Origin of the sequence: Cupriavidus laharis, assembly GCF_914271435.1 — a bacterium.
Classification (GTDB): Bacteria; Pseudomonadota; Gammaproteobacteria; order Burkholderiales; family Burkholderiaceae; genus Cupriavidus; species Cupriavidus laharis.
Genome location: NZ_CAJZAI010000003.1, coordinates 57,672 through 170,793 on the forward strand (window position 1 = coordinate 57,672; position 113,122 = coordinate 170,793).

A 113,122-nucleotide genomic window follows, 5' to 3' on the forward strand; every position below is an offset into this window, starting at 1 on the left:
CTAAGCGCTGCGTGCGCGCGCTGCCAGTGGGTTGGCGCCTGACGAGCGCCGCACCGCAAGATCGCTGATTTTGCCGCGCGCTTTGCTACTACACGGGCCGCGCGCGACGACAACGGCGGGTGGGCGAGGATGTCCCATCCGCCGTTTTTTCCTTGGCTGCCGCGCATGCGCAAGTGCGTGCGGCAGCTTGTGCAATGCGGCACGCGCGCTCGCCCGTGTCGCCTTGCAGTGACCTGACGACATGCACTAGTCTTATCTCAATCCTGCGTGACCTTCGCAGCCCTCGCCACGTGCGAGGAGGAGGGTGGATATGGCGATTGCCATCGCACTCGTAGTCATTGTCGTCGCTTCGGTGCTCTTTCATTTCCTGAGCCCGTGGTGGGCGACCCCGCTGGCGTCCAACTGGAAGCAGATGGACGACACGCTCACCATTACCCTGGTCATTACGGGGATCTTCTTCATCGGCATCAACCTGTTCGTCGGCTACATCGTCTGGCGCTTCCGTCATGATGCGCCGCGGCAAGGCGGGAAACCCGGCCACCGTGCCGACTACCATCCCGAGAATAAGAAGCTCGAAGTCTGGCTCACCGCCGGCACGGCGCTCGGCGTCATGGCGCTGCTGGCGCCGGGCCTGTTCGTCTACGCCGACTACGTGCGGCCGCCGCGCGAGGCAATGGTGATGGAAGTGGTCGGCCAGCAATGGCAATGGGCATTCCGCTTCCCCGGCAAGAGCGGCCAGCTTGGCACGACCGACCCGCGCTTCATCAGCGGCAGCAACCCGCTTGGCCTCAATCCGGATGATCCGCGCGGGCAGGACAACATCGTCATCAGCGGGCCGGAAGTGCACCTGCCGCTGAACCGGCCGGTCAAGGTACTGCTGCGCTCGCGCGACGTGCTGCATGACTTCTACGTGCCGCCGTTCCGTGCGCGCATGAACATGGTGCCGGGCATGGTGACATCATTCTGGTTCACGCCGACGAAGGCGGGCCGCTTCGAGATCCTGTGCGCGCAGCTCTGCGGCATCGGTCACTACAACATGCGCGGCATGGTGGTGGTGGAAGAGCAGGCCGCCTTCGATGCGTGGCTGGCGAAGCAGCCGACCTTTGCGATGACGCTGGCCAAGGCCGCTGCGCCGCCAGCCGCAGCGGCGGGCGGCGGTGCCGACGCCGCGCTGCTGGAGAAGGGCCATGCGCTGGCGCAGAGCAAGGGATGCGCGGGTTGCCACAGCGTCGATGGCAACCCCGGCGTGGGACCGACCTGGAAAAGCCTGTACGGCAAGACCGAGACCTTTGCCGATGGCAGCAGCGCACCGGTTGACGATGCCTTCCTGAAAGAGGAAATCACCAATCCGCAGGCCCGCCTGGTCAAGGGGTTCGGCCCAGTCATGCCCAAGATACCGCTGACCGATGACGAGGTCAGTGCCCTGATGGCGTATATCCGCGCACAGGGCAGCGGCGAGGGCGCGGGGACCGCGCCGGCGGGGGCGCCGGCAGGGGCGCCTTCCGCGGCCACGAACCCCTCCCAGGCGGCGCCGGCGGCTTCCGGCGCCTACACGACGTCCAATGCCGCCGTAGTGCCGCCGTCTGCCTCGCCCAAGGCGGCGACGAAGTGAGGAGAGACGCATGGCTTACGCCGACGATGCCGACCACCACGCACCACAGAGTTTCTGGACCCGCTACGTCTGGAGCCAGGACCACAAGGTGATTGCCGTGCAGTACACCATCACGGCCATCGTGGTGGGGCTGGTGGGCGTGGCGCTGTCGAACCTGATGCGCATGCAGCTCGGGTTCCCCGGCAAGTTCGATTTCATTGACGCCAACCGCTACTACCAGTTCGTCACCATGCACGGCATGATCATGGTGATCTACCTGCTGACCGCGCTGTTCCTCGGCGGCTTCGGCAACTACCTGATCCCGCTGATGGTCGGGGCGCGCGACATGGTGTTCCCGTTCCTGAACATGCTCAGCTACTGGGTCTACCTGCTGTCGGTGATCGTGCTGCTGACCAGCTTCTTCGTGCCGGGCGGCCCCACCGGGGCGGGCTGGACGCTGTATCCGCCGCAGGCCATCCTGCCCGGCACGCCGGGCCATGACTGGGGCATCATCCTGATGCTGGTGTCGCTGGCCATTTTCATCGTCGCTGCCACCATGGGCGGCCTGAACTACGTCACCACCGTACTGCAGGCCCGTACAGAGGGCATGACGCTGCTGCGCATGCCGCTGTCGGTGTGGGGCATCTTCATGGCGACCATCCTCGCACTGCTGGCGTTTCCGGCGCTGTTCGTCTCGGCCATCATGATGCTGCTCGACAAGACGCTCGGCACCAGCTTCTTCATGCCGGCGATGGTGTCGATGGGCCAGCACCTCGACTACAAGGGCGGCAGCCCGCTGCTGTTCCAGCACCTGTTCTGGTTCTTCGGCCACCCCGAGGTGTATATCGTCGCGCTGCCGGCGTTCGGCATCGTCTCGGACCTGGTGAGCGTGCATGCGCGCAAGAGTATCTTCGGCTACCGCACCATGGTGTGGGCCATCCTGGCCATCGGCGTGCTGTCGGTGGTGGTGTGGGCGCACCACATGTTCGTGAGCGGCATGAACCCGTACTTCGGCTTCTTCTTCGCCACCACCACGCTCATCATCGCCATTCCCACGGCCATCAAGGTCTACAACTGGGTCATCACGCTGTGGCGCGGCGACATCCATTTCTCGGTGCCGATGCTGTTCGCGATCGCGTTCATCAGCACCTTCGTCATCGGCGGGCTGACCGGACTGTTCCTCGGCAACGTAAGCGTGGACATCCCGCTGTCGAACACGTACTTCGTGGTCGCGCACTTCCATATGGTGATGGGCGTGTCGCCGATCCTGGTGGTGTTCGGCGGCATCTACCACTGGTACCCCAAGGTGACGGGGCGCATGCTCGACGACACCCTGGGCCGCGTGCATTTCTGGATCACCTTCGTCGGCACCTACGCGATCTTTTTCCCGATGCACTACCTCGGCGTGCTGGGCATGCCGAGGCGCTACTACGCTTACGAGAACTACGCGTTCATTCCCGAATCGGCGCACGTGATGAACATGTACATCTCGATCGCGGCCTTCATCGTGGCGGCGGCCCAGCTGCTGTTCGTCTTCAACCTGGCCTGGAGCATGCGGCACGGGCGCAAGGCCGACGGCAACCCCTGGCGTGCGGCCTCGCTTGAGTGGCAGACGCCGCAGACGCCGCCCGTGCACGGCAACTGGGGCCCGCACCAGCCGGTGGCGTACCGCTGGGCCTATGCCTACAGCGTGCCCGGTGCGAAGGAGGATTTCATTGCGCAGAACGCGCCGCCGGAAGAGGGCGGCGCCGAGCCCGAGCCGCACGCCAGCCGCGGAGCCGTGGCATGAACGCCGAAGCCGTCTACAAGGTCAGCCGCGACGAGTTCGGCGGCAGTCCGTCCGGCGACGGCAAGACCCGCAACGGGCAGGTCGGCGGCGCGCCGGCGAGCATCGGGCTGTGGGTCTTCATGGGCGTGGTCACCGTGCTGTTTGCGCTGTTCCTGACGGCGTATGCCATGCGCATGGATAGCCCCGACTGGCAGCGCATTGCGTTGCCGTGGCAGGTGTGGCTGTCCACCGCGCTGCTGGCGGCCGGCAGCGTGGCCATGCAGGCAGCGGTGCGCCTGGCGCGCGCGGGCCGCATGCCCGGGGCGCGGCGGGCCCTGCGGCTGGGCGGACTGGGGGCGGCCGCCTTTGTCGCGTCGCAGCTATGGGCATGGCATGCGCTGCAAGCCATCCACGTCGGTCCGACGAACAACCCGGCAGGCAGTTTCTTCTACCTGCTTACCGCCATGCATGGGCTGCACGTGATCGGCGGCCTGGCGGGCTGGGCCTTGGCGGCGGGATTCCGGGGCAGTGGCGAAGGTGCCGTACTGCGCCTGACGCTGTGCGCCCGATACTGGCATTTCCTGCTCGCGGTGTGGGCCGTGCTGCTGGCCGCGCTGGGCTGGCTCACGCCCGAGATCGTGCGCTACATCTGCGGCACCGCGTAGCGCTGAGGAGAGATCCCATGTCTTCGAACGTCTCATCGCAGCCCGCCGCGCCCAGTGCCGTCGCCACGGGCCTGCGCGGCCTGGTGGCGGACTGGTCGTCCGACCAGCGCGCCTTCAAGGTGTCGTGGGGCAAGGCGATGATGTGGATCTTCCTGCTGTCCGATACCTTCGTGTTCAGCTGCTTCCTGACGGGCTACATGACGGTGCGCATGGCGACCACGGTGCCCTGGCCCAATCCCAGCGAAGTCTTTGGCCTGCATGTCGGAGGGCACGACGTGCCGCTGCTCCTGATCGCGATCATGACGTTCGTGCTCATCACCAGCAGCGGCACCATGGCGATGGCGGTCAACTTCGCCTACCGGCGCCAGCGGCGGCAATGCGCGACGCTGATGCTGGTGACCGCGCTGTTCGGCGCTACCTTTGTCAGCATGCAGGCCTTCGAATGGACCAAGCTGATTGTCGATGAGGGCGTGCGTCCGTGGGGCAACCCCATGGGGGCACCGCAGTTCGGCTCGACCTTCTTCATGATCACCGGCTTCCACGGTTTGCACGTGACCTGTGGCGTGATCTACCTGCTGATCGTGGCCACCAAGGTCCTGCGCGGCCGGTACGAGGCCACCGGCAACTACCAGATCGTGGAGATTGCTGGCCTGTACTGGCACTTCGTGGATCTGGTCTGGGTGTTCATCTTTGCGTTGTTCTACCTCTGGTGAGGCTTGCCATGGCTTCCACTCCGACTCCGGCCGCCCCCGGCACAGCACACGAGCCCGACAACACGGCGCACACCGGCCAGCAGCACCCCATCGGCCTCTACCTGAAGATCTGGCTGCTGCTGTTCGTGCTGTCCACGCTGTCCTACCTGGTGGACTACGTCGGTTTCACCGGCTACCTGCGCTGGACGCTGATCCTGCTGCTGATGGTGATGAAGGCCGGCCTGATCGTCGCCGTCTTCATGCATATGGCCTGGGAGCGCATGGCGCTGATCTGCGCGATCCTGGTGCCGCCGCTGTGCCTGCTGATCCTTGTCTGGCTGATGGCGGAAGAGGCCAACTACACGTTTGTGACGCGTGGCGTGTTCTTCCACTGACGTGGCATGGCGGTGCCGTCCAGGCGGACGGCACGCACCGGCAGGGCAGCGTCAGACCTGCGTGATGAACTTGGTGACAAGGTAGCCATCGAACGTCTCCAGGCCGCCTTCGCTGCCGATGCCCGAGTCCTTGATGCCGCCGAACGGCGTTTCGGCCAGCGCCATGCCGAAATGGTTGATGTTGACCATGCCGGCTTCCAGCCCGTTGGACACCTCGGTCGCGGTCTTCAGCGAATTGGTGAAGACGTATGAGGCCAGCCCGTACGGCAGGCTGTTGGCGCGGCGCAGCACCTCGGCCGTGTCCTTGAAGCGGGTGACTGGGGCGACCGGGCCGAACGGCTCGTCGACCATCAGCCTGGCGTCATCGGGCAGGTCGGTCACCACGGTCGGGGCGAAGAAGTAGCCCTTGTCGCCGATGCGCGAACCGCCGGCCACGACCTTGCCGCCGCGGTGGCTGGCATCGTCCAGGAACTGCTCCATCGAGAGCACGCGGCGCTCGTGCGCAAGCGGGCCCATCTGCGTGCCTTCCTCGAGCCCGTTGCCGACCTTGATCGAGCCGATCACCTCGGTGAAGCGGGCCAGGAACTTGTCATAGGCCTTTTCCTGCACGTAGAAGCGGGTCGGGGAAACGCACACCTGGCCTGCGTTGCGCAGCTTGAAACGCGCCAGCATCTCGGCGGCGGGCTCGATATCGGCATCATCGAACACCAGCACCGGCGAATGCCCGCCCAGCTCCATGGTCACGCGCTTCATGTGCGCGCCGGCCAGCGCGGCAAGCTGCTTGCCCACCGGCACCGAGCCCGTGAACGAGATCTTGCGCACGATCGGCGACTCGATCAGATAGGTCGATACCTCGCCCGGCACGCCCCACACGATGTTCAGCACGCCCGCCGGCAGGCCGGCATCATGGAACAGCTGCGCCAGCGCGACCACGGCGCTGGGCGAGTCTTCCGGACCCTTCAGGATCAGCGTACAGCCCGCGCCCACGGCCGCCACGATCTTGCGGATGGCCTGGTTGAACGGGAAATTCCACGGCGTGAAGGCTGCGCACACGCCGATCGGCTCGCGCACCACGATCTGGCGCACGTTGGGCTGGCGCGGCGGGATCACGCGGCCGTAGATGCGGCGGCATTCCTCGGCGTGCCAGTCGGCATGCTCGGCGCAGACCATGACTTCGCCGACCGCCTCGGCCAGCGGCTTGCCCTGGTCCAGCGTGATATTGCGGCCGATGTCCTTTGCGCGCTCGCGTGCCAGTTCGCCCACGCGGCGCAGGATCTTCGCGCGCTCCAGCGGCGAAGTCTTCTTCCAGCTCTCAAAGGCACGCTGGGCCGCGGCCAGGGCGCGGTCCAGGTCGGCCCGGCTGGCATGCGGCAGCTTGCCCAGGACTTCCTGGGTGGCGGGGTTGAGCACGTCCTGCTCTTTCCGGTCGCCGCCCTTGATGAATTCCCCGTCGATGTAGAGGGCAAGATCCTGGTACATGCGTGTTCTCCTGGTGGTCGTGTCTGATGTTCCGGCGGTGCGTCGATGCGCGCCGCCAAGTCCGCTAGCTTAACGCGTCGGCGCCGATCGTGCTGGCGGCGGCCAGGGCAGGCTTGTGGCGGGTGGCCGCATGCAAACCGGCGGCGACGGGGCCACATCTTCACTACACTTTACGAAAAAGGGTCGCTACGGGGGCGCGTCCCCCCGGCCGCATACCAGGAGCCACGCCATGGATGGAAACTCGGGCAATCGTGCCAGCGGCGAACAGAAACCCATCGCGCTGGCCCTGCAGGGCGGCGGCATGCACGGGGCATTCACGTGGGGCGTCATCGACCGGCTGCTCGAGGACGGCCGGCTGGCCATCGAAGGCATCAGCGCCACCAGCGCCGGCGCCATGAATGCGGCCGTGCTTGCCTACGGGATGCTCAAGGGCGGACCTGAAGGCGCCCGCCAGGCGCTGCACGACTTCTGGCTCGCCATTGCGCGCTCGGCCGAACGCTACAGCCCGTTCCGCTGGATGCCCTGGATGAAAGGCGGCCACAGCTTCGGCCTGGACAACTCGCCGCTGTATGCGATGGCCGACATGGTGCTGCGCATCATGTCGCCATACCAGTTCAATCCGCACAACATGAACCCGCTGCGGGACGTGCTGGCCAGCCAGGTGGATTTCGAGGCATTGCGCCGGCAGTGCCCTTGCCATCTGTTCCTGTGCGCGACCAACGTGGAAACCGGGAAAATACGCATCTTCTCGGGGGAAGACATGTCCATCGAGGCGGTGCTGGCCTCCGCCTGCCTGCCGACGCTGTTCCAGGCCGTCACCGTCGATGGCCAGTACTACTGGGACGGGGGCTACGTCGGCAATCCGGCCATCTTCCCGCTGATCTACCAGTGCAAGACGCACGATGTCGTGATCGTCCACATCAATCCCATCGTGCGCCCGGGCGTGCCAAGGACCGCCGCCGATATCCTCAACCGGGTCAACGAGGTCAGCTTCAATTCGTCACTGATGCGCGAGATGCGTGCCATTGCCTTCGTGACCTCGCTGATCCAGCAGGGCAAGGTCGACCAGGCCGAGATGAAGGAGATGCGCATCCATTCGGTCCGCAACGACGAGACCATGGCCGCGCTCGGCGTATCGAGCAAGTACAACGCGGACTGGAAGTTCCTGTGCTTCCTGCGCGACAAGGGCCGCGACCATGCCGGCACGTGGCTGGAGCACAACTACGACCACGTCGGGCAGCGGTCCAGCGTAGATATCAGCGGGGAATTTCTGTGAGCACTGGCTGAGCAAGCCGCAGTGCAAGGTTGCGCCTTGCGGGTGCCTCATAGCGGTCGTGGAACAGGTCGGTGTGGTAGAGGCGCGGGCGGGCCAGGAGCCTGCCCAGGTACTTGCGTTCGGCTGCGTCGTAGCCAATGTCGTTCATGTCCGGGCGCTCGGCGCGCAGCAGCATTGCATTGCGGCGGAACCGGGTGCCGGGGCTGCCGAGCGTCGCCAGGTCGATGTCGGCCGCGTAGCACCCGGCCAGATCGGCGGGGACTCCGGTGTGCGTGGTGTCCAGGATCATGGTTGCAACGCGGTCCGCCCCGGCAATCCGTCCGTCGGCCCGGCACACGAACCAGTCCGCGCTGCGCGCCTCGTTGTCGGGCGCGCCCGGTATGTAGATGACGTCGTGGCACCAGAGTGCGAGCTCCACGGCGTCGACATCGGGAATCCATGCGCGGGCCCAGTCCAGGTCGCGCAGGCAGCGGCGCACGTGGTACAGGGTGTGATAGTAACGGCCTGGCCCCGTGTAGTGCGCCGACAGTTCGGCATAGGTGTCCCGAGCACGCTGGCCGCCGCAGCGCATCCACAGTGACTCGAAGCGGGCCTGGAACCGGTTCATGGGCTTCCTTGGCGGCGCCTTGTTCAGCCGACCTCTTCCAGCAAGGCCCGGGCTTGTTGCAGGTCGGACGTGTCGAAGCCTTCCCGGAAGGCGCCATAGATGCCGGCAAGCACCTGGCGCGCGGCATCCGGCTTGCCATGGCGGCACCACAGCCGTGCCAGGCTCAGCGCGGCGCGCAGCTCCAGCGACCTGGCGCCCTGATGGCGTGCAATGGCGACGGCCTTGTGGAAGCAGGCTTCGGTCTCTTGCCCGGCCAGCCCGCCGTTGCCGGACTCGGCCAGGATCAGTTCCCCCTTCAACCGGAGCAGCATGGAGGCGTCCAGCCGTTCGCCGGTCTGCTCCGCAAGCGGCATGGCTTCGTCAAGCAGCGCCAGGCCGGCGCGGAACTCTCCGGCCATGCCGTGCGCGTCGGCCAGCAAGCCCAGCAGGCTCGGCCTCGCCAGCGATGCACCGGTCGCAGCATACGCGTCGAGGCCTTGCCGCATCTGCGCGATGCCTGCCTGATGGTCGCCGCGCTCGGCCACCGTCCAGCCCTGCAGCACCGTGCCCCATGCCAGGTAGATCGGAAAGCCCTGTTCGCCGGAAATGGCAATGGCTGCCTCGGCAAACTCGCGCACCTGCTGCACTTCGCGCCGGCACAGGTGCACTTCGGCGGCGAAGATCAGGCACAGGGCGAGACTGAACGCGTCGGGACGCTGCCTGGCCAGCGCCAGCGCTTCAAGCGAGCGCGCACGTGCCAGGTCCGGCAGGCCCTGGTACCACAGGATCCAGCCCAGCGAGGCCATGGCATGCACGGCCGGGTCGCGCCCGTAGCCAAGCAGGAAATCATAGGACGACTGGTCAGGCCGCTGCACGGCCAGCACCTGTTCCATGTGATCGCGGGCCACGCTGATCTGGCCCAGGCGGAACGTGGTGGACCCCTGCACGCGGTGCCCCTCGGCGAGCTGGTCGGCCTTCTGCGAGCGCATGGCCATGCCGAGCAGCCGCTTGCCGAGCGGCAGCGCCACGTTGTACTGCGCGCGCAGCTGATAGAACGCCCACAGCCCGAGCTGCGCGGAAAAGACCTGCGGCGTGGGCTCGCCCTGTTCGCACAGGGCCAGCGCGCGCCGGTAGTTGGCCTCCACCTCGGTGGCCGCCTGGCCGCGGGTGGCGATCAGCGCGGGGCCCAGCGTCAGCAGCAGGGAGAGCTCCTGCCGCACGCGCTCGGGCGTGTCGGGCAGCCGCTTGAGCAGCGCAATGGCCTTGCCCAGGTGGCCGATCGCTTCAGGCAGCGCCGAGCGCTGCAGAGCCTGCTGGCCGGCGCAGTGCAGGTACTCGATCGCCTTCGGCACATTGCCGCTGAGGCTGTAGTGGTGGGCAAGTTCGCCGCAGTAGTCTTTCAGCCGGCTCGGGAACAGGGACTCGATCGCATGCGCGGTACGTTCGTGCAGCGCGCTGCGACGCTCGGTGAGGAGGCTGTGGCCCGCGACTTCCTGGGTCAGCGCGTGCTTGAACGCGTACTCCACATCGGGGAAGGCAGGCTGTTCGTAGATGAAGTCTGCGGCCTGCAGCGCCGCTAGCGGCGGGCGCAACGCGTCGTCGTCCTGCCCGGTGACGTGGCGGATGAGGCCCAGCGAGAATTCCTTGCCGATCACCGCCAGCGTCTGCAGCAGTTCCTTCTGTGCCACGGGCAGGCGGTCGATACGCGCAGCCAGCACGCCCTGGACGGTGGTCGGGATGTGCAGCAGGGCCGGTGCCTGTTCGATGCGGAAATTGCCGGGCTGTCCCAGCAGCACGCCTTCCTCGGTCAGCGTCTGGACCACTTCCTCCATGAAGAACGGGTTGCCTTCGGTCTTGTCGAGGATCAGCCGCTTCAGCGGGACCAGGCTGCGGTCGTCGCCCAGCAACGCAGTGAGCAGCCCCTGGGCCTCGGCAGGGCCCAGCGGTTCGAGCTGGAGCTGCGTGTAGGCGCCGCGGGCATGCCAGTCGTGCGCATACTCGGGGCGGTAGTTGACCAGCAGCAGGATGCTGGCGTCCGGTACGTGGTTGACCAGGATGTCGAGAAAGCCCTCTGTCTCGCTGTCCAGCCACTGCAGGTCCTCGAAGATCAGCTCGAGCGGCTGGTTCTGGCTTTCGCGCACCAGCAGCTGGGCGATGGCCTCGAAGGTCCGCTGGCGCCGGAGGGTGGCGTCCATGGTCGGCAAGGTCGAGCCGGGCTCGCTGCTGCCAAGCAGGTAGAGCAGGTAGGGCAGATGCGCCTCCAGCGAGCGGTCGAGCGTCAGCAGCCTGCCGGTGACCTTCTCGCGGCAGGCCCGGTCATTGTCCTGCGCGGTGACCTGGAAATAGTTCTTCAGCAGCTCGATCAGCGGCAGGTAGGCAAAGGCCTTGCCGTGCGATACCGAGAACGTTTCCAGCACCAGGCAGCCTTGCCGCGACCTTGCCTTGAACTCATGGAAGAGGCGGGACTTGCCCACGCCGGCCTCGCCGACCACGCCGACGATCTGCCCCTTGCCGGCCCTGGCCAGCTCCAGCGCCGCGTGCAGGCGCTCAAGCTCGGTGTGGCGGCCCACGAAGCGCGCCAGCCCGCGGTGCGCCGCAACCTGCAGGCGCGTGCGCAGCGCCCCGAGGCCCAGCACCTCGTAGACGGCGAGCGGATCGCGCACGCCCTTGACATGTGTGGTGCCGAGCGCCTTGAACTCGAAATAGCCTTCGGTGAGCTTGTGGGTCGACTCGCTGATCAGGATCGACGCCGGCGTGGCCACGCCTTCCATGCGCGAGGCGATGTGAATGGTGTGCCCCACGGGGTCGTAGTCCGTATGCAGGTCGTCCTTGCGGATCGAGCGCACCACGACTTCGCCGGTGTGGATGCCGACACGGATCTGCAGCGGGATGCCCAGTTCAAGGCGGACGCGGTCGCTGTGGCGGCGCATCGCGTCCTGCATGCGCAGCGCCGCGTACAGCGCGCGCAGCGCGTGGTCCTCATGCGCAATGGGGGCACCGAACAGGGCCAGGATGCCGTCGCCCAGGAACTTGGCCACATAGCCTTCGTAGTGGTGCACGGCCTCCATCATCAGCGCGGCGACGGGGTCGATCAGGCGCCGGGCTTCCTCGGGATCCAGATCCTGCGTCAGCGCGGTCGAGCCGGCCATGTCGGCGAACAGCGCGGTGATGGTCTTGCGTTCGCCCGCGGCTTCTCCGCGGGCTTCCATGGCCGCGCGTTCGGCGAGGATGCGTTCGGCCAGATGGGGCGGCGTGTACTGGACCGGAGCGGCGGCCGATGCCGGGACGGGCGTCTGCGCGGCGGCAAGGCCGGCCAGGGAGGCGCCGCATCCGCGGCAGAACTTCGCCATCGGGCCGGCCGGCTCGCCGCATTGCGGGCAGGCCCTTGCCAGCGCGGCGCCGCACTCCTCGCAGAAGTTGGCCTTTGCGAGGTTCTCGAACCCGCAATTTGTGCAGCGCATATAGCCTCCTGCCGCCCTGGCCTGTCCGAACCCGGCTTCGATCCATTAGACGCGCGATCCGCGCCGTTGGCAAGGCAGGCAACGGCCGGCAGGGGGATCGCGTATGCTGGCGGGCTGACCTCCTGCAGCAAGGACGACACAAGGACAACATGAAGCCTGACGCCAGACTCACCACCGGCCCCATCGGCCGCACGCTGCTGCTGTTTTCGCTGCCGGTGCTCGGCAGCAATATCCTGCAGTCGCTCAATGCCTCGATCAACTCGGTCTGGGTCGGGCGCTTTCTGGGCGAGGCGGCGCTGACAGCCACGTCGAACGCCAATATCATCCTGTTCTTCCTGCTGGGCGTAGTGTTCGGCATCAGCATGGCCAACACCATCATGATCGGGCAGGCGGTCGGCGGGCGCGACCTGGACGAGGCGCGCCAGATCGTCGGCACCAGCACCACCTTCTTCGTGCTGCTGTCCGTGGCCGCGTCGGTCTTCGGCTTCATCTTCACGCCGGACATCCTGGCGGCCATGCAGACCCCGCAAGACGCCGCGCCGCTGGCGGTGACCTACCTGCGCATCATCTTCGTCGCGCTGCCGTTCATGTACTTCTACAACTTCGTGATGATGACGCTGCGCGGCGCGGGCGATTCGCGCACGCCGTTCTACTTCATGCTGTTGTCGGCGGTGCTCGACGTGGTGCTCAACCCGGTGCTGATCTTCGGCGTGGGCCCGCTGCCGGCACTCGGCATTGCCGGCTCGGCGCTGGCCACGCTGATCGCGCAGTTGACGAGCCTGGTTGCGATGATCGCGCTGCTCTACCGCCGCCGCCATTTCCTGTTGCTGCACCGCGGGCAACTGGCCCTGCTGCGGCCGGACCCGGCCATCCTCCGCGCGCTGGTGGCCAAGGGGCTGCCGATGGGCCTGCAGATGGTGGTGATCTCGTCCTCGGCGATCGTGATGATGTCGCTGGTCAACGGCTATGGTTCGCAGACCACCGCCGCCTATGGCGTTGCCTCGCAACTGTGGACGTATGTGCAGATGCCGGCATTGGCGGTGGGGGCGAGCGTTTCGTCCATGGTTGCGCAGAACGTGGGCGCGGGCCTGTGGCTGCGCGTAGCGCGCATCACGCAGGTGGGGCTGCTGTTCAACACGCTGATGACCGGCGCGCTCGTGGGCCTGATCTACCTGTTCAACCGCCACTCGCTCGGCCTGTTTCTCGGCACCGACAGCGTGGCCATCGGCATCGCGCAGCACATCAACGTGGTGGTGCTGTGGTCGTTCATCCTGTTCGGCTTCACCATCGTGATCTTCGGTACCGTGCGTGCCACCGGTGCCGTGATGGCGCCACTGGTCATCCTGTTCCTGTCGATGTGGGTGATCCGGCTGCCCTTTGCGTGGGGCCTGGGCAAGAGCTGGGGCGCGGAGGCGATCTGGTGGAGCTTTCCGCTGGGGTCCGTGGTGTCGGTCGTGCTGGCCGGAGGCTACTACCGCTTCGGCAACTGGCGCGCGAGCCATATCCTGCCGGTACCGCCGCATGCGCCCGAAGCAGTGGGGCAGGCCCCCGACACGAGCATGGGCACACCGTGCGAAGACGCCGGCCCGGTGGCCGACGCGGACGAACCGCCGCCCCGTACCGTGGAAACCGTACGTTGAAAGCCAATCGAAAGATCGGCGTGGCATCGTTGCGTCCGTTGCCGGTTTCCGTGGCAACGGACGCGTTCGCCCGCGTGCTTGCGGGCGATGTCTGCACGCGCAAGATTTTCTTCCAAATACCGCGCCGATGCCGGATGGCAACGGCGTGCGTCTGCCTTTCCTGACTCTCCTTTCAAGCACTGCCCGGCATCGAAAAAATACATCATGTTGTGATGTATTTGGTCACATACGCAAGCGCTGGCTTGCCTCGTTCGCGGTGCATTGGTGAATACCCCTAATCGAAGACAAATGAAAGGCGGCTGAAAGATCGCGTCTCTAAGGTTCCGGTCAACCGTCGGGGCATGCGCTTGCATGCGGCAGTTCGCGCGGCAGAGCCAGCGCGCGGAACCGGCAAGGGATTTCGTGAACTTTGAGGAGAATCGTTTTGCGCATACGTAGCCAAAAGGACTTTGCCTCCGGCCTGATGTTCATTCTGGTCGGTCTGGGCTTTTCCTGGGTCGCACGCGGCTATTCCATGGGAACCGCCGCGAAGATGGGCCCCGGATATTTTCCGTTCCTGCTCGGGCTGGTGCTTGCCGTGCTGGGCGGGCTGGTGATGCTCTCGTCGCTGTCCAGCAAGGGCGAGGAAGACCACCTCGCGCGCTGGGACCTGAAGACCCTGCTGTGGATTCTGGGTTCGGTCGTGCTGTTCGGCCTGCTGCTCAAGCCGCTGGGCATGGTGCTTTCCGTGTTCGTGCTGGTGCTGGTCTCGTCGATGGCCAGCCACGAGTTCAGCTGGAAGGGCGCATTGCTCAACAGCGTGGTGCTCGTGCTGATCAGCCTGGGCGCCTTCGTGTATGGCATCAACCTGCAGATGCCGGTGTGGCCTGCATTCATCACCGGTTAAGGGAGCGCCGAGATGGAATTGTTCGAACACCTTTCACTGGGATTCTCCACAGCGCTGTCGCTGCAGAATCTCGCCTATGCCTTCCTGGGCTGTGTGCTGGGTACGCTGATCGGCGTGCTGCCGGGCCTGGGGCCCCTGGCCACCATCGCCATGCTGCTGCCGGTGACCTACACGCTGCCGCCGGTGGCCGCGCTGATCATGCTGGCCGGCATCTACTACGGTGCACAGTACGGCGGCTCGACCACCGCCATCCTGGTGAACCTGCCCGGTGAATCGTCGTCGGTGGTGACTACCATCGATGGCTACCAGATGGCCCGGCGCGGACGCGCCGGCGTGGCGCTGGCCACATCTGGCCTGGGTTCGTTCTTCGCCGGCTGCGTGGCCACGCTGATCCTGGCCGCGTTTGCCACGCCGCTGTCGGAACTGGCTTTCAAGTTCGGTCCCTCCGAGTACTTCTCGCTGATGGTGCTCGGCCTGATCGGTGCCGTGGTGCTGGCCTCGGGCTCGCTGTCGAAGGCCGTGGCGATGATCGTGCTGGGCCTGCTGATGGGCCTGATCGGCACCGACGTGAACTCGGGCGCGGCGCGCTTCTCGTTCGACGTGCCGGAACTGACCGACGGCATCGACTTCGTCGCACTGGCGATGGGCATGTTCGGTTTCGCGGAAATCATCGCGAACCTCGAGCAGAAGGAATCCCGCGAAACCTTCACCGACGCGGTCACCAACCTGTGGCCGACCAAGGAAGACTTCAAGCGCATGGCGCCTGCCGTCTTGCGCGGCACGATGCTGGGCTCGGCGCTGGGCATCCTGCCGGGCGGCGGTGCGGCACTGGCTTCGTTCGCGGCCTACTCGCTGGAGAAGAAGACCTCGAAGTATTCGCACGAATTCGGCAAGGGCGCTATCGAAGGCGTGGCCGGTCCGGAATCGGCCAACAACGCCGCGGCCCAAACCTCGTTCATCCCGCTGCTGACGCTGGGCATTCCGCCCAACGCCGTGATGGCGCTGATGGTCGGTGCGATGACCATCCACAACATCCAGCCCGGCCCGCAGGTGATGACCAGCAACCCGGCGCTGTTCTGGGGCCTGATCGCCTCGATGTGGATCGGCAACCTGATGCTCATCATCCTGAACCTGCCGATGATCGGCATCTGGGTGAAGCTGCTGACCGTGCCGTACCGCTTCCTGTACCCGGCCATCCTGGTGTTCTGCGGCATTGGCGTGTACTCGGTCAACAACCAGACCTTCGACGTCTTCATGGCGGCTGGCTTCGGCGTGGTCGGCTACCTGTTCCTGAAGCTCAAGTGCGAACCGGCGCCGCTGCTGCTGGGCTTCGTGCTGGGGCCGATGATGGAAGAGAACTTCCGCCGTTCGCTGCTGCTGTCGCGTGGTGACTTCAGCGTGTTCGTGACTCGCCCGCTGTCGCTTGGCCTGCTGGTCGCCGCTGCGGCGCTGGTGGCGGTGGTGGCGCTGCCGTCGATCAAGGCCAAGCGCGAAGAGGCGTTCCAGGAAGAGTAGCCCCCGGCGCTCCGGAACTACGCCGCCCCGGGGCGGCGTACACGACGCAAGCATTCGGGGTGCCTTCGTGCACCCCGCTTTTCCTTGCAGCGGCGGAAGCCTCCGTACGCAACGATGGCTGAAGAAGAGAGTGCCCGACTGCGGCAGCAGTCATGGGCCGCGCATGATGAACAGGAATTCCGCTCCGGCCCTTCACCGGATCCATGCATTCCGGTGTAGTGGGGTGGGAGCTTCGCCGGCGCCGATGAAACCGCCTTCCCTTGACCGGGTCTTTTCCCGGATTTTCATCCTCAAGCTCGTGCATGCGAGCCCGTCGACGGTGATGAACCTGGTCGACCGGCTGCGCGAATACGGCATCGAACTGAACATCCGCTCGCTGCGGCCGATCCTGCGCAGCCTGATGATCGCGCGTGCGATCACGGCCGAACTGGTCGAAGGCAGCGGCCGGGTGTATTGCATCACCGACAGCGGACGCGACGAGTTGGATCGCTACCTGTCCCATCTCGATATCCTCAAGCGCGACGGCAGCGCCGACGGCTGACACCGCCGCATCCGCAGACAATAAAAATGGGCCCGCTGCTGCGGGCCCGTTGCGTTTCAGGGCGGCGACGCGGCCACCGGCTTACTGCTGCGTCACCAGTTCCAGGCCGGCCTGCGACTCGTCATTGCCGCGTGCAACCAGCACCTTGATGCGGTTAGGCAGCGTAGCCTTGATGCCATCCACGGGAAGGGTCGTGATCAGCCAGTCGGCGTTGTTGTCCAGCGTCAGCGCGCCGGAATCGAAGATCACGGTTTTGCTGCCGGCGGTCGTGATACGCAGCCGGTAGGTGCCCCCGTTCAGGTTGATCGAATCCTGGCCGGAGGCAGGCACTGCCGATTTGAACGCCACGGCTGAGAACGTCGGCGTGATGGTGTTCAGGTCAGCGGCTGGCACGGTCACGTAGATGTCCACGTTCTGCGCATTGAACGATGCGTTCAGTGCCCTGACACGCGCCTTGTCCGAGAACAGGCCTACTTCGAACGGGTCATCGATCTGTATCACGTCCGCGGCGCTTTCGCTGCCCGGCATGGCCACCACCGTGTACTTGTGGCCCGTGTGGGTGTTCACGGTCGCCTTGCCGAGTTCCGTGCTGGTGTTGGCTACGTTGAACGCGAACAACTGATTGCCTTCCTCGACGTTGAAGTAGGTCGATACGAACTTGTACGGCTCGTTCAGGAGGTTAGTCTTCACGCCGTTCTGCAGTACGTCGACGTTCGGGCCGCCCGGTATGGCATGCATCACGCGCACCGTGGGTTTGCTGACGCCTATGCGGTCACCGATGTCATCGTCGCCACCGCCACACGCGGTGAGTGCCGCGGTGGCGGCGAGTGCGAGACCCAGGATAAGGCTGGTCTTTGAGCGGAGCATGGAGTCACCTCTTTCCGTTGCGTTGCATTGGGGCGAGCGACAGCACGGCCACGGTTGCGCGGCGGCCGCGTGGGCTGGGCATGCCATCAGGCTGGTGGCGCAATCACGTGATTGCGTGTGGCCTTGATGCAACGATAGGAAGGAACTCTGGAGGGAGGCAGGCGCGGGTATCCGAAATCGGTGTCGGAGAATTCCCACAGGGGGAGGTTCCTGGCGGCACCACGATGCGGCGATGCGCGGCAGGGTACTGTCATCCCGGAGCCGATTCAACGCTGCCCGCCAGTCCGGGGCCGGCCGTTGCAACGCTGCATTGGCGCACGGCCGGTTTTCCGGAAGCGCTTGCTTTTTCCATGGTTTTCGTCACACTTCCAGAATCGCAGATCTGGTAACAATGTCGATAATCGCAAATGGGGCAGGGATGGTGGCCAAGTCGGGGGCGAAGGCGGCTGGCGCTTCGCCAGACGGGGAGACCGATCCGCTGACTGGGGTCGGGAATCGTCCGGGATTCCTAAAACGGCTGGAGGCGCGCCTGCATAGCGAGGCAGTGCCCCGTTGCGCATTGCTGCTGATCGGCATTGACGATTTCCGCGCCTTCAACGACATGCACGGCCATGCCGAGGGCGATCTGATCCTGCAGGGCGTGGCACGCCGGCTGCGCGACGCATCGCCGCGCGATGCCGTGATCGCCCGCATCGGCAGCGACGAGTTCTCGGTGCTGCTGCCGTCTATCTCAGACCCGACCCTCGTGCGGCACGTTGGCGCCGCCATTCTTTCCATGCTTTCCGTCCCGCACGAGTACAGCGGGCGCCGCCACCACGTGCTCGCCAGTATCGGCGCCTGCGTGATGCCCGCCGCCGGTGATCTCGCGTCGGACGCGCTCGCGGCGGCCAGCCTGGCGCTGGCCCGCGCCAAGCACGATGGCGGGCGCACCATCCGGTTTTTCAAGCCGCAGATGCGGCAGGATGTGACCACGCGGTTGTCGCTGGTCCAGGCGCTGCACGAGGCGTACGCGCAGCGTCAGTTCGAACTGCACTACCAGCCCCAGGTCGACCTGCGCGATGGCCGCATCATGGGGGCCGAGGCGCTGCTGCGCTGGCGCCACCCGACGCGCGGCCTGCTCCCGCCGGCCAGCTTCATCGATGCGCTGGCGGCCAGCAGCGTGGCCAGCGACGTCGGCATGTGGCTGCTGCAGACGGCTTGCGCGCAGGCGCGCGCGTGGTCGCTGACCCTGCCGCAGGCGCCGCGCGTGGCCATCAACCTGTTCGCGGCGCAACTGGCCGAAAGCCGTCTGGTGACCGAGGTGCGCCATGTCTTGCGTGCCCTGGAACTGCCGCCCGCCAGCCTGGAGATCGAGATCACCGAAACCATCGCCCTGCAGCAGGGCGACGAGGTGTCCGACCAGCTCCAGGCGCTGCGCCGCGACGGCGTGACCCTGACCTGCGACGATTTCGGCACGGGCTACGCTTCACTGAGCTTCCTCAAGTCGTTCCCGGTGGACCGGCTCAAGATCGACCAGTCCTTCGTGCGCAACGTGACGCAGGACCCGGTGGATGCCGCCATCGTCCGCTCCGTCATCAACGTCGGGCAAAGCCTGCAGATCGGGGTGGTGGCCGAAGGCGTGGAAACGGTCGAGCAGCGTGAATTCCTGCTGGCTAACGGCTGCTGGGAGGCGCAGGGCTACCTGTATGGCCGTCCCATGCCAGCTGAGCGCCTGACAGAGCACTTGCGCGAACAATCGGATTACTGACGGCTGGCCCCCTGGATCGGCGCCTGAGCCGTTACAGGAAGACGGCGCCGCCAGTCGAGTTGTTTCCGCCTTTGACCGCCGGCCGCGCTGCCGGGGGCATCCGCGCCGCGATTCCCCGCCCCCGTCCGGCTTCGCCGGCACAGTACCCGCCGGCCGCGCCGCAGCCGGGAGAAATACGCGCTTACAAAGTCTTGTCCGCGCCGGACTCTCCGGGGCGTTGGGCCATGTATGGTGACATCAGGGTGGCCGCCGGCCGCCACGGGCCCGCTCTCCAAGTTCTTCGAATCCATGTTTCGCTTCCCTCCGCCTGACCGCATTTCCGCCGTCCGCCGCCGTAGCCTGAAGGCCCGGGGCACGCCCTGGCTGCCCATGCTGGCCGTGACTGCCGGCCTGGCCCTGACCTTTGCGCCGTGGCCCGGACAGGCCCAGCCGTCGCCGCTCGGCGAACCGGGGGCGCAGGTGGAGCAGGCCGACCCGCCGTCACGCGTGGCGACATTGACCGATGCGGCGGGCAACCTCAGCTTTGCCCCTGCCGGCTCGGACGAATGGGCTGCGGCCGGCCTGAACCGGCCCATCACCACCGGCGACCGCCTGTGGGTGGACAACGGCGGCCGTGCCGAAGTGCACGCCGGCACCGTGGCCATCCGCCTCGGGAGCGCGACGGCGGTCAGCGTGCTCAACCTGGACGACAACGCCACCCAGGTCAAGCTCACGCAGGGCACGCTGCAGTTGCGGGTGCGCGCCTTGCCGCCGGACCAGCCGGTCGAAATCGATACGCCCAACCTGGCGTTCGTGCCGCGCGAGCCGGGCGACTACCGGCTGGACGTGGCGCCCGACGGCAGTACCACGACGGTGACCATGCGCCACGGCCGTGCCGCCATCTATGGCGAAAGCCGTTCCCTTGAGATGAACCGTGGCGAACGCATGCGTTTCGCCGGGACCGACCTGGCCGATGCCGGCCCGGGCGACCTGCCGCCGGAGGACGATTTCGACCGTTGGACCGCCTCGCGCGATGCGCGCGAAGACGCTTCGGCCACGGCCCGCTACGTGCCGCGCGACATGCCCGGCTACGCCGCGCTGGACGGCTATGGCGACTGGCAGGAAGACCCCGGCTATGGCGCGGTCTGGTTCCCGACTGTCGTGGCTACAGGCTGGGCGCCGTACAGCACCGGTCACTGGGCCTGGGTTGCGCCCTGGGGCTGGACCTGGATCGATGACGCGCCCTGGGGGTTTGCGCCATTCCACTACGGACGCTGGGCCTACATCGGGCACCGCTGGGGCTGGGTGCCGGGCCCGCGCGTGCCGCGGCCGTGCTACGCGCCGGCGCTGGTCGGCTTCGTGGGGGGCGCGGGCGCCAACTGGAGCGTGCGCGTGGGCGGCGGGCCTGGCGTGGCCTGGTATCCGCTCGGTCCGCGCGACGCCTATCGGCCCGTGTATCGTGCCAGCCCGGCCTATGTCACGCGCATCAACCGGGTGGCGGTCAACAACATTACCGTGGATAACCGCTTCCGGCGCGAGCAGCGCCTGAACCGCGACGTGCCGGGCGCGATCAGCGGCATGCCCGCTCGCAACTTCGTCGAAGGCCGTCCGGTACCGCGCAATATGCGCGGCAATGAATGGCGCAACCTGCCGCACGGCGAGGCCCGCGGTGCGCCGCCGGTGGCGCCGGTCAAGGGCAGCCTGCTGGGCGCGGCGCCGGCCCGCCAGCTTCCGCCGCAGGCGCGCCAGGGGTTCGATCGCCAGGCCATTGCCGCGCGCCCGCCCGGACAGCCCGCGCGTGATGACCTGGCCCGGCGCTTTGCCCGCGAAGGCGGTGTGGTGGCGGGTGCCGGCCCCGTATGGCGTGGCGGCGAAACGCGGCCGCGAGGCATGGGTGCGCATGGGGCGCCGAACGTGCGCATGAGCCAGGCCGCGCCATCCGCACGGCCCGGCATGCCGCCGCCGCGCCAGGACGAGAACGCCGGGCGCCGGCCGCCTGCCGGTGGCGAGCGCGGGGCTCCGGCGATGGGTGGCGACAGCTGGCGCGGCAATGGCCGCGGCCTCACCACGCGTCCCGACCAGGCGCAGGGGCTGGTCCAGTCGCCCGACGGGCAGCGCCAGGCGCAGGACCTGCAGCGCCAGCAGCAACAGTCGATCCAGCGGCAGCAGATGGAGCAGCAGCGCCAGCAGCAGGAGCAGCAACGGCAGGGCGCCGACCTGCGGCGCCAGCAGCAACAGGCGCAGGAACGCCAGCAATGGGACCAGCAACGCCAGCGCCACGACGCGCAAGACCAGGCGCAGTCGATCCAGCGGCAGCAGCAACAGTCGATCCAGCGGCAGCAGATGGAGCAGCAGCGCCAGGCGCAGGACCAGCAGCGCCAGCAATTCGAGCAACGCCGCATGACGGAGTCGCAGCGGCAGCAGGCCGATCAGCAGCGCGAGCAAATGGAGCAGCAGCGCCAGCAGGCGGAGCGCCAGCGGCAGATGGCTGACCAGCAGCGACAGCAGCAGGCCATCCAGCGCCAGCAGGCCGAACAGCAGCGCCAGCAGGTGGAGCGCCAGCGCCAGATGCAGGATCAACAGCGCCAGCAGATGGAGCAGCAGCGGCAGATGGTCGAGCAGCAACGCCAGCAGCAGGCCATCCAACGCCAGCAGATGGAACAGCAGCGCCAGATGCAGGAGCAACAGCGGCGGGCACAGGAACAGCAGCGTGCCGCACAGGAGCAGCAGCGCGCGATGCAGGAGCAGCAACGTGCCATGCAGGAGCAGCAGCGCCGCCAGCAGGACCAGCAGCGGCAGATGCAGGAACGCCAGCGGCAACAGCAACAGCAGCAACAGCAACAGATGGACCAGCAGCGCCAGCAGCAGCGCGCGCAACATGGCCGCGGGCAGATGGACGCCCGCAACGGCCCGCACGACGGAGATCGCCGCCAGTAGCGCTGGCGGGGATGCAAACGCAACGCGGGCCATCAGGACATGGCCTGATGGCCCGCGCCAGTCCGCGTGCGGTGGGTTGCCGCGCTATCGGGCCAGTGACTTCGCCGCTTACCTGGCCACGCTTACCTGGCCACGCTTACTTGGCCAGTTCCGACAGGCGGACCGGCGAGATCTTGCCGTTCTGCACCCAGCCCACCACCGTGTCGGCAACCGACCCGCCCTTGGCATCGATGCCATCCACCTCGTTCGGGTTGACGTCCTTCGGCAGCGCCTTGACGGCGTCCGGCATCTTCGCGCGGATGGCGGCGGCGTCGCTGGTGGTGCCGGCCAGCTTCATCGCGCCGGCCAGCGCATACACCATGGTGTAGTTGAGCGACATCTCGGTCGTGGCGTCGCGTCCGTCATGCAGCTTCTTGTACTTGGCATTGAAGTTCTGCGCGGCCGGGCGGCCGTCATTGACCAGCGGCAGCACGCCGATCGAGCCCTCCAGCATGCCCATGCCGTTGGTGACCTTGGCCATCTCGTCCATCTTGGCCTGGTCCATGATGATGAAGCCGCCCTTGAAGCCGAGTTCACGCGCCTGTTTCACCACCAGTGCGGTCGGCTCGGACGGGCCCCCGACGAACATCACGTCCGGCTTGTCGGTGATGGCACGCGACACGCCGCTGTAGAAGTCGGTGGCCTTGGTATAGGACATCGGGTTGTTGCCGACGACCTTGCCGCCCGCGCCTTCCCATGCCGGAACGAAGGCCTGCACCCAGGCCTTGGCGTAGTCGTGGTCCGCCGGCGCCAGCGCCACGTTCTTGCCGTAGCGCTTCATCTGCGCCTTGACGAAGGGCTCGATGTAGCCGGTGTACGCGGGCGGGATGCGGATGGTCAGTTTGTTGCCGGCATCGGTGATGCGCGGCACGCTCGAATAGGCCATGACCAGGAACTTCTCCTGCTCGTTGAAGGCCTGCAGCGCGAAGATGCCGCCCGAGTGCGGCACGAACACGGCCGGCGTCTTGTGCTGCTGCACCAGGCGGCGCGCGTTGATGGCGGCCTCGGCGGGCGAGTACTTGTCGTCGAGTGCCACCACTTCCAGCTTCACCTTCTTGCCCTTGACCTCCAGGCCGGCGGCGTTGATCTCGTCCACGGCCATCTGCACGCCGGACAGCACGTTCTTGCCGTACAGCGCGGCGCCGCCCGACAGCGGGCCGGTGTAGCCGATCTTGACGACCTCCTGGGCCAGTGCGGCGCCAGAGGCCAGCATGGCGGCAACGGCGGTGGCGGCCAGCGGGAAGATGCGGCGGAAGGTCCTGTTCTGCATGTCTGTCTCCTCTTTGGATTTCTACAGCGCTTGTCTTGCTTCGTAGGAAAGACGGCTGACTAGCCGCCGATATAAGCCTTTCGGATGCCCTCATCCTTGAGCAGCGAATCGCGGTCGCCTTCCATCACGATGCGTCCGCCTTCGATCACGTAGGCCCGATGGGCGATGCCGAGTGCCGCGTATGCGTTCTGTTCCGCCAGCAACACCGTTGTCCCCGCGCGGTTGATACGCTGAATGATCTCGAACATCTGCTTGACCACCAGTGGCGCCAGCCCCAGCGAAGGCTCGTCGAGCAGCAGCGCGCGCGGGCGGCTCATCAGCGCGCGGCCCAGCGCCACCATCTGCTGCTGTCCGCCGGACAGCGAACCCGCGGGGTCGTCCTTCTTCTGGCGCAGGATGGGGAACATCTCGTACACCTCTTCGAGCGTCTTGCGCATGCCGGCCGAATCGCGGCGGTGCACGTAGGCGCCCAGCGTCAGGTTCTTCTCCACGCTCATGGCCGGGAAGAGCTTGCGGCCTTCCGGGCAATGCACGAGCCCGGCCTGCACGATCTGCGACGGCTTCATGCCCGACAGCTCGCGGCCATCGAAGCGCATGCTGCCGCCGCTGATGCGGTGGATCGCGCTCATCGCCAGGAAGATCGAACTCTTGCCGGCACCGTTGGCGCCGAGCAGCACCACCAGTTCGCCGGCACCGGCATGCAGGGTGATGTTGTCCAGGGCGCGGAAGCTGCCGTACGACAGCGAGACGCGTTCAAGCTGCAACATGGTCGGCTCCCAGGTAGGCTTCGATGACATGCGGATCCTGCTGGATCTGTGCGGGCGTGCCTTCGGCGATCTTCTCGCCGTAGTTCAGCACCATGATCTTGTCGGCCAGGCGCATGATCATGTCCATCTTGTGTTCGATCAGGCAGACCGTCTTGCCGTGGCGGACCATCTTGCGGATCAGTTCGGCCAGACCCACGGTTTCCTCCGGATTGACCCCGCCGGCGGGCTCATCGAGCAGCAGCAGTTCCGGGTCGGTCGCCAGCGCCAGGGCAAACGCCACGCGCTTGCGCGCTTCCTGCGTGATGTCGGCGGCGATCTCGTGGGCCAGGTGTGTGAGGCCGACGAAGTCGAGCGCGGCCTCGGCCTTCTCGCGGCACAGGCGCTCTTCCTCGCGCAGGCGGCGCGTGTTGAACAGCACGTCGCCGAGGCCCGAGCGCGTGCGCAGGCGGTGGCCGACGATCAGGTTGTCCAGCACCGTGGCGCGGTCGAACAGCGCGGTGGCCTGGAACGTGCGCGCTACGCCGAGCCGCGCGATCTGGTCGGCGCGCAGGCCGGCCACGTCCTGGCCCTTGAACAGAACCTGGCCGGAACTCGGTGCATGGGTGCCGGCGATCAGGTTGAAGAACGTGGTCTTGCCTGCACCGTTGGGGCCGATGATGGCGTTGATATGTCCTTGCTCGAAGGTCACGGAGACATCATTGACCGCGGTCAGGCCGCCAAATTTCTTCGTCAGGTTGCGGATCTCAAGCATGGTCGGCTCCGGCGCGAGTGGCTACAGGGGCGGCAGGGGATGCGGCGGGCTGGCGGTTGCCGCGGCGCGCAGCAGCAGCCTTGCGCGCCTGCTTCTTCAGCCAGGAGCCGACGATGCCGTCCGGGAAGAAGATGATCAGCAGGATCAGCACCGGGCCGAACACCAGCATGCGGTAGTCCTGCAGGAACTGCAGCGTCTGCGTGACCCATGGCACCAGCACCGCGCCCAGGAGCGGCCCGAACAGCGTGCCGGTGCCGCCGACCAGCATCGCCATCACCATGTCGAAGGTCAGGTCGGTGCGTGCGATGTCAGGGCCGAGGAAGCGCACCTGGCCTGCATAGAGCGCGCCGGCAAAGCCCGCGTAGCCGACCGACAGCACGAACGACAGCACCTTGGTGCGCATCAGGTTGATGCCCAGCGCTTCGGCCAGCGCGTCGCTGTTGCGCACGGCCATGAAGCTGCGGCCCAGCAGCGAGGTGACGATGCGGTGCATCAGGAAGGTGCCCACCGCCAGGAAGGCCAGCACCAGGTAGTACTGTGCCGGCACGCTGTCGAAAGCGACGGGGCCGATCGCGGCCGGCACCGGGATGCCGATCAGGCCCACCGTGCCGTGCGTCAGGCTTTCCCACTTTTCGATCAGCAGGTAGATGATGTAGCCGATGCACATCGTGAAGATCGAGAAGTAGTGGCCCTTCAGGCGTAGCGACACCAGGCCCACGAAGTAGCCGACCACCATGCACACCACGCCCGACAGCGCGAAGGCCAGCCAGAACGGCACCTGATGGTCCACGGTCAGGATGCCCAGCGTGTACGCGCCGATGGCCATGAAGCCGCCGTGTGCAAGATTGAGCTGGCCGGTGTAGCCCGTAATCAGGTTCAGGCCCAGCGTGGCGATGGCGTAGATGAACGCGAGCGTCATCACGGTCAGGTAGTAGCTGTTGGGGGTGATCAGCGGAAACGCGATCGCCATTGCCAGCAGCAGGATCCAGCCGGTCTTTCCTTGCAGTGCTTTCAACATGCCGTACTCCTCAGGCCGCCTTGCCGGCGAACAGGCCTTGTGGCCGGATCGACAGGATCACCACCAGCAGCACGAAGGCGATGATGTCCTTGTAGTCGGTGGAAACGTAGAAGCCGCCGAAGCTCTCGGCCATGCCGATGATCAGCCCGCCGGCAATGGCCCCCGGAATGCTGCCCATGCCGCCGAGGATGATGATGACGAAGGCCTTGGTGATGACCAGGTTGCCCATGCTCGGGTAGACCAGGTTGATCGGCGCGTAGAGCGTGGCGGCGATGGCGGCCAGCGCACCCGAGATGGCAAAGACCAGCAGCGTCACGCGCGTGGCGTCGATGCCAACCAGCGCGGCGCCTTCGCGGTTCTGTGCCATGGCCATGATGGTGGCACCGGTCATGGTGCGCGTGAGGAACACGTGCAGCAGCACCATCAGCGCGAATGCCGCGGCGATGATCAGCAGGCGCTGCAGCGGGGCGGTCAGGCCGAACAGGTCGACCACCTGGCCGTAGGGCGTCGGCATGCGGTGGAAGTCCGCGCCCCACAGCGCCTGCGCGCCGGCCTCCAGGAACAGCAGGATGCCGATGGCCGCGATCATGTCGTGCAGCTCGGGCGCGTTGCGCAGCGGGTGGAACACCAGCCGGTCGGCCAGCATCGACAGCATTGCGACGACGACGGCCGCGCCCAGCATCGCCAGCCAGTAGTTCACGCCGAACGATGTCATCAGGAAGTACGAGACGTAGGCGCCGGCCATGTAGAACGCGCCGTGCGCGAAGTTCGGCACGTGCAGGATGCCGTAGACCAGCGTCAGGCCAAGGGCCACCAGGCTGTACACGCCGCCCAGCGTCAGGCCGTTCAGGATCTGTTGAAGGAACAATGCCACAGGCTCACCTCGTGCGGTTCACGAAACAGGACACGCGCCGGCCACTAGCGGGCGCGCGGATTCACGGCAGCGGCCGGGGCTGCCGCGCATGCGGAAGCGGGGATCAGTCGAGGGTCTGGGCCGCGGCAACCGGTGCCGGGTCCTGGGCGGCGCGGCGCGCCGGTCGAGCGTCGTGTTCGCGGACGGGTGCGTACTGCTGGTGTTGCATGGTTCGTCTCCTATGCGATGCGGTCTGCGCTGTTGCGCCGCGGTGCCGGTCGTGGCCGGCGACGCCGTTGCGGGGAAGGGTGATTTTTCCCGCACGGTCGTTCGTTTTCATCGACTTTTGCATAGGGCCGAAGGGCCAGTCAAGGAAACCCGCCCGGTATTCCGCAGAGCGAAATAGTCGGGCGCCATGGGATCCGTGGAGGGCACCGGGTCTAGAGGTAATCCCTGACCGGCATGCACGGCACGGGATGCATGCACCACTCTGATGCGATCACAGGGACGGGCACACACCATCCATGGCGCCTATGACCCCTATGTTTTCGCTAAATAGTCGGGCCCGGCTGGCGCGGGAACTGGTATCTAGTCAGGCAGGACAACCCCCAGCCTTGCATGAAGCGCTCGACTTCCATCCCGGCACCGCCGCCCGATGCCGCCCACGTGATGCCGGCCATGCCCTGTCGCGCCGCGGAACCGGCGGAGGACCGCAACTTCGTCACCGCGCTCGCGCGCGGCATGGAGTTGCTGCGCGCGTTCGGCCCCCATGACGACTACCTGGGCAATGCCGAGCTGTCCCGCCGCACCGGCATTCCGCGGCCCACCGTGTCGCGCCTGACCTATACGCTGGCCTCGCTGGGCTACCTCGCCTACATCGAATCGATGGAGAAGTACCGGCTCGGGCAGGGCGCGATGGTGCTGGGGCATCGCTACATTTCCGGCGCGGGCATCCGCGAGATTGCGCAACCGCTGATGCAGTCGCTTGCGTTCGCCACCGACTGTACCGTCGCGCTGGCCATGCCCGACCGCCATGCGATGGTCTACCTGGAATCGTGCCAGCCGCGTGGCGCGCTCGTGATCCGGCTCACGCCGGGCGCGCGGCTGCCGATGGCGACATCGGCCATGGGGCGCGCCTGGCTGGCGGGGCTGGACAGCGCGCACCGCGAAGCCGCGCTGGCCGAACTGGAGCGCCACTACGGCACCCGCTGGGCGCCGGTGCGCAGCAAGATCGAGCGTGCGCTGCGCGACCATGCGCGGCGCGGCTTCTGCCTGGCCCATGCCGAGTGGGACCGCACGGTCAGCGGTGCCGCGGCGCCGCTGCGGCTCGAAGGCAGCGGCGAGGTGCTGGCGCTGAACATCGGCGGCGCCGCGACGCGGCTGTCGCCCGAAATCCTGGAAAGTAACCTGGGCCCGCGTATCCGCGAACTGGCGCAGACGCTCCAGGCGCGGCTGTGGCAGGCCGGTGCCGGGCGGCAAGGACCGACACGTACGGCGTCGGCACCGGCTGACGCGCGTGAAGCAAACTGAGCGAACAGAGAAGAGGAGACAACGCATGCAAGTCAAAGACAAGACCGTCGTCGTGACCGGCGCCGCCACAGGCATCGGCCGGGCCCTGGCCCTGGCGTTTGCGCGGGCCGGCGCGCGTGGCGTGGCCATCGCCGATCTGAATGCCGCTGGTGCCGCCGAGGTAGCGGCCGAGACGCAGGCGGCAGCACCCGGATGCCAGGTGTTCGCGCAGGCCGTGGACGTGTCCGATGCCGCCGCCGTGCAGGCCCTGACCGACGAGGCGACGCGCCGCTTCGGCCAGGTCGATGTGTTTTGTTCCAACGCCGGCATCATCGTGCGCAAGGGCCTCGATGCCAGCGCCGAAGAGTGGCAGCGTATCTGGGACATCAACGTCATGGCGCACATCCATGCGGCCAAGGCGGTGATGCCGCAGATGGTGGCGCGCGGCGACGGCTACTTCGTCAATACCGTATCTGCCGCCGGGTTGCTGTCGCAGATCGGATCGGCGCCGTATGCGGTGACCAAGCATGCCGCCATTGGCTTTGCGGAATGGCTGTCGATCACCTATGGCGACCGCGGCATCAAGGTCAGCTGCATCTGCCCGCAAGGCGTGCAGACCAATATGCTGTTCGGCGAGAAGGGCGAGCGCAAGGGATTCCTGCAGGAAGGTTCCGTCACGCCTGAACATGTTGCCGCCGCCACGCTCGAAGGCATTGCCGACGAACGCTTCCTGATCCTGCCGCACCCTGAAGTGTTGGAATACTATCGCCGCAAGGGACAGGACTACGACCGCTGGCTGCGCGGCATGCGTCGCCTGCAGGAGAAGGTCATGCAGGAGTTCGGCGGCATTGCGGTCTAGTTTTCGGGGATTTTCTGATGGGAACAGCCGGGGCTCACGCAGGTGTCGGCGCAGCCGGCGGGGCTTTGTCTTGGCAATGACTGTGTCGTCGTTCTTGGCAGGCGTGGCTGTTTCGCCGGCGTAGCCGGCGACCTACTTCTTGTCCGAGCGACAAGAAGTAGGCAAGAAACGCGTCGCCTGGCGGCTGGCCATCAACGGTGCGCTTCTATAGTTCGAGCGGCGTTGGTTTCGCGATGCTTGGTTGCCCGTTCGACCCTGCTACGCATAGTGAGTCAGAACCTGTGCCTGACGTGAACCGGCTTTTGTACGATCCCCAAGTTGGACTCGGGTACAGCGTTCCAATAGCCTCAGTGGTGGGACGCCTACGGCTGCGCTGCGCGCACGTCCAAGTCGGTAGGCGACCGCATCAGTCTCGCTGGCGCCACGAGATCCTCTTCTTTACCGCGCGCATGGCACATGCGCCAAGCGCTTCGTTACTACGGCGCAGTTCGGGCTAGACCTTCGTGCCCCGACTACTGAATGCGCGCAGCGCAGCCGTAGGCGTCCATGCGATATCGCTGTTAGCAGGGACCACTCCGTAATCCGGGTTCGCTCGTACGCCCTGTCCCATCCTAATCATCTACGCGGCAGGCAGTCTGGTTATGCCACTGGACCGTCAGCACGTCGGCCCTTCGTCCACCACGAAAACGCGTTTTTGGTTACTTTGGTCGCGAGACAAAAGTGACTCGCCGGCTACGCCGGCGAAACAGCCACGCCTGTCAAGAGCGACAACCCAATCATCCCCTCCCCCCCAGCATTCCGCCAGAGAATCCTACTTGAGCGCGCCCACGGTGAAGCCTGCCACGAAGCGGTCAAGGAACAGGTTGTAGAGCAGGGCCACCGGCACGCTGACGATCAGGCACGCGCCCATCAGCGAGCCCCAGAAGTAGACGTCACCGCGCACCAGGAAGGTTGGCACGCCCACGCTGACGGTGTACTGCGAAGAGCTGGTGATGAAGGTGAGCGCATAGACGAACTCCTGCATCACTAGCGTCAGCGTGAAGATGACCACGGTCAGGATGCCCGCGGAGGACAGCGGCACCACCACTTTCAGGAAGGCGCCGAAGCGGCTCAGGCCATCCATCATCGCCGCCTCTTCGATGTCGCGCGGCACCGCCTTGAAGAATCCCATCATCAGCCAGGTGCAGAACGGCACGGTGAAGCCGGGATACACCAGCACCAGCGACCATAGCGAGTCTTGCAGCCCGAGCGTGCCGACGATGCGCGAGAACGGGATGAACAGGATCGTCGGCGGAATCAGGTAGGTCAGGAAGATGGCGATCGCCAGTTGCCGGCCGTGCCTGCCGGACAGGCGCGCCAGGCTGTAGCCGGCCGGCACCGCCAGCGCCAGCGTGATCAGCACGACCAGCACGCCTACCAGCAGCGTATTGAACAGCCAGCGCAGGTACTGCGTGTCCTGGAACAGTATGCGCAGGTTTTCCAGCGTGGGCGGCTGGTTGAACAGGAAGGGATTGTTGGCGGTGTTGATCAGGTCGTGCACGTCCTTGAAGGTGGTCACCAGCATCCAGTAGAACGGGAACGCGCAGAACGCGGCAAAGGTGGCCAGCGTCAGGAAGGCGAGCGCGCGTGCGCCGCGCGTGCGCCAGCGCGGCCCGAGCCATCTGCTCGGCGCGCCGCCCGGGGCGACGCTGTTGGGAATCAAGGCGGCCATGTCAGGTCACCTCGGCGCGGTGGGCCACGGTCAGCAGCAGGACCACCACGGCCACCAGCAGCGGGAACAGGAACAGCGAGATGGCAGCGCCCTCGGCCAGGTCGCCGCCCTGGATGCCGGTGAAGAAGGCCAGGCTTGCCAGCACCTGGGTGGTGTCATAGGGGCCGCCCCGCGTGAGCACATAGATGATGATCATGTCGGTCAGCGTGAAGACGATGCCGAACAGCAGCGCCACCAGCATCACGGGCATCAGCAGCGGCACGTCGATGCGGAACAGGCGCCGCCAGAAGCCGGCGCCATCCATGGCGGCGGCGTCGTGCAGGTCTTGCGGGATGCCTTGCAATCCGGCCAGGATGATCACCGTGGCTAGCGGCAGCAGGCGCCAGACGTCGACCACGATGACCGATGCCATGGCCAGCCCGGGCTGCCCCAGCCATACCGGCCAGACGCCGGGGCCGAACACGCCGAGCGCCCGCATGGTCCAGTTGATGATGCTGTAGACCGGGTCGAAGATCCACAGCCAGCCGATCGAGCCCAGCGAGATCGGCGCCACCCAGGGCAGCAGGATCAGCAGGCGCACCAGCCATTTACCGGGAAAGTCATGCACCAGCGCCAGCGCCAGGATCTTGGCCAGCACCACCACCAGCACTTGCGACACCAGCGTGAAGACCAGCGCGTTGCGCAGCGAGCGCCAGAACGTCGTGCTGTGCACGATGCGTCGGAAATTCTCCAGCCCCACGAATTGCAGGGTCTGACTGCCGACGGTGGCGTCGGACAGGCTGTACCAGATCGACAGCAGGAACGGGAAACCCAGCAGCAGCGCAATGTACAGCAGCGCAGGCGCCAGCATCAGCGCACCGAGCCAGCGCTCCTCGCGCGCAGCGCGGACGGTGCTGCCGCGGCCGTGGGCGAGAGTGGCGGACAGTGGCGTATTCATGGCGAGGCGGTATCCAGGCTCGCGCCGGATCCGGCATCGAAATGGCGCAGGTCCGCGCGCCGCACCGCGAACGGGTGGCGCGTCCCCGCCTGCAGCGCCACGCTGACCGTGCAGGGGATCCGCGAGATGACTTTCACCGGTGGGTTTGGCGGCTCCAGCAGCCCGTACACCAGGCGGTCGGAGCCCAGGTTCTCGATGCGGACGATGTCCAGCGGGTAGTCCTGCAGCGGCTCGTCCGCTGCAAAGGCCTCGCGCGGCAGGAAATGCTCGGGCCGGAAGCCCGTTTCGACCTTGCCCGCGGCGACCAGGTTCATCGGCGGCGAGCCGATGAAGGTGGCGACGAAGCGGTCGGCCGGCCGTTCGTAGACCTCGGCCGGCGTGCCGAGCTGATGCATGTGCCCGCGGTCGAGCACCGCGATGCGGTCGCCCAGCGCCAGGGCCTCGATCTGGTCGTGGGTCACGTAGATGGTGGTGGTGGCCAGGCGGCGCTGGATCTGCTGCAGCTCCTCGCGCGCCGAGGTGCGCAGCTTGGCGTCGAGGTTGGAGAGCGGCTCGTCCAGCAGGAAGGCCACCGGGTCGCGCACCACGGCCCGGGCCAGCGCCACGCGCTGCCGCTCGCCGCCGGACAGCTGGCGCGGCTTGCGCGCCAGCAGGTGGTCGATGCCGAACAGCGCGGCTGCCCACCGGACCTTTTCGTCCACGAGCCCGTGCGGCATACGCCGGGCCTCGAGCGGAAAGGCGATGTTGGCGGCCACCGTGAGGTGCGGGTAGAGCGCGTAGCTCTGGAACACCATGGCCATGTTGTGCAGCCGCGGCGGCAGGCCGGTGACGATGCCGCCGTTCACCAGCACGTCGCCGGAGGTGGGCGTCTCCAGCCCGGCAATCATGCGCAGCAGCGTGGTCTTGCCGGAGCCGGACGGGCCCAGCAGCACCAGGAACTCGCCCTCGCGCACGGCCAGGTCGATGCCGTCGACGGCGTTGGCGCCGTCAAAGCGCTTGGTGAGGGCGCGCGTTTCGACCGTGGCCATGGTGCGTTGGTGCAGAGGCAGTGCCGGCGTTCATACCAGCCCCTTGGCCCGCCATTTGGCAAAGATCCGCTTGCAGGCGGCTTCGGCATCGCGGATGGCATCCTCCGGCTTGGCGTCGCCGGTCGCGGCCCGGGCGAACATGGTGTTGAGCACCCAGGTGTTGAAGATCTCGTCGATGGCCGCGTTCGCGTGGCCCGGATAGCCGACATTGGTGGCCTGCACCATCAGGTTGCCCAGTACGCGGTACTTGTCGCGTGGCTTTGCCTTGGCGTCGTCGTCGATCAGCTTCTTCAGGTCCGGCACGGTGCTGGTGAAGCATGGAAAGTTGTAGAACTCGCTGGCCACGAAGCCTTTGTGGAAGTTGTCGATGTAGTCCACCAGGAACTGCTTGGCGCCCTCGATGTTCTCGGCGAATTTCCAGATCACGTAGCAGTCCATCACGTGTTCCAGGCAAATGCGCTGTGACGGTCCGCGCAGGGCCTGGGTCAGCCATATGCCGGGCGTGATGGGCAGTTTCTTGTTTTCGCCCTCGCGCGTGATGGAAATGGCATTCAGGCACAGGGAGATCTTGCCCGCCAGCATGGCCCGGTTGTTCGAGGAGGCGTCCCAGGCCAGCACCTCCGGCGTCATGGCATCGTGATACAGCGCGCGCACGAACTTGACCGCTTCGAGCGTATTGGGCGAATTCAGCACCACGTTGCCGCGCTCGTCCTGCACCGAGCCGCCATAGGCATAGAGAATGGTGCGCATGGCCATGGCGGTGTCCAGCTCGGCCGACAGGCCGATGCCAACCGGGATGCCCTTGGACTGCTTGATACGGCGCCCGGCCGCCAGCACGTCGTCCCAGCTGTCCGGCGCCTTCATGCCGGCCTCATCCCAAAGGTCCTTGCGGTAGTTGACCGGATCCGGCACGAAACTGTCGGAGAAGGCGAAGTACTTGCGTGTCTTGGGGTTGAGCGTGCTGCGGACCGCCAGTTCCACCGGCTTGCCATGCTTGCGCTGGCATTCCTCATAGATTTCGCGGTGGTCGATCACCTGCTCCTCGTACACCGGCGGCGGGGACAGGAACATGAAGAGGTCGTGCCCTTTCTGCGCCGAGACCTCGGCCGCGGCGCGCGTGGCCAGCGCCGGAATACCGACATGGTCGACGATGACGTCGGTGTCGTGGCGCTGTCCCCATTCCTTGACATAGGTGCCGTCGAACCACGTGTCGTAGCCCGGCACGAAATGGTTCCACTGAAGGATCTTCAGTGTCCGCTTGGCGGCGGCATGCACGGGACGGGGCCGCGCCAGCGTGCCGAGCTCGGCGGCCAGGGCCGCCGCCGCGGCAGCGCGCAGCACACGGCGGCGTGCCAGGCTGGTGAGGGTGCTGGTGGACGCGGGCCGGCGCAGGTATTGGGCCCTGGCAAGGCGTGCCTCGTTCTTCATGGTCATGGCTGCCTCCGTGGTATGGGAAGCAGGGCACGTGCGCCCGGTCCGTCCGGCTGCACCCGGAGGGCGCACATGCCTGCCTCACTCAATGAGGATGGAAACTGGCGTGGCCAGCGCAATCCGGCGTGCCGGGCATCGGTGCATGGGAAGCAAGGCCACATGCCGCCGGATACTGCGGCGCATCAAACGGTGCTGGCGCCGCCGCCGGTACCGTCAGCGGTACACCAGCACAGGGATGCGGCTGTGCGTGAGTACCTTCTGCGTCTCGCTGCCGATCAGTACCCCTTGCAGGCCGCGCCGCCCGTGCGACGCCATCACGATCAGGTCGCATCCCTTGTTCTGGGCGGTGTTGATGATGGCCTCGTAGGGATGGTCGTGGATGACCGACACGGTGTCGCAAGCGACGTTGGCCGCGGTGGCCTCGCTGGCCATCGTGTCCAGGTAGTCCTCGACGGCCTTGGCGGCTTCATGCGTGTACTGTTCGCGTGTGCCGGCCAGCATCTCGACCTGGTAGGTGTAGGTGTGGAAATCGGGAATCACCCGGAGCGCCGTGACACGGGCCCCGGCGTCGCGGGCGAAGGCGATTCCCTGGCGGAACGCGGATTCGGAAAGGGGCGAACCGTCAACAGGGAGCAGCAGGTGCTGGAACATAGCGGCCTCCAGTCAAGCAAGGCGGCACTCCCCCCGGTCTGGTGCCCGGCACCGGCGTGACCGCAACCGGCGCCATCGATTCAGTATAGGGCACAGACCAGCGTCAGGCGTCAGGTTCGGCGGTTGTGTGCGCGCGCGGGGCGGGGCCGGCATCGCGCAAGCGGCTCAGGCTGATGACAGCACCGAGCGCCGCCATGCCCACCGCCACATACAGCGCCATCCGCGCCGCGCCGGTCTCGTCCAGGCCGAACAGCAGCGCCACCACGGCGGTGCCGGTGGTCTGGCCCAGCAGCCGGGTGGTGGCCTGCGCCCCGCTGGCACCGCCGCTGCGCTCGGGTGGCGTGGCGCCGATCATGGCGCGGTTGTTGGGCGACTGGAACAGGCCGAAGCCCAGCCCGCACATGGCCATGCGCCAGGCGATGTCCAGGCTGCCGGCACCGGGCCCCAGCAGCGCCAGGCCCAGCAGGCCCGCCGCCAGCAGCGCCAGCCCGACGCCAGCCAGGATGCTGGCGGGGTAGCGGTCCGACAGCCGGCCGGACAGCGCCGCCATGAGCGCCACCGTCAGCGGCCAGGGCGTGATCAGCAGCCCGATTTCGTGCAGGGACCGGCCCAGCTGGTATTCGAGATAGAACGGCAGCGCCACGAAAGACAGCATCTGCGTCATGAACGAGCAGAACGACGTGCCGACTGCCAGCGTGAAGGCACGGCTGGCGAAGAGGTCCACCGGCACGAGCGGCGCCGGGCGGCCGCGCTGGCGCCGCACCAGCAGCCAGCCCAGCACGATTGTGGCGCCCACCGCGGCGGCGCCGGCGCTGCGCAGCCCCGCGTGGCCGAGGCCGTCAACCCCCAGGATGAACAGCCCGAATACCACGGCCGACAGCATCGCGCTCGGGTAGTCGAACTCATGCGGCTGCGGCGCCGTGGCTGGCAGCGCGCGGCGGCTCAGCGCCAGGGCGAAGATGGCCACCGGCACGTTGACGGCAAACAGCCATTGCCAGCTGGCCAGCGACAGGATCAGCGCCCCCAGCGACGGACCCACCGCAGTGGTCACGCCGACCACCAGCGCGTTCAGCCCGATGCCGCGGCCCAGGCGCGTAGGCGGATAGATGTAGCGCACCAGCGCCGTGTTCACGCTCATGATGCCGGCCCCGCCCAGGCCTTGCAGCACGCGCGCCGCCACCAGCATGGGCAGGTTGACCGCCAGCGCGCACAGCAGCGATCCCACCAGGAAGGTAGCCAGGCCCGCGCGGTACACGCGCTTGTAGCCTAAGATGTCGCCCAGCGACGACAGTGGCAGCAGGCATACCGTGACGGTCAGCTGGTAGGCGTTTACCACCCAGATGGTGCTCGACGGCTCGGACTGGAGCTGGCGTGAGATCGATGGCAGCGCGATATTCGCGATGGAGCCGTCCAGGACGGCCATGATCAGGCCGCAGAAGACGGTGACGATGGCCCAGGTTCGCTGCGGCTGGGGAAGGCCTTGATGTGACTGCATGCGGGAAACAAGGGCGGCAGAGGCCGCAAGGGCGCGCCCGAGGGACCGGGCGCGGCGCCGTCATTATCGGCGCGTGGGGCGTTGCCCGCAAATGCGCGGAATGTGGTAGGCGTTTGCCGGGCGGAGGGGATCAGGGCCAGCCCGGCGCTGTCGCCGCCAGATCCTCGCCGGCATAGCGCAGCGCGAGCGCCTGCAGCGCTTCGCCGGACGTGGCAATGGCCGGACTCCAGAGGCTCTCGCCGAGGCAAAGCTGTTCGACTTCGCGGCAGTGCGCGTGCAGGTCCTCTTGCCTGACGATCCTGAAGCCGCTCGCGGCGCGATGTGCCCAGGCTTGCAGCGCGCCCACATCCTTCGCGGAGAGGATGCCCGCGAGTGCAGGCAGGTCGGTCTGCAGTTGTTCGCGCAGCAGTCGCGCATAGCGTCCCTGATTGGCGGACGCGGTCGACGCTTCGTGCGAGTCTGACGGCGGCATGGCCGGCTCATCGGCGTCGTGCGTCTGCGGCCCGCGCAGTGCCTGCAGGGCCTGGCCCAGCTCGTGCAAGGACGCCGGCTTGGTGATGTAGCCGCTGAAGCCGCGCTGCTGCCAGTCTTCGGACTGCTCCTGCTGGGCAAGTGCGCTGAAGGCGAGCACGGGCAGATTGGGGTGCAACGCTCGCAGCGCATCCAGCAACGCATAGCCGTTCATCACGGGCATATGGATGTCGGTCAGGACGGCATCCACATGGGTGGACTCCGCGACCGCCAGCGCTTGCTTGCCATTGTCGGCGATGACGGGCTGGCAGCCCAGGGTGCGCAGTTGCTCGCTGACGAGCGTCTGGTTCAGCGGGTTGTCTTCGGCGACGAGGACCGTCAGCCCACGGGCGTCGGGCAACGGCGCCAACCCGGCAGGCCGGTCCGCGACGCCGGTTGCGGACGGCAGTGCGGGCCGCTCCGGGAGGCCCTCGGCGGCGGATGCCACGCAGGCCAGCATGGCGTCGTGGTTGAAGCTGGTCACCTCCAGGACGCCGGGCGTGCGCCGACGCGGCCGGTGGGGGCCATCGGGCGTGATCCAGACTACCGGGGCCGAACTCAGGTCATGCAGCACTTCCAGCGAATCGGGATGGTAGTCCTCGGTGGCAACGATCACCTGCGGATGGTGGCCTTCGAGGTGCTCCCGCGCCGCCGCCAGCGAAGCCAGCACGTGGGTTCGCCAGCCCGCAGCGGCCAGCCAGGCCTCCAGGCATTCGCCGGTCCCGCCATCGTGGCACAGCACCATCACGCTGCCATGCCGGGCGCGCTGGGTATCGGACCCGGCATGGCCTGCGGCGGGCGGCAACGGCACGGTGATGGTGAAGGCGCTGCCTACGTCCTGCACGCTCTGCACGCCAATGCTGCCGCCCATCAGCTCGCACAGCCGCGTGCAGATCGACAACCCCAGGCCGGTGCCGCCATGGCGGCTGGTGCCCACGGCATCGCCCTGCACGAATGGCTGGAAGATGCGCTCGATCAGCGCGGGCGGCATGCCGATGCCGGAATCGCTGACGCGGCAAGTGAGCATATGGAGGCCATGCGCGTCGGGGCCGTAGCTGCCGCTGAGCGTGATGCGCCCGCTCGTGGTGAACTTGAATGCGTTGTTCAGCAGGTTGTTGACGACCTGCATCAGGCGCATGCGGTCTCCGCACACTTCCCGGTCCAGCCCGGGCGCCAGTTGCAGGCGAAGGCGGATGCCGCGTTCTGCCGCCATGGGCGCGTAGGTCAGCGCCAGGCCTTCGAGCGCCTCGGCCAGGCGGAACGGCTTGCTGGCCAGTTGCAGCTTGCCGGCATCGATCTTCGAGAAGTCGAGGATGTCGTTGACGATGCGCCGCAGCCCTTCGGCGGCGGTGCCCAGTGCCTGCAGGCGCTGGGTGTGGCTATCGAGTCCGGGGCTGCGCGCGAGCAGTTCGAGATTGCCGATCAGTGCATTGAGTGGCGTGCGGATCTCGTGGCTCATTGCCGCGAAGAAGCTCGAGCGTGCGCGCATCATGGCCTCGGTGGCCTGCTGTGCCGAGCGCAGCTGCTGCTCCAGCGCCTGCTGGGTGGTGACGTCCTGCACGGCACAGAACAGGACCTTGTCGTCGTGGTAGCGCGCCGGGGCATAGGTGACCTGAAGATAGCGCTGCGCGCCCGCGCCGTCGTCCGGAGCGGGCGGAGCCGGGACAGTGAAGCGGGTGATCGGCGCAAGCTGCCCGGCTTCCGTACCGAGTGGCGGCCGCTCGAAGGCTTCGGTGACCTGTGTGGGCAAGGTCCCAGCCTCATCGAGCCGCAGCAGCGCCTGGGCAAGCTGGTTTGAAGTCAGCACGAGGTAGTCGCGCTGGCGGACGATACACAGGCCGACAGGCGTGGCGCTGACGAGGATCTGGTTCAGGATCTCGTTCTCCAGTGCGCGCGCTGCCTCCGAGTGGGTCCGGCGCAGCAGCTGGCGATCCCAGTAGCGGGCGCTCAGGACGATGGCGCCGATGAGCAGCAGCCCCACGCCGAGGATCACGGCCAGTTCGGGGGCGAGAGCCGGCACCAGCAGGCCGTATGGCAGGAAGCAGACCAGCGTGCCGAACCCGGGCTGCAGCGGCTGCACCATCAACACGCCGCGGCGCGTGAAGTGCGACGTGTAGTGCGACGTGTTGTGCGGCTGGCGGCGCGCCTGCGACAGGATGGCGTCGGCCACCGGGCCTTCGACCGGCAAGGCTGGGGCGGCAACGTCGATGACCTCATCTGCCGGATTGAGCAGGGCGAGCAGCGCGGCTTCTCCGGGCCGCTCAAGCTGTGCCAGGAAGTCGCCGACCGGCACGCTCGCTGCAATCAGTACGGTTGGCGTATCCCCCGAATATGCCGCTCCGACACTCAGCATGGCCATCGTGCCGGTCAGCGGGTCGCGGATCGGGCCGGCCCAGACCTGCTCGTCGCCAGGCGGCACCGCATGGCCGCTGCGGTCGAGCATGGCCTGCGTGATGGTGTCGCGAAGGGTGTCGATCAGTGCGGGCCGGATCGGCACAGTAGCTTGTGCGGCGGAGGGCTGCCGCGCAAGGATGGCGGCGCTATCGTTCTCCAGAGAAAGGACATAGACCCAGTGGTCCAGGCCGAAGGCCTGCTGCGTGGCCAGCGTGCCCAGCGCAATCTGCTGCAGGCGTGCAAGCTGCACGGGCAGGGAAGTCCCCCAGGCCTGCCGCGTCGCGGCCGTTGCCATCAGGTAGTAGTCATGCCCGGCGAGTTTGTCGGTAATACGCGCAAGGCCGGTCGCGCGGACGGACTGTACTGTGGCGGCGTCCGGCATCTGCGCCGGACCCGCTTCGTGGTAGCGGCGCACGCTCAGGACACTGCGCTTCAGGAAGGCGGCCTCGCTCTCCAGGCGCTGCGAGATGGAGGCGACATACCGGGCGACCTGGCCTTGCTGCTGGCTCAGGTGCTTGTCCGTCTCCAGTGCAGCCAGCACAATGCCGGCGAACACCACCAGCGCGATCAGCACGGCAATGGTCGCCGAGTAAAGGTGCTGCTGTCGGCGGGCATTGTCCGCGAGCGTGTCGAAGGCGCTGGCCAGCGACACGCGGGTACTGTCGAGGATCTGCTGCATGGGGGGCTCAGATCAGTCCGTTCTCGTAGGCGTAGCGGATCAGGTCCGTGTTGGTGTGCACGCCGAGCTTGCGCATGGCAACGGTCTTCTGGCTCGATATGGTGCTGACCGACCGCCCGAGCTTGGCGGCGATTTCGTTGAGCTGCATGCCTTGCGCATAGAGCCTGACGACTTCCATTTCGCGCAGCGTGAGGTCGGTCGCGGGGGCATCCGACATCGCCGCGTTGTCGAGGATCGCGCGTATGGAAGGCGAGTAGTAGCAACTGTCGCTGGCCATGACATGGAGGCAGGCGCGCAAGGATTCTTCGAGCTCGTCTTCCTTGCTGACGAAGGCGCGCGCGCCCAGCTTGACGGCGCGCCGGATGATGGCCGCGTTCGACTGCGCGCTGACCACGACGATGCGCGTGCCGTGATGGCGCCGCGCCAGCCGGTTGAGCAGGTTGAAGCCGTCCAGCGTGGCATCGCCGTGGCCCATGCAGAAGTCGGTGATCGCGATGTCGGCGGGTTGCCGGTCGAGCGCATGGACCAGCTCGGAGCCGCCGGTGCATTCGCAGGCGATGCGGAAACGAGCGGATCGCTGCAGGCAATCGCGCAGCGCGGTCAAGACCAGCGGGTGGTCATCGGCAACGGCCACGCGTATGAGCTGTCCATTCATGGCCGGCCTCCGGTCTTTCCGCGCGGATCATGGCGGCGCGCGCTTGTCGTGGCCAGGGGAAGGGAGGAGCGGTGGGGAATGGCGCTGCGTTGCGACCGGCTGATGAGCGCCGGAAGATACCTACACGCAAGAAACATTTGACGATGACCTCGGTAATTGTGGACGTCAACCGGCAAGGGCCGATTGATACGGACTATTGCATCACCACAATCCCCGAAATTCTGGCTATCTTATGTGCGCCGTTGAATCGTATTTCGGCTAGTTTCCTCAATGTGTTGAGCGCAGTCCGTGATCCGGGCGCACAGATGCTGAGGCAGCGCAAAGCTGAAGTGGCGTGCCGGGCGCAGCCGCTGTATCGGGCTTGCCACCTTCCTGCGTACGCCTAGAATGAATTCGGCAACACGAGGGATGCCTGTCGGCACGTGTGCCGCCCGGAGGTGCACCATGCCTGTCTACCAGTACCGTTGTGAAAAGTGCGGGCACATGTTCGAACATACCGAGCATGTAGCCGAGCACGCGACCGCACACCCGAGTTGTCCGAAGTGCGGCAGCCAGACGGTGCAGCATGCGCCCACGCCTTTCGTGGCGAAGACCGGACGCAAGAGCTGAACCCCCGAAACAACAATTCACAGTGGGTTGATGCATGCCACCGGCATGCACTTCTTTTTGCGTGGCGCATTCCGCGCAACGCACGCTCCCGCTGCGCGCATGCGGCGATCTCATGACCTGACGGAGGATGCCATGGCTACGAGACCGTTTTCCGAATTTTCCGCGGAGGAACAGCAACAGTTCGCGCAGATATGCAGGCAGATGGGCATGGCCCCGGACGACTTCGATGTCACCGACGAGATGAATGGCAACGCGGTGCGCCGCATCAGCGTGCGGCGGCTCAGCACCGAGGCCAGCAGCGCCTATGAAGCCGGCGCGGGCGTCGAATGGACCGAGGAGTTCGAAAGCGATCTCGAATGCGGCCTGTTCGGCCGGGTGACCGTGTAGCGGAACGCGCTGACGCTCAGGCGGCGGAGCCCGCCGCCTTCCGGTCGAGTTCGCGGTGATACATGGTGTGGCGGTACAGGCCATAGCAACTGGTTGCCGTGAAGCCGAGCTGCTGCACGAACAGGCCGTAGGTGCCGGTCACCAGCGCAAATGCGCTCCAGACCAGGTTGGAGCACAGGTACGCGATCCATCCCCAGCGCGAGGCCCGGTTATGCAGGGCCACCAGCAGCGAGCCGCTCATGGCCAGGGCGCAGCCCGACCATTCGAGTCCGTTGAGCAGGTTGGGAACAATTTGGGGCGCGAAGTCCATGCCGCGTGTCTCCTGATTTTGTGTTCATATTTTGCATACAATCGAGCGCGACTTTAGCCCGGAACGCAGGCGTGTGCAAGTGTTTTCAGGTTTGCATGAAAGGTTGGAATGGGCGGCTGACGACACATTGCCGGCTACAGGGCCGGCTTCCGCATACAGTCCGGTACCAGGGAGGGATCAGGGCCGGCCGCGGTCGGCCGCGCGGGCCACGACCGACGCGCCGGCACTCAATTCCTTGAGCAGCGCCAGCGACGCCTGGCCGGATGTTCTGAACGGGTCCAGTTCCGCGCGGGCGGAGAACTTCAGCAGCGTGGCGGTGTTGATGCGCGCGGCGTTGACGTGGCCCATGGCCCAGCCGGCGAAGTCGCGCTGGCAGATATCTTCGAAGTGCAGCAGCACCACGTCATGGTGGCGCGGATCGCGCGTGATGGCCTGGAACAGGCGGGACACTTCCTGGCGCTCGCCCTCCAGCGCCTGCAGGAAGACGCCGTTGCCATGGCACAGCACGCCGGTGATGCCGTGCTGCGGGTTGCGCTCCAGGCTGGTGGCAAGGATCGCATCGAGCGCCGCCGCGTCGATCGCCTGGCGGGCGCGGCTGGCATAGAGCAGGCGGACGAGCATGCTGGCGGCTCCGGGTGATGGGGCTATTTGCCGTTGCGGTTGAGCAACGCGAGGAATTCGCGGCGCAGGCTGCCGTCCTTCAGGAAGGAGCCGCGCATCACGCTATTGGTCATCTTGGCATCGGTGTCGCGCACGCCGCGCCAATGCATGCAGAAGTGCTCGGCCTCCATCACGATGGCCAGGCCGTCGGGGTTCATCTTCTCCTGCAGCAGGTCGGCCACCTGGGCCACGGCCTCTTCCTGGATCTGCGGCCGGCACATGATCCATTCGGCCAGGCGCGCGTACTTGGACAGGCCAATCAGGTTGGAATGCTGGTTCGGCATCACGCCCACCCACAGCTTGCCGATGATCGGACACAGGTGGTGCGAACACGCGCTGCGTACGCGGATCGGCCCGACGATCATCAGTTCGCTGAGCTGCTCCACATTGGGAAACTCTGTCACGGCAGGTGGTTTCGCGTAGCGCCCCGCGAAGATTTCCTTCAGGTACATCTTGGCCACGCGGCGTGCGGTCTCACGCGTGTTGTGGTCCTGGTCCACGTCGATCACCAGCGCGCGCAGCACGTCTTCGAGGCGCGCCTGCACTTCTTCCTGGAGCGCGTCGAGTTCGCCCGGCTCGATGTAGCGGGCGATGTTGTCGTTGGCATGGAAGCGTTCCCTGGCGGCCTGCAGGCGAGAGCGGATACGGTCCGATACGCTTGACTCGTCCCGCGCGGGGTTGGCGTCGCCGGGTGTTTTCTTCGCGCCGTGATGCGCCGCGTCCTTGTCTGTCATGGAGAGCCGCTTCCGTAGAGAGAGGGCGGATGGTGCCGACGGGCCTGCCCGCCAGCGTGGTGCGCCGTGCTTCACTATATGGCAGATGTCCGGCCCTCACAACCTGCGGCGTAGCCTGCAAGCGATGCGCAACGCACACTGCCCGGGGGCTCTGTGAATTGTTGATGACAACCCTCAAGGCTGCTACGCAAGCCGCCGACAAGCGCACATAATGCCTGAACCGCGGTGCCTGACAGGCAGCGGTTCTTCCGCCCGACGGGGTATCTTCCAGGAACCAGCCAGTGATCTTGCCGATTGCGTTTCCGTGCAGCAGCCTGATGTTGCTTCATGTCGCCACGGTGCCGCTGCCCGAGCCCACGATGGAAGCCGGCGTCGTCGAACACCATAGCCGCGCCGTGCGCGACAGCGCGCCGCGCCTGCGCTGGCAGGGCGCGCTGTCACAGCGCGCCGGCAGCCAGGTCCGGTTCGACAGCCGCGGCTGAAGCAGCACCGCTGGCGGGTCGGCAGCGCTCAGCGCGCCAGCGCCAGTACCGCGAGTGTCGGCACCATGGCCGCCGGCATGACAATCGCACCGAGCCGCAGGAACTGGCCGGCGCTGACCATATGCCCGTCACGGCGCAGGGCAGTCAGCCACAGCAGCGTGGCCAGCGAGCCGGTTGCCGACAGGTTCGGCCCGAGGTCGATGCCGACCAGCACCGCGCCGGTCACCGCATGGGAAGCATGGCCTGCCGCCAGCGCCGATGAGGCGATCAGCCCGGCCGGGAGGTTGTTGGCGACGTTGCCAACCAGCGCCACCGCCGTCCCGATGCCCCACAGTCCAGCCAGGCTGTCGCGCTGCGAGCCCGCCTGGACGATATCGGCCAGCCAGCGGATGACGCCGGTGTGCTCCAGCGCCGCCACCAGCACGAACAGCCCGGCCACCATCGGTAGCACGCCCCAGGAGATTTCGCGCAAGGCCGGGCGCAGCAGGTCGCGCCGCGTTGCGCATACCGTCAGCAGCGTGGCCGCGCCTGCCGCGCAGGTGGGCCAGCCCAGGTCGCTGCCGCGCAGCGATGCGATCAGCAGGGCCAGTCCGGTCAGCACGATGCCAAGCGCCGTCAGCCAGGCCTGCAGGCTCAGCGGCGGTACCGGCACGTCGCACGCGATGCGCTCGGCCAGTGCCGTGCGCTGCGTCCAGTACAGCGCCGCCAGCGTGGCCAGCACGGCCACCAGCGACGGCAGCGCGAAGTGCGCCAGCCAGCCGGCCAGCGGCGGCATGCGCGTGCCAAATATCACGAGGTTGGCCGGATTGGAAATCGGCAGCACGAAGCTGGCCGCGTTGGCGATGAAGGCGCAGGCAAACAGGTGTGGCAGCGGGTGCTTCACTTTCGCCGCACGCGTGGCGGCCAGCACGGCGGGTGTCAGCACTACGGCGGTGGCATCGTTGGACATGAACGCCGTGACTAGCGTGCCGAAACCATAGACCAGCAGGAACAACCTGCGCGAGGACCCGCGCGCGCGCCGCACGGCCAGTGCCGCCACGTGGTCGAACAGCCCCGTCTTGCGGGCCAGTTCGGAGATCACCATCATGCCGGCCAGGAACAGGTAAACATCCAGCCCGCGCGCGACGGCGGCCAGCGCGTCGGGGACGGCCAGCAACCCGCTCAGGCACAGCAGCACGGCGCCGGCCACGGCCCAGAATGCCTCGGGCAGGCGAAGCGGGCGCACCAGCACGCCAGCGGTGGTGAAGGCGGCGATCGACCAGATCAATACCGCACTGATGCTCGACATTGTTGTTCTTGTTGTTGGAAGGCTGGAGGAGGATGGCTATCCGGCGGGTGGCTACAGGCTTGGCCGGGCGTCGCCGCTCGCCGCAGGCGCGGCGGGCTGGCCGGGCAGGCCCACGACTTCACTGGTCACGGGGGTGGTGGCATCTTGTTCCGATACCGGCACGGGCGGTGGCGCCGGGAAGCCCAGCGAGGCGATCCCCTGCTTGCCGTCGGCGTATTCGGCGTACATCCAGTCACCAGCGCTGCGCACCACACCGGACGGCAGAGCCGGGTCGGCCACCGGGGCGCCTGCGAGCCGGCCTTCCATATACGACGCCCAGATCGGCAGCGCGGTGGTGGCGCCGAATTCGCGGGCGCCCAGGCTGTGGTTGTCGTCAAAGCCCATCCAGGCCACCGTGACCACGTTGCCGGCATAGCCTGCAAACCAGCCGTCGGCTGCGTCGTTGGTGGTGCCGGTCTTGCCCGCGATATCCTCGCGGCGCAGGTAGCGGCGCACGCCGGCGCCTGTGCCGTCGTCCACAACGCTGCGCAGCAGGCTGTCCATCACGAAGGCATTGCGTTCGCTGATGACGCGCGGCGGCTGTGCGTCGGTGTCGGCGGCGAACAGCACATTGCCCTCGCTGTCGGTAATGCGCGAGATCAGGTAGGGCTCGACGCGATAGCCATGGTTGGCGAATACCGAGTAGGCAGCCGCCAGCCGCAGCGGCGAGGTCGTGCCGGTGCCCAGCGCAAGCGGCAGAAAGCGCGGCAGGCGCTTGGGCGAAAAGCCGAAGCGGCTGGCGAACTCCACGGCGTATGGAATGCCGATGGCCTGCAGCGTGCGGATGGCCGGCAGGTTGCGCGAGTCGGCCAGGGCCTGGCGCACCGTGACCGGGCCCAGGAAGCGGCCGTCGTCGTTGGACGGCTGCCAGCGCGAGGTATTGTCCAGCGGCGCATCGTTGATCAGCGTGCCGGGCGACACGCCACGCTCCAGCGCCGCCGCATAGATGAATGGCTTGAAGGTCGAGCCTGGCTGGCGCAGCGCCTGCGTCGCATGGTTGAAGCGGTTGGTGCCGAAGTCGGCGCCGCCGACCATGGCCTCGATGGCACCCGTGCCGCTGTCCAGCGAAACCAGCGCCGCCTGCGGCCCGCCATCCGGACTAGCGAGGCGATGGCGCCGCCCGTAGCCCTCCAGGCCGCGCCGCACGGCGTCATAGGCCATGGTCTGCCGCACCGACGACACCGTGGTGTAGACGTTCAGGCCGCGTGTGTACGCTTCATCGCCGAAGCGGTCGCGGGCAAGCTGGCGCGCGAGTTCGGCGACATATTCGGCGTGCCCGGCGAACTGTCCGGCGCTGTCCGGGGTGATCTCCAGCCGGGCCGACCGCGCTTCGCGGTACTGGTCCTGGTTGATCATGCCGAGCGCCAGCATCCGCCCGAGCACATATTCCTGCCGGCGCTTGGCGCGCGTGAAGTTGGCCACCGGGTTCATGGTGGAGGGCGCCTTGGGCAGCCCCGCCAGCATGGCGGTTTCGGCCAGCGAAAGCCCGTCCAGCGGCTTGCCGAAATAGGCGTGGGCCGCGCTGCCAAAGCCGTAGGCATGCTCGCCCAGGTAGACCTGGTTCATGTACAGCTCGAGGATGCGCTCCTTGGAGAGCGTACGGTCAATCTGCCAGGCGAGCAGGATCTCGTACCACTTGCGCGCGAGCGTTTTCTCGCGCGACAGGTAGAAGTTGCGCGCCACCTGCATGGTGATGGTGGAGGCGCCCTGTGCATAACCCCGGCCCAGGTTGGCGAGTGCGGCGCGGAAGATCCCAGGGATGTCGATGCCATCGTGCTCGTAGAACTGGTCGTCCTCGGCGGCAAGCAGCGCCTGCGTCATCTGGCGCGGCATCTTTTCGAACGGGATGAATTCGCGATGCTCGCTGCCGAATTCGCCGATCTGCACCTTGTCGCTGGTGAAGATCCGCAGCGGCACGTCCGGGCGGTACTCGCGCAGGGCATCGACGGGAGGAAGCTGCCGCAGGCTGACCACTGCGGCGAAGCCGGCCAGCAGTGCGCCGGCTGCAGCCAGCGCCAGTGCGGCGCCGCCTGCCTTGACTGCGATTTTTTTCATGCGCGCAATTCTAGCGGAACCGGGCGAGCGGAAGCGGCACACCTGCCTCGTTATGGTCCGAAGGCAGGGCGCGGGGCGCGTCGAGCAGGGGATCGTGCTGCACCTGGCGCGCGAACTCACACAGTGCCAGCCACGTTTCGCGGCGCTCGACGATGGTGAAGTGATCCGTACCGTGCATGGTCTGCAGCGTCACCGGGCCCGGCCAGGCGGCTACCAGCCGTTCCGAACAGGCATGCGGCACCACGTCGTCGGTTTCCGCCAGCAGCACCTTGGTGCTCTGGACTACCTTCTTGCAGTGCGCAATGGAGTCGAAGTGGTGGCGCATCAGCTGCCGCAGCGGCACGAGCGGGAAGCGCTTGCGCACCAGCTCCAGCATGGAGTCATAGGGCGTGATGAGTTGCAGGCTTTCGAAGTCCTGCAGGTCGGCGAGCTGGATGGCCACGCCGGTGCCGAGGCTGCGGCCCACCACGTGGGCTCGCGTGCCGGGAAAGACCCGGCGCAGATGCAGCAGGAACTGGCTGGCGTCGGCGACCGCGGCGGCCTCCGAGGGCTGGCCGTCGGAGTGCCCGAGCCCCCGGTAATCGAAGGTTGCGAAGCCCACGCCCGGTGGCAGCCAGCGCGCGAACTGCAGCGTTTCGAGCACATCTTCGCCGCGGCCAGGCAGGTAGAAAAGCAGGTCGCGCACCGCGTCGCCGGGCGCATGGTAGATGTAGCCGCGCAGCATGCCACCAGGCACGAGGTGCGAATAGCCGATGATGCCGTCGGGCAGGTCGCGCGGCGGGCGGCGGCGGGCGTCGAACAGCAGGCGCGCCTGGTTGACGGTGAGGTAGGTCCAGTAGCAGGCGAAGCCGCTCGCAGTCACCAGCGTGGCAGCCAGCGCGCGGCGCATGAGGGATGACATGTCTCGGTCCGGATTCCGTGGCTCTCCGGGGCGCAGCGGGCTGCGTCCCGGGTGGAGCCTAACCGATTTTCGCGCAAGTCGAGACGGGTTCCCATGCCCTCGGGGTCAGTTCTTGTACGATATGGCTCATAACGCCGCGCCACCACAGTGCGCGACCAGGAGCCAATGGCATGAGCGAACAGAAGCACGAACAATTGCGCGCCGAAGAGGCGCAGGCCATGCAGCGCGTGGTGGATGCGACCCGGCAGGTCCAGGTGGCTTTTGCCGCGCTGCAATCCCAGTATCCCCCGCAAGGCAGCGGCAAGCCTTCCAAGCTGGCGCTGCAGACGTTCGACGCGGCGCTCCAGGCGCTGGAGGATGCGCAGGCGGCATTCGACGAGATCCTCAACGATCTGCTTGACGAAAACCGGTAGACCGGCGCCGGACAGGCGCAATCCCCGTACCGCCGGTGATATGGTTGCCGGACAACGCCGCCGCGGCCGCCGCCGGTTCCTTCCGGCATGGCCGCACCGGGACCGGCAAGGAGTGGCTCGCGCGGGCCATCCATGCGGCTTCGCCGCGCAGCGAGGGGCCGTTCGTGGCGGTGAACTGCGCGGCCATTCCGGAATCGCTGATCGAGGCCGAACTGTTCGGCTACGAAGAAGGCGCCTTCACCGGCGCGCGCCGGCGCGGCAGCACAGGCAAGGTATTGCAGGCGGACGGCGGCACGCTGTTCCTGGACGAGATCGGCGACATGCCACTGGCGCAGCAGGTGCGCCTGATGCGCGTGCTGCAGGAACGTGCGGTAACGCCGCTCGGCGGGTCGCGTGCGATGGCCGTGGACGTGCGCATCGTATGTGCCACGCACCGCGACCTGCGCGCGATGATCGACGCAGGCACCTTCCACGAAGACCTTTACTACCGCATCAATGCGCTCACGGTCACAATGCCGGCATTGAGCGAGCGCGGCGACCTGCCCGTGCTGGTGGCGCGCATCCTGTCGATGCAGCAGGCTGAGGCCGGGCCGCAGTGCCCGCAGCGCGTGTCCGGCGAAGTCATGGCGCGCCTGTGCGCACATGCATGGCCGGGCAACCTGCGCCAGATGGCCAATGTGCTGCGCACGGCGATCATGGCGGAGGCTGCGTGGCCAGCAGGGCGGCCTCTTCGTCACTGAACAGTTCCGAACGCGTGAGGAAACGCTGCCCGGTCCCGCTTTCCAGCGAGAACATGCCGCCCGCGCCAGCCACCACATCGATCACCAGGCGCGTGTGCTGCCAGTATTCGAACTGCGCCCGCGTCATGTAGAAGGGCGCGCCGCCGATCTCGCCGAGGCAGACATCGGCATCGCCGACGACCAGGTCGCCGGCGGCGAAGCACATCGGCGCGCTGCCGTCGCAGCAGCCGCCGGACTGGTGGAACATCAGCGGACCATGCCGCGCGCGCAGCTCGCCGATCAGCGCCAGCGCGGCAGGGGTGGCGACGACGCGGGTCACGGGACTTGTGGTGTCGGCATGGGCTTGCGGCATGGTCGCTGCCTCAGTGCGCGAGGTCGAGCACCACGCGGCCCTCGACCTTGCCTTCGCGCAGGCGGTTGAGCACGTCGTTGACGTCTTCCAGCTTCGCGGTCGAGACCGTGGCCTTCACGTCGCCGTGCGCGGCGAAGTCGAGCGATTCCTGCAGGTCGCTGCGCGTGCCGACGATCGAGCCGCGGATGGTGATGCCCTTGAGCACCACATCGAAGATCGGCGTGCCGAAATCGCCGGGCGGCAGCCCGTTGAGCGCGATCGTGCCGCCGCGCCGAACCATGCCGATGGCCTGCGAGAACGCCTTGGGCGAGACCGCGGTGACCAGCACGCCATGCGCGCCGCCGATTTCCTTCTGCAGCCATGCGGCAGGGTCCGTGTCGCGCGCGTTGACCGCTACCTCGGCGCCCAGCCGCCTGGCCAGGTCGAGCTTGGTATCGTCGATATCGACAGCGGCCACGCGCAGGCCCATGGCTCTTGCATACTGCACGGCCACATGGCCCAGACCGCCGATGCCGGAGATCACCACCCACTGGCCGGGACGCGTATCGGTCACCTTCAGGCCCTTGTACACGGTGACGCCGGCGCACAGGATCGGCGCGATCTCGACGAAGCCCACCTTGTCAGGCAGCAGGCCCACATAGTTGGGATCGGCCACCACGTACTCGCCATAGCCGCCGTTGACGGAATAGCCGGTGTTCTGCTGCTTCTCGCACAATGTTTCCCAGCCTTGCAGGCAGTGCTCGCAATAGCCGCAGGCGCTGTACAGCCACGGAATGCCGACGCGGTCGCCTTCCTTCACGCGGGTGACGCCGCTGCCCACGGCTGATACATAGCCCACGCCCTCATGGCCGGGGATAAAGGGCAAGCTGGGTTTGACCGGCCAGTCGCCATCGGCGGCGTGCAGGTCGGTATGGCAGACGCCGGAGGCCTCGATCTTCACCTGGACCTGGCCAGGCCCGGGTTGCGGCACGGGCACTTCATCGATCGTGAGCGGCGCGCCGAATGCGCGCACCACTGCAGCTTTCATCATCGCTGGCATATCGACTCCTTATTGGAAGCGGTGCCCGGGGAGGCGGGCACCGCTACGATCATGGCACGCGTTTCGCGGCACGGGGCTGCAAATTCACCGGCAAAACGCGATGCCTTGTGCATCATCAGAAAAAACCGAGTGCGTTCGGGCTGTAGCTGACCAGCAGGTTCTTCGTCTGCTGGTAGTGGTCGAGCATCATGCGATGGTTCTCGCGGCCGATGCCCGATTGCTTGTATCCCCCGAATGCGGCATGTGCAGGGTAGGCGTGGTAGCAGTTGGTCCACACGCGGCCGGCCTGGATGCCGCGGCCCATGCGGAACGCGCGCGCGCCGTCGCGCGTCCACACGCCTGCGCCGAGGCCATAGAGCGTGTCGTTGGCAATGGCCAGCGCTTCCTCTTCGTCCTTGAATGTGGTGACCGACACCACCGGCCCGAAGATCTCTTCCTGGAAGATGCGCATCTTGTTGTGGCCCTTGAACACGGTCGGCTTCACGTAGTAGCCGCCCGCCAGGTCGCCGTCGAGCTGGTTGCGTTCGCCGCCCGCCAGGCACTGCGCGCCTTCCTTGCGGCCCAGGTCGATGTAGGACAGGATCTTCTCGAGCTGCTCGGCCGATGCCTGCGCGCCGATCATGGTGCCCTTGTCGAGCGGATGTCCCTGGCGGATCGCGGCCACGCGCTTGAGCGCGCGTTCCATGAAGCGGTCGTAGATCGATTCCTGGATCAGCGCGCGCGACGGGCACGTGCAAACTTCACCCTGGTTCAGCGCGAACATGGCAAAGCCTTCCAGCGCCTTGTCGAAGTAGGCATCGTCGGCGGCCAGCACGTCCTCGAAGAAGATGTTGGGCGACTTGCCGCCCAGCTCCAGCGTGACCGGGATCAGGTTCTGCGACGCGTACTGCATGATCAGCCGGCCCGTCGTGGTCTCGCCGGTGAAGGCGACCTTGCTGATGCGTGGGCTCGATGCCAGCGGCTTGCCCGCTTCCAGGCCGAAGCCGTTGATGACATTGATCACGCCCGGCGGCAGCAGGTCGCCGATCACTTCCATCAGCACGAGGATCGATGCCGGCGTCTGCTCGGCGGGCTTGAGTACCACGCAGTTGCCCGCGGCCAGCGCCGGTGCAAGCTTCCAGGTAGCCATCAACAGCGGGAAGTTCCACGGGATGATCTGCCCGACCACGCCCAGCGGCTCGTGGAAGTGGTAGGCAATGGTCTCGGCGTCGATCTCCGAGATGCCACCCTCCTGCGCGCGGATGCAGCCGGCAAAGTAGCGGAAGTGGTCGACGGCCAGCGGCAGGTCTGCGGCGGTGGTCTCGCGCACCGGCTTGCCGTTGTCGATGGTTTCGGCCACGGCCAGCAACGTCAGGTTGGCTTCGATGCGGTCGGCAATGCGGTTCAGGATATTGGCGCGCTCGGTGGTCGAGGTGCGGCCCCAGGCCGCCTTGGCGGCGTGCGCGGCGTCGAGCGCGGCATCGACGTCTTCCTGCTTCGAGCGCGGTACGCGCGTGAATGGCTTGCCCGTGATCGGCGTGATGGCCTCGAAATACTCGCCGCCTGCCGGCGGCACCCAGGCGCCGCCGATATAGTTCTCGTACTGCTGCTTGTAGGGGTTGCTGACGCCCAGCTGGGCGATCTCGGCCATGTTCATGTCTCGCTCCGTCTTGTGAAGTCGTTTGCAGGCGCGGCGATACGCCGCGCGCGAGGCAGACATCGCAAGAGGTGTGCCGGTGCCGGGGCGGCAGGCGAAACTGGCGTCGGATCGGGGATCTGCGGGATGTCAGGCGCGAACGCAGCAGTCTCGGCTGTGCCAGCCCGGCGGGCCGGCTGTTCCGTGCTGGCACAACTGTGGCAAAACGGAACAGTTGTGCCGCTGGCGCATCAGCGCGGCTGGAACACGATGATGGCCATTCCCGCAAACGCCACGCCGACACCGGCCAGGTCCCAGGCGCTGGGCCGCATGCCATCGACCAGCCACAGCCAGAGCACGGCCACGCCGATATAGACGCCGCCATAGGCGGCATACACGCGCCCCGATGCATCCGGGTGCAGCGACAGCAGCCACGCGAACAGCGCCAGCGACAGCGCGCCCGGCACCAGCACCCACGCACTGGCGCCCTGGCGCAGCCACAGGTAGGGCAGGTAGCAGCCGAGGATCTCGGCGAGCGCGGTGAGCAGGTACAGGGCGATGGTTTTCATGTGGCAGTGCGGGAACGGGGCGCCGGGCAGGGAAATGGCCAGGAGGCTGGAGGAGCATTCCCGCAGTATACGGACGTTCAAGCCACGGCCCGGATCGGGCTGTCTCGCCTGCGTCAGGCAGGTGTTGTGCGAAATTCGACACTCCGGCGCAGGGATGCGCGCGAGTGTGGCCCCGACCAGGTATTTGCCGCAACCGCCTGGCCACCCTTGGCCTATGCTTGGATCGAAGTGGCACGGGCAATCCCGCGCAGGTTCGGACAAGGAGGCAGCATGTCGGTGAATGCACGGGCCGCAAGCCCGTCGGGCAGCATCCTGCTGGTTGTCGCAGGCTTGCTGGCTTCCTGTGCGACGGGCCGCGACGCGGCGCCGCCCGAACTGCAGCCGGCCGATGCGGGCCGCGTTATCGCAACGCTGCGTGCCACCGGCGTGCAGGTCTACCAATGCAAGCGCGACCAGGGCAACCGTCTGGTGTGGACATTCAGGGCACCGGAGGCCAATCTGTACGATGCGTATGGCCAGCCAGCAGGCAAGCATTACGCCGGGCCGACCTGGGAGGCGGCAGATGGCAGCAAGGTAACGGGCAAGGTCCTGCGGCAGGCGGCCAATCCGCGGGAAGCCGACAGCATCCCGTTGTTGCTGTTGCAGGCGACCAGCGCCGGCGGCCCGGGCCTGCTTTCGGGCGTGCGCTACATCCAGCGGCTCAACACACAGGGCGGCCTGGCATTGCCGCAGGCGTGCAATCAGGAAGGCCTGGAGAATCGCATGCCCTACCGCGCCGACTACGTCTTCCTCCAATAACAAGGAGATGGCAATGCGCCTGTCCTGGCTTCGCGCACTACTGGCTGCCTGCGTACTGAGCACGGCTGGCACCGCTGTCTTTGCCCAGGGCAAGGCGCCGCCACGCATCCAAAGCTATGCGTTGCCGGCGGGCGCGCATCCCCATGATGTCGCGCCTGCGCCCGACGGCGGGGTATGGTACACGGCCCAGACCATCGGCGAACTCGGGCGGCTGGATCCCGCAACCGGCAAGACCACTCATTTCCCGCTCGGCGCAGGCGCTGCGCCCCATGGAGTCATCGTCGGGCCGGACGGCGCCGCGTGGGTCACGGATGGCGGCCAGAATGCCATCCTGCGAGTCGACCCCGTAACGCATGCCGTGAAGCGCTTTCCGCTCCCGGCGGGACAGGCCAATGCCAACCTGAACACCGCGGTGTTCGATGCGCGCGGACGGCTCTGGTTCACGGGACAGAACGGCGTGTATGGCGAACTCGACCCGGCCAGCGGCCGCATGCGCGTGTTCGATGCGCCGCAGGGTCGCGGGCCATACGGTATTGCCGTGACGCCGGGTGGCGATGTCTATTTTGCCTCGCTGGCGGGGGGCTACATTGCCCGCATCGATACCGCCACCGGCGCCGCGCATGTCATGGCTCCTCCCACACCGCGGTCTGGGCCGCGCCGCATCTGGTCAGACTCGAAGGGCACGCTATGGATCAGCGAATGGACCGCCGGCAAGCTCGGCGCGTACGATCCCGGAACTGGCCGGTGGCGGGAATGGGCCTTGCCGGGCGAGAGTCCCCACGCCTACGCGATGTATGTGGATGAGCAGGACAAAGTATGGCTGAGCGATTGGGGCAAGAACGCAGTCCTGCGCTTTGACCCGCAGACGGAAAAGTTTGAGACCTTCGTCAGCCCGCGCCCGAATGCCAATGTGCGTCAGATGCTGGGTCGCCCGGGCGAGGCCTGGGCAGCGGAATCCGGCACGGACCATCTCGTCGTGTATCGTTTCGGCGCCGGCGGGCCAAGGTGAGCGAGCCGGTCAGCGTACCGCGCATCCCGCCTAGGCAGGGTCAACCGGCACGGTTGAGATCAGTGCGCCGCGCGCAAGCAGTTGCTCATGGAATACCGCCGTCTTGGCGGGTCCGGTCGCGCACACGCGCAGCGGATCGGCACTTGCCCGCAGGGCGTCGCGCAATTCGTGGCGGCTTGAGACATCGATGCCCACCCCCGCCATCACCGCTGCCTTAACCAGCGCCTGCGACTTGTTGACCTTCGCGCCGTAGAAAATCTCGCCTTGCACGCTGTGCGCCGCCAGCACGGCACGCAGGGCAGCGACGTTGTTGCGCAGCACGTGCGGCCAGATGACGTTCAGCGGAGACCCGTATCGCTCCACGGCTGCCACCAGCGACTGCGGCGAGGTGCGGAGCATCCGGGCGATCAACGGGTCCCAGAACGGCAGCAATTGCGTGGGCGGGTGGGTTCGGTATGTTTCCGGCTGGGTGCGTACAGCGTCATGGTCGATCCACATGGTCTGGTCCCCGAGGGCGTTGGTGGTCAGCGATTCAGTGGAGAGTCGTCTCAGAAGTCGACCGTGGCCGACAGCAGCACCGTGCGCGGCGCGGCCTGCGAGAAGCCGCCCCAGGAGGTGACGCCCGACCAATAGTCGCGGTCGAACACGTTGAGAACGTTGGCACGGAAGGTAGAGGTCTTGCCGGCGATGCGTGTGCGATAGCGCGCGCCGACGTCGAACTTGGTCCATGACGGCAGGCTGGCTGTGTTGAGCTGGTTCACGTATTGCCGGCCCGTGTAGATCATGGCGCCGGTCACGGTCAGGCCTGCTACCCACGGCAGGTCCCATTCCGCGCCCAGGTTGGCTTGTACCCTTGGCACGCCGATGGCGGTCTTGCCGACCGCTGCCGCGGTGCCGGACTGGGTAATCTCGCCGTCGATCAGCGCCACGCCGCCCAGCAGCCGCACGCCGGGCATGGCCTCGCCGAACAGGTTCAGCTCCAGGCCGCGATTGCGTTGTTCGCCGTTGACGGAGAACACATTGCCTGTGAGCTGCCCGCTGGGCTTGGTGATCTGGAACGCCGCGAACGTGGCGGTGAAGCGCCCGAGATCCACCTTGGTGCCGACCTCGTACTGCCTGGTCTTGTACGGCGCGAACACCTCGCCCGAGTTGCTGGCGGTCGGCGGTGCCACATCGCCCTTGCTCAGGCCCTGGATGTAGTTGGCGTAGAACGACACACGCTTCCACGGCTGCACCACCAGGCCCGCCATCGGCGTGGTGGCGCTTTCGTCGTAGGACGATGCCACCGCGCCTGCCGGACTGAAGTTGCGCGAGCGGATGCGCTGCTGGCGCACGCCCAGCGTCAGCAGCACGCGGTCGTCCATGGCGGACATGGTGTCGGCCAGCGAGAAGCCGGTCTGGTCGTTGTCCGAGACCCTGGGCACGCTGCCCGGCGCGGGCAGGTCCTGCGCAGGCCGTACCACCGGGTTGTAGATGTTCGATGCCACCGGCGTGCCGGTGGTGTTGGCGCGGTCCAGGCTGTCGGAGTAGGCGCGGGCCTGGAAGGTCACGGCATGGCGGACCGGGCCGGTGTCAAAGCGGCCGCGCAGGCCGGCGTCGTACGTGGCGCGATCGACCTTGAACTTGTAGTAGGTGGGCGTGCTCAGCGTATCGCCCTGGGCGTTGACAATCTGGGGCGTGGTGCCGAACAGCCGCGACAGCTGCGTCCAGCCGCCGCCGGCATCGGCGAAGACGGTGAGCTGGTCGGTGATGTCGTATTCCGTGCGGAACAGCAGCGACTCGTCGGTGCCGCGCGTCCACTCCCACGGCTGCGTGACATTGCGCCGCCCGTCCGGTGCCCCGGGGATGGCCTGCAGCCCCGGGCCCATGATAAAGGGGCGGCCTGGCGCATCGAGCTTTTCCTGCTGGCCGATCACGTCCAGCGACGCGCGCAGCCGCTTGCCCTGGTAGTCCAGCGACAGCGCGCCGATGCCAGCCTTGCGCGACTGGTTGTCCATGGGCGTGTCGCCCTGGTAGTAGCTGCCGTTGAAGCGCACGCCCCATTCGCGCGACTCGCCGAAGCGGCGGCTCACGTCCGCGTGGCCGCCGAACTGCGTATCCGACGCGTAGCTGGCCGTCACCGATGCCAGGTCCTCGTGCGCGCGCTTGGGCACGATGTTGATTACGCCGCCTACGCCGCTGTTGGGTGACATGCCATACAGCATTGCCGCCGGGCCCTTGATGACTTCCACGCGCTCCACGTAGTCGGTGAAGACACGGTAATTCGGTGCCACGCCGTACAGGCCGTCGAAGGCGATTTCGCCGGTGTTGCCTTCGCCGACAGGGAAGCCGCGAATGTAGAGGTTGTCGATATTGCCGCCGGGCAGGCCCGTGAAGCGGACCGACGGATCCTTGTTGACCGCGTCGGCCACCGTTGGCGACTGCTGGTCCTGGATCATCTGCGCGGTGTAGCTGCTCACGTTGAACGGCGCTTTCATGATGCTGGTGTTGCCTAGCATGCCGAGCCGCGCGCCGCGCGCGACCTGGCCGCCAGCATAGGGTGTGGGCAGGTCTTCCGGCGACGCGTCGGCAGTCACGCGGACCTCCGGCAGCGTCTGCGCAGAGACGTTGCCGGGATCCTGAGCCAAGACAGGATCGATGTTGGCCAACGCCAGGAGGCCTGCTACCGCCAGCGATGGGGTCAGCGCGCGCCCCGGCAGCAGAGCCGGGCAGGAGGTGGATGTCAGCGACAGGCGTGATGTTTTGATGATGTTGCTGGGGATTGCTGCGTCAGTCTGACCGGAGACCGGCATGGCTCAAGCTTCCTTAGATGTCCATGCCGGACGATCTGTAAGGATCGGTTCGCATCGGACGGGTTGGCCGGCGCCTCAGGCAGGTGCCGAAGTGGTGTAAGGAGACTATTGCAAATGAGAATCGTTATCAAATAAATTGTGAAGACATTTTGACCTGTTTGAAACTTGCTGGCGATTCGACGGCGGTGCCCAGCCGCTGAAATGGCCAGTTACCTGCCATTCGCAGAGGTTATGGACGAGATATCGCAAACGCCCGTATTGATGCCGCACGAAACTGGCCGCTACGTCGTCACCTTGCAGCCGGTTTCCTTTTTCCGGCAGTCAGAGCAGGTCGACATTGAAGGGGTGTGGATGCTCACCGAGTTGATTGCCAGCGACGGTTGCTGGCTGACGCCCATCCCGGTGGAGGCATCGCACGGCATCGTGATGGACGGAAATCACCGCTTGCGTGCCGCCATGCGCCTTGGGCTCAAGCGCTTGCCGTGCATCCCGCTGCGCTATGGCGATCCGAGGGTTTGCGTCCGCGACTGGAACTCGGGGGAGCCGTTCGATACCGGTTGCATTCTGCGGACCGTGACTTGCGGCGGGCTCCTTCCGCACAAGAGCACGCGGCATTTTTTTGAGCCGTCACTGCCGGTAACGTCGATTCCGTTGGGACGACTGAGGGATTAGGAGGGCTGGTGCATGGTGACGAAAGTCAGCAACTCACTTGCGACGACGGTCGCCGCCATAGCTGTCAACAATGATCATCGTGCGATCCAGCACGCCCTGATCATCGAAGTAGGCGCTGAAGTGGGCCGGCTGGTAGCCGCTCGCATAGAGCCGGTACGACCATGCCTCGCGCTTCATGAGCGGGTAGTACTGGACGGGCTCGCGCGGCAGGCCGAAGCGCTCGGCCACGTCGCGCTTGGTCCAGACTCCCGGCTTGGCCTCGTAGATCTCTTTCTCGGTCAACATCTGGCGGAAGTTGACGAGCTTCCCGTTCGCATCAAAATCGGCGGCGTAGACCTCGAACCCCAGGGGCTGGTGCGAATAGATCCAGCGCGTGGAGCCGTCAGCGAGCTTGTAGACCTCCGTGGGCGCGCCAAAGGTCTCGCGCACGGCGCTTTCCGGGCTACCTGTCATTTTCTGCGCGGTCTGGACGGGTTGCAGGGACGCACAGGCAGACAGCGCAACCGCTGCGCCTGCCACCCAACTGGCTAAGCGATATGACATGGCCATTCTCCACTGCCGAAACGTGCCGGTTCTTTCGGCTGGTATTCAATCCAGGCATGGTGCACCCACTACATGCCGGACCCGGCACCAACCCCGCCTGTTCCGCCCGCGCCAGCACCAATCCCGCCCGTGCCTGGCGTCGGCTGGAATCCGGGAGTGCTTGCCGGTGATGCACCACCCGTCATCGTCGCCCCGGATCCGGACGCGGTGCCGGAATCGTCGCCGTCTCCGCCGCAAGCGCCGAGCAGGAATGCAGCAAGCAATGCAATAGTCGCGAGCGGCAGCGCGGCAAGCGCGCGCCGGACGGGGCCTCCGGACTTGAGTGACGATTCGCTCACGATGCATCCTCGACAGAAGAATTTTGGTTCGTCTGGCTAAACGCGTGGCGGCCGGCCTTTATTCCATTCCGGGCTATCGCAAATGACGAAAGGCCGTGCCTGCGCCTTGGTTCGCAGCATCGATGCCGCCGATGTGTCGATGATGCCCTCGTCAAAACGGAATACCCCGCACATGGCGGGGTATTCCGTTCGTGTCCCAGGCCCCCCGGGCGGCTTTACTGCGGTCCGAGCTTGCGGATCAGCGCGTCGAGCTTTTCCATTTCGTCTTCGGTCAGGTCCGTGAGCGGCGCGCGCACCGGACCCGCGTCGTGGCCGACCAGGCGGGCGCCGGCCTTCACGATGCTCACCGCATAGCCCTGGCGGCGGTTGCGGATGTCCAGGTACGGCAGGAAGAACTCGTCGATCAGGCGGCCGACGGTGGCATGGTCGTCGGCGGCGACGGCGCGGTAGAACGCCATCGCGGTGCGCGGGATGAAGTTGAACACGGCCGACGAGTACACCGGCACGCCCAGCGCCTTGTAGGCGGCGGCATAGACTTCGGCGGTCGGCAGGCCGCCCAGGTAGGCTAGCCGGTCGCCCAGCTTGCGGCGCACGCGGACCATGGCCTCGATTTCGCCGACGCCGTCCTTGAAGCCGATCAGGTTGGGGCAGCGGTCGACCACGCGCTCCAGCAGGTTGGCGCCGATGCGCGAATTGGCGCGGTTGTAGACGATCACGCCGATATTAACTGCCTTGCAGACCTCTTCGATGTGGTTGGCAATGCCTTCCTCGCAGGCTTCGGTCAGGTAGTGCGGCATCAGCAGCACGCCCTTGGCGCCAAGGCGCTGGGCTTCCTGTGCGTAGGCGATGGCCATGCGCGTCGGGCCGCCTGCGCCGGCCAGGATGGGCACCTTGCCTGCGCAGGTTTCCACCGCGGTGCGGATCACATTGGAGTAGTCGTCCGGCGTCAGCGAGAAGAACTCGCCGGTGCCGCCAGCGGCGAACAGTGCCGACGCGCCATACGGCGCCAGCCATTCCAGTCGCTTGACATAGGTGTCAGGGCGGAAGTTGCCCTGCGCGTCGAAGTCGGTGACTGGGAAGGACAGCAGGCCTTCGGAAATGATCTGCTTCAGTTCTTGCGGTGTCGTCATGTCTCTCATCCTGGGCCGGAACCGGCGAATGGTGATGGATCGGGCAGGGCGGTCTTCCGCGGTCCTGCGGTGGCGTTATTAATGTACGTCATCGTACAACTAGGTGAGATAATAAACAAGCACCAAAGCAGAAAATTGCGGGAAAACCCGGGGAAATCCCGCCGATGGGAGAGCGGGTGTAAGTGCCATGATGGTCCGGATCGTCAGTATCTGTAAGGAAAACGAAAGCAGGCGGCAAGCGGGTTGCGAGGATCCTAGGGTAAACGCGCACTACGGCATGTCGGTCGTATCCTTATAATTCAAGTCATACGATGACATATCTCAAATCGCGTTTGCCATCGTCTGGCATACGGCCCTGAGGAGACCCCGATGAACGCAAGTCCGACCCCCACCGCTACAACGGCCGCTGCCGGCAGCGCCGCCACTGCGCGCCGCACCAATGTCCGCTACTGGATCCTGGCGATGATCTTCATCGTCACCACGGTCAACTATGCCGACCGTGCCACGCTGTCGATCACGGGCCCCGCCATGCGCGAGGCCTTCGGCTTCTCCGCCGTGCAGATGGGCTATATCTTCTCCGCCTTCAGCTGGGCTTATGTCATGGCGCAGATTCCGGGCGGCTGGCTGCTTGACCGCTTTGGCGCGCGCCGCATCTATGCGGCCAGCATCTGCCTGTGGTCGGTGTTCACGCTGCTGCAGGCCTGGGTGGGGGTGTTCGCCTCGATGGGCGCGGTGATGACGGTGCTGTTCATGCTGCGTTTTGCCGTGGGCCTGGCCGAATCGCCGGCGTTCCCGGCCAACGCCAAGGTGGTGGCAAGCTGGTTCCCCACGTCGGAGCGCGGCACGGCGTCGGCTATTTTCAACGCGGCGCAGTACTTCGCCGCGGTAGTGTTCACGCCGCTGATGGCATGGGTGACGCATAGCTGGGGCTGGCACCACGTCTACATGTGGATGGGCGTGTTCGGCATGGCGCTGGCCATGCTGTGGCTCAAGGTCATGCGCAGCCCCGCCAGCCATCCGGCGGTCAATCGCGCCGAACTCGAGCATATCGAGCAGGGCGGCGGCCTGATCCACATGAACGAAGGCGCTGCGCGCGCCACCGGCAAGGCCGCGGCGCCGGCGGGCTGGTTCTATGCGCGCCAGCTCCTGAGCAACCGCATGCTGGCTGGCGTGTACCTGGGCCAGTACTGCATCAACGTGCTCACCTACTTCTTCCTGACCTGGTTCCCCGTGTACCTGGTGCAGGCGCGCGGCATGTCCATCCTCAAGGCAGGGTTCGTGGCGTCGCTGCCGGCGATCTGCGGTTTCCTTGGCGGCGTGCTGGGCGGCATGATTTCGGACGCGCTGCTGCGCCGCGGCTGCACGCTGACGGTGGCGCGCAAGGTGCCTATCGTCGCCGGCATGCTGCTGTCGGTCAGCATGATTGCCTGCAACTATGTCGATGCGGAGTGGCTCGTGGTCGGTTTCATGGCGCTGGCTTTCTTTGGCAAGGGCATCGGCGCGCTGGGCTGGGCCGTGGTGGCGGACACCGCGCCCAAGGAAGTGATCGGCCTAGCGGGCAGCATCTTCAATACGTTCGGCAATATCGCCGGCATCGTCACGCCGATCGCGATCGGCTACATCCTGAGCGTCACCGGCTCCTTCAACGGCGCGCTGGTGTTCGTCGGGATCCATGCACTGGTCACGGTGCTGAGCTACCTGGTGATCGTCAAGGACATCCGCCGCGTAGAACTCAGGCACCCGCAATAACCGCAGGAAGCACAGCATGTCAGAACACGATTCGCGCGCCCCGGCCGCCCAGCCAGTCAAGGCTCCGCTCCATATCCGTATCCATCCTGAAGACAACGTGGCCATCGTCGCCAACGACGGCGGTTTGCCGGCCGGCACGGAGTTCCCGTGCGGCCTGGTCCTGCGCGAGGCCGTGCCCCAGGGGCACAAGGTCGCGCTGTCGGACCTGAAACAGGGCGATGCGGTGGTGCGCTACAACGTGGTGATCGGCTACGCGCTGAAAGACCTGCCGCGCGGCAGCTGGGTCAACGAGCGCGTCATCGAAATGCCCGTGGCGCCGGGCCTGACCGACCTGCCGGTCGGCACGCGCGTGCCGGCGCCGCTGCCGCCACTGGAAGGCTATACCTTCGAGGGCTTCCGCAATCCGGACGGTTCGGTCGGCACGCGCAATATCCTGGCCATCACCACGACAGTGCAGTGCGTGTCGGGCGTGGTCGAGCACGCCGTGCGGCGCATCCGCGAAGAACTGCTGCCGCGCTATCCCAACGTCGATGACGTGGTCGGGCTGGAACACACCTATGGCTGCGGCGTAGCCATCGACGCGCCCGATGCCGTCATCCCGATCCGCACGCTGCGCAATATCGCGCTCAACCCCAACTTCGGCGGCACCGCGATGATGGTCAGCCTCGGCTGCGAGAAGCTGCAGCCCGACCGCCTGATGCCGCCGGGCACCATCCCGATCCGGACCGGCGCGGGCGAGGTGCAGGTGGGCGTGGTCTGCCTGCAGGATGAGCAGCACGTGGGCTTTGCGTCGATGATCGCGTCGATCATGGCGATGGCCGAGACGCACCTGGCGCGCCTCAACGCGCGCCGGCGCGAAACGTGCCCGGTGTCGGACCTGGTGGTCGGCGTGCAGTGCGGCGGCAGCGATGCGTTCTCCGGCGTGACGGCCAATCCGGCCGTGGGGTTTGCCACCGACCTGCTGGTGCGCGCCGGTGCCAGCGTGATGTTCTCCGAAGTGACAGAAGTGCGCGACGGCATCGACCAGCTCACCGCGCGCGCCGCCACGCCCGAGGTAGCCGAGGCGATGATCCGCGAGATGGCCTGGTACGACCGCTACCTCGAGCGCGGCCGCGTGGACCGCAGCGCCAACACGACGCCTGGCAACAAGAAGGGCGGGTTGTCGAACATCGTGGAAAAGGCGATGGGCTCGATCATCAAGTCGGGCAGCGCGCCGATCAGCGGCGTGCTGTCGCCGGGGGAGAAGCTCACGCAGAAGGGCCTGATCTACGCCGCCACGCCGGCGAGCGACTTCATCTGTGGCACGCTGCAGCTCGCCGCCGGCATGAACCTGCACGTATTCACGACCGGACGCGGCACGCCCTACGGCCTGGCCGAGGTGCCGGTCATCAAGGTCGCGACACGCAGCGACCTGGCACGCCGCTGGCATGACCTGATGGACGTCAACGCGGGCCGCATCGCCACCGGCGAAGCCACCATCGAGGACGTGGGCTGGGAGCTGTTCCACCTGATGATCGACGTGGCCAGCGGCCGCAGGAAGACCTGGGCGGAGCACCACAAGCTGCACAACGCGCTCGCGTTGTTCAATCCGGCGCCGGTGACCTGAGGCGCTGTCGGAGACCGTCGCTTCGCGTGCCGCCGATGCCTACTTTGCCGCGCCCCACTTTGCGATGCGGCGTACAGGGGCGCTGCCTCTTCCTGGAGCTAACCATCAACGTGACATGCTCCGCAGGATAGCGGGTCGTCCTATGCAGCGCGGCATGGTATGCCGGATGTCCAGGATCTATGCGCTTGATAGCTGACATGGGTGGCACCTCCTCAGAAGAATTCTAGTCCGAGGCACGGCGATTATGCCGCCTTCCTGAACCCCCATACTCTCGTCTGGTGTATGCCGGCATTGGCGAAAGCTCGCCGCCGGCAAGCCCCGGTGCGCCAACGTACGTTCCTACCGAACTCGTAGTTTGGCTCGTAGAAGCCCATAGCCTGTAACGGTAAGGTGCAGCCCATGGACGCATACGTACGGACATGCAGGGATGAAGGTATACATCTCCCCCGGCGGGCTGTATCCGTTTAGGGTTGTTCGATGCCTGCCGTCACCCGCAGGAACGTGAGTGTGCCGCCGCGCGCTGCTGGCAGGCGTCGAACAAGCCTCGATGGAGGAAACCGCGGAGTGCTCCGAGGCGGTCGGAGTGTTGGAGGCTATGGCGATTGATTGGCCGGGATGCCCAACGGTGTCGGAGCTTGCGCGGTCAAACGGGATGTTGGATAGAGCCTGGTGCGGTGACGAGGCGGTCCAGTCGCGCAATCGCGAGGATGAAGCGGACGTGCGAGGGGCTGCGCGAAGCGGCAAGCGCAAACGTCCGCTCGTAGGCCGCGTTGCCGCAAAGCCGACGGTCGAATTGCACGTCCAGAAAGCGCGATGCTCATGTCTGGCCTCGCCGCTTGGGTGGTGCGCGAATGGGCGCAGTGCGCTCCAGGATCTCGATGACGATCATCGGCGCACCGCAGTGGTGGCAGACGAAGACCGCAGGGACAGCAACCCTGGGATCGTCGGGCTGGGTGTCGGCCTCAGGCATGACGTCCAGCAGTTCACGGGCCTTCGCGAGATTGGCGCGGCGCACCGGGTTGGCGAGCAGGCCGTAGTGACGGATGCGATGGAAGCCAGCGGGCAGCACATGGAGCAGGAAGCGGCGCATGAACTCGCCGGTTTCGAGCGTCATGATCTTGTGGCGGGTGCGTCCCTTTGCGCGGTAGTCCTTCCAGCGGAAGGTGACACCGCGCTCATCGAAGGCGACCAGGCGCTGGTTGGAGATCGCCACCCGGTGTGTGTAGCGTGAGAGGTATTCGAGTACGGTGTCTGGTCCGGCAAAGGGACGCTTGGCGTAGACGACCCACTCGCAGGTGCGCAGCGGCGCAAGCCACCGTGCAAAGGTAGCCGCATTGGCAAGCTCCGTGGATTCGCCGAAGAACTGCAACTGGCCACGCTGGTGAGCGGATTCGAGCGCTTCGAGGAAGCGGTGCCGGAACAGACGCGACAGGACGCGCACAGGCAGGAAGAAGCCGGTCCGGCATGCGATCCACCGCTTACCATCGGGCGACAGGCCTCCGCCTGGGACGATGCCGTGCACGTGCGGATGATGCGTAAGCGCCGAGCCCCAGGTGTGAAGCACGAGTGTGGCGCCAATCTGGGCACCCAAGTGCCTTGGATCGGCGGCGATAGTGCGGAGTGTTTCGGCGGCGATGTCGAACAGCAGCCCGTAGATCACCGTCTTGTTGTACCAGGCGATCGCGCCGACCGGTGCAGGTAGCGTGAACACGACGTGGTAGTACTCGACGGGCAGCAGGTCGGCCTGGCGCGCCTCGAGCCAACGGTGGGCGGCACTGGCCTGGCACTTCGTGCAATGGCGGTTGCGGCAGGAGTTGAAGGCGACCTCGATGCGCTCGCAACCTGAACAGCGCAGCACATGCCCGCCCAGCGCCGCCGTGCGGCACTGTTCGATGGCCGACATGACCTTCAACTGCCCCAGGCTCAGGTGTGTCGTGGCTCGCCACGCTGGCCCGTGGCTGCGGAAGATGTCCGCAACCTCCAGCATGAGGTGCTGCAGCGCGTGGGCTTACTCGGGAGGCAGGCGGTCCAGCGGGCTGGTGACCTCGTGCAGCAGGTCGGTGGCCACCTGCACGTAGAGCGCGGTGTTCTCGAGCTTCGCATGGCCGAGCAGCACCTGGATCACGCGGATGTCCACCTTCTGTTCGAGCAGGTGGGTCGCAAAACTATGTCGCAGCGTGTGCATGGATACGCGCTTGTCGATGTGCGCAGCTTCGGCGGCGGCGTGGATGGCGCGGTTCAGTTGCCGAGTGCTGAGCGCGTCGACAGGATCGAGCCCGGGAAACAGCCAGCCGCGATCCAGCATCTTGCCTTGAGCACGGGCCACGTGCCACCAGACGCGCAGGCGCTCGAGCAGCACTGGGGAAAGCATGGCGTAGCGGTCGCGGCGGCCCTTGCCCTGCTCGACGCGCAGCGTCATGCGCTGGCTGTCGATGTCAGTCACCTTCAGGGCCACCACTTCGCTGGCTCGCAGACCGGCGCCGTAGGCGACCGACAGCGCGGTCTGGTGCTTGAGGTTGCCGGCCGCCTCGATTAGCCGCCGCACTTCATCGGGGCTGAGCACGACGGGTAATATGCGTGGCACGCGCACCGGGTGCATCCTGACCATCAGTTCAGGCCGGTCGAGCGTGACCTCGAAGAAGAACTTCAGGCCGGTGATCGCGTGGTTCAGTGACACAGGCGATGTGCCGTGATCGACGAGATGCAGTTGGTAGCGCCGCAGGTCCTCGACAGTGGCGGTGTCAGGTGAGCGCCCGAGAAACCGGGCAAACTCGCGCACGATGTGCAGATAGGTGTCCTGTGTCTTCGGCGAGAGCTGGCGCATCCGCATGTCGTCGATCATGCGCTGACGCAGTGGACTGGCGTTTGCCGGTAAGGAGGTCATGATTCGGCTCCTGTTGAAGAACGAGGCGGATTGCCTCATTCGCCAACATAGAACCGTGTGACCGGCCTCTCCCTGACCGCCACCGTATGGCCGTAGCCCCTACCGCGCGAGCGGTTTAGTCCTCCGACCCACTGCTGTCATTCGTTAAAGCTTGGCGAGTGACTCAAGTTTGGGCCAGAGCGGTCGTCGAAACGGCGTGCCTCGGTAGACAACGCTAAAGGCCGAGGCTGCCTGCCAGTCGCTGCGCTAGTCCATCGCGGCGGAAGGCTTCCACAACGTGGTCGATGAATGCGCGTGTCTTGCCGGGCATCAGGGTGCGCGTAGGGTAGTACAACGAAATGGCGCCGGCGTCGGCGTACCAGCGCGGAAGTACGCGTACGAGTTCGCCACGTTCGATCCATGGCAGCACATCGGGTACCGCCAGCAGTGCCACGCCCAGACCCAGCAGCGCGGCTTCCCGCATGGCGGCCGGGTCGCTGACGACAATGCGTTCGCGCATGGTCGTGGCAACCTCGTTGCCGGCGGCATCGCGCATAGTCCAGTGGCGCGTGCGTCCGGTGCGCCCGGAGCGCATGACGATGCCGTCCATGACGTTCAGCATGGCCGGATCAGCAGGCAGCGTGCGTTCCCGCAGATACGCCGGCGACGCCACCGCGACGATATGCGCGGGTGCCAGTGGGCGCGACACAAGACCCGGCGCCAGTTCGAAGCCTCCACCTATGGCTGCGTCGAAGCCCTCGGCAATCAAGTCGATGGCGCGATTCTCGAAATGCCATTCCGGGCGGATCGCAGGGTAACGCTGCAGGAAATCAGGGAGCAACGGCATCACGTAAGCCACGCCGAACGACGGCGCCAGGCTGACTTTCAGCACACCGGCCGGTTCGCCGTGGTCGTTCGACATGGCGGCGATGGCGGCTTGCAGCGCGTCCAGGTTGCCGCCAATGGAGGCAAGGAAGCGTTCGCCAGCCTCGGTAAGCGTCAGCTTGCGCGTCGAGCGCTGGAACAGTCGCACGCCCAGATTGCGCTCGAGCATTGCCACGTTGCGGCTGACGGCCGCGGGGGTCAGGGCCAGTCGGCGACCCGCCGCCGAAAAGCTGCCCGTTTCGGCGCTGCGCACAAAGGATTCGAGGTTGGCGAGGGTTTCCATCCGGCTCAGTTTACACGATTGCTTGAAGATGATTCGAATAATTCATTACTAATCATCGTGCAATCGAACACCCATACTTCGTTCACACCTTCTGATTCACCCCAACGGAGAAAGAAATGACTCAACAGACCCTTCCCCTGGCCGGCAAGATCGCCCTCGTTACCGGCGGATCGCGCTCCATCGGCGCCGCCATCGCCCGCCGCCTGGCCGCCGACGGCGCGGCCGTAGCGCTGACCTACAGTGCCTCAGCGGACAAGGCCGCCACGGTAGTGCGCGAGATCGAAGCAGCCGGCGGCCACGCCATCGCGCTCGCCGCGGACGCCGGCGATGCGGCCGCGGTGCGCCGGGCCGTGGCAGCGACGGTCGACGCCTTCGGCGGCCTCGACATCCTCGTCAACAACGCCGGCCTGGGCTTGGGCGGTGCCATCGAGGACATCGCGTTCGACACCTACGAGCGCATGATTGCGGTGAACGTGACCGGCGTATTCGTGGCCACGCAGGAAGCGGTGCGCCATATGAAGACGGGCGGGCGAGTGATTCACATCGGTTCGTCGATGGCGCGCTACGCGGCGTTTCCCACGGCATCGCTCTACACGCTGACCAAGGGCGCGATCGCAGGCTTCAATCGCAGCCTGGTGCGCGATCTGGGGCCGAAAGGCATCACGGTCAACACCGTCCACCCCGGCCCGACCGACACCGATATGAATCCCGCCGGCGGCCCGGTCAGTGAGATCGTGGGACCCGGCATTGCCCTGGGACGATACGGGCAGCCGCATGAGATTGCCGGCGTGGTGGCGTTCCTCGCCGGTCCGGACGCAGCCTTCGTCACCGGTGCCGAGATCGTTGCCGATGGCGGCTTCACCGCCTGAACCGGGAGACCGTCATGCAAGCAAGCTACGGAAAGACCATTGGCATCATCGGCGCGGGCGCAATCGGCACGGCGTTTGCCACGGCGCTGGCACGCCACGGCATCCAGGCGGTGCTGGCCAACAGCCGTGGGCCTGAAACGCTGCAGGATGCCGTGCAAGCCATCGGGCCTTCGATCCGCCCGGGCACGCGTGAGCAAGCCGCGGCGCAAGACATCGTGCTGGTGGCAGTCAACTGGTCGAAGCTGCCGCAGGCGCTGGCCGGGTTGCCGGACTTTGGCGGGCGCATTGTCATCGATGCCAATAACCCGATCGAGGCGCCGCTGTTTCGCCCCGCGGACCTGCATGGCCGCTCGTCGAGCGCAGTGTTTGCAGACCTGGTGCCCGGCGCGCGTGTCGTGAAGACGTTCAATCACCTGCAGCCCGCGCTGGTCGCCGGCGATCCGCAAGCTGAAGGTGGCCGCCGCGTGATGTTCATCTCGGGTGACGATGCGAACGCCAAAGCCGAGGTGGCCAAGTTGATCGATCGCCTCGGGTTCTTCGGCATCGATCTCGGTTCGCTCGACGGGGGCGGAAGACAGCATCAGTTTCCTGGAGGACCGCTGGCCGCGCTGAATCTGGTGAGGTTGGGTTGACTTGAAGGGCGGGACTGGAGCAATCGAAACAGAAACTCGCTATCGATAGTCCGGCAAGCTCCACATAGTGAACCCGTCCGCTGTGTCAGAGCTTCGGCCATTCAGTCTGAGGGCCCGGCCGTCGCTTTCTGGCCGACTACGGTCGTACGCTGAACACAACCGAAGACTTCTACAAGGAGAAGAGCCTGCGCCGATACTAGCCCGTTAAGGGCAACTATGCCGCCCTCACCATCCGGAACGGTTGGATTTTTCGGCCATGAAGAGCTCAGGATCAGTTCCCACAGCCAACGGGGTTGGGCCGCCGCAATATGGACCTGCTGCGCGGCAGCCAAATGCCTGAATGGAGAACGGAAATCCCGGTGCTCGTCCGGAACTATCCAGCCCGTTGATCCGTAACTATTCGACCTCGCCGAGGGCCCGCTTTAAGGGTGGTGGCCGGCCGGGAGTCGGCCATCATCGTTGTGCGGAGCCGCCTGAACTGTCGGGCCTTGCACGAATCGCGGCCAGTTTGACATACAACGTACTGCGGGAGATGCCAAGTGTGCGGGCCGCCATCGACATATTTCCGTGCGCGGTAGCGATCGCATCCAGTATCGCCTGCCTTTCCACTTCTTCAAGACGTCCCGACACGACAGGAACTGGCGTTGGCGATATCGCGGTGGCCGGGTTGGTCGCCTGAGCGATGGTCGGAGGCAGCAGCGAAATATCGATGCACTCGCTGTCACAGAGGGCGAACATCACTTCGAAGACGTTCTGCAGTTCACGTATGTTGCCCGGCCAGCCATAGCCAAGAAGCGCCTGCCGGACCATGGGGCTGAGCTGTTTGGGCGTGCAGCCATACTTGCGTGCCAGCCTGGCGTTGAGATGGTCGATGATGACCTCGATATCGCCGGGGCGTTCGCGTAGCGCCGGCAATGGCAAGCTCACTGCGCAGAGGCGGTGGTACAGGTCTTCGCGGAAGCAGCCTGCGGCGATCTCTTTTCTCAGGTCTCGATTGGTGGCCGCTATGATGCGCACCGAGATGCGTCGCTCGCGGGTGTCTCCCAGCCGGACAACAACGCCGTCTTGCAGCACGCGCAACAGGTGGGGCTGCATATCCAGTGGCAACTCGCCGACCTCGTCCAGGAACAGCGTACCGCCGTCTGCCTGCTCGAACTTGCCTGGCAGGCCGCCGCGACGGGCGCCGGTAAAGGCGCCATCGGCATAGCCAAAGAGTTCGCTGGCCAGCAATTCACGGGTGAAGGCGCCGCAATTGACGGCAATGAACGGCCCATCGGACCGTTGGCCTGCGCGATGCAACGCCCGGGCGAAGAGTTCCTTTCCTGCACCAGTCTCGCCCAGCAGCAATACAGGCAGATCGAGCGGAGCGATTCGGCGCGCGCGTGCCTTGGTGGCGGCCAGCACCTCGCTTTCCCCGATGATCTCGCCAAATGGATCGTTGTCAGGCGCAGTCGCTGGTGTGACGGCGTCCGTTTGTACCGATACGGATGTTCGATGACGGGATGCCGACAGCGGGATCACCAGCATCGTGCCCAGGACCCCATCATGGTCCTTCACCGCGTGCAGCCATTCGGGACGAAGCCATTGTGGCCGCTGGCAATATTGATCGACCTCAGGCAATTCAAGGTCGAGTCCGGGGACCCGGCTGCCGATTTCCCATGGAAGCGGGGCTTCATAGCTTTCGCGCGCCGCTTGTGCATTGCTATTCGTGCGGACAATGCGTCCCCGGCTATCGACCAGCACCACATAGTCGCTGGCGTAACGAATGAAATGGTCGATGGCGCGGCTCAGCAACCGCTCGTGGCGCGCACCGTCGCGGCGAGCCAGTTCGCATTCGATCTGCCTTGCGGCGGCAATCACCAGCCCCAGGGTATGCCCGTGGAGCGTCTCCTTGACGCCGGAGATATCCACGACACCCAGCAAGGTGCGGGCGAATGGGTCGAAGATGGGCGCAGCGGCGCAGGTCCACCGCTTGACGTCCATGCAGAAATGCTCGTTGGCATGGATCTGAACCGGCGCGACGGCGGCGATAGCGGTACCGATGGCATTGGTGCCGATGACTTCCTCGTTCCAGCAGCCGCCGGTAGCCAGGTTGATTCTCTCGCCAACACTGCGGGTTCTGGTTTCGCCATCGAGGTGGAGGACGGTGCCACTGGAGTCACAAAGCATGATCAGGGTCCCGCATTCACGCAGGACCTCGCGCAGGCCGTCAAGTGCGGGACTCGCCGCCTCACGCAAGTCGCGGTTCTGACGCTGCAACTGCCGCAGCCGGTCGGCGCCGGCGCCGGGGGCGAAGTGCTTCTCCGGATCGACCGATTCGGAGCGGCAACGCTCCCAGGAGGCCAGGACAACGCCTCGCACACCTTTGACTTCGGCAGGGCGTTCATGCAGAAAACGCTCCCAGGCCGAAGCCACAAGCTGTTCGTCGCCGATGCGGGGGACCAGGGCGCTGCAATGACCGAAGGGCATGGAAAGATCCCTATCAATGGGTTGCAGCTACCCTATGCCCGCGCCCTCGGCAAGTCAACTAATCTCTTTCCATTCAAAGACTTGTGCGCCGCATCAACGTGTAGGGACTGTCCGGATTCCGGACAGCGCGACCTAAGGTGTCATGATCCCGGACAGTGACCCGTTTGCCGTGGAATCCAAATCGGCAAGCGCCCGTGCTCCCGACACACTCCGTAAAGCCATGGCCCTGAGCCGGGCAATCGCCGTGACGGCGGCAACCTGCACGGCGCCCACCCATGACGCCCACGCATCGATCTGGTCGCTGCGGCTCTCACCGTACAGGCACCACGTGCAAAAGTGCTCGCAGTTGTTGGACATCAGCCGATAGCGATCCTCGCCGAGGCGGGAATAGGCGCGTTGGACCGCTTGCGCACCAGCGAACCTGGCCCCCGGGCTGTGTTGGATCCAGACCGGCCGCCCATGCGCGAATTCCGCGAGCGTTACCTCGTTGACCGGGCCGCGACGCAGAAGCCGCGACAGCCCCTCGTAATGCACGACCTTTCCTGAGCCCGTGTAGACGCCATGATGGGTGTACCCAAGTCGGGCGGTGACGAGATGCAGCCCTATCGCCGAATCCTCGTCGGCAACGGCTTCGACAACCAGGCGACTTTCCTTCGTTGGCGCTTTCATTCGCTTCACCACGCTTCGGATGCTATGCACCTGACACCCGAGCACAGGGCGTGCCATGGCTGCAGGGGCTTCCCGGCAGGAAGACATCCGTGCGCCAACCGCGATGCCGGCGGCCGGAGGCCAACCTTGTGGGGCAACGAATCCCGCTACGCGATGAAGGACAGGAAGCGTCTGATTCCCGGACACACCTGTACGAGGCGTCAGGAATCCGGACAGCATCGCCATGCGCCCTGGCACGCGCGAAGGTGCCAGGGCCTGCGTGCAGTGCCTTGATTTCAAACGCATACCGGCGCTACACGCTGGTGCTTTCCAGCCTTGGCACGTGCCTTGCCATGGAGTTGGCGTGGGAAACCCCACCATGACGAAACCAATGACAGGAGGCAACATGCAATCGCAGTCCACAGTACAGGTGATGGGCATCGATGCCGGCGGCACGATGACCGACACGTTCTTCGTACGCTCGGATGGCCGGTTCGTGGTCGGCAAGGCGCAGAGCAATCCGGGCGACGAATCCCTTGCCATCTACAACTCTTCCGAAGATGCCCTGGCCCACTGGAACCGGACAGTGGACGATGTCTATCCGGAACTCGTAACCTGTGTTTACTCCGGTACGGCCATGCTCAACCGCATCCTCATGCGCAAGGGGCTTGCCGTCGGCCTTATCTGCAACCGCGGATTCGAGCAGATCCATTCGATGGGCCGCGCGCTGCAGAGCTACCTGGGCTATGCCCTGGAAGACCGCATCCACCTCAACACCCACCGCTACGACGAGCCGCTGGTGCCCGTCTCGCGCACGCGCGGCGTCACCGAGCGCACCGATGTGCAGGGGAAGGTGGTCATCCCGCTGCGCGAGGACGAAGTCCGCCAGGCGACCCGCGAACTGGTGGAGGCCGGCTCGCAGGCCATCGTCATCTGCCTGCTTCAATCCCACAAGAACGAATCCAGCGAGCAACGCGCCCGCGACATCGTGCGCGAGGAATTGAAGAAGCTGAAAGCCGATATTCCTGTCTTCGCCTCGGTGGACTACTACCCGTCGCGCAAGGAAAGCCACCGGATGAACACCACCATCCTCGAGGCTTACGGTGCGGAGCCTTCGCGCCAGACGCTGAAGAAGGTCAGCGACCGTTTCAGGAAGCACGGTGCCAAATTCGACCTGCGCGTCATGGCCACGCACGGCGGCACCATCAGCTGGAAGGCCAAGGAACTCGCGCGCACGATCGTCTCCGGCCCCATCGGCGGCGTCATCGGCTCCAAGCTGCTGGGCGAGTACCTGGGCGATGAAAACATCGCCTGCTCCGATATCGGCGGCACCAGCTTCGACGTGGCCCTGATCACCAAGGGCAATTTCGCCATCAAGTCCGATCCCGACATGGCGCGGTTGGTGCTGTCCCTGCCCCTGGTAGCAATGGACTCGGTGGGCGCCGGCGCCGGCAGCTTCGTGCGCCTCGACCCCTACAGCAAGTCGATCAAGCTCGGCCCCGACAGCGCCGGCTACCGCGTCGGCACCTGTTGGCCGGAAAGCGGCCTCGACACGGTGTCTGTCTCCGACTGCCACGTCGTGCTCGGCTACCTGAACCCGGAGAACTTCCTGGGTGGCGCCATCAAGCTCGACGTGCAGCGCGCCCGCGACCACATCAAGGCGCAGATCGCCGACCCGCTCGGCCTGTCGGTCGAGGATGCCGCCGCGGGCGTCATCGAGCTGCTCGATCTCACCCTCTCCGAGTACCTGCGCGCCAACATCAGTGCCAAGGGCTACAACCCGGCGGACTTCACCTGCTTCTCCTACGGCGGCGCCGGCCCGGTGCACACCTACGGCTACACCGAGGGCGTCGGCTTCAAGGACGTCGTCGTGCCGGCCTGGGCGGCCGGCTTCTCGGCCTTCGGCTGCGCCTGCGCCGACTTCGAGTACCGCTACGACAAGTCAGTGGACCTTGGTGTTGCCCAGCACGCCCCCGACGCCGACAAGGAAGCTGCCTGCAAGAGCCTGCAGGAAGCCTGGTCCGAACTGGCAGTCAAGGTCATCGACGAATTCGTCCTCAATGGCTACAAGCCCGAGGACGTGTTGCTGATCCCGGGCTACAAGATGCAGTACATGGGCCAGTTGAATGACCTCGAAATCGTCTCGCCGGTGACCAGCGCCGCCACCGCCGCCGACTGGGACCAGATCGTCGAGGCCTTCGAGAACACCTACGGCCGTGTCTACGCCAGCTCTGCGCGCTCGCCGGAACTGGGCTTCTCGATCACCGGTGCCATCCTGCGCGGCACTGTCGTGACCCAGAAGCCGGTGCTGCCGGAAGACCCGGATGCCGGCCCGACACCGCCCAAGGAAGCCTATCTCGGCACCCGTCCGTTCTACCGCCACAAGAAGTGGGTGGATGCCGCGCTCTGGAAGATGGAAGCCCTCAAGGCCGGCAACCACATCGTGGGTCCCGCCATCATCGAATCCGACGCCACGACCTTCGTCGTGCCAGACGGCTTCGAAACCACGATCGACAAGCACCGCCTGTTCCATCTCAAGGAAGTGAAATAAGGAGACACGCCATGAACATGATGAGCCATAAGGAAGTCGGCTTCGCCGACCTGCTGCAGAACGGCCAGACGCTCAAGCAGTACCGCGACCGCATCATCGAGCGCACCAAGGCCACCGGCCACTACAACGGCCTAGAGACGCTGGAATTCCGTGACAGCGACCCGATCGGTTACGAGAAGCTGTTCTCCAAGCTGCGCGGTGGCCTGGTGCATGCCCGCGAGACCGCCAAGAAGATCGCCGCCAGCCCCATCGTCGAGCAGGAAGGCGAGCTCTGCTTCACCCTCTACAACGCCGCCGGCGACTGCGTCCTGACCTCGACCGGGATCATCATCCACGTCGGCACCATGGGCGCGGCGATCAAGTACATGATCGAGAACAACTGGGAAGCCAACCCTGGCATCAATCCCGGTGACATGTTCACGACCAATGACTGTGCCATCGGCAACGTCCACCCGTGCGACATCGCCACCATCGTGCCGATCTTCTGGGAAGGCCGGCTGATCGGCTGGGTCGGCGGCGTCACCCACGTCATCGACACCGGCTCGGTGACGCCGGGCTCGATGTCCACCGGCCAGACGCAGCGCTTCGGCGACGGCTACATGATCACCTGCCGCAAGACCGGGGTGAACGACGAACCGCTGCGCGACTGGCTGCACGAGTCCCAGCGCTCGGTGCGCACGCCGAAGTACTGGATCCTCGATGAAAAGACCCGCATCGCCGGCTGCCACATGATCCGCGAGCTGGTCGAGGAAGTGATCCGTGCCGACGGCATCGAAGCCTATGAGAAGTTTGCCTTCGAGGTCATCGAAGAAGGCCGCCGCGGACTGCAGAGCCGCATCAAGGCCATGACCCTGCCGGGCAAGTACCGCAAGGTCTCCTTTGTCGACGTGCCCTACAAGCATGACGACGTGCAGGTCTCCAACGCGTTCGCCAAGCTCGACTCCATCATGCACTCGCCGGTGGAGATGACCATCCGGCCGGACGGCAAGTGGCGCCTGGACTTCGAAGGCGCGAGCCGATGGGGCTGGCACACCTTCAACGCCCACCAGGTGGCATTCACGTCCGGAATCTGGGTGATGATGTGCCAGACCCTGGTGCCCACGCAGCGCATCAATGACGGTGCCTACTTCGCCACCGAGTTCCGCCTGCCAAAGGGCACCTGGTGCAATCCGGATGACCGCCGTACCGGCCATGCCTACGCCTGGCACTTCCTGGTCTCGGGCTGGGCGGCGCTTTGGCGCGGCCTGTCGCAGTCCTACTTCAGCCGCGGCTACCTGGAAGAGGTCAATGCCGGCAACGCCAACACCTCCAACTGGCTGCAGGGCGGCGGCATCAACCAGGACGGCGAAATCCACGCGGTCAACAGCTTCGAGGCCAGCTCATGCGGCACTGGCGCCTGCGCCGTCAAGGACGGCCTCAACCACGCCGCCGCCATCTGGAACCCGGAAGGCGACATGGGTGACATCGAGATATGGGAAATGGCCGAGCCGCTGCTCTACCTCGGCCGCAACGTCAAGGCCAACTCCGGCGGCTACGGCAAGTACCGCGGCGGCTGCGGCTTCGAGACGCTGCGCATGGTGTGGAACGCCCAGGACTGGACCATGTTCTTCATGGGCAACGGCTTCATGAACAGCGACTGGGGCATGATGGGCGGCTACCCGTCCGCCACCGGCTATCGCTTCGAGGCACACAAGACGGGCCTGGAGCAGCGCATTGCCATTGGCGACTCCCTGCCCCTGGGCGGCGACACCGATCCGGACAGCCCGGACTTCGAGCGCCATATCGACGCCACCGCCGTGGTCAAGCGCGACAAGCAGTGCATCACCACCGAGGACTGCTATGACAACCATGACCTGTACCTCAACTACCTGCGCGGTGGCCCGGGCTTTGGCGACCCCATCGACCGAGATCCGAAGGCCGTCGAGGCGGACCTGAACCAGAAGTTCCTGTTGCCGGAATATGCGCAGAAGGTCTATGGCGCCGTCTTCACGCAGGACGCCAAGGGCGTGTTCACGGTGGATACCGCCAAAACCCAGGCTCGCCGTGCCGAGATGCGCAAGGAACGCCTGGCCCGGGCCCTGCCGACGCGCGAATGGATGAAGGAAGAACGCGAACGCATTCTCAACAAGCACGCGTCCACCCAGGTGCAGCACATGTTTGCCACCAGCTTTGCCCTGTCCGAGAAATTCACGCGGGAGTTCAAGCAGTTCTGGAGCCTGCCCGCCGACTGGCAATTGCGCGAGGAGGATCTGGGCGTGCCGTCCTATGGCGCGAAGCATCGCATGGACCTGTCCCTGCTGCCCGACGTCACCACCGTCGTCCAGGTCGAAGAGTAATCACCGCATCCAGGAGTTGAACCATGTCTGCTTACACGAATGAACAGGTCGCGCATCTCGTCGACGGCTCCCTCGATTGGGAAACCACTTTCCGCATGCTCTCGATGCCCAAGGACGAGGGCCGATTCGAGCAATATCTCGCCGCCTTGCAAGCGAAGGTGAGCTTCCCGGACCGCATCGTGCTTCCGCTCAGCCCGCACATGTTTATCGTGCAGTCGGCGAAGAGCAAGAAGTGGATTGTCAAATGCGACTGCGGCCACGAGTTCTGCGACTACCGCGAGAACTGGAAGCTGCATGCCGCCATCTACGTACGCGATACCGAGGAGGCGATGACCGAGGTGTATCCGAAGCTGATGGCCCCTGACACACAATGGCAGGTGTATCGCGAGTACTACTGCCCGTCTTGCGGCACCATGCACGACGTGGAAGCGCCCACCCCATGGTATCCCGTGATCCACGATTTCGAGCCGGACATCGAAGCTTTCTACAAGGAATGGGTGGGACTGCCGGTCCCGGAGCGCTCCCCGGACTAACCGTTGCGTGGTGCGGGGACAAGCACCCTTGTTCCCCGCATTCCCCCTCCCTGATATTCTCGCGGTACGACTTCCCGGACGCGACGCCATGAGCGGTCGCGTACCCCGTGCGGGCACGATGGGCGGATTCGCCCGGATTGCATCGGTTCGGGGTGCAGGCTACTGCCGGAAGGGGAGGGACGGGGGAGGGGGACTTGCAGACCATCGACAACACAAACCAGAGCCGGCCCGGCGCAGTGCATTGGGTGGTGAAGATGAACCACCGCAATCGCACGGCGTCCTGGTGGATCGTTTTCCTGATTCTTGCCTTGCATTTCCATGCCACGGGCCGAGGCACGGCGGCATGGATCCTGATGTCGCTCCAGTTCCTGGCCTATCCGCATGCGGTCTACCTGGTAGCCAGGCATGCGCGCGCGCAGATGGAAGCCGAGATCAACAACCTGCGCCTGGACGACTTTTGCTTTGGCCTCTGGACCGCATGGCTGGGATTTCCGCTCTGGATTACCTACCTGCTGGTTATATGCGGGTGCATCAACCTGGCGGCGTTCCGAGGGTTTCGCGGGGCGCTGCAGGCGGCTGCCTTGTCGGCGGCAGGGGCTGCCGTGTCGGCTGCCTGGTTCGGCTTGAAGTTTGAACCTGACACGACGATGCCGGTCACGGCACTGAGCATGGCTTGCCTGTCGGCCTATCTGCTGCTGTTTGCCCGGGGCGCTTATCTTCGCGCGCTGACCCTGAGCGAGACGCGCCACAAGCTGCGGCTCAGCGAGCAGGCGTTGCAAGGGCAGCTGGAGGCCGTGCATGCACTGCAGGCCCAGCTGACCGAGCAGGCCAACCGCGATCCGTTGACCGGCCTGTACAACCGGCGGTACCTCAACGACTCGCTCAGGCGTGAATTTGGCCCGGGTGCCAGGACGGACCAGTCCGTGGCAGTGCTGCTGGTCGATATCGACCATTTCAAGCAGATCAATGACCGGTATGGCCACTCTGCCGGGGACCAGGTACTGAGGCACGTGGCCACGCGGTTGCAGCAGCAGGCGCGCGCCAGCGACGTCGTGTGCCGCTATGGTGGCGAAGAGTTCCTGGTGCTCCTGCCCGGGATGGACGCCGATGCGGCCCTGAGCCGGGCGGAGTGGTACCGGAAGACTGTCTCCGTGCCCGGGACGATCATCGCGCTGGAAGGCGCGGTGGTGACACTGTCTATCGGCGTGGCAGGCACGACAGACAAGGCGGTGAGTCCGCAAGATCTGATCGACCGGGCGGACAAGGCTTTGTACCTGGCGAAATCGAGTGGGCGCAATCAATCCGTGGTCTTTGCGGAGGCTGGTGCCAGCGTGCCCATGCCGTGAGTGATGGCTTGCGGGCAGGCACGGCTGCCGAACGCGCGCCAGGCTGGCACGGCGCGCCCGCTGAGCAGGCGCGCGTCGCACCCAGGCCGATCAGGCTTGCGCCGGCTTGCCGTCCTTCAGCCGCCAGAGGTACAGCGGATTTTCGTCCTGCAACGCGGCAGGCAGCAGTTCCGCGGGCACGTTCTGGTAGCACACCGGCCGCAGGAAGCGATCCATTGCCGTGGTGCCGACCGAGGTCGAGCGCGTGTCGGACGTCGCCGGGAACGGGCCGCCATGGACCATGGCATAAGACACTTCCACGCCAGTCGGATAGCCGTTGAAGAGCACGCGGCCCACCTTGCACTCCAGCAGCGGCAGCAGTTGCGCGGCCAGCGCGTAGTCGCCGTGGTCAGCCTGCACGGTGGCGGTCAGCTGGCCTTCCAGCTCTCGCGTGACGGCTAGCATTTCCTCGGCATCGCGGCAGGCCACCAGCACGGTGGACGGGCCGAACACCTCGGCATGCATGCGCGGATCGGCGATAAAGCGCTGCGCCGTGGTCTCGAAGACCGCCGCGCAGGCCTGGTTCGGGCCCGTGCCGGCCCGGCCGCTCGCGGTACGGGCGAGGCCATCGATGTCCGACAGTTTGCCGATGCCCTGTTCGAACGCGTGCTGGATGCCCGGCGTCAGCATGGTGCCGGCCGGCTTGGTCGTCACGGCGGCACGGGCCGCCGCGCGGAAGGTGTCGAGCGCCGGGCCTTCGAGCGCCAGCAGCAGGCCGGGATTGGTGCAGAACTGGCCCACGCCCAGCACGAGTGAATCGGCCAGGTCGCGCGCGATGGCTTCACCGCGTGCCGCCAGCGCTTCGGGCAGCAGGAAGACGGGATTGATGCTGCTCATCTCCGCGTAGACCGGGATCGGCTGGGCGCGGTTGCTGGCCACTTGCATCAGTGCCAGGCCGCCGCTGCGCGAGCCGGTGAAGCCCACGGCCTGGATGGCAGGGTGGGCCACCAGTTCCGTGCCGACGGTGTGGCCTGCGCCGGTCAGCAGCGAGAACACGCCTTCTGGCAGGCCGGCATCGGCCACGGCCTTGCGGATCGCGCGGCCGACCAGTTCGGACGTGCCCGGGTGCGCGGGATGGGCCTTGGCCACCACCGGGCAGCCGGCCGCCAGTGCCGAGGCGGTGTCGCCGCCGGCCACGGAGAACGCCAGCGGGAAGTTGCTGGCGCCGAACACGGCCACGGGGCCGATCGCGATCTTCTGCATGCGCAGGTCGGGGCGCGGTGGCGTGCGTTCTGGCAAGGCACTGTCGAGCGTTGCAGCCTGCCAGCGGCCGGCGCGCAGCACCGTGGCGAACACGCGCAACTGGCCCGTGGTGCGGCCACGCTCGCCTTGCAGGCGGGCGATGGGCAGCGCACTTTCGGCGTGCGCGCGTTCGATCAGCGTATCGCCAAGCGCTTCGATCCGGTCGGCAATCGCTTCGAGGAAGCGCGCCCGCTGCTCGGGGGAGGTTGCACGGAAGGTATCGAATGCCGCTTCGGCCAGTTCACAGGCACGCGCCACGTCGGCGCTGCTGGAGCCGTGGAAGACCGGTTCCAGGGTCTCGCCGGTGGCCGGGTTGATGGCGTGGAAGGGTTCGTCGGTGCCGCGCACGGTGCTGGCGCCGATCAGCATTTCGCCGGTAGTTGTCATGTCTGGGTTTCCTGCAAAGGGAAGAGGAGGGCGACGGTCGCCGTCACATGGACCAGTCCGTTCGGGCGTGCCGCGGCGGAGGATTTCATCTCATAAGACATCATATGACATGAGCCGGCCCGCCGCAACCATATGGCTGCCGGCCTGCTTAGGCGGCCGAAGCCTTGCGCAGGCGCTCGCGGCTGTTGGTCAGGTGCATCCGCATGGCGGCCTTGGCGGCCTCGGGGTCGCGGCGCTCGATGGCGTCGTAGATATTCTCGTGCTCGAAATGCACGCGTTCAAGGTACTGCACGCGCTCCTGCGAATTGACCTGCAGGCGGCTGCGCGGGATCAGCATGGTGCCCAGGTGGCCCATGATGTCGGTGAAATAGCGGTTGCCGGTGGCGCGCGCGATGGACAGGTGGAACTCGAAATCGGCGCCGACGGCGTCGCTGCCCTCGGTGGCGCTGCGCCTCATGGTGTCGAGCGCGCGGCGCATGGTGGCAAGCTGCTCGTCGCTGCGGCGCGACGCGGCCAGGCCGGCTGCCTCGGCTTCCAGGCTGACGCGGAATTCCAGCATGGCCAGTACATCCATGGCGGTGCCCATGGTGGCGGGGTCGATGCGGAACGGCGAGGGCGTTTCCGCCGGGCGTTCCAGCACGAAGGTGCCGATGCCGTGGCGGGTTTCCACCAGACCGCTGGCCTGCAGGCGCGACAGCGCTTCACGCACCACGGTGCGGCTCACGCCAAAGCTGGCCATGACCTCGGACTCGGTGGGGAGCTTGTCGCCTGGCTTGAGCTGGCCCTGGCGGATGCTTTCCGTGAGTCCGCTCACCACTTCCTCGGCAAGCGTGCGGCCCCGGCGGCGCAGGGGTGCGGGCGAAGTCGTCTGAGCGTCGGACATGGGCGTAGGGGATGGCGTAGGGAAATTGCGGCCTTGACCTGGCCGGGATGTGATTATTATACTCGGTTGTAAGTCATACGACGACTGATAACGTATGCTGCAACATCAGTCATGTGCAACCAACGACATACACCGCAGCCTGTGCCGCTGCGCCAACGAATGCCAATCAGATTCCGGAGACAGCCCGCATGACCGCTTCGCCAGCCGCCATCCAAGGCAACAACGCCGCCACGCCCTTCGTGACTGAACTGACCGTGGTGCCGGTCGCCGGCCACGACAGCATGCTGATGAACCTGTCGGGCGCGCATGGCCCGTACTTCACGCGCAATATCGTCATCCTGCGCGACAGCGCGGGCAATACCGGCGTGGGCGAGGTGCCGGGCGGGGAGGGGATCCGCCAGACGCTGGAAGATGCCCGGCCGCTGGTGGTGGGGCAGCCCATCGGCCAGTACCAGGCCATGCTCAACCGCGCGCGCGCCGCGTTTGCCGGCCGCGACGCCGGCGGCCGCGGCCTGCAGACCTTCGACCTGCGCGTTGCCATCCACGCCGTGACGGCGCTCGAGGCCGCGCTGCTGGACCTGCTCGGCAAGCATCTGCAGGTGCCCGTGGCGGCCCTGCTCGGCGAAGGCCAGCAGCGCGACGCGGTGGAAATGCTCGGCTACCTGTTCTATATCGGCGACCGCCGCCGCACCACGCTCGACTACCGCACCGAGCCGGACGCCGGCAACGCATGGTTCCGCCTGCGCAACGAAGAGGCCATGACGCCCGAGGCCGTGGTGCGCCTGGCCGAGGCAGCCTACGAGCGCTATGGCTTCAACGATTTCAAGCTCAAGGGCGGCGTGCTGCGTGGCGACGAGGAGATGGAGGCGATCATCGCGCTGCACGAGCGCTTCCCGAAGGCGCGCGTCACGCTCGATCCGAACGGCGGCTGGCTGCTTGCCGATGCCATCCGCCTGTGCCGCGACAAGCATGGCGTGCTCGCCTACGCGGAAGACCCGTGCGGCGCCGAGGACGGCTACTCGGGCCGCGAGATCATGGCCGAGTTCCGCGCGGCGACAGGATTGCCGACGGCCACCAACATGATCGCCACCGACTGGCGCCAGATGGGCCACGCGGTGCGTCTGCAGTCGGTGGACATCCCGCTGGCCGATCCGCATTTCTGGACCATGCAGGGCTCGGTGCGCGTGGCGCAGATGTGCGCCGAGTGGGGGCTGACCTGGGGTTCGCACTCCAACAACCACTTCGATATCTCGCTGGCGATGTTCACCCACGTGGCAGCTGCCGCGCCGGGCCGCATCACCGCCATCGACACGCACTGGATCTGGCAGGACGGCGAGGCCCTGACGCGCGACCCGCTGAAGATCGAAGGCGGCATGGTGCAGGTGCCGAAGACGCCGGGCCTCGGCGTGGAACTGGACATGGACGCGCTGGCGCGCGCCAACGCGCTCTACAAGGAGAAGGGCCTGGGCGCGCGCGACGACGCCATCGCCATGCAGTTCCTGATTCCCGGCTGGAAGTTCAACAACAAGGCGCCCTGCATGGTTCGCTAAGGGGCGCCGCTATCGCCATCCCATACGGCCAGCGCCATATCTATCAACAGGAGACACAACAATGATTGATCTTTCCATGCTGCTGCGCCGCTGTGCCGGCGCTGGCATCGCACTGGCAGCGGTAGCTGCGGTGACTGTCGCAAGCGGTGCGGCCACGGCCGCCAGCCCTGCCTGGCCGCAAAAGGCGGTTTCGGTGGTGGTGCCGTTCCCGGCGGGCGGCTCGACCGACACCATCGCGCGCATGCTGGCCGTGCCGCTCAATGAAAAGCTGGGCCAGCCCTTCGTGGTGGACAACCGCCCCGGCGCCACGGGCGCGATCGGCGCGACCTTCGTCAAGCGCGCGCCGGCGGACGGCTACACGATGATGGTGGCGTCGATCGGCGTCTACGCGGTGAACCCGTTCCTGCAGAAGAACCTTGCCTATGATCCGGCCAGGGACTTCGACCTGCTCACCGTGGCCGTGCGTGCGCCCAACGTGCTGGTGACCAACCCGAACTTCCCGGCCAAGACCGTGCAGGAACTGGTCAGCTACATGAAGAAGAACCCGGGCAAGGTCAGCTTCGCGACCTCGGGCGCGGGTTCGTCCGACCACCTGACCGCGGCGCTGTTCTGGCAGAAGAGTGCTACCGAAGGCCTGCATGTTCCGTACAAGGGCGGCGCGCCGGCCATTTCCGACCTGCTGGCCGGGCAGGTGGACGTGTCCTTCCAGAACATCAACGCGGTGCTCCAGCACATCCGCAGCGGCAAGCTGCGCGCGCTGGCGGTGACGTCCGACAAGCGCGCCGCGGTGCTGCCGAACGTGCCGACCATGGCCGAAGGCGGCGTGAAGGATGTGGAGGTCTATTCGTGGCAGGGCGTCGCCGCGCCGCGCGGCCTGCCGCCTGACGTGAAGAGCCGCCTGCACGGCGCGCTGGTCGGCGCCCTCAACGAGCCGAAGATGCGCGGCAAGCTGGCCGAGAGCGGCTTCGAGGTGGTGGCCAACACGCCCGAGCAGTTCGCGCAGTTCGAGAGCCAGGAACTCAAGCGCTGGAAGACGGTGATCGAGCAGGGCAAGATCAGCATCGAGTAAGTCGGCGGGTCCTGTCGCAAGCCCCGCTTCCCGTGCAGGAGCGGGGTGCCTTCACAAGGGCGGCTGTCAGGCCGCCCTTGCCATTCCCGCCGCCGGCTGCAGGGCGATGCCGATGTCCCACAGCGTTTCGCCGATCGCCGTGACGAGATTTCGCATCTCATTGTCGTCGATCGCGCCGATGCATCCCACACGGAACGCGCCCGGCTGCTGATCACCTGAACACGCCGGGCAGCCGCTGCTGTCCGCTGATCGCACGAAAATCCCCTTCAATGCACCAAAATACGGCTTTTCCGCCGCGGTCAGAGGTGTTTTGACTGCCGCTTGCCCCATGCTGGTGCTAAAGTTCCTGATTGTCTCGACGGGCACGGTGCGCCCTACCTGTCTGGACAACCGGAGGCTACCCACCCTCCATCGGCGCAACGCCAAACGGCACGAAAGACCGGTAACGATCCGGCGAAACGGCCGGATCCAGCCACAGTACCCAGCACAGCAGAGACAACCCGTGAGTTCACCCTCCCTCGACGCATTCCTGGCCGGGGTCGCCCGCCGCGACCCCAATCAACCTGAATTCCTCCAGGCCGTGAAGGAAGTCATGATGACGCTTTGGCCGTTTGTCGAGCGCCACCCGCGCTATGCCGACCAGGCCCTGCTCGAGCGCCTGGTCGAGCCCGAACGCGTGATCCAGTTCCGCGTGGCGTGGACCGACGACCAGAACCGCGTGCAGGTCAACCGCGCGTTCCGCGTGCAGCACAGCTCGGCCATCGGTCCGTTCAAGGGCGGCATGCGCTTCCACCCGACGGTGAACCTGTCGGTGCTGAAGTTCCTCGGCTTCGAGCAGACCTTCAAGAACGCACTGACCACGCTGCCGATGGGCGGCGGCAAGGGCGGCTCGGACTTCGACCCGAAGGGCAAGTCGGACGCTGAGGTCATGCGCTTCTGCCAGGCGCTGGTCACCGAGCTGTACCGCCACTTGGGTCCGGACACCGACATCCCCGCCGGCGACATCGGCGTGGGCGCGCGCGAGGTCGGCTTCATGGCCGGCATGATGAAGAAGCTGTCGAACCAGTCCGCCTGCGTGTTCACGGGCAAGGGCCTCGCCTACGGCGGCAGCCTGATGCGTCCGGAAGCCACCGGCTACGGCACCGTGTACTTCGCGCAGGAAATGCTCCACCGCCGCGGCATGAGCTTCGACGGCCTGCGCGTGCTGGTCTCCGGCTCGGGCAACGTTGCGCAGTACGCGGCCGAAAAGGCCATCGAACTGGGCGCCAAGGTGTTGACGCTGTCCGACTCCGGCGGCGTGCTGCACTACCCGCAGGGCATGACCACCGAGCAGTTGGCTGAGGTCATGGCCTTCAAGAACGAAGAGCGTGGCCGCCTGTCCGATTTCGCCGCCCGCCACGACATGAAGTTCGAAGCTGGCCGCACCCCGTGGCACGTGCCCGCTGACGTGGCGCTGCCGTGCGCAACGCAGAACGAACTCGACGGCAACGACGCCGAAACCCTGCTCGGCAATGGCATCATCTGCGTGGCCGAAGGCGCCAACATGCCTTCCACGCTCGAAGCCGTGGACCGCTTCGTCGACGCGAAGATCCTCTACGCACCGGGCAAGGCCAGCAACGCCGGCGGCGTGGCCACGTCGGGCCTGGAGATGTCGCAGAACGCCATGCGCCTGTCATGGCACCACGCCGAGGTCGACGAGAAGCTGCACGCGATCATGAAGGACATCCACCAGAACTGCATCCACCATGGCCAGAAGGACGGCGGCTACGTGAACTACGTCGAAGGCGCGAATATCGCGGGCTTCGTGAAGGTCGCGGATGCGATGCTGGCGCAGGGTGTGATCTGAGGGAACGGCCGGCGCGATGCCGGTCGATGAGGAAATCGCAGTGAAGCATGGCGGTGGGGGATATCCCGATTTCCCACTTCCTCGCAGTTCACGCTATCATCGCGACACGGCAGATCCTTGATCTGCCGCAAAGCGGCGCTGGACCACCCTCCGGCGCCGTGCGACATCGCAGGAGAGACCGGAACGCCGCCAGGCGGGTCCGGCGCCGACGGAGCAACCGCCCCGGAAACTCTCAGGCACACAGGACTGTGGCGTCGCAAGTACAGATCTGGAGAGTGGCGCTTCGCGCCCACCGAAGGGGACGGCATGGCGTGGCCATGTCCAAGCTCTCAGGTACCACGGACAGATGGGGCAGGGGACCGGCAACGGTCAAAACTATCCTTGCTTCAGGACAATCTGTCATGTCTCACATGCTCGTCATCGGCGCCGGCATTACCGGCGTCACGACCGCCTATACCCTCGCGAAACAGGGCTATCGCGTCACCGTGCTGGACCGTCACCACTATCCGGCGATGGAAACGTCGTTCGCCAACGGCGGCCAGCTTTCCGCGTGCAATGCCGAAGTCTGGAACAATGCCGGCACGCTACTCAAGGGCCTGAAATGGATGATGAAGCGCGACGCGCCGCTGCTGCTCAATCCGCGTCCGTCGTGGCACAAGTATTCGTGGCTCGGTGAATTCGTCGGGCATCTGCGCAGCTATCGCGCCAACACCATCGAGACCACGCGGCTGGCCATTGCCGCGCGCCAGCACCTGTTCGAGATGGCCGAGCGCGAGCAGATCGATTTCAATCTCGAACGGCGCGGCATCCTGCACTTCTATCACGATCGTCCGAGCTTCGAGGCCGCGGGCCGCACCAACCGGATGCTGGTGGAGGGCGGCCTGGAGCGCTATGCCGTCACGCCGGAAGAGATCCGTGCGATCGAGCCCACGCTGCAGGGCAATTACTATGGCGGCTACTACACGCCGTCCGATTCCACCGGCGACATCCACAAGTTCACACGCGGGCTCGCGCGTGCGTGCGAGCGGCTGGGCGTGGCGTTCATGCACGGTGTGGATGTCAAGTCCGTGGACCAGCGTCCGGATGGCGTGACGATGCGCGTGGCGGCGTCGGAAGCCGCCGTGGCGGCAGGCCAGGATGGCGGTGAGCGCGAGATCACGGGGACCGCCGTGGTGGTCTGCGCCGGCGTGGGCAGCCGCCATATCGCGGCGATGCTGGGCGACCGGCTCAATGTCTATCCGGTCAAGGGCTACTCGATTACGGTGCACCTCGATGACGAGCGCAGCGTGAAGAACGCGCCCTACGTGAGCCTGCTCGACGAGAGCGCCAAGATCGTGACCAGCCGGCTGGGGGCGGACCGCTTCCGCGTGGCCGGCACCGCGGAATTCAACGGCCACAACCGCGATATCCGTGCCGACCGCATTGCGCCGCTGGTGTCATGGGTGCGGCGCAATTTCGATATCGAGACCTCGCGCGCGGTGCCGTGGGCCGGGCTGCGGCCGATGATGCCTGACATGATGCCGCGCGTCGCACGTGGCCGCGCCGCCCGGGTGTTCTACAACACGGGGCACGGCCATCTGGGCTGGACGCTGTCGGCGGCTACGGCGGCGATGATCGGCCAGACCATCGCCGCGAGTTATCCGGTCCACTGATCGCACCTTATCCGGGATCGCACAGGCGAACGGCGGCGGGCGGCTCGGCGCGGCCTGGAGTTGAAAGTTCAGGCTCGCCCGGACTCTGCCCAACTCCATCAGGCATCGAGCCGATTGCCGTCAGGTCCCTTTAAGGATACATCTCGAAATCAAGGCCGATTGGATATCGGCCACCCGGATAGTGATGAAAAAGATAATCACTATCCACTTCATGCCTTGGCCTGCTCAGTGACTTGCCATCGCATCCCTTGAGGCACGGACCCGTGCCGGGCTGCCGGTCTATGTAAATTTGGCAGAACGCCTTCTGGCGCAGAGCCTATATTTCCCCAGACCAGGACCAATCCGCGGAGGGAGCTTCATGTCCTTTGTGATCGTCGTTGCAGCCCTTGCCTTCCTGATGCTTGCCGCCTACCGCGGCTACAGCGTCATCCTGTTTGCCCCGCTGGCCGCGCTTGGCGCCGTGCTGCTGACCGACCCGTCGGCGGTGGCACCGGCCTTCACCGGCATCTTCATGGAGAAGATGGTCGGTTTCGTGAAGCTGTACTTTCCCGTGTTCCTGCTGGGCGCCGTGTTCGGCAAGGTCATCGAGCTGTCCGGCTACTCGCGCTCGATCGTCGCGGCCGCCATCCGCTACATCGGCAGCTCGCGCGCGAACGCGGTGATCGTCGCCGTGTGCGCGTTGCTGACCTATGGCGGCGTGTCGCTGTTCGTGGTGGTGTTCGCGGTCTATCCGTTCGCGGCAGAGTTGTACCGGCAGAGCAATATTCCGAAGCGGCTGATGCCAGGTGCGATCGCGCTGGGCGCGTTCTCGTTCACGATGGATTCGCTGCCCGGTACGCCGCAGATCCAGAACATCATCCCGACCACCTTCTTCAAGACCACAGCCTGGGCCGCACCCGTGCTCGGCGTGGCCGGCGCGCTGTTCATCATCGTCGTCGGCCTGGGCTACCTGGAATGGCGCCGCCGCGCCGCGGTGGCCGCGGGCGAGGGCTACGGCACGTCGTTGCTGAACGAGCCGGAGCCGGTGGAAACGGCCCAGTTGCCCAACCCTCTGCTGGCCCTCGCGCCGCTGGTGCTGGTGGGTGTGTCCAACTTCGTGCTGACGCGCATGATCCCGCAGTGGTACGGCGCCGCCAGCACGCTGGAGCTGCCCGGCCTGGCCAAGCCGGTGACCGTCCCGACCGCATCCGTGGTCGCGATCTGGGCCGTGGAAGGCGCGCTGCTGATGGGCATCCTGCTGGTGGTGGTGACCGCGTTCGGCACCGTGCGCCAGCGCTTTGCCGAAGGCAGCAAGGCGGCCGTAGGCGGTGCGCTGCTGGCGGCCATGAACACGGCTTCGGAATACGGCTTTGGTGGCGTGATTGCGGCGCTGCCGGGTTTCCTGGTGGTTGGCGACGCGCTGCGCAGCATTCCCAATCCGCTGGTCAACGCAGCCGTATCGGTGAGCGCGCTGGCCGGCATCACCGGCTCGGCGTCGGGCGGCATGAGCATTGCGCTGGCAGCCATGGGCGATACCTTCATCCAGGGCGCGCAGACGGCCGGCATCCCGCTTGAGGTGTTGCACCGCGTGGTGTCGATGGCCAGCGGCGGCATGGATACGCTGCCGCACAACGGCGCCGTGATCACGCTGCTGGCCGTGACCGGCCTCACGCACCGCGAGTCCTACCGCGACATCTTCGCCGTCACCATGATCAAGACGATGGCGGTGTTCTTCGTCATCCTGGTTTTCTACATGACCGGGCTGGTTTGACCGTTTCCCGTATTTCCTGAGTCCGCATTGTCATGACAACCCTGGTGCAGAAGCAGATTGATGACCTTGCTGCGCGCGAGGGACTGACTGCTGATGCGGCGCGTGCGCGCCTGCTCGGCGGGAAGCAGTACTCTGGTCAGTTAGCTTGGGGCTGGGTGTCGTGCTTGGCGGGCGTGGCTGTTTCGCCGGCGTAGCCGGCGAAACAGCGGCGCATGCCAAGCACGATACCGGCACCAACCACCCACCCTTCAAGCCATCTGACCAATCGTCTTCCTGAACCGATTCAACGACAACACAAACAACACCGACCCGATAACGAGCAGCGCCAGAAAAGGCTTCCACACGACATCCAACCCCGCGCCGCGAAAAAGAATCGCCTGGCCAAGCGAGACGAAGTGCGTAGTGGGCGCCGCCAGCATGATGTCCTGCACGATCTGCGGCATGCTTTCCCGCGGTGTGTTGCCACCTGAAAGCATCTGCAGCGGCAGCAGCACCAGCACCATCAGCATGCCGAACTGCGGCATGTTCCGTGCCACGGTTGCAAGGAAAATACCCATCGCCGTGGTGGCGAAAAGGTGCAACGCCACCCCCGCCATGAACAGCAGCAGCGAGCCCTCGATGGGCACATGCAGCGCGCCGCGCACCACGAACACCAGCGATAGCATCGCCGCTGCCATCACCACCAGCCCCATCGACCACACCTTGGCCAGCATGATCTCGGTCGGCGTGACCGGCATCACCAGCAGGTGCTCGATGGTGCCGTGCTCGCGTTCGCGGATCAGCGCGGCGCCGGTCAGGATGATCGACAGCATCGTAACGTTGTTGATGATCTGCGTCAGCCCGCCGAACCACGACTGCGTCAGGTTCGGGTTGAAGCGCGCGCGCAGCGCCAGGTCCACCGGCGGTGGCGCGGCGCCGCGGTATCGTTGCACGAACTCGTTCACTTCGTCGGTGAAGATGCGCTGGATGTAGCCGCTGCCGCTGAACGCCTGCATCATGCGCGTGGCGTCTACGTTGAGTTGCACCGCGGGTGACCGCCCGGCCAGCACGTCGCGCTGGAAGTTGGGCGGGATGTCCAGCGTGAAGGTGTAGTCGCCGGCGTCCATGCCTTTGTCCATCTGCGCGGGTGAGATCTGGCGCGGCGGCGCGAACTGGGGCGGGTAGAACGCGGAGATGATGCGCTCGGCCAGCGGCGACGCATCCTCGTTGACCACCGCGATGGGCGCCATGTGCAGTGTCTCGGGCACGGCGGTCGCGCCGGTGTAGACCGACACGCTGAACACGTAGACGATCAGCACCAGCATGGTCGGGTCGCGCACCAGGCTCCACAGTTCCTTGATGCCGAGGCGGTAGATGTTGGCCAGGTGCCGCATGGTCAGCGCTCCTGCTTCTTCAGCAATGCCGCGGTGGCGCCGAAGATCACCGGCACGGCCACGAGCATCGGCCAGAACGATGCGCTCAGGTCATGCAGCCCCAGCGCCTTGTTGAACACGCCCCGGCTGATGGTGAGCATGTGCGTGGCCGGGTAGGCCAGGCCGGCCAGCCGCGCCGAGCCTTCCAGCGACGATACGGGCACCAGCATGCCGCAGAACTGCACGGCGGGGATCATGGTGCCGATGATGGCGAAGAACATCGCCGCGATCTGGCTGCGCGTGAACGTGGATGCCAGCATGCCGATGCCGGTCGCGCAGAACGCATAGACCAGCGCGGCCAGTGCCAGGGTCGGGAAGCTGCCCTTGATCGGTACGCCGAATACCGTGACCGCCAGCAACGCCATCAGCAGGAAGTTGAACATCGCCAGCACCACGTAGGGCAGTTGCTTGCCGACCAGGAATTCCGCGCGCGTGACCGGTGTCACATACAGGTTGATGATGGAGCCGAGCTCCTTCTCCCGCACCACGGCGAGCGCGGTCAGCATGGCAGGCAGCATCAGCAACAGCAGCGGGATCACCGCAGGCACCATCGCGGGCAGGCTCTTCACGTCGGGGTTGTAGCGGAAGCGCGTTTCCAGCGTGGCGGCGCTCACGGCGTTCTGCCCGTAGCGGTGGCGCATCTGGTCGAGCAGCCAGCCCTGGTGCATGCCCTGCACATAACCCTGCACGGTCTCCGCGCGCGACGGCATGGAGCCGTCGACCCACACGCCGACCTGCGCCCGCGAGCCCCGCTGCACGTCGCGCGCAAAGCCGGGCGGGATCTCGATGGCCAGCGCCAGTTCGCCGCTGCGCAGGCGCCGGTCCATGTCGGCATAGTCGGTGATCGGCGAGCGCTCGATGAAATAGCGCGAGCCAGACAGGTTCAGCGCATAGTCCTGGCTCAGCACGGTCTGGTCGTGGTCGAGTACGGCGAAGCGCAGGTCTTCCACATCCATGCCGATGCCGTAGCCCATGGCGAACAACAGCACCAGCGAGCCGACCAGCGCCAGCGTGGCGCGCACCGGATCGCGGCGCAGTTCCAGCGCTTCGCGCCACATGTAGGTCAACGCGCGTGGCAGGCTGAAGCGCTGGCGGCGCGGGGCCGGTTCAGCGCTGGTTGCGGGCGACGTGGCCTCGGCCGGTGCTTCGATGGGCGCAGGTGCGCTCGCATCGGTCAGGTAGGCGATGAAGGCCTCTTCCAGCGTGGCCGCATTGCGCTTGCGCACGAGTTCGGCCGGCTGGTCGCTGACCAGCACGCGGCCGGCGTGCATCAGCGAGATGCGGTCGCAGCGCTCGGCCTCGTTCATGAAGTGCGTGGAGATGAAGATGGTCACGCGCTCGTTGCGCGACAGCCCGATCAGCAGCCGCCAGAAGCTGTCGCGCGCCACCGGGTCCACGCCGGACGTCGGTTCGTCCAGGATCAGCAGTTCGGGCCTGTGCACCATCGCCACGGCCAGCGACAGCCGCTGGCGGATGCCGAGCGGCAGGTTGGCAGGCAGTGTGTCGAGCACGTCGGCCAGGGAAAAGCGCTCCACCATCTCGGCCACGCGTGTGGGGATCTCGGCGGCAGGCACCGCGAACAGCCGCGCATGCAGTTCCAGGTTCTGCCGCACGGTGAGTTCGCCATACAGCGAGAACGCCTGCGACATATAGCCGACGCGCTTGCGGGTATCGACGTCCTTCGGGTCGATCTCATGGCCGAACAGCCAGGCCTGGCCTTCGCTGGCCGGCAACAGGCCGGTCAGCATCTTCATCGTGGTCGACTTGCCGCAGCCGTTGGAGCCCAGGAAGCCGAAGATCTCGCCACGGCGGATGCGGAAGCTGACCTTGTCCACAGCGACGAAATCGCCGAAGCGCATGGTGAGGTCCCTGGCTTCGATGGCGATGTCGGCTTCGTCGCCGGTTGCCAGCGGCGTGATGGTGACTTCGGTGTGCCCGCGACGCCGCGATTCGGGCAGCAGCGCGATGAACGCGGCTTCGAGCGATGTGGTGCCGGTACGCGCGAGCAGTTCGGCTGGCGTGCCGGTATCGAGCACCTTGCCGGCGTCCATGGCCACCAGCCAGTCGAAGCGCTGCGCTTCGTCCATGTAGGCCGTGGCGACGATCACGCTCATGGCCGGGCGCGAGGTGCGGATACGGGCAATCAGGTCCCAGAACTGCGCGCGCGCAAGCGGGTCCACGCCGGTGGTGGGCTCATCGAGGATCAGCAGGTCGGGATCGTGGATCAGTGCGCAGCACAGCCCGAGCTTCTGCTTCATGCCGCCGGACAGCTTGCCGGCCGGGCGGCCCAGAAACGGGTGCAGGCCGGTGCTGCGCGTCAGGTCGTCGATGCGCCTGCGCCGTTCGGCGTCGTCATGTCCGAACAGACGCCCGAAGAAGTGCAGGTTCTCTTCCACCGACAGCGTCGGGTACAGGTTCTTGCCCAGCCCCTGCGGCATGTAGGCGATGCGCGGGCATACGGTCTCGCGATGCCTGCGGTCGCGCATGTCGCCGCCGAAGGTCTCCACCACGCCTTCCTGTACCGCGCGCGCGCCGGACAGCAGCGACAGCAGGCTCGACTTGCCCACGCCGTCGGGCCCGATCAGGCCGATCATGCGGCCCGCCGGCACGTCGAGGTCGATGCCGTCCAGTGCCATCGTCCCGCCGTATTTCAGGCTGACGCCGGCAAGCCGGGCGACCGGGGGCGGGGCGGAGTCCATGGCTACTGCGGCACCTTCACCGCAAGGTTGGCCGGCCATTCGGCCTTGGAATCCAGCTTGACCCAGGCCACACCGGGCACACCGGTCTTGACCTGCTTGAGGTGCTTCTTGAGCAGTTCACGGTCAATCTGGGCTTTGACGCGGAACATCAGCTTCTCGCGCTCGCTGGCCGTTTCGACGGTCTTGGGCGTGAATTGGGCCGTGCTGGCCACGAACGAGATCGTGGCGGGAATCACGTAGCCGGGCGCGGCGTCGAGCAGGATCCGTGCCTCGGCGCCCAGCGGCACGCGGCCGGCCACGGTCGCCGGCAGGAAGAAGGTCATGTACACGTCCGACAGGTCGACCAGGTTCAGCACCTTGCCGCCCGCGCCGAGCACTTCGCCGGGCTGGGCGATGCGGTATTGCACGCGCGCGTCGCGCGGCGAGGTGAGCTGGCTGTCGGCGATGTCCGCCTCGATACGCGCGACGGTGGCCTTGGCCGCGATGATGGCCGAGCGCGTGCCGACCAGCTGGGCGCGCGCTGCTTCGATGGCCGCCTGCGCAGCGGCCACCTGTGCCTTCGACGCCGCCACGGCGGCCTGCGCGCTGCGCACGCGGGCACGGTCGTCGTCGAGTTCCTGGATGGACGAAGCGCCTTCGCGCGACAGCGTACTGGAGCGGGCCAGGCGGCGCTGGGCCGCATCGAGCTCGCTCTCGCGCTGGGCCACGACCGCCTGCGCCGCGACCTTGTCGCTCTCGCGCACGGCTACCTGCGCTTCGGCGCTGGCGGCGGCATTGACGGCCTGCTGCTGTTGCGCGCGCGCTTCATCGCGCTGCGCTTCGAGCGTCTGGACCTGCATGCGCGCCAGCGGCGCTCCGGCGGCGACAAAGTCGCCTTCATTGACGAGGATGGTGTCGATGCGTCCGGCGAGCTTGGTTGCCACGTCGATCTGCGTGGCCTCGATGCGGCCGTTGCCGCTGGCGAAACCCGGCCCGGGACCGGTATCGCGCATGGCATTCCAGCCGTACACGCCTGCCGCGACGGCCAGCGCCACGGCGGCGACGGGAATCAGCTTTCTGGCAGGGAATTTCATGATGGCTTACCTGAGGATGGGGGCGCGGCAGGCACGCCGGCAGCTTCGGTGGCGTAGACGTGCGTGCCGCCGCCCAGCGCGGTATAGAGGGCCACGCGGCTCGACAGCAGCGCGCGGCGCGTCTGCACCAGCAATTGCTGCGCGCCCAGCAGGTCGCGCTGGGCGTCGAGCACTTCCAGGTAGGGCGTGGCGCCGTTGTCGTAGCGCAACCGGGCCAGGCGCTCGCGTTCGGATTGCAGTTGCAGGGTTGCCGTCAGGTCGGTGACCTGTTCGGCCAGCCGTTCGCGCGCCGACAATGCGTCGGACACGTCGCGGAACGCGGACTGGATGGCCTTTTCATACTGGACGACGGCCTGGTCGCGCCGCACCTCGGCCAGCTTCAGGCTGCTGCGGGTGCGGCCAGCGTCGAAGATCGGGACAGACAGCGATGGGCCGAAGCTCCAGGCGCGGCTGGGCCCCGTGAACAGGTTGTCCAGTTCCACGCTGGCCGTACCGAGGGTGCCGGTCAGCGTGATGCGCGGGAAGAACGCGGCGCGCGCAGCGCCGATATTCGCATTGGCCGCGGCAAGCTGGTGTTCGGCGGCGACGATATCGGGCCGGTTGGTCAGCAGTTCCGAAGGCAGGCCGGGCGCCATGTCGCGCAGGACGATGCTGTCGTCGAAGCGGCTGGTCAGCGGGGGCAGCGCCACCGGCGCGCCGACCAGCAGCGCGAGCGCATTGGCCTGCGCCGCGCGCTCCTGCCGCAGTTGCGAACCGAGCGTGCTGGCCTGGCGCCACAGTGCTTCCACCTGCGTCAGGTCGAACTTGGACGTCGAGCCCATTTCATAGCGGCGCCGGAAGATACGCAGCGATTCCGCGCGCGAGGCAATGGTCTGGTCCGTGAGCTCGATGCGCTCGTCCAGCTCGCGCAGCACCAGGTAGCCGTTGGCGACCTGGCCGATCAGGCTGATGGTGGCCGCTTCGCGCGCGGCATCGGTGGCCAGGTAGTTCTCGAGCGCGGCGTCCTTCAGGCTGCGCACGCGGCCCCAGAAGTCGAGCTCCCACGCGTTCATGCCGACACCGGCTTCGAAATCGTTGACGGTCAGCGGATGCCCCGTCGGGCTGAAGTCTCGCGGTGTGCGCGACCGCGTGGCGCTGGCGCTGGCACCGATGGTCGGAAACTGTTCCGAGCGCTGGATGCCATACAGCGCCTGCGCTTCTTCGACGCGCAGCACGGCGGCACGCAGGTCGCGGCTGTTGGCCAGAGCCTGCTCGATCAGCGCCCGCAGCGCGGGGTCAGCGAAGAAATCGCGCCAGGCGGTCGCGGCGGCCGTCGAGGGCTGCGTCGCGCCGGCCTCGGCACCGGCATAGGTGGCGGGGACCGGTGCGGCGGGCCGCTCCAGCGGCGGCGCCATCGACATACAGGCAGACAAGGCCATGGCCAGGGCGGCTACCGTGGCGGCAGCCAGCCGTGGCGGGGAATTTCGGGGTGGCAGTGACTGCCGGCGGGCGCGGGTGGATCGTCTGGGAAGATCTGCACCCATCGCTCAGCCTCGGGGCGACGGATCCCGTGGCCTGGCGCGGCGTGTCTGGATGGGAACGCGCCGCAGCACGCGCTTGGGCAGACGCCGCAGCGCGGCGCGGGTCAGGACAACGGAGACAATGGCCGGGAGGGCAAGGACAGCGACAATGTACGCAAGGACTGGGGCGCTCATTTGCGTTTTCCGGTGATTAATTACAACAATACTGTAACGATTTCGTGGCTTCGGCCCCTTGATAAAGGTCAATCCGCTCCCGGCCCTCAGGCCGGGGGCGCCGCTGTGCGGCCGACCCGCGGCTCCGTTACCATCGCATGTACCGAGGACAGTGCCATGAACGCATCACTGAGAGGCAAGGTTGCGCTGGTCGCCGGCGCCACGCGTGGCGCCGGCCGCGGCATTGCCGTGCAACTGGGTGCGTGCGGCGCCACCGTCTATGTCACCGGGCGCAGCACGCGGTCCGCGCGGTCCGAGATGAACCGGCCGGAAACCATCGAGGAGACTGCCGGACTGGTCGATGCCGCCGGCGGACGCGGCATTCCGGTACGGGTGGACCATCAGGTGGCGGACGAAGTCCGGGCACTGGTTGAACGCATCCGGCGCGAGCAGGGGCGGCTGCACATCCTGGTCAATGACATCTGGGGCGCCACCACCATGGAATGGAACAAGACGGTGTGGGAGTCTTCGCTCGACATCGGGCTGCGCACGCTGCGCCTGGGCGTGGAAACCCACGCGATCACCAGTCACTTTGCGCTGCCGCTGCTGATCGCGGAGACGGGCGGGCTGGTGGTGGAGGTGACGGACGGCACCAATGACTACAACGCCAGCCACTACCGCGTGTCATTCTTCTATGACCTGGCCAAGGCGGCCGTCAATCGCATGGCGTTCTCGCTTGGACATGAACTGGCGCCGCACGGCGGTACGGCGGTGGCGCTGACACCAGGCTGGCTGCGGTCGGAGGCCATGCTCGATGCATACCGGGTCACCGAAGCGAACTGGCGCGATGCCACCGCGGTGCAGCCGCATTTCGCCATTTCGGAGAGCCCCGCCTTCGTCGGCCGCGCCGTCGCGGCGCTGGCCCGGGATGCGAACGTGTCGCGCTGGAATGGCCAGTCGCTTTCCAGCGGACAGCTTGCCCGCATCTATGGTTTCACCGACCTGGATGGGAGCCAGCCGGATGCGTGGCGCTACGTGCCGGAGGTGCAGGATGCGGGCAAGCCGGCGGATACCACCGGCTATCGCTGAGGTGGACTGCCTGCGCTCAGGTTGACTTCGGTTTCAGCAGGTCTCCGGCTTCCTGCAGGTTCTGCTGCGCGCGGTTGCCGATCACGGCCATGGCGTCGGCCTGCGACTTGCGGGCCATCTCGGCCAGTTCGCGCATGTTCTCCAGCGCCTGCTGAAGCGCCTTCTGGACGAACTCGTTCTGCCTGGTCATGGCCTCGGCGGGGTTGCCGCCGGTAGCCATCTGCTGCGCGGCGGACTGGATCTGCTGCATGGCCTGGCCAAAGATCTCGGTCTGCTTCTGCATCAGGGCCTGCATGCCTTCATAGGCGAGCTTGTTGGCTTCGCCGAGTGCCTCGATGTCCTTGCGCCGCGCTTCCATCACGGCGCCCATGTCCATGCCCGGGAGTTGGAATTGCTCGAGCATCTTGGTGAAATCCGCAAAGGGGTTGGGAGGGGTAGTCATGCGGTCACTCCTTGTGATCGGGGGAAATCGGGGTGGCGGTGCGTGCTGCATGTCTGTGAATACTCTAGGTGGTGGAGGGGGCGGGCGGCAAGGAACGGGATGGGCTGGATGCAGTCATGCGTGGCATCTTCTGGCACACCCATCCGTCGCCGGGTATTCGCAGAAACCCTAAAGTTTCCGCCCCCATTGCCGTTGCCACCCATAGCCCGCTGCTGCGCCCCTGTCCAGGCCGGCGGGCCACGAGAGCGAAAGGCGGCGTCCGCGCGTCTGCACTTCGCCGTATCGAAGTCCTAATCAGGTAGAAGAAACAATGAGGAATTTTGGAATCGGGGTACGCCTTGGTATCGGCTTTGGCGTGGTGCTGGTGCTCTGCGCGTTGATGTCCGCCTTTGGCATCCTGCGCCTGCAGCAGGTGGCGGAGCGCACGCATGCCATGATGCAGCAGCCGCTGACCAAGGAGCGGCTCGTCAGCGACTGGTACCGGCTCATGCATACCAGCGTGCGGCGCACGACGGCGGTGGCCAAGAGCGCCGATCCGTCGCTGGGTGCGTTCTTCGCCAAGGAAACGCAGGCCTCGGTAGCTGCCATCTCGGACCTGCGCGACAAGATCCAGCCGATTCTCGCCTCGGACGCCGAAAAGGCAGCCTTCCAGAAGATCCTGCAGGTGCGCGACCCCTACAACACCGCACGCGACAAGATCACCAGGCTCAAGCAGGAAGGGTTGACCGAGGAGGCCAACCAGGTGCTGGAGGCGGAGTTCGTGCCGGCCGGCGATGCCTACCTGGCCGAGATCCAGAAGCTGCTTGACATCCAGCGCGCCAGCATCGATGCCACCGCGCGCGAGATCAATGACATCTACCGGAATGCCCGCACCAGCCTGATCGTACTGGGCGTGCTGGCGCTGGCGATCGGTGTCGCGTTCTCGGCATGGCTTACGCGCGGTATCACGCAACCGCTGAGGCGCGCCGTGGCCATTGCCCGCACCGTGGCATCCGGCGACCTGACCAGCCGCATCCACGTGGACAGCAAGGACGAGACCGGCCAGTTGCTGAACGCGCTCGCCGAGATGAACGCCAACATCCTGCATATCGTGCGCGATGTGCGTACCGGCACCGAGGCCATTGCCTCGGGCACCAGCCAGATCGCCGTGGGCAACACCGACTTGTCGCAGCGCACCGAGGAGCAGGCGTCTTCGCTGCAGCAGACCGCTGCCAGCATGGAAGAGCTGACCAGCATCGTGCGCCAGAATGCGGACAACGCGAAGCAGGCCAGCTCGCTCGCGGTGAATGCGTCGGAGATCGCGGCCAAGGGCGGCGACGTGGCCGACAAGGTGGCCGAGACCATGGAAGAGATCAACGGCGCGTCGAAGAAGGTGGTCGACATCATCGCCGTGATCGAAGGCATTGCGTTCCAGACCAATATCCTGGCGCTGAATGCGGCGGTGGAAGCCGCGCGCGCGGGCGAGCAGGGCCGCGGCTTTGCCGTGGTGGCGGGCGAGGTGCGCAGCCTGGCGCAGCGCAGCGCCACTGCCGCGAAGGAGATCAAGGCGCTGATCGGTGATTCGGTCGACCGCGTGGAGAAAGGCTCGGCCCTGGTGGCGCAATCGGGCCAGACCATGCAGGAGATCGTGGAAGCAGTCAGGCGCGTGACCGACATCATGGGCGAGATCAGCGCGGCATCGGCGGAACAGAGCGCCGGCATCGAGCAGGTCAACCAGGCTGTGACGCAGATGGATTCCGTGACCCAGCAGAACGCCGCACTGGTGGAAGAGGCCGCCGCCGCGGCCGGCTCGCTGGAAGAGCAGGCCCAGCGGCTCAAGCAGGCGGTGGCTACATTCCGTATTGCTGCGTAATGAGCCGTCCGATTGCCCGCTGAAACAGTGAGGCCAGCATGCCGTTGGTCAGCGGCGGCTGTTCGATTTACCTTGCACGCAGGTTTGTGCTGCAACCGCCGCATCCAACCCGCCGCTTGCTCCGCGCCCGATACCAGCTGGCGCGACTACCGGCTGTAGCGGCCCATCACGCTGGCGCCGCCGCGCGCATGTCCCTTGAGCGCGGCCATCAACTCGTCGCGCGTCAGGCCTGCGGGCAAGGCGCCGGGCTCCAGATCGGTGGCGACCACCGTCACGATGTAGTGGTGCGGCGTATCTCCGACGGGCGGGCAGGGTCCCCGGTACGCGGCTTCGCCGGTAACGTTCTTGCCGACCGTGATGCCCGGGCCGTCCTTCTGTCCCTCTCCCTGCCGAAGCTGCCCACGGTCTGCCGCAATGTTGTAGGCGACCCAGTGCGAAACCCCCTGCCCCATGGCGCCATCCGGATCGAACATGAAGATCGCCACGGAACGCGTTCCGGCCGGCAGGCCGGACCACGCTACCGGGGGAGAGACTCCCTGGCCACCGCAATTTGGCGCGTTGCCGCCGTGCACCGGGGGAATGACGGCGTTCTCGGAGAATGCGCTGGACGACACAGTCATCGGCGCAGCCGTGACCATCGAGGTGCATGCCATGCACAGCGCCGCGGAAGCACAAAACAGCAATGTTTTTGATTTCATTGGGGATTCCTGTTCGAGGTTGACGGGTCAAGCCGGACAGCGCGCCATGACTCCAATACGGTAGGACGGAAACGGGGGGATGCCTAGGGCGTCTCGCGTGGCCGTTCTTGTTGCACCGGATGTTTTCGTCCTGTTGCACGAACGCAGCGCGACCTATGCTTTGGCAACGCATGGCCGACAGGGGATGGATGCCGCCGGCGATGCGCGAGGGTGGGACAGGCCAGCGCAGTCCCTGTGCCGCCCGATGCCTCTTCCATACTGCCTGTCCGACGGGTCAGGCAGCTCAACCCGGAGCCCAAGATGAGCAAGACCTACAAGCGCCTGGACAAAACCCAGGCGGCGGTGCTGATGGTGGACCACCAGGCCGGTTTGCTGTCGCTGGTGCGTGATATCGAGCCGGATCGTTTCAAGAACAACGTGCTGGCGCTGGCGGATCTCGCCAAGTACTTCAAGCTGCCCACTATCCTGACCACCAGCTTCGAGGATGGTCCCAACGGCCCTCTGGTACCCGAACTCAAGCAGATATTTCCCGATGCGCCTTTCATCCCGCGGCCCGGACAGATCAATGCCTGGGATAACGAGGATTTCACCAAGGCGGTAAAGGCCACCGGCAAGAAGCAGTTGCTAATTGCCGGCGTAGTGACGGAGGTCTGCGTGGCGTTCCCGGCGCTCTCAGCGATCGAAGAAGGGTTTGACGTGTTTGTTGTCACGGACGCGTCGGGCACGTTTAACGAAGTCACCCGGGATTCGGCGTGGCGGCGCATGAGCGAAGCCGGCGCGCAACTGATGACGTGGTTCGGCGTGGCGTGCGAGTTGCACCGCGACTGGCGCAACGATATCGAAGGGCTGGGAACGCTGTTCTCCAACCATATCCCGGACTATCGAAACCTGATCACCGCCTACACGACAGTGAAGGGATCGCGCTAGCGCCGACGCGTACTTCTCAGGTGCTGGCGGCCTCGGCATGGCTGCCCGCGCCAAAGCGCCTGCGCAACGCGCGGTTCGCGTGGATGAGGTGGCCTTCGGACACTTCGACCACTTCGCGCAGGTAGTCTTCGCTGGCGTCGAGCAGTGCCGCGTACATCTCGCGGCACAGGTCGCGCGCGGTACGGCCCGGCCAGTCCGCGGGCAGCAACTGCTCAGGCAGATTCGGATCGCGCAGCAGCACGCGGCGGTATTCATGCAACAGCAGGGTGCGCACAAAGAACGCGTCAGCCGGCGCCATGCCGTGTGCGTCGCCCAGCACCGGCGAGAAGCGGCGCAGCAGCGCCTGCCACGCGGACGCCACGTCGCCGAGCTTGAACGTCTGGTGCATGAGCGTCTGCAGCGGGCGGATCGAAAATGCCTCGATGCTGGTGGCTTCCATGACCGCCACGAAGTCCTGTGCCTGTGCGGCGCGGATGATCTCGCCCAGCGAGCCCGCGTCGGCATTCGGATGCGCATACACGCCCGGCGCGATCGCGCCAAAGCCCTCCCACAGCAGCTCTCGCTTGAGCCGCTGGCGGATCGTGGCGCGCGCGTCCCCGCGCACCAGTGCCAGTGTCCAGCGCCCGTCCCAGTCCGACGCATCCCCGGCGTAAATGCGCTTGCCGGCGTGGATGCAGCGCTGCAATCCGGCTTCCGACAAGCCGTAGTAGCTGCGCCGCCCGATCCGCGTGGCATCGAGCCAGTCATCCGCCGTCAGCCGGAACGTAGCGGTGCGCACCAGCCGGTCATTGATCCCGAACGGCGCGGCCAGGCGGATCAGGCTGCCCAGCCATAGCGCCTGCGGCCGCGGCGCGACCACGTCGCCGAACAGCGTCACCAGCATCGAATTGGCGCCGAGCTTGAGGCCACGCGCAAGCCGTGCGACCTGCGGGGAAACGGGGTCCATCTCCGATCGGGTGGCCATGCCTGCACCTTAAAGTGATACACAAACGGCGATTGTTTGAATCAAATTGTATCACTATGATCCACTGCAACCGAATGATTTGACGCAGGTCAAGACCCTACAGATCGGAGTACGGCATGTACGCACAGTTGGTGGAAACCGGGGCAACCAGGCTCCGCGCGATGGAGGAGATGGACCCGCAGGAACGCGAGTTCCAGGCGCGCGTGGACGCCGGCATCAAGATCGAAGCCAAGGACTGGATGCCCGAGGCTTACCGCAAGACCCTGATCCGCCAGATCTCGCAGCACGCGCATTCTGAGATCGTCGGCCAGCTGCCGGAAGGCAACTGGGTCACGCGCGCCCCGACCCTGGAACGCAAGGCCGTGCTGTTGGCCAAGATCCAGGATGAAGCGGGCCACGGCCTCTATCTGTACAGCGCCGCCGAAACGCTGGGCGTGTCGCGCGACGCGTTGCTTGGCGACTTGCATTCCGGCAAGGCCAAGTATTCGAGCATCTTCAATTACCCGACGCTGAGCTGGGCCGACATCGGCGCCATCGGCTGGCTGGTCGACGGCTCGGCCATCATCAACCAGGTGCCGTTGTGCCGCTGCTCGTTCGGCCCCTATGCCCGCGCCATGGTGCGCGTGTGCAAGGAAGAGTCGTTCCACCAGCGCCAGGGCTACGACATCCTGCTCAAGCTGTGCCAGGGCACGCCGGAGCAGAAGCAGATGGCGCAGGACGCGCTGAACCGCTGGTGGTGGCCGGCGCTGATGATGTTCGGTCCGTCCGACGCGGATTCGCCCAACAGCGCGCAGTCGATGCAATGGCGCATCAAGCTGTTCTCCAATGACGAACTGCGCCAGAAGATGGTGGACCAGACCGTGCCGCAGGCCGAATACCTGGGCCTGAGCATTCCCGATCCGGACCTGAAGTGGAACGAGGAACGCGGCCACTACGATTTCGGTGCCATCGACTGGGACGAGTTCTACAACGTCGTGCGCGGCAATGGCCCGTGCAACCGCGACCGCCTGCGCACCCGCGTCAAGGCCTGGGACGACGGCGCCTGGTTCCGTGAAGCGCTGGTGGCGCACGCCGACAAGCAAGAGCGCGCCGCCGCCTGAGTATCCGGCGCACCCTCGCGCCGTAGCTTCGAAAACCTACCCCGTAAACTGACAGGAGAGTTGCCATGAAAGAGTGGCCGCTTTGGGAGATCTTTATCCGCAGCCAGCACGGCCTGGCCCACAAGCACGTGGGCAGCCTGCACGCGCCGGATGGCGAAATGGCGATCAACCACGCGCGTGACGTCTACACGCGCCGCAACGAGGGCGTGAGCGTCTGGGTGGTGAAGGCCGCCGACGTGGTCGCCAGCAGCCCCGGCGACAAGGGCCCGCTGTTCGAGCCCGCCAACAGCAAGGTCTACCGGCACCCCACCTTCTTCCCGATGCCGGAAGAGGTCAAGCACATCTGATTTCCTGGCGCGAGGACGCATCCACCATGAACCAACACAAGTTCGAAACCCTGCTGCGCCTGGGCGATACCACGCTGGTGCTCGGCCAGCGCCTGTCGGAATGGTGCGGCCGCGGCCCCGCGCTGGAGGAAGACATCGCGCTCACCAACGTGGCGCTGGACCTGATCGGACAGACCCGGCTGTGGCTCGGCTATGCCGCCGAGGTGGAAGGCGCCGGCCGCAGCGCGGACCAGCTTGCCTACTTGCGCGACGCACACCAGTTCCGCAACCCCCTGCTGGTGGAACAGCCCAACGGCAGCTATGCCGATACGCTGGCGCGCCAGTTCCTGTTCGACACCTGGCACTACTTCCTGCTGGAAAGACTGCAGCATTCGACCGATGCGCGCATCGCGGAGATCGCCGCCAAGTCGCTGAAGGAAGTGACGTACCACGTGCGCCGCAGCGCCGACCTGGTGGTGCGCCTGGGCGATGGCACCGAAGAGAGCCACCGCCGCATGCAGGACGCCATCGACGACCTGTGGATGTTCACCGGCGAACTGTTCGAGTCTGACGCCGCGGATGCCGCGCTGGTCGCACAGGGCGTCGCGGTGGACCCGGCCACGCTGGCCGAATCATGGCAGCGGCATGTAAGCGACGTACTGGAAGAAGCCACGCTGCGCGTCCCGGCGGCCGGCTGGTCGCAGACCGGCGGCCGTCAGGGCCGCCATACCGAACACCTCGGTTACCTGCTGGCCGAAATGCAATTCCTGCAGCGCGCCTATCCCGGCGCACAGTGGTGAACGCCATGTCCGCGCAAGTGCTGGAACGCGCCAACGTTGCGCAGGTCTGGGCCTGGCTTGAGCAGGTGCCGGACCCCGAGATCCCGGTGATCTCCGTCGTGGACCTGGGCATTGTCCGCGACGTGGCGTGGGTGGACGAGACCTGCGTGATCACCATCACGCCGACTTACTCGGGTTGCCCGGCCATGACGGTGATCCGCGACGACATCGAGCGTGTGCTCGCCGCGCAGGGCATCGGCCGCGTCAGCGTGCAGACGCGGCTGGCGCCGGCCTGGACCACCGACTGGATGAGCGTGCGCGGCAAGGCCAGCCTGTCCGGTTATGGCATTGCCCCGCCGGCGCAGCAGGTGATCGACATCAGCGGCATCAGCCGCCAGGCGTCGCCGGCACTGGTGGTGGCCTGCCCGCACTGCGGCTCACGGCACACCCGGCTGGTCAGCCAGTTCGGCTCGACCGCGTGCAAGGCCCTGTACCGCTGCGGCGATTGCAGGGAACCGTTCGACTACTTCAAGGCCCACTGAGCCCCGGAGCCGGAAATGAGCAAATTCCATGAACTGACCGTGGCCAGCGTGACGCGCGAAACGCGCGACGCCGTGGCCGTGACCTTTGCCGTGCCCGATGCACTGGCCGACACTTACCGCTACGTGCAGGGCCAGCACCTGACGCTGCGCGCCGGCATCGGCGGCGAGGACGTGCGCCGTTCCTACTCGATCTGCTCGGCGGTGCAGGACCGGCGCCTGCGCGTGGCCATCAAGCGCGTGGAGGGCGGCATGTTCTCCAACTGGGCCAACGATGCGCTGCAACCGGGCATGACGCTCGAAGTCATGCCGCCGTCGGGGCATTTCCACGTGCCGCTGTCGGAGACGCACAGCAAGCACTACGTAGCCTTTGCCGCCGGCAGCGGCATCACGCCGATGCTGTCGATCATCAAGACCACGCTGATGACCGAGCCGGACAGCCGCTTCACGCTGTTCTACGGCAACCGCGCGTCGTCGTCCGTGCTGTTCAAGGAAGAGCTCGAAGACCTGAAGGACACGTACCTTGAGCGCTTCAACCTGGTTTTCGTCCTGAGCCGCGAGCAGCTCGACATTGACCTGTTCAACGGCCGCATCGACGGCGACAAGGTGCGCGCGTTGCTGCGCCACTGGGTGCGTCCGCAGGATATCGACGTGGCCTTTATCTGCGGCCCGCACTCGATGATGGAAGAGGTGTCGCAGGCGCTGCAGGAAAGCGGTGTGGACAAGGCCCGCATCAAGCGCGAGCTGTTCGCTACCAGCATTCCCGCGGCGCGTCCGCCGGCACATGCGCACAAGCAGGTGGGCCAGCAGCAGTGCGAGGTCACCGTGATCCAGGACGGCCGCACGCGCCAGTTCACGCTGGAGAAGAACAAGGAGACGATCCTCGACGCCGCGCTGGCGCAGGGCATCGAGCTGCCTTACTCGTGCAAGGGCGGCGTCTGTTCGACGTGCCGCTGCAAGCGCATCGAGGGCGAGGTGGACATGGATGTCAATTTCGCGCTGGAAGACTACGAAGTCGCGCGCGGCTTCATCCTGAGCTGCCAGAGCTATGCCGTCACCGACAAGCTGGTGATCGATTTCGACCAGGAAACCTGAAGCGTTTCCTGCTACCTGCCTACGCCATTCAAGAACCTGATTTCCCCGGAGCAAGCTGTGTCCCATCCGTTTTTCACGCGTCACCAGGCCCTGCTGGAAAAAGCCACCCAAGCCATTGCCGAGCGCGGCTACTGGAGCCCGTTTCCCGAATCGCCCAGCCCCAAGGCCTATGGCGAGACCGCCAATGCCGATGGCAAGGCTGCGTTCGAGGCGCGCCTGAACAAGCCCTTCGCGCTGTCGCAGCCGGGCACGGTTGGCCAGGCCGGCAAGGAAGTCTCGCCGTACGGCACGGTGCTGGGCGTCACCTATCCGAAGCCTGACCTCGACCAGCTCTTCGCAGGGGTGGCCGAAGGCATGCCCGCGTGGCGCAAGGCCGGGCGCGAGGCATGGGTGGGCGTGTCGCTGGAGATCCTGCACCGCCTGAACCGCCGCAGCTTCGAGATTGCGTACGCGGTCATGCACACCACCGGCCAGGCCTTCATGATGGCCTTCCAGGCCGGTGGCCCCCACGCGCAGGACCGCGGCCTGGAAGCCGTGGCCTATGCCTGGGACGAGATGCGCCGCATTCCGAAGCGTGCCGTCTGGGAAAAGCCGCAGGGCAAGAACGAGCCGCTGCGCATGGAAAAGCAATACACCGTGGTGCCGCGCGGCGTGGGCCTGGTGATCGGCTGCTGCACCTTCCCGACCTGGAACGGCTACCCCGGCCTGTTCGCGAGCCTGGCCACCGGCAACGCCGTGGTGGTCAAGCCGCACCCGGGTGCGATCCTGCCGCTGGCCATCACCGTGGAAGTGGCGCGTGAGGTGCTGCAGGAAGCGGGCTTTGACCCGAACCTCGTCACGCTGGTGGCCAATGATCCGACCGAACGCATGGCGTCAACACTGGCGCTGCGTCCGGAGGTTCGCCTGATCGACTTCACCGGCAGCACCGCCAACGGCGACTGGCTGGAGCGCAATGCACACCAGGCACATGTGTACACCGAGAAGGCCGGCGTGAACCAGATCGTCATCGATTCGACCAGCGACTTCAAGGGCATGGTGCGCAATATTGCGTTCTCGCTCGCGCTGTATTCGGGCCAGATGTGCACCGCGCCGCAGAACATCTATGTGCCGAAGGGCGGCATCGATACGCCGGAAGGGCATCTGAGCTTCGACCAGGTTGCCAACGCCATCGGTGAAGCCGTGGGCAAGCTCACGGGCGACGCCGCCAAGGCCGTGGAACTGCTCGGTGCGATCCAGAATGACGGCGTGGTGCAGCGCATCGAGGCCTCGCGCTCGCTGGGCGAGATCGTTATCGACAGCCGTGTGCTGCAGCATCCGGAGTTCCCCGGCGCCCGCATCCATACGCCGCTGGTGCTGAAGGTCGATGCAAGCGATGAGGGCAAGATCATGCAGGAGCTGTTCGGCCCGATCTCGTTCGTGGTCGCCACCGACGACACGGCCCACAGCATTGCGCTGGCCCGCCGCGGCGCGAAGGAGCATGGTGCACTGACGCTGTCCGCGTACACGACCGACGACGGTGTGGCTGACGCCATCCGCGATGCGGCGGAAGACGCCGGCGTGGCGCTGTCGTTCAACCTGACCGGCGGCGTGTTCGTCAACCAGTCGGCGGCGTTCAGCGATTTCCACGCTACCGGCGCCAACCCGGCCGCCAACGCGTCGCTGTCCGATGCGGCGTTCGTGGCCAACCGTTTCCGCGTGGTGCAGAGCCGCTCGCATATCTGAGTCTTGCCCGCAGTACCGTAGCCCCCCGCGCCGGCCCCCCATGCATGCGGCGCCATGAAAACGATGGAGTAGACAATGGTTCAACGCACCCCCCACCCCGACGAGCTGGAGCCGATCGAGCGCGCCAGCCGCGATGAACTGCAGGCGCTGCAACTGGAACGGCTCAAATGGAGCGTGCGCCATGCCTATGACAACGTGCCGCACTACCGCAAGGCGTTCGACGCGGCGGGCGTGCATCCGGACGACCTGAAGTCGCTGTCGGACCTGTCGAAGTTCCCGTTCCTGGCCAAGCAGGACCTGCGCGACAACTACCCGTTCGGCATGTTCGCCGTGCCGCGCGAGAAGGTGGCGCGCGTGCATGCGTCGAGCGGCACCACCGGCAAGCCGACCGTGGTGGGCTACACCGCGCGCGACATCGACACGTGGGCCAGCGTGGTGGCGCGTTCCATCCGCGCGGCGGGCGGACGTGCCGGCGACCTGGTGCACGTGAGCTATGGCTACGGCCTGTTCACCGGTGGCCTGGGCGCGCACTATGGCGCCGAGAAGGCCGGCTGCACGGTCATCCCGATGTCCGGCGGCCAGACCGAGAAGCAGGTGCAGCTGATCCGCGAGTTCCAGCCGAACATCATCATGGTCACGCCGTCGTACATGCTGAACCTGATCGAGGAGATGATGCGACAGGGTATGGATCCGGCCGAAAGCTCGCTCAAGGTCGGCATCTTCGGCGCCGAGCCGTGGACCGATGCCATGCGTGCCGAGATCGAAGCGCGTGCCGGCATCGATGCGGTGGACATCTACGGCCTGTCGGAAGTCATGGGCCCCGGCGTGGCTTGCGAATGCATCGAAAGCAAGGACGGCCCGGTCATCTGGGAAGACCACTTCTACGCGGAGATCATCGACCCGGTGACCGGCGAGGTGCTGCCGGACGGCGAGGAGGGCGAGCTGGTGTTCACGTCGCTGACCAAGGAAGCGCTGCCGGTCATCCGCTACCGCACGCGCGACCTGACGCGCCTGCTGCCGCCGACGTCGCGCTCGATGCGCCGCATCGGCAAGATCACCGGCCGTTCGGACGACATGCTCATCATCCGCGGCGTGAACGTATTCCCGTCGCAGATCGAGGAACTGATCCTCAAGGCGCCGGCCCTGGCGCCGCAGTACCAGCTGGTGGTCACGCGTGACGGCCACCTGGACAAGCTCGAGGTTCGCGTCGAGGCGCGCCCGCAGGCCGGCGGCCTGGGCAGCGTCGACCGCGCAACCCTGGAGCAGCAGCTCAAGGAACAGATCAAGACCTATGTGGGCGTGACCACGCGCGTGCAGGTGCTGGATGCGGAAGGCATCGAACGCACCAGCGTCGGCAAGGCGCGCCGCGTGCTGGACATGCGGCCCAAGGTCACGCACGAGCAGCCGGTCGGGGCGATCTGACGGACTCCAACGACCGATGGCTTGCTCCCTCTCCCGATTGCGGGAGAGGGAGCAAGCACGCGGAAGCAATCAAGCAGCAGTTTTGATAACGACGATGGCGCCCGCCAAGAGGCGCCACGCCGACCCTCGCGCCAAAGGAGACCACATGGACGCGCAACAACTGGAGACCCTCCAGCAGCACCCCGATTTCATCCGGCTGGCCAGCAGGCGCGCGCGCCTGGGCTGGTCGCTCACGGTGGTGATGCTGGCCATCTACTTCGGCTTCATCCTGCTGCTGGCCTTCGTGCCGGCAACGCTCGGCACGCCGCTTGGCGGCGGCGTCATGACGCTCGGCATCCCGGTCGGCGTGGCCATCATCATGGCGGCAATCGTGCTGACCGCGGTCTACGTGCGCCAGGCCAATACCGAACTGGACCCGATCAACGAACGCCTGCGCAAGGAGTGCGAAGCATGAGGCTGACCATCCAGAACCTGCGCCACCTGCCCGTGGCGCTCTTGGGCCTGGCCAGCAGCGCCGCGCTGGCCGCCCCCGTCATCCAGGGTGAAGCCACGCGCCGGCCGCTGAACTGGAGCGCCATCGTCATGTTCATGCTGTTTGTGCTGTTCACGCTCGGCATCACGCGCTGGGCCGCGCGGCGCACGCGCTCGGCGTCGGACTTCTATGCTGCCGGTGGTGGCCTGACCGGCTTCCAGAACGGGTTGGCCATTGCCGGCGACATGGTCTCGGCAGCGTCGTTCCTCGGCATCTCGGCAATGATGTTCGACAAGGGCTACGACGGGCTGATCTACGCGCTCGGCGTGGTGGCTGGCTGGCCCATCATCCTGTTCATCGTGGCCGAGCGTCTGCGCAACCTGGGCCGCTATACCTTTGCCGACGTAGTCTCGTACCGCCTGTCGCAGAAGCCCGTGCGCATCACGGCCGCGTTCGGCACGCTGACGGTGGTGATCATGTACCTCGTGGCGCAGATGGTCGGCGCCGGCAAGCTGATCGAACTGCTGTTCGGCACCAGCTATGAATCGGCCGTGGTGGTCGTCGGTTTGCTGATGGTGCTGTACGTGCTGTTCGGCGGCATGCTGGCCACCACATGGGTGCAGATCATCAAGGCCGTGCTGCTGCTGGGCGGGGTCACGTTCATGGCGATCATGGTGCTGTCCAATTTCGGCTACAGCCCGGAAGCCATGTTCGCGGGGGCCGCCAGAGTGCATGACAAGGGCCTGGCCATCCTGTCGCCGGGCGGGCTCGTCTCCAACCCGATCGACGCCATTTCGCTCGGCGTGGGCATGATGTTCGGCACCGCCGGCCTGCCGCACATCCTGATGCGCTTCTTCACCGTGGCGGATGCCAGGGAAGCGCGCAAGTCCGTGCTGTATGCCACCGGCTTCATCGGCTACTTCTACGTGCTGATCCTGGTGGTGGGCTTCGGCGCCATCGTCATGGTCGGCGGCGATCCGGCCTACCGCGATGCCGCGGGCAAGCTGATCGGCGGCAGCAACATGGTGGCCGTGCACCTCGCGCATGCCATCGGCGGCGACCTGTTCCTTGGCTTCATCTCGGCGGTGGCGTTCGCCACCATCCTTGCGGTGGTGGCAGGCCTGGCGCTGTCCGGCGCTTCGGCGGTGTCGCATGACCTGTATGCCAACGTGTTCCGGCAAGGGCGCGCCAGCGAGAAGGACGAGATCCGCGTCTCGAAGGCGGCCACGGTGGTGATCGGCCTGCTGGCCATGGTGCTGGGGGTGCTGTTCGAGAAGCAGAACATCGCCTTCCTGTCCGGGCTGGTGCTGGCTATCGCGGCGTCAGTCAACTTCCCGGTGCTGTTCCTGTCGATGTTTTGGAAGGGGCTGACCACCAAGGGAGCGGTGGCGGGCAGCCTGGCAGGGCTGGCGTCGGCGGTGGCACTGCTGGTGCTTGGTCCTGCGGTGTGGGTTGGCCTGCTGCATCATGACAAGCCCATCTTCCCGTATGCCAACCCTGCGTTGTTCTCGATGACGCTGGCGTTTGTCTGCGCGTGGCTGGTTTCGGTACTCGACAAGTCGGCGCAGGCTGCAACCGAACGCCGCCGCTTCGGCGCGCAGTTTGTGCGGTCGATGACGGGGATCGGGGCGGCCGGGGCGTCACAGCATTGAAGACGCCGGGCCGGTTCAACCGGCCCGGCTCGGCCGCGCTTATTGATGTTTCCAGAATTCATGACAACGCAAAATATTCGTCGTCCCCGCGCAGGCGGGGACCCAGTGACTTTTTGTCCCCCTTCGGGGGACTTGTAAGACGCTGGATTCCCGCCTTCGCGGGAATGACGGTGGTTGCTTTGATGTTGTCGTGAAATAGGGAAAGCTCAATAGTTCGAAGCCGTGGCGAGATCGGTGGAGACGGCCACTGCGTGCCACGCATCCAGTTCTGCTTCCACGTTGCGGTTCTTGGCCGTGATCCGGGCCACCGTGTCCGAGCCGAGCGGCAGGCGTACCGGCGGCGTGTCGCTATCCGCCAGCGTCAACAATGCCGCCGCCAGCCTGGTCGGGTCGCCGGGCTGCTGGTGATTGGCCGCGTCCATGTGCCCGCGCATCGCGCCCACGGTCTCCGCGTACTCCGCAATTTCGCCGCCCACGCGCACCAGCGAGCTGGCATCCAGGAAGTCGGTGCGGAAGAAGCCCGGCTCGACCACCGTGGCATGGACGCCAAGCGGGGCGAGTTCCGCGGCCAGCGCCTCGGTCAGGCCTTCCACGGCGAACTTGGTGGCGCCATACACACCCCAGCCAGGGTAGGCCGCATAGCCCCCGATTGACGAAATGTTGATGACATGGCCGCTGCGCCGGCGGCGCATATGCGGCAGCACCGCGCGCGTTACGCCCAGCAGTCCGAACACATTGGTCGCGAACTGGTTCTGCACCTCCTCGCGCGAGGCTTCCTCCACCGCGCCGAGCAGGCCATAGCCAGCATTGTTGACCAGCACGTCGATCCGGCCGAAGCGGGCCACGGCAGCGTCGGCGGCGGCAATGGCCTGCTCGTCGCTGTTGACGTCGAGCGCCACGGCCAGCAGATGGTCTTGCTCGCCCAGCACATCGGTGATGGCTTGCGGCCGGCGCGCGGTGGCGACGACGCGGTCGCCGCGGGCCAGTGCGGCACGCGCGATCTCCAGGCCGAAGCCGCGCGACGCGCCGGTGATGAACCAGACCTTGCCGGCGCTGGCGGAAGCGGTGGCGTGCGTGTTGGTGGTGTTGGTGGTGTTGGACATGGTGAGTCTCCTTGCATTGGGTTCCGGGTGGTGATGGCGTTGGCCACGCAGGAAATGTAGGTGAGCGTGAACGCTGCCAGTAGAGCGACCAATGGTGTTTCAACGACAACTAATGGTTGCTAATCGAGGTACAAGTCCATACGTCCGGCGAGCGTCCGATTCGGTTGAGCAGAATTCAACCGTGTGGCAGACTCGCCGGCATGGATCGACTCCCTCCTCTCAATGCCCTGCGGGCTTTCGAAGCGGCGGCGCGGCACCTGAGCATCACGGTCGCGGCGCAGGAACTGCATGTCACGCCCGGCGCCGTCAGCCGCCAGATACGTGCACTGGAGGACGGATTGGGCGTGCAATTGCTGCACCGCGGTCATCGCCAGATCACGCTGACCCGCACCGGCGAGGACTACTACCGGGCCGTGACGCGCGCCATGGACGACCTGCGCGAAGCAACGCGCCGCCTGGGCAAGCGCGCGAAGCGCAAGCAGCTCAAGGTGCGCGCCTACACCACCTTTGCGATGCGCTGGCTGATCCCGCGGCTGTCGAGCTTCCACGCGGCCAATCCGGGCATCGAGGTGCTGCTGACCGCCACGCTCGATCCGGTCGATTTCCGCAAGGAGGACATCGACGGGGCGATCCGGCTCGGCGATGGCAAGTGGCCGGGGGCGAATGCCTATCGGCTGGTGTCCAACGTGCTGGTGCCAGTGTGCAGCCCGGCGCTGCTGGCAGGCCCGCGCAAGGTCAGGAAGCCGGCCGACCTGCAGCACCACACGCTGCTGCACTCGGTTGCCCGGCCGGATGACTGGGCGCACTGGCTGCGTGCTGCCGGCGCGGACCGCGATGT

General features: G+C 66.2%; 95 protein-coding genes, 3 pseudogenes and 1 riboswitch (2 of these 99 only partly in view). Of the genes and pseudogenes, 50 read left to right on the forward strand and 48 right to left on the reverse strand.

Annotation, left to right across the window (positions count from 1 at the left end; translation table 11 throughout):
* The 6 genes from LDO29_RS07540 to LDO29_RS07565 all read left to right on the forward strand — a co-directional run.
* On the forward strand, positions 1–4 hold the final stretch of the coding sequence (locus LDO29_RS07540) for a hypothetical protein (protein ID WP_224079176.1). 500 nt of this gene lie to the left of the window's left edge; 4 of the gene's 504 nt are visible here — the last part of the coding sequence; the start codon falls outside the window, past its left edge; the stop codon is at positions 2–4.
* 306 nt (positions 5–310) lie between these two features.
* A complete protein-coding gene (locus LDO29_RS07545; protein WP_224079177.1) occupies positions 311–1,612 on the forward strand; it encodes a c-type cytochrome in 1,302 nt (433 codons plus the stop codon).
* A gap of 10 nt (positions 1,613–1,622) precedes the next feature.
* A complete protein-coding gene (gene ctaD / locus LDO29_RS07550; RefSeq protein WP_224079178.1) occupies positions 1,623–3,380 on the forward strand; it encodes a cytochrome c oxidase subunit I in 1,758 nt (585 codons plus the stop codon).
* On the forward strand, positions 3,377–4,024 hold the full coding sequence (locus LDO29_RS07555) for a cytochrome c oxidase subunit 3 family protein (protein WP_224079179.1): 648 nt from the start codon (positions 3,377–3,379) through the stop codon (positions 4,022–4,024). Before ctaD ends, LDO29_RS07555 begins: the two co-directional genes overlap by 4 nt.
* 17 nt (positions 4,025–4,041) lie before the next feature.
* Entirely contained in the window at positions 4,042–4,737 is a 696-nt protein-coding gene (locus LDO29_RS07560; RefSeq protein ID WP_224079180.1) for a heme-copper oxidase subunit III family protein, read from the forward strand.
* Positions 4,738–4,745: 8 nt separating this feature from the next.
* Positions 4,746–5,111, forward strand: coding sequence for a cytochrome C oxidase subunit IV family protein (locus LDO29_RS07565; protein ID WP_224079181.1), 366 nt, complete (start codon positions 4,746–4,748; stop codon positions 5,109–5,111).
* Positions 5,112–5,162: 51 nt separating this feature from the next.
* Here the strand turns inward: LDO29_RS07565 and LDO29_RS07570 are convergent, their stop codons facing one another.
* Positions 5,163–6,590, reverse strand: a complete 1,428-nt coding sequence (locus tag LDO29_RS07570; RefSeq protein ID WP_224079182.1) for an NAD-dependent succinate-semialdehyde dehydrogenase — start codon at positions 6,588–6,590, stop codon at positions 5,163–5,165.
* 229 nt (positions 6,591–6,819) lie between these two features.
* Between LDO29_RS07570 and LDO29_RS07575 the strand changes: the two genes are divergently transcribed.
* Positions 6,820–7,866 carry a patatin-like phospholipase family protein gene (locus LDO29_RS07575; RefSeq protein ID WP_224079183.1) on the forward strand — a complete coding sequence of 349 codons (1,047 nt, stop codon included), beginning with the start codon at positions 6,820–6,822 and terminating at the stop codon, positions 7,864–7,866.
* Here the strand turns inward: LDO29_RS07575 and LDO29_RS07580 are convergent.
* Both LDO29_RS07580 and LDO29_RS07585 read right to left on the reverse strand, forming a co-directional pair.
* Positions 7,847–8,473: an HD domain-containing protein gene (locus tag LDO29_RS07580; RefSeq protein WP_224079184.1), complete on the reverse strand. Its 627-nt coding sequence runs from the start codon at positions 8,471–8,473 to the stop codon at positions 7,847–7,849. The genes LDO29_RS07575 and LDO29_RS07580 overlap by 20 nt on opposite strands.
* A 23-nt stretch (positions 8,474–8,496) precedes the next feature.
* Entirely contained in the window at positions 8,497–11,913 is a 3,417-nt protein-coding gene (locus tag LDO29_RS07585) for an adenylate/guanylate cyclase domain-containing protein (RefSeq protein WP_224079185.1), read from the reverse strand.
* A gap of 149 nt (positions 11,914–12,062) precedes the next feature.
* On the opposite strand from LDO29_RS07585, the gene LDO29_RS07590 reads away from it, so the two are divergent.
* The 4 genes from LDO29_RS07590 (at position 12,063) to LDO29_RS07605 (ending at position 16,495) form a co-directional block, all read left to right on the forward strand.
* Entirely contained in the window at positions 12,063–13,553 is a 1,491-nt protein-coding gene (locus tag LDO29_RS07590) for an MATE family efflux transporter (RefSeq protein WP_224079186.1), read from the forward strand.
* Between the two features lie 424 nt (positions 13,554–13,977).
* Entirely contained in the window at positions 13,978–14,439 is a 462-nt protein-coding gene (locus LDO29_RS07595; protein ID WP_224079187.1) for a tripartite tricarboxylate transporter TctB family protein, read from the forward strand.
* A gap of 12 nt (positions 14,440–14,451) precedes the next feature.
* Positions 14,452–15,954 (forward strand): tripartite tricarboxylate transporter permease, encoded by a 1,503-nt coding sequence (locus LDO29_RS07600; protein ID WP_224079188.1) that lies wholly within the window; start codon positions 14,452–14,454, stop codon positions 15,952–15,954.
* A 244-nt stretch (positions 15,955–16,198) separates the two neighbouring features.
* On the forward strand, positions 16,199–16,495 hold the full coding sequence (locus tag LDO29_RS07605) for a helix-turn-helix transcriptional regulator (protein WP_224079189.1): 297 nt from the start codon (positions 16,199–16,201) through the stop codon (positions 16,493–16,495).
* Between the two features lie 81 nt (positions 16,496–16,576).
* Here the strand turns inward: LDO29_RS07605 and LDO29_RS07610 are convergent, their stop codons facing one another.
* The gene (locus LDO29_RS07610; protein WP_224079190.1) at positions 16,577–17,362 is read right to left on the reverse strand and encodes a DUF4397 domain-containing protein; all 786 of its coding nucleotides are present in this window, start codon (positions 17,360–17,362) and stop codon (positions 16,577–16,579) included.
* Between the two features lie 418 nt (positions 17,363–17,780).
* On the opposite strand from LDO29_RS07610, the gene LDO29_RS07615 reads away from it, so the two are divergent.
* Together LDO29_RS07615 and LDO29_RS07620 are read left to right on the forward strand one after the other, a co-directional pair.
* A complete protein-coding gene (locus LDO29_RS07615; RefSeq protein ID WP_224079597.1) occupies positions 17,781–19,109 on the forward strand; it encodes a putative bifunctional diguanylate cyclase/phosphodiesterase in 1,329 nt (442 codons plus the stop codon).
* 288 nt (positions 19,110–19,397) lie between these two features.
* Entirely contained in the window at positions 19,398–22,025 is a 2,628-nt protein-coding gene (locus tag LDO29_RS07620; RefSeq protein ID WP_224079191.1) for a DUF6600 domain-containing protein, read from the forward strand.
* Positions 22,026–22,161: 136 nt separating this feature from the next.
* Here the strand turns inward: LDO29_RS07620 and LDO29_RS07625 are convergent, their stop codons facing one another.
* From LDO29_RS07625 to LDO29_RS07650, 6 genes are all read right to left on the reverse strand, one after another.
* Positions 22,162–23,334: an ABC transporter substrate-binding protein gene (locus LDO29_RS07625; protein WP_224079192.1), complete on the reverse strand. Its 1,173-nt coding sequence runs from the start codon at positions 23,332–23,334 to the stop codon at positions 22,162–22,164.
* A gap of 59 nt (positions 23,335–23,393) precedes the next feature.
* A complete protein-coding gene (locus LDO29_RS07630) occupies positions 23,394–24,101 on the reverse strand; it encodes an ABC transporter ATP-binding protein (protein WP_224079193.1) in 708 nt (235 codons plus the stop codon).
* Complete coding sequence (locus LDO29_RS07635) at positions 24,088–24,852, reverse strand: ABC transporter ATP-binding protein (protein ID WP_224079194.1); 765 nt, start codon at positions 24,850–24,852, stop codon at positions 24,088–24,090. The genes LDO29_RS07630 and LDO29_RS07635 overlap by 14 nt, the downstream gene beginning before the upstream one ends.
* Entirely contained in the window at positions 24,845–25,867 is a 1,023-nt protein-coding gene (locus tag LDO29_RS07640; protein ID WP_224079598.1) for a branched-chain amino acid ABC transporter permease, read from the reverse strand. The genes LDO29_RS07635 and LDO29_RS07640 overlap by 8 nt, the downstream gene beginning before the upstream one ends.
* 13 nt (positions 25,868–25,880) lie before the next feature.
* Positions 25,881–26,744, reverse strand: coding sequence for a branched-chain amino acid ABC transporter permease (locus LDO29_RS07645; protein ID WP_224079195.1), 864 nt, complete (start codon positions 26,742–26,744; stop codon positions 25,881–25,883).
* 103 nt (positions 26,745–26,847) lie between these two features.
* Positions 26,848–27,063: a hypothetical protein gene (locus tag LDO29_RS07650; protein ID WP_224079196.1), complete on the reverse strand. Its 216-nt coding sequence runs from the start codon at positions 27,061–27,063 to the stop codon at positions 26,848–26,850.
* A gap of 278 nt (positions 27,064–27,341) precedes the next feature.
* Between LDO29_RS07650 and LDO29_RS07655 the strand changes: the two genes are divergently transcribed.
* Complete coding sequence (locus tag LDO29_RS07655) at positions 27,342–28,253, forward strand: IclR family transcriptional regulator (protein WP_224079197.1); 912 nt, start codon at positions 27,342–27,344, stop codon at positions 28,251–28,253.
* A 25-nt stretch (positions 28,254–28,278) separates the two neighbouring features.
* Entirely contained in the window at positions 28,279–29,091 is an 813-nt protein-coding gene (locus LDO29_RS07660; protein WP_224079198.1) for an SDR family oxidoreductase, read from the forward strand.
* Positions 29,092–29,902: 811 nt separating this feature from the next.
* On the opposite strand, the gene LDO29_RS07665 is transcribed toward LDO29_RS07660, so the two are convergent.
* From LDO29_RS07665 to LDO29_RS07700, 8 genes are all read right to left on the reverse strand, one after another.
* Positions 29,903–30,802: a carbohydrate ABC transporter permease gene (locus tag LDO29_RS07665; protein WP_224079199.1), complete on the reverse strand. Its 900-nt coding sequence runs from the start codon at positions 30,800–30,802 to the stop codon at positions 29,903–29,905.
* 1 nt (position 30,803) lies between these two features.
* A complete protein-coding gene (locus LDO29_RS07670; RefSeq protein WP_224079200.1) occupies positions 30,804–31,739 on the reverse strand; it encodes a carbohydrate ABC transporter permease in 936 nt (311 codons plus the stop codon).
* Complete coding sequence (locus LDO29_RS07675; protein WP_224079201.1) at positions 31,736–32,767, reverse strand: ABC transporter ATP-binding protein; 1,032 nt, start codon at positions 32,765–32,767, stop codon at positions 31,736–31,738. Before LDO29_RS07675 ends, LDO29_RS07670 begins: the two co-directional genes overlap by 4 nt.
* 30 nt (positions 32,768–32,797) lie before the next feature.
* Positions 32,798–34,201 (reverse strand): ABC transporter substrate-binding protein, encoded by a 1,404-nt coding sequence (locus tag LDO29_RS07680; RefSeq protein ID WP_224079202.1) that lies wholly within the window; start codon positions 34,199–34,201, stop codon positions 32,798–32,800.
* Between the two features lie 210 nt (positions 34,202–34,411).
* The gene (locus tag LDO29_RS07685; protein WP_224079203.1) at positions 34,412–34,849 is read right to left on the reverse strand and encodes a universal stress protein; all 438 of its coding nucleotides are present in this window, start codon (positions 34,847–34,849) and stop codon (positions 34,412–34,414) included.
* Positions 34,850–34,952: 103 nt separating this feature from the next.
* Positions 34,953–36,344, reverse strand: a complete 1,392-nt coding sequence (locus tag LDO29_RS07690) for an MFS transporter (protein ID WP_224079204.1) — start codon at positions 36,342–36,344, stop codon at positions 34,953–34,955.
* A gap of 130 nt (positions 36,345–36,474) precedes the next feature.
* A complete protein-coding gene (locus tag LDO29_RS07695) occupies positions 36,475–39,927 on the reverse strand; it encodes an ATP-binding protein (protein ID WP_224079205.1) in 3,453 nt (1,150 codons plus the stop codon).
* Positions 39,928–39,934: 7 nt separating this feature from the next.
* Positions 39,935–40,582: a response regulator transcription factor gene (locus LDO29_RS07700; protein WP_224079206.1), complete on the reverse strand. Its 648-nt coding sequence runs from the start codon at positions 40,580–40,582 to the stop codon at positions 39,935–39,937.
* Between the two features lie 444 nt (positions 40,583–41,026).
* Between LDO29_RS07700 and LDO29_RS07705 the strand changes: the two genes are divergently transcribed.
* Both LDO29_RS07705 and LDO29_RS07710 read left to right on the forward strand, forming a co-directional pair.
* Positions 41,027–41,191: an FmdB family zinc ribbon protein gene (locus LDO29_RS07705; protein ID WP_224079207.1), complete on the forward strand. Its 165-nt coding sequence runs from the start codon at positions 41,027–41,029 to the stop codon at positions 41,189–41,191.
* Between the two features lie 132 nt (positions 41,192–41,323).
* Complete coding sequence (locus LDO29_RS07710; RefSeq protein WP_224079208.1) at positions 41,324–41,578, forward strand: hypothetical protein; 255 nt, start codon at positions 41,324–41,326, stop codon at positions 41,576–41,578.
* Between the two features lie 16 nt (positions 41,579–41,594).
* Here the strand turns inward: LDO29_RS07710 and LDO29_RS07715 are convergent, their stop codons facing one another.
* The 3 genes from LDO29_RS07715 to folE form a co-directional block, all read right to left on the reverse strand.
* Positions 41,595–41,888 (reverse strand): nicotinamide mononucleotide transporter, encoded by a 294-nt coding sequence (locus tag LDO29_RS07715; protein WP_224079209.1) that lies wholly within the window; start codon positions 41,886–41,888, stop codon positions 41,595–41,597.
* A gap of 177 nt (positions 41,889–42,065) precedes the next feature.
* Positions 42,066–42,509 carry a BLUF domain-containing protein gene (locus LDO29_RS07720; protein ID WP_224079210.1) on the reverse strand — a complete coding sequence of 148 codons (444 nt, stop codon included), beginning with the start codon at positions 42,507–42,509 and terminating at the stop codon, positions 42,066–42,068.
* Positions 42,510–42,532: 23 nt separating this feature from the next.
* Entirely contained in the window at positions 42,533–43,282 is a 750-nt protein-coding gene (gene folE / locus LDO29_RS07725; RefSeq protein WP_224079211.1) for a GTP cyclohydrolase I, read from the reverse strand.
* Positions 43,283–43,599: 317 nt separating this feature from the next.
* On the opposite strand from folE, the gene LDO29_RS07730 reads away from it, so the two are divergent.
* The gene (locus LDO29_RS07730) at positions 43,600–43,764 is read left to right on the forward strand and encodes a hypothetical protein (protein WP_224079212.1); all 165 of its coding nucleotides are present in this window, start codon (positions 43,600–43,602) and stop codon (positions 43,762–43,764) included.
* A 28-nt stretch (positions 43,765–43,792) separates the two neighbouring features.
* On the opposite strand, the gene LDO29_RS07735 is transcribed toward LDO29_RS07730, so the two are convergent.
* The 3 genes from LDO29_RS07735 to LDO29_RS07745 are packed head-to-tail and all read right to left on the reverse strand — an operon-like array spanning position 43,793 to position 48,047.
* Complete coding sequence (locus LDO29_RS07735) at positions 43,793–45,052, reverse strand: arsenic transporter (RefSeq protein ID WP_224079213.1); 1,260 nt, start codon at positions 45,050–45,052, stop codon at positions 43,793–43,795.
* Positions 45,053–45,103: 51 nt separating this feature from the next.
* Positions 45,104–47,146 (reverse strand): penicillin-binding protein 1A, encoded by a 2,043-nt coding sequence (locus LDO29_RS07740; protein ID WP_224079214.1) that lies wholly within the window; start codon positions 47,144–47,146, stop codon positions 45,104–45,106.
* A gap of 10 nt (positions 47,147–47,156) precedes the next feature.
* A complete protein-coding gene (locus LDO29_RS07745; protein ID WP_224079215.1) occupies positions 47,157–48,047 on the reverse strand; it encodes an alpha/beta hydrolase in 891 nt (296 codons plus the stop codon).
* A gap of 170 nt (positions 48,048–48,217) precedes the next feature.
* Here LDO29_RS07745 and LDO29_RS07750 point away from each other — a divergent pair, with 170 nt between their 5' ends.
* Together LDO29_RS07750 and LDO29_RS07755 are read left to right on the forward strand one after the other, a co-directional pair.
* Positions 48,218–48,460: a hypothetical protein gene (locus LDO29_RS07750; RefSeq protein WP_224079216.1), complete on the forward strand. Its 243-nt coding sequence runs from the start codon at positions 48,218–48,220 to the stop codon at positions 48,458–48,460.
* 89 nt (positions 48,461–48,549) lie between these two features.
* Positions 48,550–49,164: pseudogene (locus LDO29_RS07755) on the forward strand (sigma 54-interacting transcriptional regulator); the annotation flags it as partial.
* Here LDO29_RS07755 and LDO29_RS07760 read toward each other — a convergent pair.
* The 4 genes from LDO29_RS07760 to LDO29_RS07775 form a co-directional block, all read right to left on the reverse strand.
* Complete coding sequence (locus LDO29_RS07760; protein WP_224079217.1) at positions 49,154–49,552, reverse strand: DUF779 domain-containing protein; 399 nt, start codon at positions 49,550–49,552, stop codon at positions 49,154–49,156. The pseudogene LDO29_RS07755 and the gene LDO29_RS07760 overlap by 11 nt on opposite strands.
* A gap of 10 nt (positions 49,553–49,562) precedes the next feature.
* Positions 49,563–50,591: an alcohol dehydrogenase AdhP gene (gene adhP / locus LDO29_RS07765; RefSeq protein WP_224079218.1), complete on the reverse strand. Its 1,029-nt coding sequence runs from the start codon at positions 50,589–50,591 to the stop codon at positions 49,563–49,565.
* A 115-nt stretch (positions 50,592–50,706) separates the two neighbouring features.
* Positions 50,707–52,227, reverse strand: a complete 1,521-nt coding sequence (adh, locus tag LDO29_RS07770) for an aldehyde dehydrogenase (protein WP_224079219.1) — start codon at positions 52,225–52,227, stop codon at positions 50,707–50,709.
* A gap of 230 nt (positions 52,228–52,457) precedes the next feature.
* Positions 52,458–52,775: a YnfA family protein gene (locus LDO29_RS07775; protein ID WP_224079220.1), complete on the reverse strand. Its 318-nt coding sequence runs from the start codon at positions 52,773–52,775 to the stop codon at positions 52,458–52,460.
* Positions 52,776–53,045: 270 nt separating this feature from the next.
* Between LDO29_RS07775 and LDO29_RS07780 the strand changes: the two genes are divergently transcribed.
* The gene (locus LDO29_RS07780; RefSeq protein WP_224079221.1) at positions 53,046–53,573 is read left to right on the forward strand and encodes a DUF3455 domain-containing protein; all 528 of its coding nucleotides are present in this window, start codon (positions 53,046–53,048) and stop codon (positions 53,571–53,573) included.
* 13 nt (positions 53,574–53,586) lie between these two features.
* The gene (locus LDO29_RS07785; RefSeq protein WP_224079222.1) at positions 53,587–54,582 is read left to right on the forward strand and encodes a Vgb family protein; all 996 of its coding nucleotides are present in this window, start codon (positions 53,587–53,589) and stop codon (positions 54,580–54,582) included.
* 30 nt (positions 54,583–54,612) lie between these two features.
* Here the strand turns inward: LDO29_RS07785 and LDO29_RS07790 are convergent, their stop codons facing one another.
* Both LDO29_RS07790 and LDO29_RS07795 read right to left on the reverse strand, forming a co-directional pair.
* Positions 54,613–55,080 carry a type III PLP-dependent enzyme domain-containing protein gene (locus LDO29_RS07790; RefSeq protein WP_224079223.1) on the reverse strand — a complete coding sequence of 156 codons (468 nt, stop codon included), beginning with the start codon at positions 55,078–55,080 and terminating at the stop codon, positions 54,613–54,615.
* Between the two features lie 50 nt (positions 55,081–55,130).
* Entirely contained in the window at positions 55,131–57,374 is a 2,244-nt protein-coding gene (locus tag LDO29_RS07795) for a TonB-dependent receptor (protein ID WP_224079224.1), read from the reverse strand.
* A gap of 231 nt (positions 57,375–57,605) precedes the next feature.
* On the opposite strand from LDO29_RS07795, the gene LDO29_RS07800 reads away from it, so the two are divergent.
* Complete coding sequence (locus tag LDO29_RS07800) at positions 57,606–58,046, forward strand: ParB N-terminal domain-containing protein (protein ID WP_224079225.1); 441 nt, start codon at positions 57,606–57,608, stop codon at positions 58,044–58,046.
* Between the two features lie 33 nt (positions 58,047–58,079).
* On the opposite strand, the gene LDO29_RS07805 is transcribed toward LDO29_RS07800, so the two are convergent.
* Both LDO29_RS07805 and kdgD read right to left on the reverse strand, forming a co-directional pair.
* Entirely contained in the window at positions 58,080–58,589 is a 510-nt protein-coding gene (locus tag LDO29_RS07805) for a hypothetical protein (RefSeq protein ID WP_224079226.1), read from the reverse strand.
* Between the two features lie 553 nt (positions 58,590–59,142).
* On the reverse strand, positions 59,143–60,057 hold the full coding sequence (gene kdgD / locus LDO29_RS07810; protein WP_224079227.1) for a 5-dehydro-4-deoxyglucarate dehydratase: 915 nt from the start codon (positions 60,055–60,057) through the stop codon (positions 59,143–59,145).
* 369 nt (positions 60,058–60,426) lie between these two features.
* Between kdgD and LDO29_RS07815 the strand changes: the two genes are divergently transcribed.
* Together LDO29_RS07815 and garD are read left to right on the forward strand one after the other, a co-directional pair.
* Positions 60,427–61,806, forward strand: a complete 1,380-nt coding sequence (locus tag LDO29_RS07815) for an MFS transporter (protein WP_224079228.1) — start codon at positions 60,427–60,429, stop codon at positions 61,804–61,806.
* A 16-nt stretch (positions 61,807–61,822) separates the two neighbouring features.
* Positions 61,823–63,412, forward strand: a complete 1,590-nt coding sequence (gene garD / locus LDO29_RS07820) for a galactarate dehydratase (RefSeq protein ID WP_224079229.1) — start codon at positions 61,823–61,825, stop codon at positions 63,410–63,412.
* A gap of 817 nt (positions 63,413–64,229) precedes the next feature.
* Here the strand turns inward: garD and LDO29_RS07825 are convergent.
* The 3 genes from LDO29_RS07825 to LDO29_RS07835 form a co-directional block, all read right to left on the reverse strand.
* Positions 64,230–65,399: an IS91 family transposase gene (locus tag LDO29_RS07825; protein WP_224079230.1), complete on the reverse strand. Its 1,170-nt coding sequence runs from the start codon at positions 65,397–65,399 to the stop codon at positions 64,230–64,232.
* Positions 65,400–65,420: 21 nt separating this feature from the next.
* Positions 65,421–66,296, reverse strand: a complete 876-nt coding sequence (locus LDO29_RS07830; protein ID WP_224079231.1) for a tyrosine-type recombinase/integrase — start codon at positions 66,294–66,296, stop codon at positions 65,421–65,423.
* Between the two features lie 214 nt (positions 66,297–66,510).
* Entirely contained in the window at positions 66,511–67,443 is a 933-nt protein-coding gene (locus LDO29_RS07835; RefSeq protein ID WP_011615671.1) for a LysR family transcriptional regulator, read from the reverse strand.
* Positions 67,444–67,559: 116 nt separating this feature from the next.
* Between LDO29_RS07835 and LDO29_RS07840 the strand changes: the two genes are divergently transcribed.
* Both LDO29_RS07840 and LDO29_RS07845 read left to right on the forward strand, forming a co-directional pair.
* A complete protein-coding gene (locus tag LDO29_RS07840) occupies positions 67,560–68,312 on the forward strand; it encodes an SDR family oxidoreductase (RefSeq protein ID WP_224079232.1) in 753 nt (250 codons plus the stop codon).
* A 14-nt stretch (positions 68,313–68,326) separates the two neighbouring features.
* Positions 68,327–68,944, forward strand: coding sequence for an NADPH-dependent F420 reductase (locus tag LDO29_RS07845; protein WP_224079233.1), 618 nt, complete (start codon positions 68,327–68,329; stop codon positions 68,942–68,944).
* A 453-nt stretch (positions 68,945–69,397) separates the two neighbouring features.
* On the opposite strand, the gene LDO29_RS07850 is transcribed toward LDO29_RS07845, so the two are convergent.
* Together LDO29_RS07850 and LDO29_RS07855 are read right to left on the reverse strand one after the other, a co-directional pair.
* Positions 69,398–71,413 carry a sigma-54-dependent Fis family transcriptional regulator gene (locus LDO29_RS07850; protein ID WP_224079234.1) on the reverse strand — a complete coding sequence of 672 codons (2,016 nt, stop codon included), beginning with the start codon at positions 71,411–71,413 and terminating at the stop codon, positions 69,398–69,400.
* A gap of 132 nt (positions 71,414–71,545) precedes the next feature.
* A complete protein-coding gene (locus tag LDO29_RS07855) occupies positions 71,546–72,082 on the reverse strand; it encodes a lecithin retinol acyltransferase family protein (RefSeq protein ID WP_224079235.1) in 537 nt (178 codons plus the stop codon).
* Between the two features lie 385 nt (positions 72,083–72,467).
* On the opposite strand from LDO29_RS07855, the gene LDO29_RS07860 reads away from it, so the two are divergent.
* The 4 genes from LDO29_RS07860 (at position 72,468) to LDO29_RS07875 (ending at position 78,827) form a co-directional block, all read left to right on the forward strand.
* Positions 72,468–74,612 carry a hydantoinase/oxoprolinase family protein gene (locus tag LDO29_RS07860; protein ID WP_224079236.1) on the forward strand — a complete coding sequence of 715 codons (2,145 nt, stop codon included), beginning with the start codon at positions 72,468–72,470 and terminating at the stop codon, positions 74,610–74,612.
* 11 nt (positions 74,613–74,623) lie between these two features.
* Positions 74,624–76,948, forward strand: coding sequence for a hydantoinase B/oxoprolinase family protein (locus tag LDO29_RS07865; protein WP_224079237.1), 2,325 nt, complete (start codon positions 74,624–74,626; stop codon positions 76,946–76,948).
* Positions 76,949–76,971: 23 nt separating this feature from the next.
* Positions 76,972–77,481: an acetone carboxylase subunit gamma gene (locus tag LDO29_RS07870; RefSeq protein ID WP_224079238.1), complete on the forward strand. Its 510-nt coding sequence runs from the start codon at positions 76,972–76,974 to the stop codon at positions 77,479–77,481.
* Positions 77,482–77,675: 194 nt separating this feature from the next.
* The gene (locus LDO29_RS07875) at positions 77,676–78,827 is read left to right on the forward strand and encodes a GGDEF domain-containing protein (protein WP_224079239.1); all 1,152 of its coding nucleotides are present in this window, start codon (positions 77,676–77,678) and stop codon (positions 78,825–78,827) included.
* A gap of 90 nt (positions 78,828–78,917) precedes the next feature.
* Here the strand turns inward: LDO29_RS07875 and LDO29_RS07880 are convergent, their stop codons facing one another.
* On the reverse strand, positions 78,918–80,495 hold the full coding sequence (locus LDO29_RS07880) for an aldehyde dehydrogenase (NADP(+)) (protein WP_224079240.1): 1,578 nt from the start codon (positions 80,493–80,495) through the stop codon (positions 78,918–78,920).
* Positions 80,496–80,643: 148 nt separating this feature from the next.
* Positions 80,644–81,378 (reverse strand): FadR/GntR family transcriptional regulator, encoded by a 735-nt coding sequence (locus LDO29_RS07885; RefSeq protein ID WP_224079241.1) that lies wholly within the window; start codon positions 81,376–81,378, stop codon positions 80,644–80,646.
* A 188-nt stretch (positions 81,379–81,566) separates the two neighbouring features.
* Between LDO29_RS07885 and gudD the strand changes: the two genes are divergently transcribed.
* Positions 81,567–82,928 (forward strand): glucarate dehydratase, encoded by a 1,362-nt coding sequence (gene gudD / locus LDO29_RS07890; RefSeq protein WP_224079242.1) that lies wholly within the window; start codon positions 81,567–81,569, stop codon positions 82,926–82,928.
* 61 nt (positions 82,929–82,989) lie between these two features.
* Positions 82,990–83,997: a Bug family tripartite tricarboxylate transporter substrate binding protein gene (locus LDO29_RS07895; RefSeq protein WP_224079243.1), complete on the forward strand. Its 1,008-nt coding sequence runs from the start codon at positions 82,990–82,992 to the stop codon at positions 83,995–83,997.
* A gap of 66 nt (positions 83,998–84,063) precedes the next feature.
* On the opposite strand, the pseudogene LDO29_RS07900 reads toward LDO29_RS07895, so the two are convergent.
* Positions 84,064–84,204, reverse strand: a pseudogene (locus LDO29_RS07900) (2-aminoethylphosphonate--pyruvate transaminase); the annotation flags it as partial.
* Between the two features lie 295 nt (positions 84,205–84,499).
* On the opposite strand from LDO29_RS07900, the gene gdhA reads away from it, so the two are divergent.
* The 4 genes and pseudogenes from gdhA to LDO29_RS07920 form a co-directional block, all read left to right on the forward strand.
* Positions 84,500–85,843: an NADP-specific glutamate dehydrogenase gene (gene gdhA, locus LDO29_RS07905; protein WP_224079244.1), complete on the forward strand. Its 1,344-nt coding sequence runs from the start codon at positions 84,500–84,502 to the stop codon at positions 85,841–85,843.
* Positions 85,844–86,002: 159 nt separating this feature from the next.
* Positions 86,003–86,102, forward strand: a riboswitch (glycine riboswitch).
* Positions 86,103–86,244: 142 nt separating this feature from the next.
* Positions 86,245–87,495: a D-amino acid dehydrogenase gene (locus LDO29_RS07910; protein WP_224079245.1), complete on the forward strand. Its 1,251-nt coding sequence runs from the start codon at positions 86,245–86,247 to the stop codon at positions 87,493–87,495.
* A 358-nt stretch (positions 87,496–87,853) separates the two neighbouring features.
* Positions 87,854–89,245: a GntP family permease gene (locus LDO29_RS07915; protein WP_224079246.1), complete on the forward strand. Its 1,392-nt coding sequence runs from the start codon at positions 87,854–87,856 to the stop codon at positions 89,243–89,245.
* A 29-nt stretch (positions 89,246–89,274) separates the two neighbouring features.
* Positions 89,275–89,439 (forward strand): annotated as a pseudogene (locus LDO29_RS07920) (3-hydroxybutyrate dehydrogenase); the annotation flags it as partial.
* Between the two features lie 54 nt (positions 89,440–89,493).
* On the opposite strand, the gene LDO29_RS07925 reads toward LDO29_RS07920, so the two are convergent.
* The 4 genes from LDO29_RS07925 to LDO29_RS07940 are packed head-to-tail and all read right to left on the reverse strand — an operon-like array spanning position 89,494 to position 95,847.
* Positions 89,494–90,618: an ABC transporter permease gene (locus tag LDO29_RS07925; RefSeq protein ID WP_224079247.1), complete on the reverse strand. Its 1,125-nt coding sequence runs from the start codon at positions 90,616–90,618 to the stop codon at positions 89,494–89,496.
* A 2-nt stretch (positions 90,619–90,620) separates the two neighbouring features.
* Entirely contained in the window at positions 90,621–93,356 is a 2,736-nt protein-coding gene (gene rbbA, locus LDO29_RS07930) for a ribosome-associated ATPase/putative transporter RbbA (protein ID WP_224079248.1), read from the reverse strand.
* Positions 93,357–93,358: 2 nt separating this feature from the next.
* Positions 93,359–94,429 carry an HlyD family secretion protein gene (locus tag LDO29_RS07935; RefSeq protein ID WP_224079249.1) on the reverse strand — a complete coding sequence of 357 codons (1,071 nt, stop codon included), beginning with the start codon at positions 94,427–94,429 and terminating at the stop codon, positions 93,359–93,361.
* Positions 94,426–95,847, reverse strand: coding sequence for an efflux transporter outer membrane subunit (locus LDO29_RS07940; RefSeq protein WP_224079250.1), 1,422 nt, complete (start codon positions 95,845–95,847; stop codon positions 94,426–94,428). The genes LDO29_RS07935 and LDO29_RS07940 overlap by 4 nt, the downstream gene beginning before the upstream one ends.
* 432 nt (positions 95,848–96,279) lie before the next feature.
* Between LDO29_RS07940 and LDO29_RS07945 the strand changes: the two genes are divergently transcribed.
* The gene (locus LDO29_RS07945) at positions 96,280–97,191 is read left to right on the forward strand and encodes an SDR family oxidoreductase (protein ID WP_224079251.1); all 912 of its coding nucleotides are present in this window, start codon (positions 96,280–96,282) and stop codon (positions 97,189–97,191) included.
* 16 nt (positions 97,192–97,207) lie between these two features.
* On the opposite strand, the gene LDO29_RS07950 is transcribed toward LDO29_RS07945, so the two are convergent.
* Entirely contained in the window at positions 97,208–97,633 is a 426-nt protein-coding gene (locus LDO29_RS07950) for a phasin family protein (protein WP_224079252.1), read from the reverse strand.
* 310 nt (positions 97,634–97,943) lie between these two features.
* Between LDO29_RS07950 and LDO29_RS07955 the strand changes: the two genes are divergently transcribed.
* The gene (locus LDO29_RS07955) at positions 97,944–99,485 is read left to right on the forward strand and encodes a methyl-accepting chemotaxis protein (protein ID WP_224079253.1); all 1,542 of its coding nucleotides are present in this window, start codon (positions 97,944–97,946) and stop codon (positions 99,483–99,485) included.
* 146 nt (positions 99,486–99,631) lie between these two features.
* Here the strand turns inward: LDO29_RS07955 and LDO29_RS07960 are convergent, their stop codons facing one another.
* On the reverse strand, positions 99,632–100,138 hold the full coding sequence (locus LDO29_RS07960; RefSeq protein WP_224079254.1) for a YbhB/YbcL family Raf kinase inhibitor-like protein: 507 nt from the start codon (positions 100,136–100,138) through the stop codon (positions 99,632–99,634).
* A 345-nt stretch (positions 100,139–100,483) separates the two neighbouring features.
* On the opposite strand from LDO29_RS07960, the gene ycaC reads away from it, so the two are divergent.
* The gene (gene ycaC, locus LDO29_RS07965; protein WP_224079255.1) at positions 100,484–101,110 is read left to right on the forward strand and encodes an isochorismate family cysteine hydrolase YcaC; all 627 of its coding nucleotides are present in this window, start codon (positions 100,484–100,486) and stop codon (positions 101,108–101,110) included.
* A 16-nt stretch (positions 101,111–101,126) separates the two neighbouring features.
* Here the strand turns inward: ycaC and paaX are convergent, their stop codons facing one another.
* A complete protein-coding gene (gene paaX, locus LDO29_RS07970; RefSeq protein WP_224079256.1) occupies positions 101,127–102,074 on the reverse strand; it encodes a phenylacetic acid degradation operon negative regulatory protein PaaX in 948 nt (315 codons plus the stop codon).
* Positions 102,075–102,190: 116 nt separating this feature from the next.
* On the opposite strand from paaX, the gene paaA reads away from it, so the two are divergent.
* The 9 genes from paaA to LDO29_RS08015 all read left to right on the forward strand — a co-directional run bounded on the left by paaA (position 102,191) and on the right by LDO29_RS08015 (position 111,181).
* Positions 102,191–103,174 (forward strand): 1,2-phenylacetyl-CoA epoxidase subunit PaaA, encoded by a 984-nt coding sequence (gene paaA / locus LDO29_RS07975; protein ID WP_224079257.1) that lies wholly within the window; start codon positions 102,191–102,193, stop codon positions 103,172–103,174.
* 65 nt (positions 103,175–103,239) lie between these two features.
* Positions 103,240–103,521, forward strand: a complete 282-nt coding sequence (gene paaB / locus LDO29_RS07980; protein WP_011299861.1) for a 1,2-phenylacetyl-CoA epoxidase subunit PaaB — start codon at positions 103,240–103,242, stop codon at positions 103,519–103,521.
* 26 nt (positions 103,522–103,547) lie between these two features.
* Positions 103,548–104,300, forward strand: a complete 753-nt coding sequence (gene paaC, locus LDO29_RS07985; RefSeq protein ID WP_224079258.1) for a 1,2-phenylacetyl-CoA epoxidase subunit PaaC — start codon at positions 103,548–103,550, stop codon at positions 104,298–104,300.
* 5 nt (positions 104,301–104,305) lie between these two features.
* Entirely contained in the window at positions 104,306–104,821 is a 516-nt protein-coding gene (paaD, locus tag LDO29_RS07990; protein ID WP_224079259.1) for a 1,2-phenylacetyl-CoA epoxidase subunit PaaD, read from the forward strand.
* A gap of 15 nt (positions 104,822–104,836) precedes the next feature.
* On the forward strand, positions 104,837–105,913 hold the full coding sequence (paaE, locus tag LDO29_RS07995; RefSeq protein ID WP_224079260.1) for a 1,2-phenylacetyl-CoA epoxidase subunit PaaE: 1,077 nt from the start codon (positions 104,837–104,839) through the stop codon (positions 105,911–105,913).
* Positions 105,914–105,970: 57 nt separating this feature from the next.
* Positions 105,971–107,635 (forward strand): phenylacetic acid degradation protein PaaN, encoded by a 1,665-nt coding sequence (gene paaN / locus LDO29_RS08000; protein ID WP_224079261.1) that lies wholly within the window; start codon positions 105,971–105,973, stop codon positions 107,633–107,635.
* 75 nt (positions 107,636–107,710) lie between these two features.
* A complete protein-coding gene (gene paaK, locus LDO29_RS08005) occupies positions 107,711–109,057 on the forward strand; it encodes a phenylacetate--CoA ligase PaaK (RefSeq protein WP_224079262.1) in 1,347 nt (448 codons plus the stop codon).
* A 145-nt stretch (positions 109,058–109,202) separates the two neighbouring features.
* Entirely contained in the window at positions 109,203–109,511 is a 309-nt protein-coding gene (locus LDO29_RS08010) for a DUF485 domain-containing protein (protein WP_224079263.1), read from the forward strand.
* Positions 109,508–111,181, forward strand: coding sequence for a cation acetate symporter (locus LDO29_RS08015; protein ID WP_396022637.1), 1,674 nt, complete (start codon positions 109,508–109,510; stop codon positions 111,179–111,181). The genes LDO29_RS08010 and LDO29_RS08015 overlap by 4 nt, the downstream gene beginning before the upstream one ends.
* A gap of 206 nt (positions 111,182–111,387) precedes the next feature.
* Here LDO29_RS08015 and LDO29_RS08020 read toward each other — a convergent pair whose 3' ends face one another.
* Positions 111,388–112,284 carry an oxidoreductase gene (locus tag LDO29_RS08020; protein ID WP_224079264.1) on the reverse strand — a complete coding sequence of 299 codons (897 nt, stop codon included), beginning with the start codon at positions 112,282–112,284 and terminating at the stop codon, positions 111,388–111,390.
* Positions 112,285–112,484: 200 nt separating this feature from the next.
* Here LDO29_RS08020 and gcvA point away from each other — a divergent pair, with 200 nt between their 5' ends.
* Positions 112,485–113,122, forward strand: the 5' portion of a protein-coding gene (gene gcvA / locus LDO29_RS08025; protein ID WP_224079265.1) for a transcriptional regulator GcvA. The gene runs 259 nt beyond the window's last position; only the first 638 of its 897 coding nucleotides appear in the window; it begins with the start codon at positions 112,485–112,487; its stop codon lies beyond the right edge, outside the window.

What these genes read in the sequence shown, in the direction of transcription:
- LDO29_RS07620 (WP_224079191.1), top strand. Translation starts at nt 19,398, where the DNA reads ATGTTTCGCTTCCCTCCGCCTGACCGCATTTCCGCCGTCCGCCGCCGT.
- LDO29_RS07685 (WP_224079203.1), bottom strand. Translation starts at nt 34,849, where the DNA reads ATGTTCCAGCACCTGCTGCTCCCTGTTGACGGTTCGCCCCTTTCCGAA.
- LDO29_RS07940 (WP_224079250.1), bottom strand. Translation starts at nt 95,847, where the DNA reads ATGGCCTTGTCTGCCTGTATGTCGATGGCGCCGCCGCTGGAGCGGCCC.
- LDO29_RS07830 (WP_224079231.1), bottom strand. Translation starts at nt 66,296, where the DNA reads ATGACCTCCTTACCGGCAAACGCCAGTCCACTGCGTCAGCGCATGATC.
- LDO29_RS07795 (WP_224079224.1), bottom strand. Translation starts at nt 57,374, where the DNA reads ATGCCGGTCTCCGGTCAGACTGACGCAGCAATCCCCAGCAACATCATC.
- LDO29_RS07750 (WP_224079216.1), top strand. Translation starts at nt 48,218, where the DNA reads ATGAGCGAACAGAAGCACGAACAATTGCGCGCCGAAGAGGCGCAGGCC.
- adhP (WP_224079218.1), bottom strand. Translation starts at nt 50,591, where the DNA reads ATGCCAGCGATGATGAAAGCTGCAGTGGTGCGCGCATTCGGCGCGCCG.
- LDO29_RS07745 (WP_224079215.1), bottom strand. Translation starts at nt 48,047, where the DNA reads ATGTCATCCCTCATGCGCCGCGCGCTGGCTGCCACGCTGGTGACTGCG.
- LDO29_RS07590 (WP_224079186.1), top strand. Translation starts at nt 12,063, where the DNA reads ATGAAGCCTGACGCCAGACTCACCACCGGCCCCATCGGCCGCACGCTG.
- folE (WP_224079211.1), bottom strand. Translation starts at nt 43,282, where the DNA reads ATGACAGACAAGGACGCGGCGCATCACGGCGCGAAGAAAACACCCGGC.
- LDO29_RS07895 (WP_224079243.1), top strand. Translation starts at nt 82,990, where the DNA reads ATGATTGATCTTTCCATGCTGCTGCGCCGCTGTGCCGGCGCTGGCATC.
- LDO29_RS07800 (WP_224079225.1), top strand. Translation starts at nt 57,606, where the DNA reads ATGGACGAGATATCGCAAACGCCCGTATTGATGCCGCACGAAACTGGC.
- LDO29_RS07815 (WP_224079228.1), top strand. Translation starts at nt 60,427, where the DNA reads ATGAACGCAAGTCCGACCCCCACCGCTACAACGGCCGCTGCCGGCAGC.
- LDO29_RS08015 (WP_396022637.1), top strand. Translation starts at nt 109,508, where the DNA reads ATGAGGCTGACCATCCAGAACCTGCGCCACCTGCCCGTGGCGCTCTTG.
- LDO29_RS07655 (WP_224079197.1), top strand. Translation starts at nt 27,342, where the DNA reads ATGAAGCGCTCGACTTCCATCCCGGCACCGCCGCCCGATGCCGCCCAC.
- LDO29_RS07580 (WP_224079184.1), bottom strand. Translation starts at nt 8,473, where the DNA reads ATGAACCGGTTCCAGGCCCGCTTCGAGTCACTGTGGATGCGCTGCGGC.
- LDO29_RS07610 (WP_224079190.1), bottom strand. Translation starts at nt 17,362, where the DNA reads ATGCTCCGCTCAAAGACCAGCCTTATCCTGGGTCTCGCACTCGCCGCC.
- LDO29_RS07660 (WP_224079198.1), top strand. Translation starts at nt 28,279, where the DNA reads ATGCAAGTCAAAGACAAGACCGTCGTCGTGACCGGCGCCGCCACAGGC.
- LDO29_RS07560 (WP_224079180.1), top strand. Translation starts at nt 4,042, where the DNA reads ATGTCTTCGAACGTCTCATCGCAGCCCGCCGCGCCCAGTGCCGTCGCC.
- LDO29_RS07855 (WP_224079235.1), bottom strand. Translation starts at nt 72,082, where the DNA reads ATGAAAGCGCCAACGAAGGAAAGTCGCCTGGTTGTCGAAGCCGTTGCC.
- adh (WP_224079219.1), bottom strand. Translation starts at nt 52,227, where the DNA reads ATGAACATGGCCGAGATCGCCCAGCTGGGCGTCAGCAACCCCTACAAG.
- LDO29_RS07860 (WP_224079236.1), top strand. Translation starts at nt 72,468, where the DNA reads ATGCAATCGCAGTCCACAGTACAGGTGATGGGCATCGATGCCGGCGGC.
- LDO29_RS07935 (WP_224079249.1), bottom strand. Translation starts at nt 94,429, where the DNA reads ATGAAATTCCCTGCCAGAAAGCTGATTCCCGTCGCCGCCGTGGCGCTG.
- LDO29_RS07805 (WP_224079226.1), bottom strand. Translation starts at nt 58,589, where the DNA reads ATGTCATATCGCTTAGCCAGTTGGGTGGCAGGCGCAGCGGTTGCGCTG.
- LDO29_RS07700 (WP_224079206.1), bottom strand. Translation starts at nt 40,582, where the DNA reads ATGAATGGACAGCTCATACGCGTGGCCGTTGCCGATGACCACCCGCTG.
- LDO29_RS07600 (WP_224079188.1), top strand. Translation starts at nt 14,452, where the DNA reads ATGGAATTGTTCGAACACCTTTCACTGGGATTCTCCACAGCGCTGTCG.
- paaB (WP_011299861.1), top strand. Translation starts at nt 103,240, where the DNA reads ATGAAAGAGTGGCCGCTTTGGGAGATCTTTATCCGCAGCCAGCACGGC.
- paaX (WP_224079256.1), bottom strand. Translation starts at nt 102,074, where the DNA reads ATGGCCACCCGATCGGAGATGGACCCCGTTTCCCCGCAGGTCGCACGG.
- LDO29_RS07630 (WP_224079193.1), bottom strand. Translation starts at nt 24,101, where the DNA reads ATGTTGCAGCTTGAACGCGTCTCGCTGTCGTACGGCAGCTTCCGCGCC.
- LDO29_RS07720 (WP_224079210.1), bottom strand. Translation starts at nt 42,509, where the DNA reads ATGCTCGTCCGCCTGCTCTATGCCAGCCGCGCCCGCCAGGCGATCGAC.
- LDO29_RS07730 (WP_224079212.1), top strand. Translation starts at nt 43,600, where the DNA reads ATGTTGCTTCATGTCGCCACGGTGCCGCTGCCCGAGCCCACGATGGAA.
- LDO29_RS08020 (WP_224079264.1), bottom strand. Translation starts at nt 112,284, where the DNA reads ATGTCCAACACCACCAACACCACCAACACGCACGCCACCGCTTCCGCC.
- LDO29_RS08010 (WP_224079263.1), top strand. Translation starts at nt 109,203, where the DNA reads ATGGACGCGCAACAACTGGAGACCCTCCAGCAGCACCCCGATTTCATC.
- LDO29_RS07675 (WP_224079201.1), bottom strand. Translation starts at nt 32,767, where the DNA reads ATGGCCACGGTCGAAACGCGCGCCCTCACCAAGCGCTTTGACGGCGCC.
- paaC (WP_224079258.1), top strand. Translation starts at nt 103,548, where the DNA reads ATGAACCAACACAAGTTCGAAACCCTGCTGCGCCTGGGCGATACCACG.
- LDO29_RS07710 (WP_224079208.1), top strand. Translation starts at nt 41,324, where the DNA reads ATGGCTACGAGACCGTTTTCCGAATTTTCCGCGGAGGAACAGCAACAG.
- LDO29_RS07885 (WP_224079241.1), bottom strand. Translation starts at nt 81,378, where the DNA reads ATGTCCGACGCTCAGACGACTTCGCCCGCACCCCTGCGCCGCCGGGGC.
- LDO29_RS07565 (WP_224079181.1), top strand. Translation starts at nt 4,746, where the DNA reads ATGGCTTCCACTCCGACTCCGGCCGCCCCCGGCACAGCACACGAGCCC.
- LDO29_RS07915 (WP_224079246.1), top strand. Translation starts at nt 87,854, where the DNA reads ATGTCCTTTGTGATCGTCGTTGCAGCCCTTGCCTTCCTGATGCTTGCC.
- LDO29_RS07690 (WP_224079204.1), bottom strand. Translation starts at nt 36,344, where the DNA reads ATGCAGTCACATCAAGGCCTTCCCCAGCCGCAGCGAACCTGGGCCATC.
- LDO29_RS07790 (WP_224079223.1), bottom strand. Translation starts at nt 55,080, where the DNA reads ATGTGGATCGACCATGACGCTGTACGCACCCAGCCGGAAACATACCGA.
- LDO29_RS07665 (WP_224079199.1), bottom strand. Translation starts at nt 30,802, where the DNA reads ATGGCCGCCTTGATTCCCAACAGCGTCGCCCCGGGCGGCGCGCCGAGC.
- LDO29_RS07570 (WP_224079182.1), bottom strand. Translation starts at nt 6,590, where the DNA reads ATGTACCAGGATCTTGCCCTCTACATCGACGGGGAATTCATCAAGGGC.
- rbbA (WP_224079248.1), bottom strand. Translation starts at nt 93,356, where the DNA reads ATGGACTCCGCCCCGCCCCCGGTCGCCCGGCTTGCCGGCGTCAGCCTG.
- LDO29_RS07950 (WP_224079252.1), bottom strand. Translation starts at nt 97,633, where the DNA reads ATGACTACCCCTCCCAACCCCTTTGCGGATTTCACCAAGATGCTCGAG.
- LDO29_RS07555 (WP_224079179.1), top strand. Translation starts at nt 3,377, where the DNA reads ATGAACGCCGAAGCCGTCTACAAGGTCAGCCGCGACGAGTTCGGCGGC.
- garD (WP_224079229.1), top strand. Translation starts at nt 61,823, where the DNA reads ATGTCAGAACACGATTCGCGCGCCCCGGCCGCCCAGCCAGTCAAGGCT.
- LDO29_RS07955 (WP_224079253.1), top strand. Translation starts at nt 97,944, where the DNA reads ATGAGGAATTTTGGAATCGGGGTACGCCTTGGTATCGGCTTTGGCGTG.
- LDO29_RS07695 (WP_224079205.1), bottom strand. Translation starts at nt 39,927, where the DNA reads ATGCAGCAGATCCTCGACAGTACCCGCGTGTCGCTGGCCAGCGCCTTC.
- LDO29_RS07850 (WP_224079234.1), bottom strand. Translation starts at nt 71,413, where the DNA reads ATGCCCTTCGGTCATTGCAGCGCCCTGGTCCCCCGCATCGGCGACGAA.
- LDO29_RS07625 (WP_224079192.1), bottom strand. Translation starts at nt 23,334, where the DNA reads ATGCAGAACAGGACCTTCCGCCGCATCTTCCCGCTGGCCGCCACCGCC.
- LDO29_RS07785 (WP_224079222.1), top strand. Translation starts at nt 53,587, where the DNA reads ATGCGCCTGTCCTGGCTTCGCGCACTACTGGCTGCCTGCGTACTGAGC.
- paaA (WP_224079257.1), top strand. Translation starts at nt 102,191, where the DNA reads ATGTACGCACAGTTGGTGGAAACCGGGGCAACCAGGCTCCGCGCGATG.
- LDO29_RS07825 (WP_224079230.1), bottom strand. Translation starts at nt 65,399, where the DNA reads ATGCTGGAGGTTGCGGACATCTTCCGCAGCCACGGGCCAGCGTGGCGA.
- LDO29_RS07870 (WP_224079238.1), top strand. Translation starts at nt 76,972, where the DNA reads ATGTCTGCTTACACGAATGAACAGGTCGCGCATCTCGTCGACGGCTCC.
- LDO29_RS07945 (WP_224079251.1), top strand. Translation starts at nt 96,280, where the DNA reads ATGAACGCATCACTGAGAGGCAAGGTTGCGCTGGTCGCCGGCGCCACG.
- LDO29_RS07680 (WP_224079202.1), bottom strand. Translation starts at nt 34,201, where the DNA reads ATGACCATGAAGAACGAGGCACGCCTTGCCAGGGCCCAATACCTGCGC.
- LDO29_RS07760 (WP_224079217.1), bottom strand. Translation starts at nt 49,552, where the DNA reads ATGCCGCAAGCCCATGCCGACACCACAAGTCCCGTGACCCGCGTCGTC.
- LDO29_RS07585 (WP_224079185.1), bottom strand. Translation starts at nt 11,913, where the DNA reads ATGCGCTGCACAAATTGCGGGTTCGAGAACCTCGCAAAGGCCAACTTC.
- paaD (WP_224079259.1), top strand. Translation starts at nt 104,306, where the DNA reads ATGTCCGCGCAAGTGCTGGAACGCGCCAACGTTGCGCAGGTCTGGGCC.
- LDO29_RS07545 (WP_224079177.1), top strand. Translation starts at nt 311, where the DNA reads ATGGCGATTGCCATCGCACTCGTAGTCATTGTCGTCGCTTCGGTGCTC.
- LDO29_RS07960 (WP_224079254.1), bottom strand. Translation starts at nt 100,138, where the DNA reads ATGGCATGCACCTCGATGGTCACGGCTGCGCCGATGACTGTGTCGTCC.
- LDO29_RS07705 (WP_224079207.1), top strand. Translation starts at nt 41,027, where the DNA reads ATGCCTGTCTACCAGTACCGTTGTGAAAAGTGCGGGCACATGTTCGAA.
- paaK (WP_224079262.1), top strand. Translation starts at nt 107,711, where the DNA reads ATGGTTCAACGCACCCCCCACCCCGACGAGCTGGAGCCGATCGAGCGC.
- LDO29_RS07910 (WP_224079245.1), top strand. Translation starts at nt 86,245, where the DNA reads ATGTCTCACATGCTCGTCATCGGCGCCGGCATTACCGGCGTCACGACC.
- LDO29_RS07840 (WP_224079232.1), top strand. Translation starts at nt 67,560, where the DNA reads ATGACTCAACAGACCCTTCCCCTGGCCGGCAAGATCGCCCTCGTTACC.
- LDO29_RS07835 (WP_011615671.1), bottom strand. Translation starts at nt 67,443, where the DNA reads ATGGAAACCCTCGCCAACCTCGAATCCTTTGTGCGCAGCGCCGAAACG.
- kdgD (WP_224079227.1), bottom strand. Translation starts at nt 60,057, where the DNA reads ATGACGACACCGCAAGAACTGAAGCAGATCATTTCCGAAGGCCTGCTG.
- LDO29_RS07715 (WP_224079209.1), bottom strand. Translation starts at nt 41,888, where the DNA reads ATGGACTTCGCGCCCCAAATTGTTCCCAACCTGCTCAACGGACTCGAA.
- LDO29_RS07845 (WP_224079233.1), top strand. Translation starts at nt 68,327, where the DNA reads ATGCAAGCAAGCTACGGAAAGACCATTGGCATCATCGGCGCGGGCGCA.
- LDO29_RS07735 (WP_224079213.1), bottom strand. Translation starts at nt 45,052, where the DNA reads ATGTCGAGCATCAGTGCGGTATTGATCTGGTCGATCGCCGCCTTCACC.
- paaE (WP_224079260.1), top strand. Translation starts at nt 104,837, where the DNA reads ATGAGCAAATTCCATGAACTGACCGTGGCCAGCGTGACGCGCGAAACG.
- LDO29_RS07670 (WP_224079200.1), bottom strand. Translation starts at nt 31,739, where the DNA reads ATGAATACGCCACTGTCCGCCACTCTCGCCCACGGCCGCGGCAGCACC.
- LDO29_RS07740 (WP_224079214.1), bottom strand. Translation starts at nt 47,146, where the DNA reads ATGAAAAAAATCGCAGTCAAGGCAGGCGGCGCCGCACTGGCGCTGGCT.
- LDO29_RS07605 (WP_224079189.1), top strand. Translation starts at nt 16,199, where the DNA reads ATGAAACCGCCTTCCCTTGACCGGGTCTTTTCCCGGATTTTCATCCTC.
- LDO29_RS07775 (WP_224079220.1), bottom strand. Translation starts at nt 52,775, where the DNA reads ATGAAAACCATCGCCCTGTACCTGCTCACCGCGCTCGCCGAGATCCTC.
- LDO29_RS07880 (WP_224079240.1), bottom strand. Translation starts at nt 80,495, where the DNA reads ATGACAACTACCGGCGAAATGCTGATCGGCGCCAGCACCGTGCGCGGC.
- ycaC (WP_224079255.1), top strand. Translation starts at nt 100,484, where the DNA reads ATGAGCAAGACCTACAAGCGCCTGGACAAAACCCAGGCGGCGGTGCTG.
- LDO29_RS07780 (WP_224079221.1), top strand. Translation starts at nt 53,046, where the DNA reads ATGTCGGTGAATGCACGGGCCGCAAGCCCGTCGGGCAGCATCCTGCTG.
- ctaD (WP_224079178.1), top strand. Translation starts at nt 1,623, where the DNA reads ATGGCTTACGCCGACGATGCCGACCACCACGCACCACAGAGTTTCTGG.
- LDO29_RS07575 (WP_224079183.1), top strand. Translation starts at nt 6,820, where the DNA reads ATGGATGGAAACTCGGGCAATCGTGCCAGCGGCGAACAGAAACCCATC.
- LDO29_RS07635 (WP_224079194.1), bottom strand. Translation starts at nt 24,852, where the DNA reads ATGCTTGAGATCCGCAACCTGACGAAGAAATTTGGCGGCCTGACCGCG.
- LDO29_RS07650 (WP_224079196.1), bottom strand. Translation starts at nt 27,063, where the DNA reads ATGAAAACGAACGACCGTGCGGGAAAAATCACCCTTCCCCGCAACGGC.
- LDO29_RS07925 (WP_224079247.1), bottom strand. Translation starts at nt 90,618, where the DNA reads ATGCGGCACCTGGCCAACATCTACCGCCTCGGCATCAAGGAACTGTGG.
- LDO29_RS07615 (WP_224079597.1), top strand. Translation starts at nt 17,781, where the DNA reads ATGGTGGCCAAGTCGGGGGCGAAGGCGGCTGGCGCTTCGCCAGACGGG.
- gudD (WP_224079242.1), top strand. Translation starts at nt 81,567, where the DNA reads ATGACCGCTTCGCCAGCCGCCATCCAAGGCAACAACGCCGCCACGCCC.
- LDO29_RS07865 (WP_224079237.1), top strand. Translation starts at nt 74,624, where the DNA reads ATGAACATGATGAGCCATAAGGAAGTCGGCTTCGCCGACCTGCTGCAG.